The following is a 112,071-nucleotide window of genomic DNA, read 5'->3' as shown; positions in this document are numbered from 1 at the left end:
GGCTCGCTCCCACAGGGTTATGCGACCACCTGTGGGAGCGAGCCTGCTCGCGAAGGCGTCAGACCGAACAACACCACTCAATGATCCCGAAACGCCTTATGACACGCACTGCAAGCATCTTCGACTTTCTGCACCGCCGGCCCCAGGTTGCTGGCCTTGTAGGGTTGAATCTGGCTGGCGATCACCAGTTCACCGGTGGCGGATTCAAGATCGCGGGCCATGCCCTGAAAGCGTGCCTGCTGCTCCCAGACATCACTCTTGGCGCTGGTGTGATCCTCTTCGCGCGCCTGCGGAAAATGCTGCCACGGCTCACGGGACAACCCATCGAGCTTCACCGCGCCCTCGGCGAATTTCGGGCCATCGAACGGGATCCGCCCGCGCAACATGCCGCCCAGGTCTTCGCCGGTCTTGAGCATCTGCTTGAAAATGGCCTTGCGTTGACCGAGCGGCGAGTTGGGGTCAACGCCGCCACAAGCGGACAATGTCAGGCAGGCCAGCAATACAACAGAAAGTCTTTTAAGAGTCATGGTGGCTTCAGGTCACGGGAAACGGCGGCCAGTATCCTCGCGTCATGGGCAAAGACCAATAGCCCTATTATCAATAAGGGTTGCTTGAACGCATGGAGCGATCAGGCAACCGGCAAAGGAATCACTCCATGAACAGCCGTTTCAAGGCATGGCGTCACAGCCTGGCCTGGTCCCTGCCGATGATGGCCCTGCTCGCAGGCTGCACCGGCGGCGACAAGCAACAACCGAAAACCCATGCCCTGGCCACTTACTCCAGCGCTACATGGGAAGCCCTGCCGGCGGTGTCCGACGCCGATCTGATCGCCGGTTTCGGCTCCTGGCGCAGCGCCTGCACCCGACTCAAGGCCGACCCGGTCTGGGGTGGCACCTGCGCGGCGGCTACCAACGTGCCGCAAACCGCCAGCGACATTCGCGGCTTTCTCAAGCAGAACCTCGATGTGTATGGCCTGCGCGCCGCCAACGACAACCCCAACGGCTTGATCACCGGCTACTACGAGCCGGTCTATCCGGGCAGCCTGACCCAGACCAGCATGGCCAATGTCCCGGTCTATGGCGTCCCCGAAGATATGATCATCGTCGCCCTCGACAGCATTTACCCGGAACTCAAGGGCAAACGCCTGCGCGGTCGGCTCGAAGGTCGCGTGCTCAAGCCGTACGACGATGCGGCCACCATCGAAAGCAAAGGGGTCAAGGCACCGGTCGTGGCCTGGCTGACCGATTCGATGAACCTGCAGTTCCTGCAAATCCAGGGTTCCGGTCGCATCCAGCTCGATAACGGCCGCCAGTTACGCATCGCCTATGCCGACCAGAACGGCCATCCGTATCGACCGATCGGCCGCTGGCTGGTGGAACAGGGCGAGTTGAAAAAAGAAGACGTGACCATGGGTGCCATCAGCACCTGGGCCAAGGCCAATCCGTCGCGGATTCCCGAACTGCTCGGCAGCAACCCCAGCTATGTGTTCTTCACCCGTAACCCGGACAGCAACGAAGGGCCTCGCGGCTCGTTGAACGTACCGTTGACCGCCGGTTACAGCGCAGCAGTGGATCGCAAGGTGATTCCGCTTGGCAGCCTGCTGTGGCTGTCCACCACCAGACCGGACGGTACCGCGCTGGTTCGACCTGTGGCAGCTCAAGACACCGGTGGTGCAATTGCCGGTGAAGTCCGGGCAGATCTGTTCTGGGGCACCGGCGATGCAGCCGGGCAACTGGCCGGGGACATGAAACAGCAGGGGCAGATCTGGATGCTCTGGCCCAAAGGTGCGGCGTTGCCGCAAGTGCCGCAGGTGGCCGATGCGGTTAAAACCAATCCTTGAGTCTCGCATCGCCTGACAAATAGCCTTCGCGAGCAAGCCCGCTCCCACACCGGATCACTGTCGAACACAGAATCTGTGTCCACTGAGGATCAAATGTGGGAGCGGGCTTGCTCGCGAAGAGGCCTTGATTAGCGCCTGATACTCAGACGGACACCACAAAGAAACTCACGATCAACGCCATCCCCACGAACCACATCAACGACCGCAGCGCCGCCAGGTCCGCCAGATAGAAAATGATGAAAAGCAGACGGCTGGTGATGAACAACACCGACAACACATTGATGGTGACCAATTCGGCGTTGCCCGCCAGGTGCGCCACGATCACCGCGGCTGCAAACGCCGGCGTCACTTCAAAACTGTTCAGTTGCGCCGCATTTGCCCGCTTGCCCAATCCCTCCAGGGAATCGAGAAACCCTCGTGGATCATGATTGTCTTTCAGTCGGAATCCGCCACTGACCTTCGCGACACCCGTGCACAGATACGGCAGGAAGATCGCAATCAAAATGCACCATAGAGCAACCGTCATTACGCAGTCCCTTCTTCAAGTTGTAGAAAATCGAATCCATCAACGGCGATCAGAACTTCATCACCAGTATGCCGATCAGCACCAGCCCACAGGCTAAGAGGCGTGGCCCGCCAAAAGGTTCTTTGAGGTATCGCATGCCAAACAGCACCACCAGAATGACGCTGATCTCGCGCAACGCTGCCGCTTCTGCAATCGAACCCAATTGCATCGCCCACAGCACCAGAGCGTAGCTGAACAACACGCAAAACCCGACCGCCAGGCCCAGGCGCCACTGTTCGCGCCAGAACAGCATGAACGCAGGGCGCTTGCGCACCAATGCCAACAATGGAAACGGCCAGGCACTGAGCAAGGTGACCCAGACCAGGTAATCCAGTGGATGAGACCAGCGCCGCAAGGCCTGACCGTCGATGTAGGTGTAGCAACCGATGCACAGGCCGATCAACGCCACCACCGGCAGCATCGACCACGGTAAGCGCGCACCGCCACCGCCCTGCCAGAGCAGGCACAGCATGCCGAACGGGATCAGCAGGATTCCGAAAATCTGCTGGTGGGTCAGCACCTCCCCGGCAAAGATCAGCGTCAGCGCCAGCACCACCAAGGGTGACAGGCCGCGCATCAGCGGATAGACCAGGCCGAGGTCACCGACCCGATAGGCCTGGATCAGCAAGTAGCGATAGAGCAACTCGAACGCCGCCGAGGCCAGGATCCACGGCCAGATCTCCAGCGGCGGCATGCTCAGGAACGGCACCATCAGCGCGACAAAGAGCAGCGCCACGCTGTCCATGCAGGCCACCACCAACAGCCGCTCCGCACTGAACTTGATCAGGGTATTCCACGCCGCGTGCAACAGCGCCGCCACCAACACCAACGCCGTCGCAAGCACGGCCCACTCCTTTTGTTGTCTACACGATCCCTGTGGGAGCGAGCTTGCTCGCGATGGACGTTAACGATAACGCGTGCTGTCTGGATAAACGCGTCGCCTTGACGTCTTTCGCGAGCAAGCTCGCTCCTACAGTATTCCGGTAGAGATTTGATTCGCCATATGTCAGCAGCTGTTTATACTGCAAACGACCACGCCGCACTCAGTTGCGCACAGACCAATTCCAATAAAAATCCTGCCCGACCTGCTCTCGTCGAGAACGGTCGTCGGCCTGCGTATGCCTGATCACAGCGTCAAGACTACCGACAGAGACCTTGCGCATGCCACTCGCTTTGCTTGCCCTCGCCGTTGCCGCCTTCGGCATCGGCACCACCGAATTCGTCATCATGGGCCTGTTGCCCGACGTCGCCCGCGATCTCGGCGTCAGCATTCCCGATGCCGGATTGCTGATCACCGGTTACGCCCTGGGCGTGGTGTTCGGTGCACCGATCCTCGCCGTCGGCACCGCCAACATGCCGCGCAAAGCCACCCTGCTGGGCATGACGCTGATGTTCATCCTCGGCAACATGCTCTGCGCGCTGGCACCGAACTACGCCACGCTGATGGCCGCGCGGGTGATCACGGCACTCTGCCACGGCGCCTTTTTCGGCATCGGTTCGGTGGTGGCTGCCGGACTCGTTGCCCCCAACAAACGGGCCCAGGCGATTGCCATGATGTTCACCGGCCTGACCCTGGCCAACGTGCTCGGCGTGCCATTGGGTACCGCGCTCGGGCAATTCGCGGGTTGGCGCTCGACGTTCTGGGCGGTGTCGGTGATTGGTGTGCTGGCCGCGATTGCGCAATGGGTCTGGCTGCCAAAAAACATTGCGATGGATAAAGCCAACCTGGCCAGCGAGTTCAAGGTGCTGGGCAAGGCCAACGTGCTGCTGGCCCTGGGCATGAGCGTGCTGGCCTCCACCAGCCTGTTCAGTGTGTTCACTTACATCGCACCGATCCTGCAGGACATCACTGGCGTCAGCCCCCACGGCGTCACCATCATGTTGCTGTTGTTCGGTGTGGGCTTGACCGCCGGCAGCATGCTCGGCGGTCGTCTGGCGGACAGCCGCTTGCTGCCATCGCTGGTGGGCATGGCATTGGCGGTGCTGGTGGTGCTGGCGGCATTCACACAAACCAGCCAATCGGTGATTCCGGCGGCAATCACACTGGTGTTGTGGGGGACGTTCGCCTTCGCGCTGTGCCCGATCCTGCAACTGCTGATCATCGATCAGGCCCATGAAGCACCGAACCTCGGCTCAACGTTGAACCAGAGTGCCTTCAACCTCGGCAACGCCGCCGGCGCATGGATTGGCGGCCTGGTAGTGGCCAGCGGCGCGGACCTGGCGGACTTGCCGTGGACCGGCGCACTGGTCAGCGGCTTGACCGTGCTGACCGCACTGTTCTTCATCTATCGCCAGCGTCGCAGTGCGGCTGCGCTGATTGCGGCGGGCTGAGCATCACCTTGATGGTTTTTTGATCTTCTGCGGATCAGGTGCCTGGCTCTGATCCGCTGACTCTTTCGGCGGCCCGCTTTCGCTGCGAATCTGCGCATGACTGATCAGCGCGAAAATAAAGCTGCCACCTATGATGTTCCCCACCAGCGTCGGCCCGGCGAACACCAGCCAGAAGTCCTTCCACGGCAACTCGCCGGCAAACACCAGATACGAAACCTCCAGCGAGCCGACGACGATATGGGTGAAGTCTCCCAGCGCCATGAGGTAGGTGATGAGGATGATGATCCACATCTTGGCGCTCTCCATGGACGGAATCATCCAGACCATGGTCGCGATCATCCAGCCGGAAACGATGCCCTTGGCGAACATCTGGCTGGCGTCGTTTTCCATGACCTTGCGGCCGATATCGAGGAAGGCGACGTCGGTCTTGCTGTCGAAAATCGGCAGCTCCAGCATTACGTACGCCACCAGCAAGGTGCCGCAGAGGTTACCGATCAGCACCACCGTCCACAGCCGCAGCAGACGGCCGAAGTTGGCCAGGGTCGGTTTGGTCATCACCGGCAGCACGGCGGTCAGGGTGTTTTCGGTGAACAGTTGCTGACGCGCGAGGATCACCGCGAGGAAACCGGCGCAATAACCGAAACTGGCGATGACCTTGAACCCTTCGCCGTCCGGCAGGCGCGAATTGAGCAGGCCCATGCCCATCAGCGACAGGCCCATGGTCAACCCCGCCGCCAGCGCCGACCACCACAAAGCTGCAATGCTGCGCTCCAGCTCCTGATCGCCCTGGGTTCGGATGATCTCGTGCAACACCGCGGCACGGGGCGGCTGGCTCTTTTCGACATCGTGCTCTTCTTGCGCCGAAAGGTTCGGGGTCTTGCCGTCTTGTGCCGAGTTCATGATGTGCGCAACCAGTGGCGGGCTATTTAGCTACGACACGCGGGGCTTCTATTCCGTTCTGTAGGAGCTGCCGCAGGCTGCGATCTTTTGATCTTTAAAAATCAAGATCAAAAGATCGCAGCCTGCGGCAGCTCCTACGGGCTCGCATTACGAGCCGGCGTCATCGTCCTGGAACTGGTCTTTGACGTACTTGATCTCGGTCCGGCCGTGGGGTGCCGGCAAGCCGTCTTCACCGAGGTTGACGAAGACCATTTTCTCGACCGTGAGGATGCTCTTGCGGGTGATCTTGTTGCGCACTTCGCAGGTCAGGGTGATCGAGGTACGGCCGAACTCGGTGGCGGTGATGCCCAGTTCGATGATGTCGCCCTGGCGCGAGGCGCTGACGAAGTTGATTTCGGAAATGTACTTGGTCACCACTCGCTGGTTGCCCAACTGGACGATGGCGTAGATCGCCGCCTCTTCGTCGATCCAGCGCAGCAGGCTGCCACCGAACAACGTGCCGTTAGGATTGAGGTCTTCGGGTTTTACCCATTTGCGGGTGTGGAAATTCATGCTCACTCCTGAACGTCTTGCCGAATGATGCTGAGCATCATGGCAGAGCCCGACCCAGAGCTCTATTGAGCATCGACTATGGTCTCGATTACCGTTCGGACATTGACCGACAGAAACGCTTTGGAAGATCGGCATAGCCCGCTATAATCGCCACCGTTTCAAAACGGTCATCATCACTTGATACCGTTTTCCCGCCACCTGTCCGAGGGGCGCTGCAGCAGGTTCGACCTGTCAGGCTCGGATGGGGCGTTGCCTGGCCTTAAGCCAGACACTAAACGCACAACGGCGCCCATTCGCATAGATTACGAATGGAGGCTCTTCATGAGCGCTGTTATCACGCCTGCAGATTTTACCGATTACAAAGTCGCCGACATGTCCCTGGCTGCCTGGGGCCGTCGCGAAACCATCATCGCCGAATCCGAAATGCCAGCCCTGATGGGTCTGCGTCGCAAGTACTCCGAAGAGCAACCGCTCAAGGGCGCGAAGATCCTCGGCTGCATCCACATGACCATTCAGACTGCCGTGCTGATCGAAACCCTGGTTGCCCTGGGTGCCGAAGTGCGCTGGTCGTCCTGCAACATTTTCTCGACTCAGGATCAGGCCGCCGCTTCCATCGCCGCTGCCGGCATCCCGGTTTTCGCCTGGAAAGGTGAAACCGAACAAGAGTACGAGTGGTGCCTGGAGCAAACCATCCTCAAGGATGGCCAGCCATGGGACGCCAACATGATCCTCGACGACGGCGGCGACCTGACCGAACTGCTGCACAAGAAGTACCCACAGGTTCTGGATCGCGTCCACGGCGTGACCGAAGAAACCACCACCGGCGTTCACCGCCTGCTGGACATGCTGGCCAAGGGCGAGCTGAAAATCCCGGCCATCAACGTCAACGACTCGGTGACCAAGAGCAAGAACGACAACAAGTACGGCTGCCGTCACAGCCTGAACGATGCCATCAAGCGCGGCACCGACCACCTGCTGTCCGGCAAGCAAGCGCTGGTGATCGGCTACGGTGACGTGGGCAAGGGCTCCGCTCAGTCCCTGCGTCAGGAAGGCATGATCGTCAAGGTTTCCGAAGTTGACCCGATCTGCGCCATGCAAGCCTGCATGGACGGTTTCGAACTGGTATCGCCGTTCATCGACGGTATCAACAACGGTACCGAAGCCAGCATCGACAAGGCGCTGCTGGGCAAGATCGACCTGATCGTGACCACCACCGGCAACGTCAATGTTTGCGACGCGAACATGCTCAAGGCCCTGAAGAAGCGCGCTGTTGTCTGCAACATCGGCCACTTCGACAACGAAATCGACACCGCTTTCATGCGCAAGAACTGGGCATGGGAAGAAGTGAAGCCGCAGGTTCACAAGATCCACCGTACCGGCGCTGGCGATTTCGACCCGCAGAACGATGACTACCTGATCCTGCTGGCCGAAGGCCGCTTGGTTAACCTGGGCAACGCCACCGGCCACCCGAGCCGCATCATGGACGGTTCGTTCGCCAACCAGGTTCTGGCGCAGATCTTCCTGTTCGGCCAGAAGTACGCCGACCTGTCGCCAGCCCAGAAAGCCGAGCGCCTGACCGTTGAAGTACTGCCGAAGAAACTCGACGAAGAAGTGGCCCTGGAAATGGTCCGTGGCTTCGGCGGTGTTGTGACTCAACTGACCAAGACCCAGGCCGACTACATCGGCGTGACCGTCGAAGGTCCGTTCAAGCCGCACGCTTACCGCTACTGATCGGTTCTGCTGCCTGCTCTCCCTGTGGGAGCGGGCTTGCTCGCGAAAGCGGTTCATCATTCAACATTAATGTCGACTGACCCACCGCTTTCGCGGGCAAGCCCGCTCCCACATGGGATTTGCAAGCCTCACAGGCTTACGCGTTTTCAAGGGTATTCCCATGTCCCAAGATCGTCGCTACAGCTTCGAGTTCTTCCCTACGAAGACCGATGCTGGGCATGAAAAGCTGCTCGCCACTGCTCGTCAGCTGGCCCTCTACAACCCCGATTTCTTCTCCTGCACCTATGGCGCCGGCGGTTCGACCCGTGATCGCACGCTGAACACCGTGTTGCAGCTGGAAAGCGAAGTCAAAATCCCTGCCGCTCCGCATCTGTCCTGCGTGGGCGACAGCAAAGACGACCTGCGCGGTCTGCTGGCCCAGTACAAGGCCGCCGGCATCAAGCGCATCGTCGCCCTGCGCGGTGACCTGCCTTCGGGCATGGGCATGGCCAGTGGCGAAATGCGCCACGCCAATGACCTGGTTGAATTCATTCGTGAAGAAACCGGCGACCATTTCCACATCGAAGTCGCCGCCTACCCGGAAATGCATCCGCAAGCGCGCAACTTCGAAGACGATGTCGCCAACTTCGTGCGCAAGGCCAACGCCGGCGCCGACAGCGCGATCACCCAGTACTTCTTCAACGCCGACTGCTACTTCTACTTCGTGGAACGTGTGCGGGCGTTGGGCGTGGACATCCCGATCGTGCCGGGCATCATGCCGATCACCAACTACAGCAAGCTGGCGCGCTTCTCCGATGCCTGCGGTGCGGAAATCCCGCGCTGGATCCGCAAGCAACTGGAAGCCTACGGCGACGACACCCAGAGCATTCAGCGCTTTGGCGAACAGGTCATCACCGAGATGTGCGAACAACTGCTGCAGGGTGGTGCTCCAGGCTTGCACTTCTACACACTGAACCAGGCTGAAGCGAGCCTGGCGGTGTGGAACAACCTGAAGTTGCCGCGTTAAGCAAAGCAAGATCAAAAGATCGCAGCCTGCGGCAGCTCTTGTAGGAGCTGCCGCAGGCTGCGATCTTTTGCTTTCAACGCACTATTAATGTGCGGCAACCCACGGAGTTAGAGCATCTGCGGTGAGTTTCTGGCTCTTTCCGGTTTCTCGTCGTAATCTCAAGCCCATGCCTTTGATCACGCAGTTAATCGCCGTACTTGCCTTCACTTGCCTGAGCTTCGCCGCCCGGGGCGAGAAGTTGCGCATTGTCACGGAGCCGTGGGCGCCTTATGTGTACGAGGACAACGGCAAATCATTGGGCCTGGACTACGAAACCACTGCAATTGTCTTCAAGCGCCTGGGCATCGAGGTGGAGTGGCAGTTCCTGCCATGGAAACGCTGCCTGTCGATGCTTGAATCAGGCCAGGCCGACGGCGCGCTGGACATCTTTCACAGCGATGAGCGTGATGCGACCCTTCTCTACCCCAGCGAACCACTGTCTGAAGTGCAATTCGTATTGTTCTACGCCAATGACCGGCCCCATCCGTTTCGCACCCTTGATGACTTGCGCGGCCTGACCATCGGCACCTCGCCGGGTTACCTGTACAGCAAGGACTTCAGCGACTCCACGCTGTTCACTCGCGAGCCGGCGCCCACCCACGAAGCCAACTTCGGCAAACTGCTGCGCGGGCGGATTGACCTGTTGATTACCGACCGCCGGGTCGGCCAGCATTTGCTCGATGAACTGGGCATCCGCGACAAGATCACCGAAAACCCGACGATCATCAGCCAGCAAAGCCAGTTTCTCGCGGTGCGGCGCAATGCGGGCATGGACCTGCTGGTGCAACGTTTCGGTGCCGAACTCAAACGTTTCAAGCGCGAGCCCGCCTACGCCGAACTGAGTGCCCGCTATGGCGCAGAACCGGCCGTCAGCATGAAGACTGAAAAGGCCACCGCCGCCACGGAAAAAACCGTTGAGCAGCAGGAAAGCGGCGCGCAGTGATTGCTCTGTTATACTCCGGCCTTCCCGCCAGGCTCACGCCCGGACGCCCGGAATCGTTAAAGGTATCTCAACCCCGCTACTGCGCAGCTTTCAGCCCGCGCGAGCGCTTGCAGACGAGCCTTCGAGACCCAGCAGGACCGGACGGGATTGCGTCCTCTTAAACGCCATTCGCGCCAGGCAAGACTCCCATTGGGCCAAGCCCTAACTAAAACAGGATTACTCATGTCCTTTGCTTCCCTCGGTCTCTCCGAGGCTTTAGTCCGCGCCATCGAGGCAGCGGGCTATACCGAGCCTACTCCGGTGCAACAGCGGGCCATTCCCGCCGTGTTGCAAGGTCGCGACCTGATGGTCGCGGCACAGACAGGTACTGGTAAAACCGGCGGTTTCGCCCTTCCGATCCTGGAGCGGTTGTTCCCCAACGGTCACCCGGACAAATCCCAGCGTCACGGCCCGCGCCAGCCGCGCGTGCTGGTCCTGACCCCGACTCGCGAACTCGCCGCGCAAGTGCATGAAAGCTTCAAGGTCTATGCCCGTGACCTGAAGTTCGTCAGCGCCTGCATCTTCGGTGGTGTCGGCATGAACCCGCAGGTTCAGGCCATGTCCCGCGGCGTAGACGTGCTGGTGGCCTGCCCTGGCCGCCTGCTCGACCTGGCCGGCCAAGGCAGTGTCGATCTGTCCCACGTGGAAATCCTCGTGCTGGACGAGGCCGACCGCATGCTCGACATGGGTTTCGTCCATGACGTGAAAAAGGTCCTGGCCCGCCTGCCGGCCAAACGCCAGAACCTGCTGTTCTCGGCGACCTTCTCCAAGGACATCACCGACCTCGCCGGCAAGCTGCTGCACAACCCGGAACGCATCGAAGTCACGCCGCCGAACACCACGGTCGAGCGCATCGAACAACGCGTATTCCGTCTGCCGGCCAGCCACAAGCGTGCCTTGCTGGCGCACCTGATCACCGCTGGCGCCTGGGAACAGGTACTGGTGTTCACCCGCACCAAGCACGGTGCCAACCGCCTGGCCGAGTACCTGGACAAACACGGCCTGAGCGCCGTCGCGATCCACGGCAACAAGAGCCAGAACGCCCGCACCAAAGCCCTGGCCGACTTCAAGGCCGGCACCGTGCGCATCCTGGTGGCCACCGACATCGCCGCCCGCGGCCTGGACATCGACCAGTTGCCACACGTGGTCAACTTCGAACTGCCGAATGTCGATGAAGACTACGTGCACCGAATCGGCCGTACCGGTCGTGCCGGTCGTTCGGGCGAGGCGATTTCGCTGGTCGCCCCGGACGAAGAAAAACTGCTGAAAAGCATCGAACGCATGACCAAGCAGAAAATCGCCGACGGCGACCTGATGGGCTTCGATGCAAGCACCATCGAGGCGGAAAAGCCTGAAGTGCGCGAGCGTCCGGACATGCGCAACCCGCGCAATCCGCGTGGCCCGCGCGGCGACGGTCCGAACGGCAGCGGCGGTGGCGGCGGTCGCAAGGACAAAGGCAAGGACAAGGGCAAGGAAAAACCGGCCGGCGAACGCGGCGAGCGCCCTGCCCGTCAGCAGAAGCCACGTGAAGGCACTCCGGCTCGCGAACAGCGTCCGAGCCAACCGCCACGTGCCGCCGCTGACCGTGCCCCGGACGAGTTCCTGGACGACGATATCGATAACTTCGGTAACCGCGTCGACTACGTACCGCAGCAGAAACCCGCACAAGGCCGTGGTCGCCGTCCGGGTGCTCCGGCACAGGGCACCGCCGCAGGCACTCCACGTTCCGGCAAACCACAAGGTCGTCAGAACGGTCCACGCAACAGCGATGGCGCCAGCACCGGCACCCCGCCGGCCAAGCGTAGCGGTCCTCGCAGTGGCGCACCGCGCGATGGCCAGGCCCGCCGCGAAGACTCACGCAATCGCCGCCCGGCCCGTGACGACCAGCCTCGTTCGGAGCCGGCTGTGCAGAACCCGCGTGGCCCGGCACCGAAGATCATGCACAAGGAATCGAAAGCCGACCGCTTCCCGACACCTGAGCAACTGGATCAACTGCCAAGCCGTCCTCGTGGTGAGAAACCAGCGCTGCTGACCCGCAATCGCTGAGTTATCGCTGCAATAAAAAGTGCCCCGCGCCGAAAGGTCCGGGGCATTTTTTTTGGTACTCCAACCCGCTTATGTAGGAGCTGCCGAAAGCTGCGATCTTTTGCGCCTGAAAATCAAAAGATCGCAGCCTGCGGCAGCTCCTACAGGGGATTGTGTAGGGCAATAAAAAACGCCCGTGCTCGTGGGAGCAGCGGGCGTTTTTCTGTCAGCGGCGAAAGTTATTTCGCTTTGACACCTTCGAACGTCACGTACATCTCAACCGCGTCGGACGATGGGCCCAGGTCTTTCTGCTTGCCGAAATCGGAACGCTTGAGGCTGAAAGTACCCTCAAAGCCTGCACGGTAGCCGCCCCATGGATCCTTGCCCTCACCCAGGAACGTGGCCTTGACCACGATTGGCTTGGTCACGCCGAGGATCGTCAGGTCGCCAGCCACGTCAGCAGTGTCCTTGCCAGCGGCATTTTTGCCGGTAGGTTTGACGCTGGTGGAAACAAACGTGGCTTTGCTGGCGTTCAGGAAGTCTTTGCTGGCGATGTGCTTATCACGCTCGGCGTTGTTGGTGAACACGCTGGCGGTGTTCACGTTGAACTCGATCTTGCTGTCTTCAGGCTTGGCAGCGTCGAAGCTGAACTTGCCGTCGATGTCCTTGAAAGTACCGGTGATGAAGCTGTAACCCAGGTGGCTGATCTTGAAGTCAACGAAGGCGTGCTGGCCTTCTTTGTCGACCACGTAATCAGCGGCCATTACGTTACCGGCGGACAACAGGGCCGAACCGATTGCCAGAGCGGCCAGAGTCTTTTTCAACATGCTTTGTTTTCCTTGGGAGTCGAGGTTGAACTTCAGGCTTTGCGACCCAGCATTCGCTTGAGGGTCACATCACGGTCGATAAAGTGGTGCTTCAATGCTGCCAACGCATGGAGGCCGGAAAAAATTACCAGCACCCACGCCAGATAGAGGTGAATCACCCCAGCGGTATCTGCCTGGTCCGGCAATCCGGAGACCAGGGCAGGCACTTCAAACAAGCCAAACACCGGGATACCGACGCCTTCTGCGGTGGAAATCAGGTAACCGGCAATCAACACAGCAAACAGACTGAGGTACAGAAAGCCATGACCGAACCTGGCGCCCAGGCGCGTCATGCGGCTGTAGCTGGCCAGGGTTGGCGGCGGCGGGCTGATGAAGCGCCACAGTACCCGCAGCAGCATCACACCCAGCACCACCAGGCCGATGCTCTTGTGCAGGTCCGGCGCGTCTTTGCGCCAGGTGCTGTAGTAGTCGAGCCCGACCATCCACAACCCAAGCGCGAACAAACCGAATACGGCCAGTGCCACGCCCCAGTGCATGAAGATGCTGACCCAGCCGTAGCGGGAGGAAGAGTTACGTAGCTGCATTGCCTGTATCCCTGTAAGTGCTGGCCCAAGAGTATCGAGTTATCTATCGAATTAAAGCGGAAAAATTTGCTTTGAAATATCGAAAAATACGATCAACAGTCTGAAGCCTGCGAGTTAAGGAAAGATTAAAGTCGAAATTGTGAGGAAAAGTGAATACAAACCAGAGAACACCTGTATCAAAAGATTTATTCGATTCTGCTCCCGGTTTTTCTCCAGGCAAAAAAAAGCGCGGCCCTTGAGCCGCGCTTTTTTACGTCTGAACGTTACTGCGCCTTGGCCTCCGTTGCCGGAGTCGCAGCCGGTTTGGCCACTGGCTTCTTGGCCGGCTCGACTTTCTTGGCGGGTGCCTTGGCCGGGGCTTTTTTCGCCTCGGTCTTGGCGGCTGGTTTCGCCGGAGCCTTCTTGGCTGGCTCGGCTTTCACTGGTGCCGCAGGCTTCGGTGCTTCCACCGGTGCCGGCGCGGCGGTCGGGGCTGGTGCCGGAGCAGGTGCTGGCGGTGCAACAGGCTCAGGTGCCTTGGCCGGTTCCGGCTTCTTCTCTTCATCCGAGCCGCCGAACAGGTTGCTGAAGAAGTTGCCCTTCTTCGCCGCCACCGCACCAGCGCCTGCCGCAGCAGCAGCAGCCGGGACTACTTTGGCCGGTTCGAACGACTTGCCCGCCGCCAGGTCTTCAACCTGGCTGGCTGCACGCTGACCGGTGCGCAACGCGCCTTCCAGGGTGCCCGGGTACAGGGTGTCGGTGTGTTCGCCTGCGAAGGTTACGCGCTGAATCGGGCGTTCCCACAGGCGCCAGAACTTGCTGATCTGGCCCGGGCCGAAGGCCAGGTAGGCGCCGCCAGTCGACGGGTCGGTGCTGTAGCGACGGATTTCATAACCGGTGAACGAACCACGGGCCTGTGGATAGAACGCGTGCAGGCGGATCAACACCTGATCGACCATCTGCTTGTCGCCGAACGCCTGCATCACCCGCGCGTTGTCGCCGGACAGGTTGATCACCACGTTGGCGCCGCCCTTCAGGGCAGGCTCGATCCACAACATGCCCAGGCCAGTGTTGCTGTAGATCTCGCCGGACATGCGCGCCTTGCTTTCCCACACTGGCGTCTTGAACTTCAGCATGATCTGGTCGCGCCAGCCGTAGTTGGTGCCCTTGATCGCCGCCAGGTGCTGGGCGTCCAGCGCCGGGGTCATCTGGATCTTGTTCAGGGCGCGCAGTGGCACCGCCAACACCACGTAGTCAGCCCGATAGCCGACGCCATCGACTTTGACGGTCACGCCGTCCTTGTCCTGAATGATCGCCGAGACCGGGGAGTTGGTCTTGATGGTTTTCAGCTGCTTGACCAGGGCCTGGGCCAGCACCGGGCTGCCACCGACCAGGCGCGCAGCGCGCAGGTCACGATCGGAGACGCCACGGTAGACGCGGCTCTGCTGCGCGAAGTACAGCAGCGACAAGCGCGAAGGTTCGTCGTAGCGGGTACGGATCTGCTGGTTGATCAACTGGCGGGCGGTGGCCGGCAGGTTCTGCTTGTCGAGCCAGCTGGACACGTTGATCTGATCCAGCGCGTGCAGCGTGTTGTTGGCGGCCGGGTTCAGCGGGTCGTCGATCGAACGCGCCAGATCGTCCACGGTCTTGTCGAAGCGCTTGAGCGCCTCGGCGGTAGCCGGCTGTTTGGTCGCCAGATCGGCGGCAGAGAAATACTCGCCATCGATCAGGTACCCTGGGGTCCGCACGAATTCAGGGGCCGGCGTGGTGCTCAGCTTGAAGTTCGATACGTACTTGTTCAGCACCGGCTGAGTCTTGTCGTTGCCGATCCACTCGCTGGTGGCCATGCCGGAACGGCCGCCCAGGCTCGACTTGGCTTCCAGCAGGGTGACCTGCCAGCCCTTGCTCTGCAGCTCGTACGCGGCAGTCAGGCCCGACAGGCCGCCGCCGATCACGATCGCGGTTTTATCCTTGGCCAGCGCAGATGCGCTGAACAGCCCCAACATCACCAGCGCACAGGCGCGCAGCCAACCGACAGACATTCAGCGAACTCCGGAATTACACGAGGAAAACAGCAGTTTTTGCGAGCCAGACGGCTCAAGAACCGCGAAGGATACGTCAGCCATCAGGCACCTGCCAGCAACGTCTATCGGCCTGGACAAAGTAGCTCTTTCGACACAATGGGTTGTCCCCGTGGCACGCATTGCATAGGCTTGCCCGATTGTTTGTCCGCGCAGGTAACGGACCGCCTCCAGGAGAGTGAAAATGGGCCTGAATAATCAGTGGATGCAACGCGATCTCGCCGTGTTATGGCATCCCTGCACCCAGATGAAAGATCACGAACAACTGCCGCTGATCCCGATCAAACGCGGGGAAGGCGTGTGGCTGGAAGACTTCGAAGGCAAACGCTACCTCGATGCGGTCAGCTCCTGGTGGGTCAATGTGTTCGGACACGCCAACCCGCGGATCAACCAGCGCATCAAAGACCAGGTCGATCAGCTCGAACATGTGATCCTTGCCGGTTTCAGTCATCAACCGGTGATCGAACTGTCCGAGCGCCTGGTGAAGATGACGCCAGAAGGCCTGACCCGGTGCTTCTACGCCGATAACGGCTCGTCCTGCATCGAAGTCGCACTGAAAATGAGCTTTCACTACTGGCTCAATCGCGGCCAGCCGAACAAGAAGCGCTTCGTCACCCTGACCAACAGCTACCACGGCGAAACCATGGCGGCGATGTCGGTGGGTGACGTGCCGCTGTTCACCGAGACCTACAAGGCGCTGTTGATGGACACCATCAAAGTGCCGAGCCCGGACTGCTACCAGCGTCCCGCGGGCATGAGCTGGGAAGAGCATTCGCGCAATATGTTCGCCGTGATGGAGCAGACCCTGGCCGAGAACCATGACAGCGTCGCAGCCGTGATTGTCGAGCCGCTGATCCAGGGCGCCGGCGGCATGCGCATGTACCACCCGGTGTACCTCAAGCTGCTGCGCGAAGCCTGCGACCGCTACGGCGTGCACCTGATCCACGACGAAATCGCTGTCGGTTTCGGCCGCACCGGGACGATGTTCGCCTGCGAGCAGGCCGGTATCCGTCCGGACTTCCTGTGCCTGTCCAAGGCCCTGACCGGCGGCTACCTGCCACTGGCGGCGTGCATGACCACAGACGAAGTCTACAGCGCCTTCTACGACGACTACCCGACCCTGCGCGCCTTCCTGCACTCCCACAGCTACACCGGCAACCCGCTGGCGTGCGCGGCGGCCCTGGCGACGCTGGACATCTTCGAAGAAGACAACGTCATCGAGAACAACAAGGCCCTGGCGCAGCGCATGGCTTCGTCGACGGCGCATCTGGTGGATCACCCGAACGTGTCCGAAGTGCGCCAGACCGGCATGGTGCTGGCCATCGAGATGGTCAAGGACAAGGCCAGCAAAGAGGCTTACCCGTGGCAGGAACGCCGCGGCCTGAAAGTGTTCCAGCATGCCCTGGAGCGCGGTGCTTTACTGCGTCCATTGGGCAGCGTGGTGTATTTCCTGCCGCCGTACGTGATCACCCCGGAGCAGATCGACTTCCTGGCCGAAGTGGCCAGCGAAGGGATCGACATTGCCACCCGTGACAGCGTCAGCGTGGCCGTGCCGAAGGACTTCCATCCGGGGTTCCGTGATCCGGGTTGATTGTTTTTATCTGGACTGTTGTGGGGTCAGGGCTGACGCCTTCGCGAGCAAGCCCGCTCCCACAGTTGACCGCATTACTTTGTGGGAGCGGGCTTGCCCGCGAAGGCGCCCATAAGACCTACACACGAATTACAGAGACCCCGCATGAGACTGTCCCGCTTCTTCATCGACGCCCCCCTGAGCACCGGCGAGCACGAGTTGCCCGAAGCCCAGGCCCATTACATCAGCCGCGTGCTGCGCATGGCCGAGGGCGATGCGTTGCAATTGTTCGACGGCTCGGGCCAGGAGTTTCGCGCCAGGCTGGTCGAAGTCGGCAAAAAGCGCGTGGTGGTGCAGATCGATGAAAGCTTCGCCGGGCAAATCGAATCGCCGCTGCAAATCCATCTCGGCCAGGGCCTGTCCCGGGGCGAGCGCATGGACTGGGCGATTCAGAAAGCCACGGAACTGGGCGTCAGCGAAATCACCCCGATCTTCACCGAACGCTGCGAAGTCCGGCTCAAGGACGAGCGCGCCGACAAACGCCTGCTGCACTGGCGCCAGGTGGCGATCAGCGCTTGCGAGCAATGCGGGCGTTCACGGGTACCGGTGATTCATCCGCCGCTGTTGCTGACTGACTGGTTGAAGCAGACGCAAGCCGAGTTGAAGCTGGTGCTGCATCCGGTGGCCGAGCCGCTGGTGAGCCATGCCAAACCTTCAAGTCTGGCATTCCTGATCGGTCCGGAAGGTGGTTTGTCCGATGCCGAAGTCGATCAGGCCAAGGCCGTCGGCTTCCACGCCGCCCGCCTCGGTCCACGGGTACTGCGCACCGAAACCGCGCCGGTTGTTGCACTGGCGGTGGCCCAGCAACTCTGGGGTGATTTCTAGGCCGCCTTCGCGAGCAAGCCCGCTCCCACATTGGAACGCATTCTGTGGGAGCGGGCTTGCTCGCGAATGGCCTCGACACGGTCTAGAGGCCGATCTGGCTGCTACTGCACCGGATCGCTCACCGGTTTGGCAATGATCGCCTTGAGTTCGCTGGTCATCGGGAACTCAAGGTTCAAACCCTTCGGCGGGATCGGCTGCTCGAACCAGCGTTTGTAGATGCCATTGATCTCGCCCGAGCTGTACAGCTCCGCCAACGCACCGTTGACCAGCGCCAGGAACTGCGGATCGTCCTTGCGCACCATGCAGCTGTAGATCTCCCGCGATTGCTCCTCCCCGACCACCACCCATTTGTGCGGGTCGTTGGCCTTTGCGCGCTCGCCATAGAGCAGCGCGTCGTCCATGTAGAACGCCGCCGCCCGGCCCGACTGCAGCATCTGGAAGGCTTCACCGTGGTCCTTGGCGCTGATCACGAACATGTCGATCTTGTGATCGACGTTGTAGCTTTTCAGGAAGCGCTCGTTGGTGGTGCCGGCGGTGGTCACCACGTTCTTGCCGCGCAGGTCAGCGAAGCCCTTGATCCCGCTGTCCTTCGCGGTCAGCAACTGGCCTTTGACGTAGATGAAACCATAAGAGAACGCCACCTGCTTCTGTCGTTCGGCAGTCACGCCGGTGGAGCCGCACTCCAGGTCCACGGTGCCGTTTTGCACCAGTGGAATACGGGTCTGCGAGGTCACCAGGTTGTACTTCACCTTCAAGTCCGGCAGCGCCAGTTGCTGCTGGATGCGCTCGACGATCTTGCCCGCCAGATCCACCGAGTAACCCATCGGCTTGCCGCTGTGATCACCCACGTAGGAGAACGGCACCGAAGCATCGCGATAGCCCAGGGTGATGCTGTTGGCGCTGGCGATTTTGCTCAGGGTGCCGGTCAGGGGCGCTTCATTGGCCTGAACCTGACTGCCGAGCAACAGGCCAAGCGTACAAGCGAGCAACGTGATTTTTTGCATTGTTATTCTCCGTTGTGGGTGTTGGTTTATCAGACGCGTGCAGCGATGACGGTGATTTCCACCAGCACCTGCGGGCGGGCCAGTTCGGCCTGCACCGTGGTGCGGCTCGGTGCCTGCCCCGGCGATAGCCAGGCCGACCAGACCTCGTTCATCGCGGCGAAATCCTCGGTGATGTTTTTCAGGTAAATGGTCGCACTGAGCAGATGATCCTTGTCGCTGCCCGCCTCGGCCAGCAAGGTATCGATTTTCGCCAGCACTTCGCGGGTCTGGCCGCTGGCATCCCGGGCATCGCCCGGCACCTGCCCGGAGAGAAACACCAGGTCGCCAAAGGTCACGGCGCCAGACAGGCGCGGGTTGCTGTGCAGTCGGGTAATGGTCATTGCAGTGTCCTCTTCAGAAATCAGTATTCAGGCGGCCCGGTGGCTGAAACCCTGAAGGTCGATGGATGGCTGGCGCTCGCCGATCAGTTCGCTGATCAAGCGCCCGCTGCCGCATGCCAGGGTAAAACCCAGCGCGCCGTGGCCGAGGTTGAGCCACAGGTTGCGATACGCCGTCGCGCCCAGCAACGGCACGCCGCTAGGGGTGGCCGGGCGCATGCCAGCCCACTCGACGGCTTCGTCATAGGCGCCGGCATTGGGAAAGGTGTCATGGGCCTGACGCTTGATCAGCGCCAGGCGTTTGGGGTCCAAAGCAGGGTCGAAGCCGACAATGTCGACCATTGCCGCCACCCGCAATTGCTTGCCGATGCGGGCGTAGACGATCTTGCGGTCGTAGTCGGTGATGCTCACGTCCGGCGCCCGGTGACCGGCGCCGATCGGCACGGTCAGGCTGTAGCCCTTGAGCGGATAAAGTGGCAGTTGCAGCCCGGGAAGCGCCAACAGCGGACTGCGGTGACCGGCGGCGATCACCAATTGATCGACCGGCAGCACTTGCTCGCCCAGTTCGATGGCGTTGACGCTGCCGTTGCTGTGGCGGATGCCGGTTACCGCTTGCCCGAGACGAAACTCGCAACGGCCGGATGCTTGCAGCCGGGCGGCCAGTTGCTGGCAAAAACCGTGGCAGTCGCCCACCTCTTCGTCCGGGGTGTAGATCGCCCCGACAAAGGGCGCATCGATCAGCGCCGGTTCCAGTTGCGCGCATTCGGCCGGCGACAACACCTGCTGTTGCTGCGGGTCGGCCAGGCTCTGGCGCGCACGCTCAAAGCTGCTGTTCTGGCGGAAGGTCACCAGTTTGCCATTGCGCCGCCATTGGAATCCCGTCAGCCCATCGCCCTCGCGCCAAGACTTCAATGTGTCCTGGCTGAACAGCGCCAGGCGCAGCAAGTGCGCGGCGTTCTCGCGGTTGACCGAGCGGCGGCAGGCGCCGAGGAACGATGCCATCCAGCGCCACTGAGCCGGGTCAAAGCGCGGGCGCAGCTTCAACGGTGAGTCGCCGCGCAGCATCCAGCCAATGGCTTGCAAAGGCACACCGGCGTCGGCCAGGGGGGCGACATAGCGATAGGACAACTGGCCGCCGTTGGCGAAGCTGGTTTCGCTGCCCAGCGAGCCCCGTGCCTCGACCACCGTCACCTCGAAGCCGTCGCGCACCAGCGCATAGGCCGTTGCCAGGCCAATCACACCGCCACCGATGATGCACACACGCTGAGCCATGTCCGTCCTTAAAACCGTTGTGAAGACGAGGCCAAGGTTAGAGCCAGGTGACAGACGTTGAACAATGCATAAAGATGGCAAACCCATAAACAAAGGTTATGGACTTGCCATGCGTCTTCGCCATATCGAGATTTTCCAGGCCATCCGCCAGACCGGTTCGATCAGCGCTGCCGCGCAATTGCTGCACGTCTCGCAGCCGGCGGTGAGCAAGGTGTTGCAGCACGCCGAGCAACAATTGGGTTTCCCGCTGTTCCTGCGGGTACGCGGCAAGTTGCAGGCGACGCCGGAAGCGCTGGAGCTGGAGCGTGAAGTGGACAAGGTCAGTGAAAGCCTGCAAGGCGTGCGACGCCTGGCGCAGAGCCTACGCCGCGAACCGGGCCACAGCCTGCGCATCGGTGCCACCCCGGCGCTGGCCCTGTCTTTGCTGCCGCCGGCCATTCACGAATGGACCGGGCGTTACCCGGACATCGCTTGCGAACTCTCCAGCGCCCACAGTCGCGAACTGGTACAGAACCTGTTGATGCGCGAAGTGGATGTCGCCCTGACCCTGCAACGCCCGGATCACCCGGGGCTCAAGGCCCAGGCGCTGGCGTCCGGCGTGCTGGTGGCGCTGGCGCCGAGTGGTTACTGGACTCAGGAAGAGGTGGGTAAACCGTTGCCGCTGATGGCGCTGGCGGATGCGCCGCTGATCGGCCTATCCAGCGCCGATCCACTGGCCGCGCGGCTCGACAGTTACCTGGAAGCGGTCGAACCGCCGCCCCGGGTACGCATCGCCGTGCAAACCTACTCACTGGCACGGGCGATGGTGGAATCCGGCGCGGGCCTGGCGGTGATCGATCCGTTCACCGCCCTTGGCGCCTCTCCCGCCAACACAATGATCCGCCCTCTGGCACCGCCGTTACCCATCACCCTGTACGCAGTGACCCGCGCCGCCGAACCACCGCCCCACACCTTGAACGATCTGTTGCAGGTATTCAGCCGCCGAGCCCGGGAGCAGCTGGATCGGCTGGCCCCGGTACAGCCTTAAAGGACATAAAAGAAAATCGCCACAAAGTGCAGCAAGCTCCCGGCGATCACGAACAGATGCCAGATCCCGTGGGCATGGCGCAGGCGATGATCCAGGGCAAAAAAGATAATCCCCACCGTGTACAACACCCCGCCCGAGGCCAACCACGCAAATCCGGCGCCGCCCAGTGCCGCGAGCAGCGGCTTGACCGCCACCAGCACAATCCAGCCCATCACCGCATAAATCACGATCGACAGAATCCGCGCCTCCGAACGCGGCTTGATCTCTTGCAGGATGCCGATCAGCGCCAGCCCCCAGACAATCCCGAACAAGGTCCAGCCCCACGGCCCGCGCAGGGTCACCAGGCAGAACGGCGTGTAGCTGCCGGCGATCAACAGGTAGATCGAGAAGTGATCGACCTTCTGCATGATCGCTTTCTTGCGTCCGCGCACGCTGTGGTACACGGTCGATGCGCTGTAAAGCACCAGCAAGGTAAAGGCGTAGATCGCCATGCTGACAATCTTCCACGGGCTGCCGTCGAGACTGGCCAGCACAATCAGCCACACCCCGCCGATAAACGCCGCCACCGCCCCGGCCAGATGCGTCCAGGCGTTCAGTCTTTCTCCGTGATACATGTGGTGCTCACCTCGAATTTCATCAGCGCAACGCGCAAGGCTCAGGCCTCAAGGTTAAAAGCGCAATCTTTCCGTATAGCGCAATCCCGTGTAGGAGCTGCCGAAGGCTCGGGCCGCGTTCGGACGATCTTTTGATCTTCAACGTCAAAAGATCGCAGCCTTCGGCAGCTCCTACAATGCTCCGTGTTTAACGGGCACAATTGATCGATACCAAAGAGAGTCCGCCCCATGCTGATCGATGAAGAGTTGACCCTGAAAAAACTCGAGGTGTTCCTGGCCTTCATGCGCACCGGCAACCTGGCACGCGCCGCCGCCGAATTGCAGACCAGCAACGTCAGCGTGCATCGGGCGATCCATTCCCTGGAAAGTGCCCTGCGCTGCCCGTTGTTCAAGCACGAAGGCCGTAGCCTGACGCCGCTGGAAAGCGCTTACGTGCTGGAAGAGCGGGCGCAGAAGCTGATTCAGGATGTCGTCGAAAGCGTGCGCCTGACCCGCGAGGCCGCCGGATTCTCGGCCGAGCGCTTCAAGTTGGGATCGCTGTATTCGCTGACGGTGAAGACCGTACCGCAACTGATCATGGGCCTGAAGATCCGCCGCAGCGAACTCAACATCGACCTGATTCTGGGCTCCAACATCGACCTGCTCTACAAGCTCAAGAACATGGAAGTCGATGCGATCCTGGTGTCGCTGGATGACACCGTCAATGACCCGGACTGCGAACAGATCCCGCTGTTTTCCGACGACATCTTCCTCGCCACACCCGCCGACTCGAAGTTTGCCCAACGGACTGAAGTCGACCTGGCCGAAGTCCGCGACGAAACCTTCATCACCCTGACCCAGGGCTTCGCCACCCATCAGGATGGCAAGCGGGTATTCGAGCAAGCAGGGTTCGAGCCGAAGGTGGCGATGCAGGTCAACGACATCTTCACCCTGCTGAGCATGGTCAGTTCGGGCGTGGGTTATGCGTTGCTGCCGGGGCGGATTGCGGCGGTGTACGAGAACCGGGTGAAGCTGATCCCGTTGCAGGAAAAGTACCGCTTGCAGCAACACATTGGCGTGGTGTTCCTGAAGGCCAAGGAGCGTGATCCGAACCTGCTGGCGTTGCTGGCGGAGTGCCGGATGTATGCCAATCGCCAGGCTTGAAACCGAGTCGCGCCCTTCGCGAGCAAGCAGCCAAGCCCGGTGTGGAAGGTCGCGGTCAACGCGCCATAAGGCACCAGGCGCCGATCTGTCGCCGCCAGCCCCGCAGTCACGCCACTGACCGTCCCGGCCAGCCCACCAAACACCATCGCCGAACGCGGGTTGTCCAGGCCCATCCAGCGCGCTGCCATCGGCGTGCCGACCATCACCAGGATCGCCTTGATCAGGCCGGTGGCAATCGACAGCGCCACCACATCGGAACTGGCGCCAATCGCGGCTCCGGTCACTGGGCCGACGATGTAGGTCACCGCACCGGCGCCAATGGTGGTCATGCTCACCGCATCGCGGTAACCGAATGCCCAGGCCATGCACGCGCCGACGATAAACGGCAGCACAGTGCCCAACAGCAGCGCGATCACGCCGATCAAACCGGCCTTTTTCGCTTCCGTGGCCTGCACCTCGAATGCCGTGGCGACGATGGCGAAGTCCCGCAGCATGGCGCCGCCCATCAACCCGATGCCGGAAAACAGCGTCAAGTCCGCCAGGCCCTTTTGCCCGCCGGTCATCGTGCCGCCAACCCAGGCCAGCACCAGGCCGATGACGATGGCAATCGCCGAACCGTGGATGCGTCCGAAGGTCAGGCGTTTGGAGATCACCACTGACACCCACATGATCACGCCGACGAAGGCGAATGCGGTGACCAGACCGTTGTGTTCCAGACCGTTCTTGATCAGATCCCACATATCAGCGACCTCCTGCCGGTGCGCCAACCTGCGTTACATCCGCCGGTTCATCGGGCAAGGGTTCGCCTTTGTGGGTCCGGCTGATCAGGGCAATGGTGCAACCGCAAACCACCACCGAACCGATCGCCGCCAGCACCGCCACCGGGCCACCGTGCAGCGCCGTGACCACGTTTTGTTGCGCCGCCATCGCCACCACCACCGGGATGTACATCGCGCCCCAGAAACCGACGCCCATCTCGCACTCCCGGGTCATGCCGCCACGTCTGTGCATCCACAACCGTGCGCAAATCAGCAGGATCATCGCGATCCCGACGCCGCCGACGTTTGATTTCACACCCAGCAACACGCCGAGCATGTCACCCATGATCACCCCTGCCAGCGTACAGATCGCCAGCAGCGCCACACCGTAAATAATCATTGTCGTAGTCCTCAAAGTGCATTTCGAATGTTGTTTTTGTTGTTCGAAGCCTGAGTTTTAGGAGTGGCGGCTTCCCTCCTCACGCATCAGCGCCTGCAGGGTATCGAGCCGCGCACCGTCGAAGGCAATCACGGTGCCCTGCTCGAACACCCGGCGCGCCAGCCCGGTCAGCACCGCACCGGGCGGCAGTTCGATCTGTAGACGTACGCCACGCTCGTAAGCGCTTTGTACCGTGCCGCGCCAATCGACGATGCGGCACATGTTGAAGGCCAGGTCGTCACGCAAGGCTTCAGGCTTGATCAGCGGACGCGCACGGCTGCCGCTCAGGTAGCCCACCTTCGGGGTTTGCAGCGGCACCTTGGCGAAGGCTTCGGCCAACCGTTGCGCGGGCACCTCAAGCAGTGGGCAGTGGGACGGCACGCTCACTGCCAGACGTTTGGCCAGGCCAGCTCCGCAACCTTTCGCCAACTCGGCCACCGCTTTCATCGCCGCATCGCAACCGGCAATCACCACCTGGTTATCGGCGTTGATATTGGCCAGATAGACCGGCACATCGGCGCTGTGAACCTGCGCCAACAAATCTTCCACCAAGGCCAGCTCCAGACCGATGATCGCGGTCATGCCGTAGCCCTGTGGATAAGCTTGCTGCATCAGCTCACCGCGCAGGCTGACCAGATGCAGCGCATCGCTGAAACCCAAGGCACCCGCCACCACTGCCGCCGGATACGCGCCGATCGACAAGCCGGCCACGTAGTCCGGGGCCATGGCCAACTGGCGTGAAGCGGCGACGCCAGCGATCAGCAGGCAAAGCTGAACCGCCCTCGTCGACCGCAATGCTTCGGCAGAATCCAGCTGCGTCACGTCTTCACCGAGCCAATCGCTCGCCTCGTTCAACGTTTCCCGAGGCAAGCGCGTCAGCATGCCGGGTTGCTGCGCACCTTGGCCGGGGAACACCAGCAAGCTGCTCACGCTGCCTGCTCCTGTGGATGCCACGGGTCAGTGACCAGACGGGCCTGAGTGGCATTTTTCAGCAGGACCCGCGACGCAGTGCCGGCCCATTCGCGCAAGGCAACGGCGCCCAAGGGTGTCTGCAACTGCATGTCCACGCGGCACACGGCCGTGTCGAGAACGGCCACCAGCGCCTGCGCATCGGCACGACTCAACGGACGCGGTGTACGCAGGATCAGATCGAGATCGCTGCCCTCGTGCAATGCGGCAAAACCGCTGGCCAACTCAAACCCGGCACTGCCACTGACACCCCAGATCCAGCCACTTTCTTCGAGGTGCGAGCGCAGTTGCGCCAAGGCACGCAGCGCCGGGAAATCACGCAGGCCTTGAACATGGCAGAGCTCTTCCGGCCGCACCCGCCGCGTGATGGCGGCGACTTCCATCACCGTCGCAAACCGCTGCTCGCGCAACGGCCCGCGCACGCCCACCGCCACCTGCCCCGCCGCGCTCAAGGCGCGACGGACCACCACCGGCTGGCCGGCACTGATCGAGTCGATCACCCAGGTCGGGGCATCAGCAGGCAACTGCCGCGGGGTCATGCCCCACAGCAGGTCGTGAGCCAGAAGCGCACTCACCACTGTGCTCTCAGCAATTGGCGAACCTTGCTCGACGCCGCACGATTGGCCGCACCGAGACGACCGCTGAGATCTGCCCCCTTCTCGGCGATATCGCCCATCGCCTGACCCAGGCACTCGGTCACCCGCGCCAGATCCGCCGCAGTCGGCTGCTCGATCTGTTCCACCGACAAGGTTTCCCACAGCAGCCCGAGGCTTGCATAGCTGTCGATGTCATAGGCCATCGGCGGCACGCTGGCCGCCAGGGCTTCGAGTTCTTCGACGCTGCGCAAGGTCACCCGCGCCGCCGACGCCTTGCCCATGGCATGCACCATCACCCCCGGATCGCGCAGGGCGATCAAGCGATTGGCCTGATAGCCGTGGGCCAGGAACGCCCCGGACATTGCCTTGCCCACCAGCAAACCGATCACCGCATGACCGGCCAGGCGGGCACGGGCGTAACTGCCCGCCGCTGCGGCCAGCGCCTGATGAATGCCGAGGGCTTCTTCACGTCGGCCGTAAGCCTGGCTCGGCACGTCGACGATGGCGATCAGGGCGCGTTTGCGGGCCTTGTTCTGATCGGCGGCGATGACTTCATCCACGGCCTTGGCCAGGCCCCAGCCTTCGAGCAAACCTACTTCGCCATTGCGTGCACGGACGAAGCGGTTTTCCGGATCGGCCACCACCGCGATGAAACGCACAGGCTGATCGCCCAGCGCACCGTCCGCGACTTTCAGCGAAGCCGGCAAACCCTCGACCGCTTTCGCCCCGGCGCTCAAGGCGTTGAACCAGTTCAAACCACGCAGGGAATACGAGCTCATGGGCGTTCTCCTTGGTACAGATCGCGAACCACGGACGGCTCGATTTGCGGTTCGGCGTCCAGACGTGCCAGGTGTTGCAGGAACAGTTCGGCCTGACGACTGCGTGATTGCGCCGGCAAACCTTGCTGGAGCAACTCACCCACCTGCTGGCGAATCTGCGCCACGTCGTCGGCCACATAGCGATCCACCAGACCACTGGCGAAGCGCTGCTCGCCTCCGGTCAGGCTCCAGATGAAGGGCCGGTCGCGGGAGTCGTATTCCTCGAGTCCGGCTTCCTGCTCGATCACCTGCGGGCCGTTCAGGCCCAGTCGCGCTTCCTGGGTCACCAACAGGTAGCTGCACAACCCGGCAGCAATCGACATGCCGCCAAAGCAACCGACGCTGCCCGCCACGACTCCGACCACGGGTTGGTACTGCTGCAAATCGACAATCGCCGCGTGGATGTCGGCAATGGCTGCCAGGCCGAGGTTGGCTTCCTGCAAGCGCACGCCGCCGGTTTCCAGCAGCAGCACGGCGCGGGTCGGGATGCCGTTGCGGTTGTCTTCGGCGGCCAGTTCCAGTGCGCCGGCGATTTTTGCCCCGCCGACTTCGCCGAGGCTACCGCCCTGGAACGCGCCTTCGATGGCGGCGATCACCACCGGCAAACCATCGAGGTTGCCCTTGGCGATCACCACGCCGTCGTCGGCTTGCGGCACCACGCCCTGGCGCGACAGCCACGGCGACATGATCCGTTGAAAGGGGTCGAGCAGTTCGCGGAAGGTGCCGGCGTCGAGCAGGGCCTTGGCCCGTTGCCGCGCACCGAGTTCGACGAAGCTGTGCTTGTTCAGCAGGGATGCGCTGTCAGTCATGGCCGATCTCCTCGAAACCCTGTTCCAGACGCAGGCGCACCACGCCGGGGGTCGCGCCGAAATCGTGGATGTCGATGTCCATCGCCGGCGGCGTCTGGCCATCGAACATCCGTGCGAACAGATGCTGCCAGCGTTGTTCACTGCCATTGACCGAGGTCTGCACGTTGATCGTCAGCTTACCGGCCTGACCCGGTTCGATCAGCACTTCCAGATCGCCCGAGCCGACACAGCCCACCAGGGTACGACCGCGTGGCGGCTGCCCGGCGGGGAATTCAAAAGATAAGGTTTCCATCAGAAAGCTCCCTGTTTGAGGCTGTCGCCCGACTCGATACGGTCGATGAACAGGCAGGCTGCGAGCAGGTCCGCAGCACCACCGGGCGAGGCATTCAACGCGATGAGTTGTTGGTCCAGCTCATGCAGGCGGCGACGTCCGGCGAGGCTGGCGCTACCTCCGGCATCGAGCACTGCCTGGGCGCCGAGTTGCATGGTGTGCAGGCCTTGTTCTCCAGCGCGATAAAGCACGCAGGTGTCGGCCAGATTCGTCATGATCGCCAGTAGCGCATCGAGCCGGGCGTTCTGTTCGCCATGGCCGGCGGCGCGGCTGCATTTGAGTTGCGGCAACGCGCGTTGCAACACCGCCGGGAAGCCCAGTTGTGCTTCTTCACGGGCGCCCCGTGCGCCGTAGCGTTGAGCGACTTGAGCGCCGTGGCTGAGTGGACGCGGCGCGTAACGGTCGTCGAGCAATGCCAGACGCGCCGCACGAATCGATACGCTGCTTGCAGCCGTGGATTCAGGGTCCAGCGCAGCGGCAGTGACCAACAGGCCCAAGGCCCAGATCGCCCCGCGATGAGTATTCACGCCGCCCGTGGTGTCGAGCATCGCTTGCTCGCCTTCACGACCGATGCGGCCGACGGCTTCGCGCAGGGGCAAGCCGATCTCACCGAACGCTGTCGCGGCGTCGGCCATCGCCTTGAAGGCCGGCCACAGGGACAGCGCCGAAGCGTGCATCAGCCCCAGGTGCAAATCGCTGTGGGCGCCACTGCCGCGACGGTCGACCAGTGCCGGTTTCGGCGACAGATCAGCCTCGTCGATCAGCGCGTCCACCGCCAGGTCCGCCAGCCGCTCGGCCAGGCTCAGGGTTTTGGGTTGCAGGTTGAATGCGTGCATTACCAGCTCCTGAACTTGGCGGGCGGGTTGTAGAGGCCACCGGACCACTCCACCAGATCGGCCACGCTCTTCGCCGCGAGCAGCTCGCGGGTGGCGTCGGTGCGGCGGATGCCGAGGTCTTCGGGCAAGGCGATCAGGCCTTCGCGGCGCATGCGCGCGGTGTCTTTGGGGTTGTGGCGCAAACCGATGGCGGTCACCCCGGCGACGGCGGCGATCATCGCCTGGCGTTCTTCCAGCGAACGCGCCTTGTACAGGTAGGCGATGCCTTCTTCAGTCAACAAGTGGGTCACGTCGTCGCCGTAGACCATGATCGGCGCCAGCGGCATGCCGCTTTTCTTCGCCACCTCAACGGCATCAAGGGTTTCGACGAAGGTCGGTTTGCCGCCCTCCTGGAAGGTCTCGACCATCTGCACCACGAGCTTCTTGCCACGTTCGAGCATCGGCTCGGCCACGTCAGTGTTGCGCATGTCGAGCCAGGCGGGTGTACCGTGGCGACGACCGCGCGGGTCGTGGCCCATGTTCGGCGCACCGCCGAAACCGGCCAGGCGCCCACGGGTCACGGTGGAGGAGTGGCCGTCGCCATCGACCTGCAAAGTCGCACCGATGAACAGGTCCACGGCGTATTGCCCGGCCAGTTGGCTGAACATTCGGTTGGAACGCAGGGAACCGTCGCGCCCGGTAAAGAACACATCCGGCCGCGCCGCAATGTAGTTCTCCATCCCCAGTTCGGTGCCGAAGCAATGCACGCTTTCGACCCAGCCGCTTTCAATCGCCGGAATCAGGGTCGGGTGCGGGTTGAGCGTCCAGTTGCGGCAGATCTTGCCTTTGAGGCCGAGGGATTCGCCGTAGGTCGGCAGGATCAGCTCGATGGCCGCGGTGTTGAAACCGATGCCGTGGTTGAGGGACTGCACGTTGTGTTTTTCGTAGATGCCGCGGATCGCCATCATCGCCATCAGCACGTGCACCGGCTTGATGTGCCGCGGGTCGCGGGTGAACAGCGGTTCGATGTAGAACGGCTTGTCGGCTACCACCACGAAGTCGACCCAGGAGGCGGGAATGTCGACGCGCGGCAGGTCGCTGACATCGTCCACCAATTGGTTGACCTGGACGATGACGATGCCGTCGCTGAAGGCCGCCGGTTCTATCAGTGCCGGGGTGTCTTCGGTGCTCGGCCCGGTGTAGATGTTGCCGGCGCGGTCGGCCATGAAGCCGGCCGAGAGCACGACGTTGGGAATCAGGTCCACCACCAGCCGTGCGTAGAGTTCGATGTAGGTGTGGATCGCGCCGATTTCCAGCAGGCCGTCTTCGAGCAACTGGCTGATGCGCAGGCTTTGGGTGCCGGCGAAAGAGAAGTCGAGCTTGCGCGCAATGCCGCGTTCGAACAGGTCCAGATGCTCGGCGCGCCCGACGCTGGGCATGATCATGTGCAGGTCATGCAGCTTCGCGGGGTCGGCCTTGGCCAGGGAACGTGAAAGGAAATCCGCCTGCTTCTGGTTGTTGCCTTCGAGCACCACGCGGTCGCCCGGCAGGATCAACGCCTCCAGCGCCGCGACGATGTTATCGGTGGGCAACACCACACCGTCGGCAAGACCTCGCACCAGCTCGAGACGCCGCTGCTTTTCGCTGCGCCGCCGCGTCCATCGCGAGTCGGGGGATATTGTTGTTGTCATGACCACTCCACGGGTTCGCTGTCGTGGGGGTCACATTAGGAGTGTTGGGTGGGGGCATCAATCAAGCAGAGTGGCGGATCGTTACGCTCAGGGTAATGGTTGTCTGGACTGACTCCTTCGCGGGCAAGCCCGCTCCCACACTGGGTCGGCGGCGAACACAAATCCAGTGTGGGAGCGGGCTTGCTCGCGAAGAGGCCAGCACAATCAACACAAAACCCGCAATCAGTCTATCAACCCGGCATCCACCAACAACGCCTCCAGCGCCAACAAATCCGGCACCTTCGCCACCTGATCCGCCACCTGCACCGCCGCCTGCTCCAGCGCACACAACGGCACATCCACATAACTCAACTGGCTGTCGAGCTTGCACGAACGCGGAATCCCCTGCACCAGCAGCGCGATGAACTTCAGTTCGGGGCGCCCGCCAAGGGCGTTGAGGATGACGATCCGCGCGCGTTCACCGATGACGATTTTCTGCCCGCAGGCCGACTCGAAACTCAGCAGCGGTATCTGCCGTTCGCGCCATGTCACCAGGCCCAGGTACCACGGCGGTGTGTCGAGATCGAAGGTCCCCGGTTGCTGGTAATCGATCAGCTCGGCCACGGCGACGTTGGGCAGGATCAGGTTGCGGTCGGCCAACGGCAGCAGCAGGCCGGTGAGGTTGCTGGTGCGGTGTTCAAGCATGGGTCTTGCTCCAAAAGGCGATGCTTTCGAGCAGCACCGATTCCTGGTACGGCTTGCCCAGGTAGTCGTTGACGCCGATGGCCATGGCGCGATCGCGGTGTTTCTGACCGGTGCGGGAAGTGATCATGATGATCGGCAGGTGCTGCAGGCGTTCGTCATTGCGCACCTGGGTCGCGACCTCGAAGCCGTCCATGCGCGGCATCTCGATATCCAGCAGCATCAGGTCGGGCATGTGCTCTTCCAGCAGCAGCATGGCATCGACCCCGTCCTTGGCGGTCAGTACGTTCATGCCGTGGCGTTCGAGCAAGCGGCTGGTGACCTTGCGCACGGTGACCGAGTCGTCGACCACCATCACCAGCAACGGCCGATGCGGTTCGACCTCGATCTCCTGCCCCGCGGGATGCTGGGGTACGCGGGCCTGCATGGCGCGGATCGGCGCCAGCAGATCCAGGATCAGCACCACCCGGCCATCGCCGAGAATCGTCGCCCCGGACACCCCTTGCACCGCCGCGAACTGCGGCCCCAGGCTCTTGACCACGATCTCGCGAGTGCCGGCCATGGCGTCTACCAGCACCGCGATGTGACGTTCGTTGCACTGCACCAGCAGCACCGGCAACGGCAGGCTCTGGCCCAACAGTTTCGGGCGCGGGATGGTTTTCAGCAGCTCACCCAGATAGCACAGCTCGTAACGCTGCCCGGCGTATTCGTAGGTGGGCGAATCGAAACGGAAATAGCCTTCAAGCTCATTGGGCAGGACGCGAACGATGCCGTCGATGGTATTGAGCGGGATCGCGTATTGGTCCTCACCGCACTGCACCATCAGCGCCCGGTTGACCGATACGGTAAACGGCAGGCGAATGCGGAAATGCACACCCTGCCCGGGCACCGAGTCGATGCTCATGGTGCCGCCCAGTTGCCGCACCTCTTCGTGCACCACGTCCATGCCGACGCCGCGCCCGGAGATCTGGGTGATTTTCTCGGCGGTGGAAAACCCCGGTTGCAGGATGAACTGCAACACGTCGTGATCACTGATGACGCTGTCCGGGGCGAGCATGCCGCGCTTGATCGCCTTGCGCCGCACCGCGTCCAGCGGCACACCGGCGCCGTCGTCGCGGATGTCGAATATGATGTCGCCGCCTTCGCGCAGCAGATCGAGGGTGATCTTGCCCTTGGCCGGTTTCCCCGCCGCCAGCCGCGCTTCGACGGACTCCAGGCCATGGTCGACGGCGTTGCGCAGCATGTGTTCCAGGGGCGCGACCATGCGTTCAAGCACGTTGCGATCCATCTCGCCTTCAGCGTTATCGACGATGAAATCCACGTCCTTGCCCAACTCGCTGGACACCTGGCGGACGATGCGCTGTAACCGCGGGAGCATGCGTTCGAACGGCACCATGCGCGTGCGCATCAGCCCTTCCTGCAACTCGGTGTTGATGCGGCCCTGCTGTTGCAGCAGGTTTTCCGTGTCCTGATTGCGCCGCTCGAGGGTTTCCTTGAGGTCGAGCAAGTCAGAGGCCGATTCGAACAACGCGCGGGACAGTTGCTGCAATTGCGAGTGGCGATCCATTTCGAGCGGGTCGAACTCTTCATAGCCCAGGCGTTCGGCGTCGACTTGCTGGCGGCTGAGGATCCGCCCCTGGGTTTCGGTATCGAGGCGGCGCAACTGGTCGCGCATGCGCTCGATGGTGGTCTCCATCTCGCTCAGGGCGATGTGCGCATCGTTGACCTGCTGTTCGATCCGGCCACGGAAGATCGATGTTTCACCGGCCAGGTTGACCAGATCGTCGAGCAGCTCTGCCGAGACCTTGACCATGTCGGCGCCGGCATCGGACGGCGGCGCCAGTGGTTCGGCCTTGGGCGTGGCCGGCGACGCAACCGGCGTGGGCGCCTCGGGCACGGCCGGGTGGCTGAAGTTCTTGATCGCATCGATCAAGCGGTCGGCGGGCGGCATCGGCTCACCGGCGCGGGCCGCGTCGAGCATCTGCGCCAGGCGGTCATGGCTGCGTTGCAACAGCGCGAATAACGGCGCCGTCGGTTGCAGCACGCCGGTGGACAGGCCTTCGTAGAGGAACTCCAGTTCATGGGCCAGGTCGCCAATCGCGGCGATTTCCACCATGCGTGCACCACCCTTGAGGGTGTGCAGGTCGCGCAGCAGGGTTTCCACTTCCTGACGGCTAGAAGGCTGGGCCTGCCAGCGCTCCAGCGCCGCACCGGAGCTTTCGATGATGTCGAAACCTTCCTCGAGGAAGATCTCCAGCAACTCCGGATCATGGGCGACCGAGTCATTGGTGGCCGCCAGTTCGCTGACCTCGGCGGCGCCGGAGTGGCCCAGCCGGTAGGCGCGAATAGCCTCGATCAGCTCAGCGCAATCGCCCAGGGGCTGGTTGTGCTGTAACTGGTCAAGGTACTGCGCCAAGCGGTCATGGCTCTGCTGCAATAGCACCGCCAATGAGTCGCTGTAGGCGTAGCGCCGATCCACCAGGCCTTCGTAAAGGCTTTCCAGTTCATGGGCCAGATCACCGACCGGCCCGACCTCGGCCATGCGCGCGCCGCCTTTGAGGGTGTGCAAATCCCGTTGCAGGGACGACAGCGGCGCGGCGTTGTCCGAGTCGCGCAACCAGCGCTGCAAGGCCTGACCGGCGCTTTCGAGGATGTCCACCGCTTCTTCAAGGAAGATCGCGACGATTTCATCGTCCAGTTCGCGCCCCTCTCCTGTAGGAGCGAGCTCGCTCGCGATGGGCGTTAACGATGACGCGTTGTCATTGGATAAGCGCGGCGCATTTGAGTCCATCGCGAGCGAGCTCGCTCCCACAGGGGCAGGGGGTAGCGTGCGCTCAAGTTCCTCGGTGGCTGCACCCAGCTCGCGGATGCTCAGGGTGCGGCTGCCATCACTGCGGATCAGGCCCGTGGCCGACGGGTCGAGGCTCTCGTCGAGCAGCTCGCGCAAGGCTCTGATTCGTTGCGGCTGCGGGCTGACTTCCTGACCGGCGGCCAGTTCGTCGAGCATGTTGATCAGCGCTTCGTGGGCACCCTGAGCCTCATGGAAAAACCGCTCGCTGACCGCCAGGCTGCTTTCTTCCACGGCACCGTAGAGGTCGAGCAACGCCTCGCACAGCTCATCCACCGGGTGCAGGTCGGCCAGGTGGGCGCCTTCGCCGAGGGTGGTCAATTCATCCAGCAGCGCGCTGAGTTCCTGGCGTTCGCCGGGGTGTTGCTGCCAACGTTGCAGCAGGCTCTCGGCGTCCAGCAGGATGTCCATGCCCTGGGCGAGGAAGTTGTTGATCAGCTGCGGATCGCGCTTGATCCGCAGCCCGGTGTTCGGAGTGTTCAGGAGGTTTTCCAGGCGCTCGGCCAGCAGCGCTTTGGCTCGCTCGGTCAAATCCCCGGCGCCGGGAATTTCCGCCAGCGGATCGGACTTGAGCTGGCGCAAACCGAGGCGGAACAGCCCTTCTGCCTCCAGCAGCAATTCCACTTCATCCAGGTCCAGCGCGATCAGGTGCGCCTTGTATTCCCGGGCCAGTTGATCCAGTGGCGCGGCCAGCTCGGCAATCGGCAAGACACCGGCCATGGAGGCACTGCCCTTGAGGGTGTGCAAGGCCCGCTGCAATTCGTCGCTGGCCTGCAACGGCACGTGCTCGGCAGCCTGATCAAGGAAGCGATTGAGGCTGCCCAAGTGGGTTTGCGCTTCTTTGCGGAAGATCTCCAGCAACAGCGGATCGAGGGCCGCGACATCCTGCGTATCCTCATCGGACACCGGTTCGTCGCACCTGGCCAAGGCATGGGCGCGGGCGGCCAACTGGTCGACATCGTTGCGCTGGCGCTGGGCATTGGCGGCGTATTCAGCCACCAGCTCCGGCAGCAGTTGCAGCACATCGCCGATCAGTTGCTGCACCGTAGCGCCCGGCTCCACGCTGTTTTCCAGTACGCGGTTGAGCAGGTTTTCCACGGCCCAGGCCAGCTCGCCCAGCACCAGGGCTCGCACCATGCGGCCACTGCCTTTGAGGGTATGAAAGGCGCGGCGCAGTTCGCTCAAGGCCGAGCGGTTGTCAGGGTTGACCGACCAGCGCGGCAAATACTCGCGCAGGATTTCCAGGACTTCGTCGGTCTCTTCAAGGAACACCTCGCGCAGTTCCTCGTCCACCGGCTCTTCGCCCGGGGGTGGCGGCAGCAGGCTGCCCGGGGTGTCCAGGGCGGGCGGGTTCAGGCTCGAAACCGGGCTGGCGAGCACATCGGCCAAGGTCTGGACGATCTGCGGGTCATCCAGCTCCTGCATCATCTGCATGACCTGCGCTTCGCTCGGGTTGAGCACATCATCCAGCACGGGCACATGCTGCTCACTGGGGAAAAACCCGAGGCTCGCCAGGCTCTTTTCCGCGACATCGAGCAGGTTTTCACCCTGCGCCTGCGGGTCATCGCCGAGGCGCTCGAGGTAGTACTCGATGCTGGTGATCACGTCGGCCAGACTGTCCAGTTCCTGCCAGCCCGGCTGACCCGGCTCGAGCAACAGGTGCTCGCGAATGAAGTGATTGCAGGTGTCGACCAGGCTCGCCGCCCGGCTCAACGGAATCATCGCCAGCGCGCCGCGCACCTGGGTCAGCAAGGCCGGCAGCGCCTGCAAATGCTGGCGGTCCCAATCGGCGTCGATGTAGTCGACGATCATGTCCTTTGCCTGCTGCAAACAGATGCGGGCCTCCTTGATCACGATCTGATGGATCTGCGTCAGGTCGGTGGTCGGCAGGCGATTGTCATCCTGGCTCTCCGGCTCCACGGTGCCGACCATGCCGGCCAGCGTCGCCTCGACGTACAGCAAGGCCCCGGCAACGTCCATGAGGATCGCATCGTTGGGTTCGCGCTGGCCCTGGGCGAGGCTGAGCACCACCGCCAATTGATCGATGATCACCTTGCGCGGCTGGCCGAAGCCCAGGACCGCCAGGGTATCGGCGATTTGCCGCAGTGGTGCCAGCAGGCTGTCGAGGTCGGCGGTGTGCTGGCGGTCACTGCGCACGAACAGATCCAGGCGCTCCTTGACCCGCACCAGCTCTTCGCAGAGCGCTGCCAGCACCGAACGCATGGCGTCACGGTCGGGACCGGCCAGCCGCGCGCGTTCTTCATCGACCATTGCGCTGTCGGGCAGTGCGTCGTCCAGTGAGTAGCGTTCTTTCATGGTCAGCATCTGCCCGGTGGGATGTTCGGCTTTGGCAATGTAGAACAGCAAACTCTTGAGCAGCTCCGGTGGCGCCGGTTGGTTGATGCCGCGCATGCCTTCTTCGAGCAGGCGCTTGAGCTCCTTGTCGGCATCCTTGAACAGGCTGCGCAAGGCCGGGCTGTTGGCAATCGCACCGTCCTGCATGCCTTCGACCAGCGCCGAGGCCACCTGCCATAGCGGGCTCAGGGGGGCATTGGCGCACAGTGCTTCGAGGCGGGCGAAGACCTTGGCCAGGTAATCGAGGTTGGTTTCGTTGTCCTGCTCACGCAAGAACCCGACCAACGCCATTTGCAGCATCTGCCGCAGCTTGCGCAGCACATTGGGCAATTCGGCCGGTTCAAGCTGCGCCAGCGTTTCTGCGTCCAGCACTGGCAACTCGGGCAATTGCGGGCTGAACAGGCTGGTTTCCGACAGCAGGCTTTCGCCACGGGCGCTGCGCAGGTCGTTGATCAGTGGCAGCACCACCAGTGGCAAGTCGCGGCGCGCACCTTGCACCCGGTCCAGGTAGATCGGCAACTGCCCGAGGGCCTGCATCAACAGGTGCAACGCCTCGTCGCGATGGCTGACACGGTTGCCCTGCAAGGCCATGGCCAGCTGTTCCATTTCTTCGGCGAGCAACGCCGCACCGTAGAATTCGACCATCTGCAAACTGCCGTGGACCTGATGGATGCACGCAAGGCATTCATCCAGCGCGTGCGTCGCCTGCGGGTCATCGAGCAGGTTTTCAATCGCGTGATGAGCCTGTTTCAGCGTTTCGGCAATCTCGCCCTTGACCCACTCGAGGGCCACATAGTCGTGCCGATCACCCATAACCACTCCAATCACAATTCAGATACCCATGGGCGGTTCAAGCTTTGTCCACAACCTGCGCCTTGGCATCCGGCAACGTGAAACCGGACACCGAACGACGCAACTGACTGGCCATTTTAGCCAGGTTGCCGATGCTGTCGGCCGTGGCGGTGGAACCCGACGACGTCTGCGAGGTGATCTGCTGGATCACGTTCATCGTCAGGGAAATCTGGCCGGCCGACGACGTCTGCTGTTGCGCGGCATTGGAGATGCTCTGGATCAGTGCCGCGAGCGTCTTCGACACACCCTCGATTTCTTCCAGGGCCACACCGGCATCCTGCGCCAGTCGGGCGCCGCGCACCACTTCGGTCGTCGTCTGCTCCATGGAGATGACCGCCTCGTTGGTGTCGGTCTGGATCGCCCGCACCAGGGTCTCGATCTGCCGGGTGGCGGCGGAGGAGCGCTCGGCCAGCCGCTGCACTTCATCGGCCACCACGGCGAAACCGCGACCGGCGTCGCCGGCCATGGACGCCTGGATGGCCGCGTTGAGGGCGAGGATGTTGGTCTGGTCGGCAATGTCATCGATCAGGCTGACAATGTCGCCGATTTCCTGTGACGACTCGCCCAGACGCTTGATGCGCTTGGCGGTGTCCTGAATCTGCTCGCGAATGTTGTCCATGCCGTGGATGGTGTTGTGCACCACCTCGTTGCCCTTGTTGGCGATTTCCACCGAGCGTTCGGCAACCGCCGAAGATTCAGCGGCATTGGCCGACACCTGGTCGATGGACTCGGCCATGTCGTTGATCGCCATCGAGGCCTCGGAAATCTGCTGGGCCTGATGTTCCGACGCCTGGGCCAGGTGCATGGCGGTGGCCTGGGTTTCCTGCACGGCGGCGGCGACCTGGCCGGCGGTGAGGTTGATGGTCGCGACCAGATCGCGCAACTGGTCGACGGAGTAATTGATCGAGTCGGCGATGGTGCCGGTAAAGTCTTCCGTCACCGAGGCCGTCACCGTGAGGTCGCCGTCGGCCAGGTCTTCGATCTCGTCGAGCAAACGCATGATCGCGTTCTGGTTACGCTCGTTTTTTTCGGCGGTTTCGCGCAGCTGGCGATTGGTTTCGCGCACCATCACCAGGCCGATCAGGATGATCGAAGTCAGCGCCAGCAAGCCCAGCACATAACCGCCTATGGTGTCGGTGGTGCGCCCGCCGACCATGTTTTCAAAACCGCTGGCCAGGTGTGAGGCTTCGTCGAGCAGGGTTTGCGACAGACTGAAAATGTTCGAGGCCGATTCACGGACCTTGAACAGCTCAGGCGAGGTTTCGAGGATCTCGTCCACCGAGCCCGAGACGAACTCGAACAGCTCGGCGATTTCCGCCAGTCGCGCACGGGCGTCGCGGTCTTCGACCTGGCTGACCTTGAGCGCCGGGTCGCCCTGGAGCATGCCGTTGAGCACCTTGCCGAACTGCGTCGCGTCACGCCCGAACGCATCGGCGGCTTGCTGTGAGTTTTCGTCGCCGGCCAATACCGTATTGACCGCACCGAGGATCCGCTCGGCCAGCAGCGATTGGCGCTGGGCCATGGCCACCTGGGCTGCCGGGGCGCCCCGTTGCAGGAGGATCTCGACGACTTTTTCGTACTCGACCTGCAACTGCGGCACGGTTTCGGCCAGCGTCGCCGCGACCTGATGCAGGGACAGTACGGTTTGCTCGCTGGAGAGGATCGCGTCGGTGTTTTTCAGCAGGCGGTCCCAGTCCTGTTGCACCGCGCGCATCTCTGGACGCACGGTGGCGGGGGCCGGTGGCAGGCTGGTGGCCGGGTCGCCCTTCTTCAGATAGCCCCAGCGCCGGGCAAAATCGTTGCGCGCATCGCTGAGCAACTTGAACGCGGCAGCCTTGCCGGCGGCCGCTTCGGTGGCGTTCTTGGCGATACGCTGGGACAACACGCGCAGTTCGCCGGCGTGGCCGATGTACTGTTTGTCGTAGGTAGCCTGGGTGTTGAGGTACGCGAAGTTGGCGAACAGCAGCATGATGAAGACGATCAGCGCGATGAACAGCACGATGATCTGCGACCGGCTGCGCGACCCTTCCATTGGCTTGCCTGCTTTTGTTTTTGTCATCGGTCCTCGCCTGTTAACCCACTTTTGCGCTTGCCAGGAAACCTGTGGGAGCGAGCTTGCTCGCGATTGCGTTGTGTCAGTCGACATCAATGTTGGCTGCAAGTCCGTCATCGCGAGCAAGCTCGCTCCCACAAGATTCCCTGGTGTTCCGGTTAAATCGCGACGTTCATGAACCCCTGAGACCGCGTCAACGCAAACGGACTGAACACCTGCCAGCACTGTCCGCGCTGAAACCGGCCTTTGACGAATGCCGCCACCGCCCCCTTCAACGCGTCTGCCGGCACCGGCTCCAGGCTGTCCTGGGCAAAGTGCTGGAGGCCGAAGACTTCATCGACCAGCAACCCGGCAAACACCTCATCGTGGTCCACCACCAACACCCGGCGCTGCCGGCGCACCGCCGAAAGTTCGTGCCCGAAAAAACCGCTCAGATCCATGACCGGCAGCAATCGCCCACGCAGGTTGGCGACACCCCTGACCCAGGATTTGACCCCCGGCAGCTGAGTGAGTCGCGGCTCATGCAAGACTTCGCTGACCTCACTCATGGGTGCGACGTACCAGTGCTCGCCCAGGCGAAAACCGATGCCGCTCCAGCTGTCCCGACGGGTCGGCTGGGACGGCAAGTCCGCCGCCAGCAAACGACAGCGCTGGTCGATTTGCAGCAGCAGTTCGAAAGCCGTCAGCGACTCGTTCATGGCTTGACGATCAACCGGCCAGCACGTTGTTCAGGGTCTTGATCAGGGTCTCTTCATCGACCGGTTTGGTCAGGTAGTCCTTGGCGCCCTGGCGCGTACCCCAGACCTTGTCGGTGTCCTGGTCCTTGGTGGTGATGATGATCACCGGGATGTGTCCGGTTTCCGGGTCCTTGGTCAACTGGCGTGTTGCCTGGAAGCCATTGAGGCCGGGCATGACGATGTCCATCAGGACGGCATCGGGCTTTTCCTGGCGAGCCAGGGCCACGCCGTCGGCGCCGTTTTCGGCTTTCAACACTTCATGACCGTGCTTTTCCAGCATGCCGGTCAGTTTGTACATTTCGGTCGGCGAATCATCGACGATCAGAATACGTGCCATGGTCTTCCCCATTCTTGTCGACGCAGGGCCCGATGGCCGAGCGTCACTGTGCGTGTCCTACTGCGGCAAAACGGCGGCGAAACCAGGTACATGGGCCTGGATCGCATCGAGCAATTCTTCCTTGCTGAAAGGCTTGGTCAAAAACTGGTCGGAGCCGACGATGCGCCCCTTGGCCTTGTCGAACAGGCCATCCTTGGATGACAGCATAATCACCGGGGTGGACTTGAACGCACTGTTGTTCTTGATCAGGGCGCAGGTCTGATAGCCATCCAGGCGCGGCATCATGATGTCGACAAAGATGATGCCGGGGTGGTTGTCGGCAATCTTGGCCAGGGCATCGAAGCCGTCGATGGCCGTGATGACCTCACAACCCACGTTCTTGAGCAGCGTTTCGGCGGTGCGACGGATCGTCTTCGAATCGTCGATCACCATGACCTTCAAGGCGCTGGGGTGCTGTTCCATAAGATGCTCTACGTCGCCTTTACGAATCAAATTGTCCGTTTGCGGGTAATTGGCGGCTCGAAACCCTTGATACTCAAGGGCCAGCACGGCATGGCAGCCTTTTTAGCACAGTCTCCAGAACCAATCTATCGGCCGACCGGGGCGATGGTTTTTCCTTGACCGCAAACACACTCAGCGCCACTCTGACGCCACTTTTATACGGCCCTTTGGCCTGATCGCTTTTTGTGGGAGCGAGCCTGCTCGCGATGGTGTATCAGCTGCATTGATGTCGACTGACACGCCATCGCGAGCAGGCTCGCTCCCACAGAAGATCAACGTCCGGCCCCCAAATTTCGAGGAAAACCCAATGAGCGTTCGCGTCGGGATTGTCATGGACCCTATCGCCAGCATTTCCTATAAAAAGGATAGCTCGCTGGCCATGTTGCTGGCCGCGCAGAAGCGTGGCTGGGAGCTGTTCTATATGGAACAGCGCGACCTGTATCAGGGCGAAGGTGAGGCCCGGGCGCGGATGCGTCCGCTGCAAGTGTTCGCCAACCCGGAAAAATGGTTCGAACTGGGGGCCGAAAGCGACGCACTGCTGAGCGATCTGGACGTGATCCTGATGCGCAAGGATCCGCCGTTCGACATGGAGTTCGTCTACTCCACCTACTTGCTGGAACAGGCCGAGCGCGCCGGTGTGCTGGTGGTGAACAAGCCGCAGAGCCTGCGCGACTGCAACGAAAAGCTGTTCGCCACGCTGTTCCCGCAGTGCACGCCGCCGACCGTGGTCAGCCGCCGCGCCGACGTGTTGCGTGAGTTCGCCGCCAAACACGGCGATGTGATCCTCAAGCCGCTGGACGGCATGGGCGGCACGTCGATCTTCCGTCACCGCGCGGGCGACCCGAACCTGTCGGTGATCCTCGAAACCCTCACGGCCCTCGGCGCCCAGCAGATCATGGGCCAGGCCTACCTGCCGGCCATCAAGGACGGCGACAAGCGCATCCTGATGATCGACGGCGAGCCTGTGGATTATTGCCTGGCACGGATTCCGGCCCAGGGCGAAACCCGTGGCAACCTCGCCGCAGGCGGCCGTGGCGAAGCCCGTCCCCTGACCGAAAAGGATCGCTGGATCGCCGCACAAGTCGGCCCGACCCTGCGTGAAAAAGGCCTGTTGTTCGTTGGCCTGGACGTGATCGGCGAGCACCTGACCGAGATCAACGTCACCAGCCCGACCTGCATCCGCGAAATCGACAATGCCTTTGGCACCGATATCGGCGGCCTGCTGATGGATGCCATCGAGAAGAAGCTGCAAGCCGCAAGCCACAAGCCACAAGCTTGAAGCTGCCCCTCTACAGCTTGTCGCTTGCAGCTTGAAGCTTGAAGCTAAAAACCAACATTGCGTTATCATGCCGGGCCCGTAAAAACGCGATGTTGGTTTTTTTTGCCATGACCCTCCCGTCCGATCTGCCTGCCGAACTCGCCCACCGTGGCGTGCGCCCGGCCGATCGCCTCGGTTTTACCCTGTTCCTGGCGGCGCTGATCCACCTGGCCTTGCTGCTGGGTGTCGGGTTTGCCGTGGTCGAGCCCAAGCAGATCAGCAAAACCCTGGAAATCACCCTCGCCACCTTCAAAAGCGAAAAGAAGCCTGAAAAGGCCGATTTCCTGGCGCAAGAGAACCAGCAAGGCAGCGGCACCCTGGATAAAAAGGCAATTCCCAAGACCACCGAGGTCGCGCCCTTCCAGGACAACAAGGTACAGAAAGTCACGCCACCGCCGGCCGCCAAGCCTGAAGTGCAGGTAGCCCCGCCGAAGGCTGCCGTGACCACCGTGGCGCCGAAGCCGAAAAAAGCCCCCGCCAAGACCGAGGAGCCCAAGACCGAGGTCAAACCCCAGGTCCAGGCGCCGACGTTCGACAGCGAGCAACTGTCCAGCGACATCGCCAGCCTCGAAGCGGAACTGGCCGCCGAACAACAACTGTACGCCAAGCGCCCGCGCATCCACCGCTTGAGCGCCGCCTCGACCATGCGCGACAAGGGCGCCTGGTACAAGGACGAATGGCGCAAGAAAGTCGAGCGCATCGGCAACCTCAATTACCCCGACGAAGCACGGCGCAAACAGATCTACGGCAATTTGCGCCTGATGGTGTCGATCAACCGTGACGGCTCGCTGTATGAGGTGCTGGTGCTGGAATCTTCAGGCCAGCCGCTGCTGGACCAGGCGGCGCAACGGATCGTCCGGCTGGCGGCGCCGTTCGCACCCTTTACCGGGGATCTGTCGGATGTTGACCGGCTGGAGATCATCCGGACCTGGAAGTTTGCCCGCGGCGATCGCCTTTCCAGTAATTAAAAGATCGCAGCCTTCGGCAGCTCCTACAGATGTACACATTCCCCCTGTAGGAGCTGCCGAAGGCTGCGATCTTTTGGCGCTCTCAAGCTTGTCAGTTCGCCCCTCGAACGCCACACTAGCGCACATGAAAAACGTCAGCCCCAGCTACCTCAAGCATCAATTCCTGATCGCCATGCCGCACATGGCCGACCCGAACTTTGCGCACACCTTGACCTACATCGTCGAGCACACGGCCAATGGTGCCATGGGGCTGGTGGTCAACCGTCCGCAAGAGCTGAATCTGGCCGATATCCTTGAGCAATTACGCCCGGAAATCGAACCACCAGCGCTCTGCCAGCATGTGCCGATCTTCATCGGCGGCCCGGTGCAAACCGATCGCGGCTTCGTCCTTCACCCCAAGGGGCAGAGTTTCCAGGCGACCGTTGATCTGGAAGATGAGTTGTCCCTGTCGACGTCCCAGGACGTCCTGTTCGCCATCGCTGACGGCGTCGGCCCGGCAAAAAGCCTGATCGCCCTCGGTTATGCCGGCTGGGAAGCCGGGCAACTGGAGGCCGAACTGGCGCAGAACGCCTGGCTAAACTGCCCGTTTGACGCCGACATCCTGTTCAACACCAGCAGCGAACTTCGCCTGGAAGCGGCCGCCAGACACCTGGGCGTCAACCTCAGCCTGCTGACCAGCCAGGCGGGGCACGCCTGATGGCCCTGAAGCTGATTCTGGGTTTTGACTACGGCACCAAACAGATCGGCGTTGCGGTCGGCCAGGTGATTACCGGCCAGGCCCGTGAGCTATGCACCCTGAAAGCGCAGAACGGCATTCCTGACTGGAACCAGGTCGAAGCCCTCATCAAAGAGTGGAAACCCGATGCCGTGGTGGTCGGCCTGCCGCTAAACATGGACGGCACGCCCAGCGACATGTGCGCCCGCGCGGAAAAGTTCGCCCGGCGCCTGAACGGCCGCTTCAACCTGCCCTTCTATACCCACGATGAACGCCTGACCACCTTCGAGGCCAAGGGCGAACGCCTGGCTCGTGGCGGCCAGAAAGGCAGTTACCGCGACAACCCGGTCGACGCCATCGCCGCCGCCCTTCTGCTGCAAGGCTGGCTCGACGAAAATGGCGCACTGTTCGAATCCTGAAGAGCCGCGATGCGTCTCTCTTAGCTACAACCCGAGCCACCTTGCGTGAAACCCGGCTCGGGCCCAAGAAGGAGCAACCATGAGCCTGCCCAATCCCGCCGAACTGATCAGCCAGATGGCCACGCGCCTGAAGGCCCACCTGGAACACCGTGGCATCAGCGACCCGCGTTTCATCGGCATTCGTACCGGCGGCGTCTGGGTGGCCCAGGCCCTGCTCAAGGAATTGGGCAGCAATGAGCCCCTCGGCACCCTCGACGTATCCTTCTACCGCGACGATTTCAGCCAGAACGGCCTGCACCCGCAGGTTCGCCCTTCGGCGCTGCCGTTCGAGATCGAAGGCCAGCACCTGGTGCTGATCGACGACGTGCTGATGAGCGGCCGGACCATCCGCGCCGCCATGAACGAACTGTTCGACTACGGCCGCCCGGCCAGCGTGACGCTGGTGTGCATGCTGGACCTGGACGCCGGCGAACTGCCGATCCGCCCGAACGTGGTGGGCGCGACCCTGTCGCTGGCCGCCCACGAACGGGTGAAGCTGTCCGGCCCGGAACTCGCGCTCGAACTGCAAGACCTCGCCCTTTAATTCGCCCTATTGAGAGTCCCCCTTGCGATGACGCCTCTAGACACCAAGCGCCCGCTGCAGCTCAATGATCAGGGCCAGCTGCGCCACTTCCTCTCGCTCGACGGTTTGCGCCGTGAGCTGTTGACGGAAATCCTCGACACTGCCGACTCCTTCCTCGAAGTCGGCGCCCGGGCCGTGAAGAAAGTCCCGTTGCTGCGCGGCAAGACCGTGTGCAATGTGTTCTTCGAGAACTCGACCCGTACCCGCACCACCTTCGAACTGGCGGCCCAGCGGCTCTCGGCGGACGTGATCACCCTCAACGTGTCCACGTCGTCCGCGAGCAAGGGCGAAACCCTGCTCGACACCCTGCGCAACCTGGAAGCCATGGCCGCCGACATGTTCGTCGTGCGCCACGGTGACTCCGGTGCCGCGCACTTCATCGCCGAGCATGTCTGCCCGCAAGTGGCGATCATCAACGGTGGTGACGGCCGGCACGCGCACCCGACCCAGGGCATGCTCGACATGCTGACAATCCGCCGGCACAAGGGCGGCTTCGAAAACCTTTCGGTGGCCATCGTCGGCGACATCCTGCACTCGCGGGTGGCGCGTTCGAACATGCTGGCCCTGAAAACCCTCGGCTGCCCGGACATTCGCGTGATTGCGCCGAAGACCCTGCTGCCGATCGGCATCGAGCAATACGGCGTGAAGGTCTACACCGACATGACCGAAGGCCTGAAGGACGTCGACGTGGTGATCATGTTGCGCCTGCAGCGCGAACGCATGACCGGCGGCCTGCTGCCGAGCGAGGGCGAGTTCTACCGCCTGTTCGGCCTGACCACCGCGCGCCTGGCCGGCGCCAAACCCGATGCCATCGTGATGCACCCGGGGCCGATCAACCGCGGCGTGGAAATCGAGTCGGCAGTGGCCGACGGCCCGCACTCGGTGATCCTCAACCAGGTGACCTACGGGATCGCCATTCGTATGGCCGTGCTGTCCATGGCCATGAGCGGGCAGACTGCGCAGCGTCAATTCGAGCAGGGCCAATTCGAACAGGAGAGCGCACAGTGAAGCTCAGCATTCTCGGCGCCCGCGTGATCGATCCGGCCAGCGGCCTGGATCAAGTGACCGATATCCACATTGAAGCCTGCAAAGTCGTCGCCCTTGGCGCGGCGCCCGCCGGTTTTGTCGCCGTCGACACGATCGACGCCAAAGGCCTGGTGGCCGCTCCCGGCCTGGTCGACCTCAACGTTGCCCTGCGCGAGCCGGGTTACAGCCGCAAAGGCTCGATTGTCAGCGAAACCCGCGCGGCGGCGGCTGGCGGCGTGACCAGTCTGTGCTGCCCGCCGAAGACCAAACCGGTGCTGGACACCTCGGCGGTGGCCGAACTGATCCTCGACCGCGCCCGTGAGGCCGGCAACACCAAAGTCTTCCCGATTGGCGCCCTGAGCAAAGGCCTGGACGGTGAGCAACTGGCCGAGCTGGTTGCCTTGCGCGACGCCGGTTGCGTGGCCTTCGGCAACGGCCTGGAGAGCTTCCGCAACACCCGCACCCTGTGCCGGGCACTGGACTACGCGGCCACTTTCGACCTGACGGTGATTTTCAACTCCCAGGATCACGACCTGGCCGAAGGCGGTCTGGCTCACGAAGGCCCGACCGCCAGTTTCCTTGGCTTGCCGGGCATCCCGGAAAGCGCCGAAACCGTCGCCTTGGCCCGGGATCTGCTGCTGGTTGAACAGACCGGCGTGCGCGCGCACTTCAGCCAGCTCACCAGCGCCCGCGGCGTGGAACTGATCGCCCAGGCCCAGGCCCGGGGCCTGAAGGTGACCGCGGATGTCGCCCTGTACCAGTTGATCCTGACCGACGAAGCCCTGATCGACTTCAGCAGCCTGTATCACGTCCAGCCGCCGCTACGCACCCGCGCCGACCGCGATGGCCTGCGCGCAGCGGTGAAATCCGGCGTGATCTCGGCCATCTCCAGCCATCACCAACCCCATGAGCGTGACGCCAAGCTGGCACCGTTCGGCGCCACCGAGCCGGGCATCAGCAGCGTTGAACTGCTATTGCCACTGGCGATGACCCTGGTCGAAGACGGCTTGCTGGACCTGCCGACGTTGCTGAAGCGCCTGAGCGCCGGCCCTGCCGAGGCCTTGCGCCTGCCGGCAGGCAAACTGGCGGTGGGTGGCGCGGCGGACATCGTGCTGTTCGACCCGGCGGCCTCGACCGTCGCGGGCGAAACCTGGTTGTCGAAGGGCGAGAACTGCCCGTTCATTGGCCACAGCTTGCCGGGTGTGGTGCGTTACACCCTGGTGGATGGGCGCATTAGCCACCAGGCTTAAAAACAAAAGATCGCAGCCTGCGGCAGCTCCTACAGGCTGCGATCTTTTGCGCTTCGCTTATCGACGCTGCGCGTTACGCACGGACACCTGGTCATTCAACGTCCAGAAGTCATACAGCACCCCGAGAAAGAACAACCCGCCGGTGAGCAGGTACAGCAGCCCACTGATCCATTTCCCCTGATACATCCGGTGCACACCGAACACCCCGAGAAACGTCAGCAGAATCCACGCCACGTTGTATTCGATGGGCCCCGCGGTAAACCGAAGGTCAGCCTCGCGATCCATCGCCGGGATCAGGAACAGGTCGATCAGCCAGCCGATGCCCAGCAAACCAAAGGTGAAGAACCAGATCGTCCCGGTCACCGGCTTGCCGTAATAGAAGCGGTGAGCGCCGGTAAATCCGAAAATCCACAGCAAATAACCGATCACTTTGCTGTGGGTGTCTTGCTGCGGATAAGTCTGTTGATAGGGGTTCATGAATGACCTCGATTCACACGATAGATAAATATTCTTCAATTCTTTGTGACTTTTTTACAGGCACCCGACGTATGGCAAATGCTACCTTCACTCCCGTCAAAGCCTTGTAACACCGGACTTCTGTCCGACAATTGCGCCATTCTGCCGCTTTTTTGCCACCATTGTCCCCCAGGTTCAATCGACCAACGGCCTCGGAAGCGGCAAAAAAGCTGTTATAAAGTTGCGCGCTAACTTATTAAGAGCCTTGCCTAATGCGTTCATTTTTCAAGACATGGCTAACCATTTGCCTTTTGATGCCACTGGCCGCCCACGCCACCAATCGTGAGCAACGTCTTCCAAACGTTAATGGTTACACCCCTAAATCCCATGTCTCTGCTCCTTCGAGCAAAGACAAGAAATCCGCCAAATATGCTCCAAGCCTGGCCAACAGCAAAAGCGGGCTGGTTCCACCGATGGGCACCAAGGAAAGCAGCGACGTGCTGAGCCGCGCCGTAAACGTCCTTGGCACTCCCTATCGTTGGGGCGGCAGCAGCCCAAGCAAAGGCTTCGATTGCAGCGGCCTGGTGAAATACGCGTTCAACGACGCCACGTTCGACCTGCCACGCACCTCCAATGCCATGGCCAGCGGTCATGGGGAGAAAGTCGATCGCAACGACCTGAAGCCGGGCGACCTGATTTTCTTCAACATCAAGAGCCGCCGGGTCAATCACGTCGCCATTTACCTGGGCAACGACCGTTTCATCCACGCGCCACGTCGCGGCAAGTCGGTGAGCATCGACACCTTGAAAAAACCGTACTGGGAAAACCACTACGTGGTTGCCAAGCGGGTTCTGCCGAAAGAACAGAATCAGATGCGGGTTGTTCAGCGCTGATTGAAGCAAGGTCAAAGGATCGCAGCCTTCGGCAGCTGTGTAGGAGCTGCCGAAGGCTGCGATCTTTTGCTTTTCAGGGCTATCAAAACCCCTCCGGCGACCGCGCCTTCTCCCGCGCATGATCACGACTGATCAACCCCCTGGCTACCAGGTCCTTCAAGCACATATCCAGCGTCTGCATGCCCAACGCCCCTCCCGACTGAATCGCCGAGTACATCTGCGCCACCTTGTCTTCGCGGATCAGGTTGCGGATCGCCGACGTCCCCAGCATGATCTCGTGGGCCGCGATGCGCCCGCCGCCAACCTTCTTCACCAACGTCTGGGACACCACCGCCAGCAGCGACTCGGAGAGCATCGAGCGCACCATTGACTTCTCGTCCCCCGGAAACACGTCCACTACCCGGTCAATGGTCTTCGCCGCCGACGTGGTGTGCAGCGTGCCGAACACCAGATGGCCGGTTTCGGCGGCGGTCAACGCCAGGCGTATGGTTTCCAGATCGCGCATCTCCCCCACCAGAATCACGTCCGGGTCCTCCCGCAGCGCCGAGCGCAAGGCCGTGGCGAAGCTGCGGGTATCGCGGTGGACCTCACGCTGGTTGATCAGGCACTTGCGTGGCTCGTGGACAAACTCGATAGGGTCTTCAATGGTGAGGATGTGGTGATGGCGATGGTTATTGAGGTAATCGATCATCGCCGCCAGCGTGGTGGACTTTCCGGAGCCGGTCGGGCCGGTCACCAGCACCAGGCCACGGGGAGCGTCGGTCATTTTGCGAAACACCTCTCCCATGCCCAGCTCGTCCATGCTCTGCACTTTCGCCGGAATTGTACGAAACACCGCACCCGCGCCACGGCTCTGATTGAACGCATTGGCCCGAAAACGCGCCACACCGGGCACTTCAAAGGAAAAGTCGATTTCCAGATGCTTCTCAAAGTCCACCCGCTGGGTGTCGTTCATGATGGCATCGATCAGCGCCTGCACCTGTTGGTGGTCCAGGGCCGGCAGGTTGATGCGCCGCACATCGCCATCCACCCGAATCATCGGCGGCAGGCCAGCAGACAAATGCAGGTCCGATGCCCCCTGTTTGGCGCTGAACGCCAGCAGTTCAGTGATATCCATAGCGCCTCTCAATTCCAGTAGAATGCCGCGAACCTTCAGACCGCTGGCGCCTCTTGATGTCCACCATAGCAGACAACATTCTCGAAGTTAGTTCGCGCATCCATGCCGCAACACTTGCCGCCAATCGCGCCGAAAACAGCGTCCATCTGCTGGCCGTGAGCAAGACCAAACCTGCACAGGACCTGCGTGAAGCCTACGCCGCCGGCCTGCGCGACTTTGGCGAGAACTACCTGCAGGAAGCGCTGGGCAAACAGCTTGAACTGGCCGACCTGCCCTTGATCTGGCACTTCATCGGCCCCATTCAATCGAACAAGACTCGTGCTATCGCCGAGCACTTCGACTGGGTGCATTCCGTGGATCGCCTGAAAATCGCACAACGCCTGTCCGAACAACGTCCTGCCGATTTGCCGCCCCTGAATATCTGCATTCAGGTCAACGTCAGCGGTGAAGCCAGCAAATCCGGCTGCACCCCGGCTGACCTGCCGGCCCTGGCCAGTGCCATCAGCGCCCTGCCGCGCCTGACGTTGCGCGGGCTGATGGCCATCCCTGAGCCGACCGAAGATCGCGCCGCCCAGGACGCCGCGTTTGCGGCCGTGCAAAGCCTGCAAGCCAGCCTGAACCTGCCACTCGACACACTTTCCATGGGCATGAGCCACGACCTTGAGTCGGCCATTGCCCAGGGCGCCACCTGGGTCCGTATCGGTACGGCCCTGTTTGGCGCCCGTGATTACGATCGGCCATAACCCATGACCGACTCTCTTCTTTATAAGGACCTGACATGAGCAAGACGCGTATTGCCTTTATCGGTGCCGGCAACATGGCCGCCAGCCTGATCGGCGGCCTGCGGGCCAAGGGTCTGGAAGCCGCGCAGATCCGCGCCAGCGATCCGGGCGAAGAAACCCGCGCCCGCGTGAGCGCTGAACACGGCATCGAAACCTTCGCCGACAACGCCCAGGCCATCGACGGCGCCGACGTCGTCGTCCTTGCGGTCAAGCCGCAGGCGATGAAAGCCGTGTGCGAAGCGATTCGCCCAAGCCTCAAGCCCCATCAACTGGTGGTGTCGATTGCCGCAGGCATCACCTGCGCCAGCATGAACAACTGGCTTGGCGCCCAGCCGATCGTGCGCTGCATGCCCAACACCCCGGCGCTACTGCGTCAGGGCGTGAGCGGCTTGTTCGCAACAGCCCAAGTGACCGCCGAACAGCGTCAGCAAGCCCAGGCGCTGCTGTCCGCGGTCGGCATCGCCTTATGGCTCAATGAAGAGCAGCAACTGGATGCCGTCACCGCCGTTTCCGGCTCGGGCCCGGCGTATTTCTTCCTGCTGATCGAGGCCATGACCGCCGCCGGCGTGAAACTTGGCCTGCCGGCGGACATCGCCGCGCAACTGACCCTGCAAACCGCACTGGGCGCCGCGCACATGGCGGTCTCCAGCGACGTCGACGCAGCCGAGCTGCGCCGCCGTGTCACCTCCCCTGCGGGCACTACTGAAGCTGCAATCAAGTCGTTCCAGGCCAATGGTTTTGAAGCCCTGGTCGAAAAAGCACTCGGCGCTGCCGCGCATCGCTCGGCCGAGATGGCCGAACAACTGGGTCAATAAGGAGCTTTTCATGATTGGATTGAACACCGCAGCGGTCTACGTGCTGCAAACCCTCGGCAGCCTGTACCTGCTGATCGTGCTGATGCGCTTCGTGCTGCAACTGGTGCGGGCGAACTTCTACAACCCGATCTGCCAGTTCATCGTCAAGGCCACCCAGCCCCTGCTCAAGCCGCTGCGCCGGATCATCCCGAGCGTGTTCGGCCTGGACATGTCCTCGCTGGTGCTGGCGATCCTGGTGCAACTGGCCCTGATGGCCCTGACCCTGTTGCTGACCTACGGCACCACCGGCAATCCGCTGCAACTGCTGATCTGGTCGATCATCGGTGTGACCGCGCTATTCCTGAACATCTTCTTCTTTGCCCTGATCATCAGCGTGATCCTGTCCTGGGTCGCACCGGGCAGCCATAACCCGGGCGCCGAACTGGTGAACGACGTCTGCGAGCCGGCCCTGGCGCCATTCCGCAAGTTCCTGCCAAACCTGGGCGGGCTTGATCTGTCGCCGATCTTTGCGTTCCTGGCGATCAAACTGATCGACATGCTGGTGATCAACAACCTCGCCGCCTTGACCATGATGCCGCAAATCCTCCGCGTGCTGATCTGACCCGGTGAGCTGGTTTCGCTGGGACGGTGACGACCTGATTCTGGAGTGTCACCTGCAACCGGCAGCCCGTAGCGATGATTTCGCCGGGCTGCACGGTGATCGCCTGAAGATCCGCCTGACCGCGCCGCCAGTCGAGGGCAAGGCCAACGCGTACCTGATGGCGTTTCTGGCCAAGGCCTTTGGCGTGTCCAAGAGCCAGGTCAGCTTGATCAGTGGCGAGTTGAACCGGCAGAAACGGGTGCGCATTTGCTCGCCGAAGAAGTTGCCGGACTTGCCTGGTTTGGCGCGACAGAACTGATATACCGAGGCGCTGCCTTCGCGAGCAAGCCCGCTCCCACAGGGGAATGCGTTCCTCTGTGGGAGCGGGCTTGCTCGCGAATGGCGCACCTCGGACTTACTGAAAGAAATCAGGCCCGGCCTTTGCTTGCCGCTAACCCCAGCGGTCTTTAGACTTACGCCTCATTTCAATGAGAGCAGGGTCGATGCCAGCTGCCTTTCCCCCCGATTCTGTTGGTCTGGTGACGCCGCAAGTGGCGCACTTCAGCGAGCCGCTGGCTTTGGCCTGTGGTCGTTCGCTCCCGGCCTATGACCTGATCTACGAAACCTACGGCACGCTCAACGCCACGGCGAGCAATGCCGTGCTGATCTGCCACGCCTTGTCCGGGCACCACCACGCTGCCGGCTATCACAGCCCCGACGACCGCAAACCCGGTTGGTGGGACAGCTGCATCGGCCCCGGCAAACCAATCGACACCAACAAGTTCTTCGTGGTCAGCCTGAACAACCTCGGTGGCTGCAACGGCTCCACCGGCCCGAGCAGCATCAACCCGGACACCGGCAAGCCGTTCGGCGCCGATTTCCCGGTATTGACCGTCGAAGATTGGGTCCACAGTCAGGCGCGCCTGGCCGATCGCCTCGGCATCGCCCAGTTCGCGGCCGTGATCGGCGGCAGCCTTGGCGGCATGCAGGCGATGCAATGGAGCATCACCTACCCCGACCGCATCCGTCACTGCCTGGCCATCGCCTCGGCCCCCAAGCTGTCGGCACAGAACATCGCGTTCAACGAAGTGGCGCGCCAGGCGATCCTCACCGACCCTGAATTCCACGGCGGTTCGTTCCAGGAACAGGGCGTGATCCCCAAGCGCGGCCTGATGCTGGCGCGGATGGTCGGGCACATCACCTACCTGTCCGACGACTCCATGGGCGAGAAATTCGGCCGCGGGCTCAAGAGCGAGAAGCTCAACTACGACTTCCACAGCGTCGAATTCCAGGTCGAAAGCTACCTGCGCTATCAGGGCGAAGAGTTCTCCGGGCGCTTTGATGCCAACACGTACCTGTTGATGACCAAGGCGCTCGATTACTTCGATCCGGCAGCGAACTTCGACGATAACCTGGCGAAAACCTTCGAAGGTGCCAAAGCCAAGTTCTGCGTGATGTCGTTCACCACCGACTGGCGCTTCTCCCCTGCCCGCTCGCGCGAGCTGGTGGACGCACTGATGGCCGCGCGCAAGGACGTCTGCTACCTCGAGATCGACGCACCGCAAGGCCACGACGCCTTCCTGATTCCGATCCCGCGCTACCTGCAGGCATTCGACAATTACATGAACCGCATTACGCTGTGAGAAAGCCATGAGAGCTGATCTGGAAATCATCCAGGAATGGATCCCCGCCGGCAGCCGCGTGCTCGACCTCGGGTGCGGCGATGGCGAACTGCTGACCTGGCTGCGCGATAACAAGCAAGTCACCGGTTATGGCCTGGAAAACGACGCCGACAACATCGCCGAGTGCGTGGCCAAGGGCATCAACGTCATCGAACAGGACCTGGACAAGGGCCTGGGCAACTTCGCCAGCAACAGTTTCGACATCGTGGTCATGACCCAGGCCCTGCAAGCCGTGCATTACCCGGACAAGATCCTCGAAGAAATGCTGCGCGTGGGCCGCCAGTGCATCATCACCTTCCCCAATTTCGGTCACTGGCGCTGCCGCTGGTACCTGGCGAGCAAGGGCCGGATGCCGGTTTCCGAGTTCCTGCCGTACACCTGGTACAACACGCCGAACATCCACTTCTGCACCTTCGCGGACTTTGAAGCCTTGTGTCGCGAACGTGAAGCGAAGGTCATTGATCGGCTTGCCGTGGATCAACAGCATCGGCACGGGTGGGCCAGTAAGCTATGGCCTAATCTGTTAGGTGAGATCGGAATCTACCGCGTCAGCAGTCCGGGACTTTCCGACCACAAGGTCGCGGTCTGATCCACCCTATTTCAAGGAGAACGATCATGGGTCGTCTTGCTTTGTTTCTACTCACTGCCTGCCTGAGCGTCACCGCCATGGGCGCCGAAGCCATCAAGGGCGAGCGCCAGGAAACCTTTGGCGACGTGACGGTGCACTACAACACGTTCAACTCCACCTACCTGACCCCGGACATTGCCAAGTCCGCCGAACTGATCCGCAGCAAGAACCAGGGCGTGATCAATGTCTCGGTGCTCAAGGAAGGCAAGCCACTGATGGCCCAGGTGAGCGGTTCGGTCAAAGACCTGACCAGCCAGACGGTGCCACTGCAGTTCAAACAGATCACCGAACAAGGTGCGATCTACTACATCGCACAATATCCGGTGGATCAGCAGGAAGTCCGCACCTTCGACATCAAGGTGCAGACCGGTGACAAAATCAACACCATCAATTTCAACCAAGAGCTCTTCCCTGGCCAATGATCAACTTCACGCAACTCGTATTGGCCAGCCATAACGCCGGCAAACTCAAAGAACTCCAGGCCATGCTCGGCGAGTCGGTGCATCTGCGCTCGATCGGCGAGTTCAGCAGCGTCGAACCTGAAGAAACCGGCCTGTCGTTCGTCGAGAACGCCATCCTCAAGGCCCGTAATGCCGCGCGCATTTCCGGTTTGCCGGCGCTGGCCGACGATTCCGGGCTGGCGGTGGATTTCCTCGGCGGTGCGCCGGGTATCTACTCCGCGCGTTATGCCGACGGCAAGGGCGATGCGGCGAACAACGCCAAGCTCCTCGACGTGTTGAAAGACGTGCCTGAAGCCGAGCGTGGGGCGCAGTTCGTCTGCGTGCTGGCACTGGTACGTCATGCCGACGATCCGTTGCCGATCCTCTGCGAAGGTTTGTGGCACGGGCGAATCCTGACCCAGGCCAGCGGCGAACACGGTTTTGGCTACGACCCGCTGTTCTGGGTGCCGGAGCGCGATTGCTCCAGCGCCGAACTAAGCCCTGCCGACAAGAACCAGATCAGCCACCGCGCCCGTGCAATGGATCTGCTGCGCCAGCGTCTGGGCTTGAAATGACCCGTGAATCATCCGCGTCGCCGCTGATCTTCGGCGGCGATGCTTCATCGCCCCGGGCGGCACTGCCTGTGTTGCCGCCCCTGGCGCTGTACATCCACATCCCGTGGTGTGTGCGCAAATGCCCTTATTGCGACTTCAACTCCCACACCGCCAGCCCTGTGCTACCGGAGGAAGAGTATGTCGACGCGTTGCTGGCCGATCTCGACCAGGACCTGCACGCCGTCTATGGCCGTGAGCTGAGCTCGATCTTCTTTGGTGGCGGCACGCCGAGCCTGTTCAGTGCCGATTCCCTGGGTCGCTTGCTCAGAGGCGTCGAACAACGCATCCCCTTTGCCAGCGACATCGAAATCACGCTGGAAGCCAATCCGGGTACGTTCGAGCAAGACAAGTTCGTGGCATACCGGAAACTGGGGATCAATCGCCTGTCGATCGGCATCCAGAGTTTTCAGCAAGAAAAGCTTGAAGCCTTGGGGCGGATTCACAACGGCGACGAAGCCGTACGTGCCGCCGGCATGGCGCGGCAGGCCGGGTTCGACAACTTCAACCTGGACTTGATGCACGGCTTGCCGAATCAGTCCCTGGACGATGCCTTGGCCGACCTGCGCACAGCCATCGCCCTGAAACCGACACACCTGTCGTGGTATCAACTGACCCTGGAACCGAACACGGTGTTCTGGAACCAGCCGCCGACACTGCCGGAAGACGACACGCTGTGGGACATCCAGGAGGCCGGGCAAGCGCTGCTGGCCGAACACGGTTACGCCCAGTACGAAGTCTCGGCCTATGCCCTGCCCGGTCGCCCGGCGCGACACAACCTCAACTACTGGAGTTTTGGCGACTTCATCGGCATCGGCGCCGGTGCCCACGGCAAGCTCAGTCACCCGGACGGGCGCATTGTCCGCACCTGGAAAACCCGCCTGCCGAAGGACTACCTGAATCCGGCGAAAAGCTTCCGGGCCGGCGAGAAAGCGCTGACCAACGACGAAATGCCGTTCGAATTCCTGATGAACGCGCTGCGCCTGACTGAAGGCGTAGAATCGCGGCTGTACCCTGAACGTACCGGCATGACCCTGGAAAGCCTTGCTGAAGGCCGACGTGAAGCCGAACAAAGCGGCCTGTTGCAGGTCGAACCGTCACGCCTGGTAGCCACGATGCGCGGACAACTCTTCCTCAACGACTTGCTGCAGAAATTTCTGACATAAGGAAATCGAATGGATTTGGTACTCGACCTGCTTGCCACCGTGTCTCGCTGGAGCCGCAGCAACCTCTCGGAAATCGCCCTGGCCCTGGTGGGCTGCCTGCTGGTGCTGTTTGGTGCGGATTTCAAAGGCTGGGTCGAGCAGCGCCTGGGCAGCATCGCCGGCGCCTTGCGCGTGCCGCTGATGTCCCTGCTGTGCATGATCGGCAGCGGCGCGGCGCTGATCTACGCCACGCCATGGGTCGTGCGCGGCTTGAGCCAGTTCAACAACTACAGCCTGGCGCCGGTGTTGTTGGTGGTGTTGGTGTTGATTGGCGTGGTCGCGGATCGCCGCTGATCCTGCAGCACACACAAAACGACTGTGGGAGCGGGCTTGCTCGCGAAAGCGGTGTATCAGACAACATTAATGTCGACTGACACGACGCCTTCGCGAGCAAGCCCGCTCCCACATTGTTTTGTATTGCAGTTTAAGCCAGTTTTTCGAACTTCAAATCCCACACACCATGCCCAAGACGCTCGCCACGGCGTTCGAACTTGGTGATCGGGCGCTCGGCCGGGCGCGGTACGCACTTGCCGTCTTCGGCGAGGTTGCGGTAACCCGGGGCGACATTCATCACCTCCAGCATGTACTCGGCGTACGGTTCCCAGTCGGTGGCCATGTGCAGAATACCGCCGACCTTCAACTTGCTGCGCACCAGCTCGGCGAAGGACGCCTGGACGATACGGCGCTTGTGGTGACGGCTTTTGTGCCACGGATCCGGGAAAAACAGCATCAGGCGATCAAGGCTGTTATCGGCCACGCAGCGGTTGAGCACTTCGATCGCATCGCAATCGTAGACTCGCAGGTTGGTCAGCCCCTGGGTCAGCACGCCATTGAGCAGCGCCCCGACACCCGGACGGTGAACCTCGACGCCGATGAAGTCCTGGTCCGGCGCAGCCGCTGCCATTTCCAGCAGCGAATGGCCCATGCCAAAACCGATTTCCAGCGAGCGCGGTGCCGAGCGACCGAACACCTGGTCGAAGTCCACCGGCGCATCGGCCAGCGGCAGCACGTACAGCGGCGCGCCCTGCTCCAGGCCACGTTGCTGGCCTTCGGTCATGCGCCCGGCGCGCATCACGAAACTCTTGATGCGGCGGTGTTGGCGCTCGTCGCCTTCTTCCGTCTGGATTGGCGTGTCGTTCGATTCAGTCATCAATGGCTCTTACTTGATCAGACCATCCAGCGGCGAAGAGGCGCTGGCATAGAGTTTTTTCGGCATACGGCCGGCGAGGTAAGCCAGGCGGCCTGCGACGATCGCATGTTTCATGGCTTCAGCCATCATGACCGGCTGCTGGGCGTGGGCGATGGCCGAGTTCATCAGCACCGCATCACAACCCAGTTCCATGGCGATGGTGGCGTCGGAAGCGGTACCGACGCCAGCATCCACCAGCACCGGGATTTTGGCTTCTTCGAGGATGATCTGCAGGTTGTACGGATTGCAGATCCCCAGACCTGAACCGATCAGACCGGCCAGCGGCATCACCGCGATACAGCCGATTTCCGCCAATTGCCGGGCGATGATCGGGTCATCACTGGTGTAGACCATCACGTCGAAGCCTTCCTTGACCAGTGTTTCGGCGGCCTTGAGGGTTTCGATCACGTTGGGGAACAGGGTTTTCTGATCGGCCAGCACTTCCAGCTTCACCAGGTTGTGGCCGTCGAGCAGCTCACGGGCCAGGCGACAGGTGCGCACAGCTTCGATGGCGTCGTAGCAACCGGCGGTATTCGGCAGGAAGGTGTAGCGATCCGGCGACAGCACTTCGAGCAGGTTCGGCTCGCCCTCGATCTGACCGAGGTTGGTGCGGCGCACGGCGAAGGTGACGATCTCGGCACCCGAGGCTTCGATGGCCAGGCGGGTTTCTTCCATGTCACGGTACTTGCCGGTACCGACCAGCAAACGCGACTGGTAAGTACGACCGGCCAGGACGAAAGGCTTGTCGCTGCGAACGATGCTCATGGGAAATCCTCTGTAGGGGTGAGGTACTTGCAGAATTCTGTGGCCACTCGGCCGAGACTACTAGCCGCCGCCGATGGCGTGCACCACTTCGACGTTGTCGCCGTCGTTCAACGTGGTGTCTGCATGCTGACTGCGCGGGACGATATCCAGATTGAGTTCGACCGCCACTCGGCGTCCGGTCAGGTCCAGACGGGTGATCAGGGCCGCAACGGTTTCACCGTCGGGCAGTTCAAAGGATTCGCCGTTCAACTGAATGCGCATGCCGGATGCCGCCATCATTTTTTGGGGCAGGCATTCTAGCCCGATCAGTCAGGCCGACCCAAGCCATTCGTCTTGAAATGCGATTCGTGCATTTCATGTAGGAGCTGCCGCAGGCTGCGATCTTTTGCCTTTTGTTTTTTAAGATCAAAAGATCGCAGCCTGCGGCAGCTCCTACATGAGGTCGTATTCCGGATCAGGTCAGGCGCCAGGCGGCGAGGCCCAGGCAGAGCCAGCCAACCAGGAATGCCAGACCGCCAAAAGGCGTGATGATGCCGAGCTTGCTGATGCCGGTCAGCGTCAATACATACAGGCTGCCGGAGAACAGCAGGATCCCGACAGCAAACGACGCACCGGCCCAGGTGACGAGTCGACCGGGAATTTGCGTGGCCAGCGCTGCGATACCGAGCAACGCCAGGGCGTGCACCAGTTGATAGGTGACGCCGGTGTGGAAGATCGCCAGGTACTCGGCGCTCAGGCGGCTCTTCAGGCCATGGGCGGCAAAGGCCCCGAGGCCGACACCGGTGAAGCCGAAAAAAGCGGCCAGCATCAGAAAGCCACGCAGCATGCAGAACTCCAGTCAGTTTCGATCCAAAGGGTCTGTATAATGGCCCGCTCAACGGGTTCGGCCAAGCCATCTCTATGCTGCGTATCTATTTCCGTCATTTCTCCAAGGCCGTGCTCTGGTTCATGGGTGGCAGCGTATTGCTGGTGCTGATCTTTCGCGTGGTGCCGCCTCCGGGGACGACGCTGATGATCGAGCGCAAGATCGAATCCTGGATTGACGGCGAACCCATCGACCTGCAACGGACCTGGAAACCCTGGGACGAGATCTCCGACGACCTGAAAGTCGCGGTGATTGCCGGCGAAGACCAGAAATTCCCGGAGCACTGGGGTTTCGATATCGGCGCGATTCAGGCGGCGTTTGCCCATAACGAGCGCGGCGGTTCGATCCGTGGCGCCAGCACCCTGAGCCAGCAAGTCTCGAAAAACCTGTTCCTGTGGTCTGGCCGCAGCTGGCTGCGCAAAGGCCTGGAAGCCTGGTTCACCGGACTGATCGAAGTGTTCTGGCCCAAGCAGCGGATTCTTGAGGTGTACCTGAATAGCGTTGAGTGGGATGACGGGGTGTTTGGCGCGGAGGCTGCGGCACGGCATCATTTTGGGACCAGCGCGAAAAATCTCAGCCGACAGCAATCGAGCTTGCTCGCCGCCGTACTGCCAAACCCGCGGGTCTGGAGCGCAAGCCATCCGACTTCATACGTTTCGCGGCGAGCGGGCTGGATTCGACAGCAGATGAGCCAGTTGGGCGGGGATAGCTATCTGGTGGGCCTGAACGATTCGCGTCGGGCACCTTGGTCTCAATAACCGATCACAATTCTTCAGGCCCTGAAAACCACTGTGGGAGCGGGCTTGCCCGCGATGACGGCCTGACATTCAACTTATGTATTGAATGTTCGGACCTCATCGCGAGCAAGCTCGCTCCCACAGGATCACTGCTCGGTTTTTTTACTGCCTGCCCGCCAGTTACGCAGCGATCGACAACTTGAGCTTGTTCATCGCGCTCTTCTCGAGCTGGCGAATACGCTCGGCCGACACGTTGTACTTCTGCGCCAGGTCGTGCAGCGTGGCTTTTTCTTCCGCCAGCCAGCGCTGGTAGAGAATGTCACGGCTACGGTCGTCCAGCACCTCCAGCGCTTCGTGCAGGTTGTGGTTGGAGTTGTCGCTCCAGTCGGCGTCCTCCAGTTGACGGGCCGGATCGTACCGGTGGTCTTCCAGATAGTTGGCCGGCGACTGGAAAGCACTGTCGTCGTCCGCTTCGGCAGCCGGGTCGAAGGCCATGTCATGGCCGGTCAGGCGGCTTTCCATCTCGCGCACTTCCCGAGGCTCTACGCCCAGGCTTTCAGCGACGCGATGAACTTCCTCGTTATTCAACCAGGCCAGGCGTTTCTTCTGGCTGCGCAGGTTGAAGAACAGCTTGCGCTGGGCCTTGGTGGTCGCGACTTTCACGATGCGCCAGTTACGCAGGATGAACTCGTGGATTTCCGCCTTGATCCAGTGCACGGCAAAGGACACCAGGCGCACGCCCATTTCCGGGTTGAAGCGCTTCACGGCCTTCATCAGGCCGACGTTGCCTTCCTGGATCAGGTCAGCCTGAGCCAGGCCGTAGCCGGAATAGCTACGGGCGATATGTACGACAAAACGCAGGTGGGCGAGCACCATCTGCCGAGCCGCCCCCAAATCCTGCTCATAATAGAGACTCTCGGCCAGTTCACGCTCCTGCTCCGGCGACAGCAATGGAATGCTGTTGACGGTGTGCACATAGGCCTCCAGGTTCGCACCCGGGACCAGAGCATATGCAGGTTGCAAAGAATTGGTCATACGAAAAAACCTCCGACTTACAAACTCGTGCAGTTCAGCACTGCGAAAATTGACCGGAAACCGAAAGACAAGTTCCCTAAAACCCATAAACGCTGAAAGGTCAATACGAGCAAAATGATACTACTTAGGCGCAAGCTCCCTCAGGTGGCGTGCGACTGCAATCCATGCACCGATATACCCCAACAGCACCGCGCCAAGCAAGAGAGACAGACCGTCGGCAACTGGCACTCCAGCCAGCGCAAAATCACTGCCGTACAAACCGGCCAGACCTACCACCGCGTCGTTCAGCCAATCAAGGCCGAACGCAAGCACGCCCCAGGACAGAATCCCTGCACCGAAGCCATACAGCGCCCCCATGTACAGGAAGGGCCTGCGGACATAGCTGTCAGTGCCGCCGACCAGTTTAATCACTTCTATCTCTGTACGGCGGTTTTCAATATGAAGACGAATGGTATTGCCTATCACCAAAAGTAATGCAGAAACCAGAAGTACGGTCAGACCGAAGACAAAACGGTCACCCAGCTTGAGGATGGCTGCCAGACGCTCGACCCAGACTAAATCAAGTTGCGCCTGCTGTACCTTCGGCAACTCGGATAGTTTTTGTCTTAATGCTTCAAGGGCCGGCTTGTCGACTTCGGTCGGCGTTACCAGAACCACGCCTGGCAACGGGTTCTCCGGCAATTCCTTGAGCGCCTCGCCCAGCCCCGACTGTTGCTGGAACTCTTCCAGCGCCTGATCCCGGCCAACGTATTCGGCATCGGCAACGCCAGGCATACCCTTTATCTGATCGCGCAGCGATTCGCCTTCGGCTGGCTTGGCCTCAAGGTCCAGATACAGGGAAATCTGCGCCGCGCGCTGCCAGGAACCACCCAGGCGCTCGACGTTACTTAGCAAAAGTGACAGCCCCATGGGCAAGCTCAGGGCCACCGCCATCACCATGCAGGTGAAAAAGCTGCCGATGGGCTGTTTGCCCAGGCGACGCAGGCTGTCGACCATGCTGGCGCGATGGCTTTCGATCCAGGCACGGAACAACGTGGCGAAGTCCGGCCCGTCATCATCGTCGTGTTTTTTCTTTTGCGGCTGCGGATCGGCGGCTTTCGGGGCCACGCGCTCGGAAACCTTGGGGCTACGTGTTGCACTCATACCGCGGCCTCCCCGTCACCGATCAATCGACCGCGTTGCAACGTCAGCATGCGATGGCGCATGCGGGCGATCAGGGCCAGGTCGTGACTGGCGATCAGCACGCTGGTGCCCAGGCGATTGATGTCTTCGAACACCCCCATGATCTCGGCGGCCAGACGCGGGTCGAGGTTACCAGTCGGTTCATCCGCCAGCAGCAAGGCCGGACGGTGGACGATGGCGCGGGCGATGCCGACGCGCTGCTGCTGACCGGTGGACAGGTCACCCGGGTACAGATCGGTTTTATCCGACAGCGCCACGCGCTCCAGTGCCGAGTCCACGCGCTTGGCGATCTCGGCCTTGGACAGGCCCAGGATCTGCAAAGGCAACGCGACGTTATTGAACACCGTGCGATCGAACAGCAACTGGTGATTCTGAAACACCACGCCGATCTGCCGACGCAGGAAAGGAATCTGCGCGTTGCTGATGGTGCTCAGGTCTTGCCCGGCGAGCAGCAGCTTGCCGCTGGTCGGGCGCTCCATCGCCAGCAACAGGCGCAACAGCGTGGATTTACCGGCGCCGGAATGGCCGGTGACAAACAAGAACTCGCCACGACGGACTCGAAAGCTCAGCTCATGCAAGCCGACGTGACCGTTCGGGTAGCGCTTACCGACCTGTTCGAAACGAATCATGAACGCTCCCGCTCGGCAAACAATGCCTGGACAAAGGGTTCTGCTTCAAAGGTACGCAAATCGTCGATGCCTTCGCCGACGCCAATGTAGCGGATCGGCAGGCCGAATTGCTTGGCCAGGGCAAAAATCACCCCGCCCTTGGCGGTGCCGTCGAGCTTGGTCAGCGCCAGGCCGGTCAGTTCGACGGTCTGGTTGAATTGTTTGGCCTGGTTGATGGCGTTCTGGCCGGTACCGGCGTCAAGCACCAGGAGCACTTCGTGAGGTGCGTCGGCGTCGAGCTTGCCGATCACCCGGCGAACCTTTTTCAGTTCTTCCATCAGGTTGTCTTTGGTGTGCAGGCGGCCGGCGGTGTCGGCGATCAGCACATCGATGCCACGGGCCTTGGCGGCCTGCACAGCGTCGAAGATCACCGAGGCCGAGTCGGCGCCAGTATGCTGGGCGATCACCGGGATCTTGTTGCGCTCGCCCCAGACCTGCAACTGCTCTACCGCCGCCGCACGGAAGGTGTCGCCGGCGGCGAGCATGACTTTCTTGCCTTCCAGCTGCAGTTTCTTCGCCAGCTTGCCGATGGTGGTGGTCTTGCCGGCACCGTTGACGCCGACGACCAGAATCACGAACGGCTTGTTCTGCGAGGTGATTTTCAGCGGCTGCTCGACGGGCTTGAGCATGGCCGCCAGCTCGGCTTGCAGGGATTTATACAGGGCATCGGCGTCAGCCAGCTCCTTGCGCGCAACCTTCTGCGTCAAACGCTGAATGATCACCGAGGTGGCTTCGACACCGACGTCGGCAGTCAGCAGACGGGTCTCGAGGTCCTCGAGCAGTTCGTCATCAATAACCTTTTTGCCCAGGAACAGGCTGGCCATGCCTTCGCCGATACTGGCGCTGGTCTTGGACAGGCCCTGCTTGAGGCGGGCGAAGAAACCGGCTTTGGTTTCTTCGGGGCGTACGGGTTCTACCGGGGTTTCGACGGGTGCCGCGATCGGCACAGGAATCGGAGCGGGTGCTGGTGCTTGAGCAACCGGAGCAACCGGAGCAACCGGAGCAACCGGAGCAACGAATACCGGGACCTCTGGCTGGCTGACAACGGAAACAGGCTCGGCCACGACGACGGGTTCAACAATCGCTTCGACCACAGGCGCATGAACCGGTGCAGGCGCAAACGCTGCCGGGGCCGGAATCGGCGGGGTCACGTGGGGGGCCAGGTCATTTTCGACCAACGCCACGGGCTCTTCGGCTACCGGCAGGGTCAACCAGGGTTCGGCCGTCGGGGCCAGCGGCTGTTCGGTGACGATTTCGCTGACAGGTTCGGGAGCGGCTTCAACCTTGGGTTGCAGCAACGGCTCGGCAATCGGCAGAGCAACCGGTGCGGGCGCTTCTTCTATTACCGGGACCGGCGTCGGCGCGGGCTCAGGAATGGCTTGTGGCTGTTCGACGACGGGTTCCTGCGGCTTTTTGCGCAGCCATCCGAACAGGCTTTTTTTCTCGCCAGCCGCAGCTGGGGTCTTCTTGTCGTCGTTGGAACCAAACATGGAGGACGGCTATCTCACGGTAGCGACGCGCCAATGGCGCCCCGGCAAATAAATAATCGATGCAGAACAGACTGTGTTTCACCCAGCTTGTTCACGCGCAACATTTTGTCGAGGTGCTCAATGGCACCTCACGGAATCGAATTCTCATTGGACTAAAGCAGCAAAATCGGCGAAAACGCGGAATTCAGTTGATAAATATCCACCTTCCGTCGCAAACCCATTCAACCTGATCAAGCATAAAGGCCTGATAGGCGTGGCCGCCGCTAAAACGGATCAGTATCCTAGCACCCTCTCGCCCGCTGACGCTAAGAACAAGCGGGCAGCCCCAAAGGTTTGAAAACGAATGAATGCTCTTGCCCGCCGCGCCGCAGGCCTGCTGCTCAGCACAGTTTGCCTGCCCCTTTCGGCCCTGGCTGCCGACCCGCAACCCACCCACGAATTCACGCTCGACAACGGCTTGAAGGTGGTCGTGCGCGAAGACCATCGTGCGCCTGTTGTGGTTTCCCAGGTCTGGTACAAGGTCGGCTCCAGCTACGAGACGCCGGGCAATACCGGCCTGTCCCACGCTCTGGAACACATGATGTTCAAGGGCAGCGAGAAGGTCGGCCCCGGCGAAGCCTCGCTGATCCTGCGCGACCTCGGCGCCGAAGAGAACGCTTTCACCAGCGACGACTTCACCGCGTACTACCAGGTGCTGGCCCGGGATCGCCTGGGCGTGGCCTTCGAACTGGAAGCCGACCGCATGGCCAGCCTGCGCCTGCCGGCCGACGAGTTCGCCAAGGAAATTGAAGTCATCAAGGAAGAACGTCGCCTGCGCACCGACGACAAGCCGATGTCCAAGGCCTATGAGCGCTTCAAGGCCATGGCTTACCCGGCCAGCGGCTATCACACGCCGACCATCGGCTGGATGGCCGATCTTGAGCGGATGAAGGTCGAAGAACTGCGCAACTGGTACCAGACCTGGTACGTGCCGAACAACGCCACGCTGGTGGTGGTCGGCGACGTGACGCCTGACGAAGTCAAGGCGCTGGCCCAACGCTATTTCGGTCCGATCGCCAAGCGTGATGTGCCAGCCGCGAAAAAGCCGCTGGAACTGGCCGAACCGGGCGAGCGCCAGATCACCCTGCATGTGCAAACCCAACTGCCAAGCTTGATGCTGGCCTTCAACGTGCCGAGCATTGCCACCGCCGAAGACAAGCGCCTGGTCAATGCCCTTCGCCTGATCTCGGCACTGCTCGATGGCGGGTACAGCGGACGCATCCCGACGCAACTGGAGCGCGGAGAAGAACTGGTGTCCGGCGGCTCGTCGAGTTACGACGCCTACACCCGTGGCGACAGCCTGTTCACCCTGTCGGCGTCGCCGAACTCGCAGAAACACAAGACCATCGCCCAGGCAGAAGCCGGATTGTGGAAGCTGCTCGATCAGTTGAAAACCACTGCGCCGACGGCCGAAGAGCTCGAACGGGTTCGCGCACAAGTCATCGCCGGCCTGGTCTACGAGCGCGACTCGATCACCAGCCAGGCCACCGCCATCGGCCAACTGGAAACCGTCGGCCTGTCATGGCAGCTGATGGACACCGAACTGGCCGACCTGGAAAGCGTGACCCCGGAAGATATCCAGAAAGCCGCCAAGCTGTATTTCACCCGCGAACGTCTCAGCGTCGCCCATGTACTGCCTCTGGAGACGACTCATGAGTGAGCGTAAACCCTCCCGCCTGGCCCTGATCGGGCTGATCGCTGCCGCCGTTATCGGCTCTGCCGCGTTCTATCTGTCGCGCTCCGGCGAATCCAGTGCCAGTGAAGCCCTGGACAAAGCCAAGGCCAGCCAGAAACTGCAATCGCTGACCGAACTCAACGGCAAGGCGCCGGACCACCGCAAGCTGGACGTGCAGACCTGGAACACCGCCGAAGGCACCAAGGTGCTGTTCGTCGAAGCCCATGAGCTGCCGATGTTCGACATGCGCCTGATCTTCGCCGCCGGCAGCAGCCAGGATGGCGATGCACCAGGCCTGGCGCTTCTGACCAACGCCATGCTCAACGAAGGCGTGGCCGGCAAGGACGTCGGCGCCATTGCCCAGGGCTTCGAAGGCCTGGGCGCCGATTTCGGCAACGGTGCTTACAAAGACATGGCAATCGCTTCACTGCGCAGCCTGAGTGCCAAGGACAAGCGCGAGCCGGCCCTGAAGCTGTTCGCCGAAGTCATCGGCAAGCCGACCTTCCCTGCCGACTCACTGCTGCGCATCAAGAACCAGATGCTCGCCGGTTTCGAATACCAGAAACAGAACCCCGGCAAACTGGCGAGCCTGGAACTGATGAGCCGCTTGTACGGTGATCACCCGTACGCGCATTCCAGCGACGGCACGGCGAAAAGCGTACCGGCGATCACCCAGGCACAACTGCGCGCTTTCCACGAGAAAGCCTACGCGGCCGGTAACGTGGTGATCGCGCTGGTCGGCGACCTGTCCCGCGCCGAAGCCGAAACGATTGCCGCACAGGTTTCCGCCGCCCTGCCCAAAGGTCCGGCGCTGCCAAAAATCGCGCAGCCGACTGAGCCGAAGGCGAGCATCGGCCACATAGAGTTCCCGTCCAAGCAGACCAACCTGATGCTCGCGCAATTGGGCATCGATCGCGACGATCCGGACTACGCGGCGCTGTCCATGGGCAACCAGATTCTCGGTGGCGGCGGTTTCGGCACCCGGTTGATGAGCGAAGTGCGCGAGAAGCGTGGCCTGACCTATGGTGTTTATTCGGGCTTCACCCCGATGCAGGTGCGCGGCCCGTTCATGATCAACCTGCAGACCCGCGCCGAGATGAGCGAAGGCACCCTGAAACTGGTGCAGGACGTCCTGGCCGACTACCTTGAAACCGGCCCGACCGAAAAGGAGCTCGACGACGCCAAGCGCGAACTGGCCGGCAGTTTCCCGCTGTCTACCGCCAGCAACGCCGATATCGTCGGCCAACTGGGCGCCATCGGTTTCTACAACCTGCCGTTGAGCCACCTGGAAGAATTCATGCAACAGTCCCAGGCCTTGACCGTCGAACAGGTCAAAGCCGCCATGAACAAACACCTGGGCACGGACAAGATGGTCATCGTCAGCGCTGGCCCGACCGTGCCGCAAAAGCCGTTACCGACCCCTACTGATAAACCTTCCGAGCAGCCGCTCGGGGTTCCGGAGCATTAATGGCCAGTCCCAAGAAACCCGCCAAAAACGTCCATAACGGCGTGAACCAGCTGCGCATCATTGGTGGCGAATGGCGCAGCCGCAAACTGAGTTTTCCCGACGCCCCTGGCCTGCGCCCGACGCCGGACCGCGTGCGTGAAACCCTGTTCAACTGGCTCGCGCCGTACGTGCCGGGCGCCAAGGTGCTCGACCCGTTCACCGGCAGCGGCGCGTTGTTCCTCGAAGCCCTGTCCCGTGGCGCGGCCATGGGCCAGGCGCTGGACGCCAGCAGCATCGCGGTGTCCAGCCTGAAGGAGCACCTGGGCACCCTGCGGTGCACCAACGGCCAGGTCCAGACCGCCGATGCCCTGCGCTACCTGGAAACCCAGACCGCAACGGCCTACGACCTGGTGTTCCTCGATCCGCCGTTCAACCAGAACCTGCTGCCCGCCGTTTGCAAGTTGCTCGAAGAGCGTCAATGGCTGGCCGAAGATGCCTGGGTGTACACCGAAAGCGAATCCGCGCCGTCGACCCTGGGCCTGCCGGAGAACTGGCGCCTGCACCGCGAGCAGAAATCCGGGCGCGTCTACTACTCGTTGTGGCAACGTATGGCAGAGATCGCCGGTTAATCGACCGGCCTGAAAAAGGTGCGTACCTGCTACGCACCGCTGCATCGAGAAAGAACGTGCCCCATCCGCCAGAACGCTTCACCCCGGCCTTCGGCCTCGGCAATCCGCACTTGCAAACCTTGTGGGGGCCGCTGTGGCGTAAAACCGTGCACATCGGCCGCGAGCGCGAACGCCTGTGGCTTGAAGATGGCGACTTTCTCGATCTGGACTGGCACGGTCCGCACAGCGCCGACGCGCCTTTGGTGCTGGTGCTGCACGGGCTTACCGGGTCCTCGAATTCACCTTATGTCGCTGGCCTGCAAAAAGCCTTGGGTCACCGGGGCTGGGCCAGCGTCGCGCTGAACTGGCGCGGTTGCTCGGGCGAACCCAATCTGCTGCCACGCAGTTACCATTCCGGTGCCAGTGAAGACCTGGCCGAAGCGATCAGACACTTGCGAGCCAAACGACCTCTCGCCCCCCTGTATGCGGTGGGCTACTCCCTCGGGGGTAATGTCCTGCTCAAGCATCTGGGCGAAACCGGCAGCGACAGCGGCGTGACGGCCGCCGTGGCGGTCTCGGTGCCGTTCCGCCTGGACCAGTGCGCCGACCGCATCGGCCAGGGTTTCTCCAAGGTTTACCAGGCACATTTCATGCGCGAGATGGTCGCCTACATCAAGAACAAACAGCGACAGTTCCAGCACGACGGACGTGAGGATGGACTGGCCGCATTGGCTGCGCTCGGCTCGCTGGAAAACATGCGCACGTTCTGGGATTTCGATGGCCGGGTTACCGCACCGCTGAACGGCTTTGTCGATGCAGAGGACTATTATCGCCGCGCCTCGAGCCGCTACTTCCTCGGCGAGATTCGTACGCCGACCTTGATGATTCAGGCCGCCGACGATCCCTTCGTGTTTCCCCACAGCCTGCCGCACGCCGATGAGTTGTCCGCATCCACGCAATTCGAGCTGCAAGCCAAGGGCGGGCATGTCGGCTTCGTCGACGGTACGCTAAGGCAACCGGGTTACTACCTTGAACGGCGCATCCCCGAGTGGCTGGCCGCCACAGGGCGCGCCTGAGTCATGGACGCTGACCAGGGCGAGTCAATCCACTTCTGGCAAACCCCGCCCCTGGCCGGGGTCGAGTTATTGTCCGCCCGCTACATCGATCATCGTTTTGCCCCGCATGTGCATGACGGCTATGTGATCGGCATGATCATGGCCGGTGCCCAGCGTTATCGCTATCGCGGTGCTGAACACCTCGCGGGCAGCGGTACGCTGGTGCTGATCAACCCCGATGAATTGCACACCGGCCACAAAGGCACCGAGGATGGCTGGCTTTACCGGGCGTTTTATCCGGACAGCGGGCAGATAACCTCGCTGCTGGCCGAACTCGAACTGCCGACCCACCACCTGCCGGCCTTCGGCGCCACGCTGTATCGCGATCAGGATCTGGTGAACGGCTTCTGCCAACTTCATCGCCTGCTGGAAAGCCCCGCCACCGCGTTGCAGCAACAAACGGTCTGGCGCGAACTGGTGCTGTCGCTGTTGCAGCGTCATGCGGCGGTGCCCGATGCCGGTAAGCCCGGCAAGGAACACCGGGCCGTGAGCCTGGCCAAGGAATTGCTGCACGCGCAACTGGCAGCGCCACCCTCACTGGAGACGCTGGCGGCGGCGGTCAACCTCTCGCCCTTCCATTTCGCCCGGGTGTTCCGCCGGGCCACCGGCATGCCGCCGCACACCTGGCTGATGCAACAACGCATCGCCCGGGCACGGGCGTTGCTGCAGAGTGGCTGTCTGCCGCTGGAAGTCGCCATGCAACTGGGGTTTGCCGACCAGAGCCACCTGAGTCGGCAGTTCAAGCAGGTGTATGGGGTTGGACCGGGGGCGTATCGCAGTGCAAAAAGGGGACTAGAGGCTTAACTAGATCTCACAAACACCATCCATCCCTGTGGGAGCGAGCTTGCTCGCGATGGCGGCTTAACAATCAGCATCAATATTGAATGTGATGGCCCCATCGCGAGCAAGCTCGCTCCCACAAGGTTTCGTGATGCTCACTCGCCCGTGGCAATGCCCCGCGCAGGCTCGTTGATCCACTCGCTCCACGACCCGGCATACAACGAACCCAACGGATAACCGGCCAGACACAACGCAAACAGGTTGTGGCACGCCGTCACGCCGGAACCGCAGTACGCCACCAGATCCTTCGGCGAACGATCGCCCAGTTTTGCGGCAAAACGCTGCTTGAGCTGATCGGCCGGCAGAAAACGCCCGTCACTGCCCAGGTTGTCGGTAAACGCCGCGCACTGGGCGCCGGGAATGTGCCCGGCAATCGGATCGATCGGCTCCACTTCCCCCTTGAAACGCGGCAGTGCGCGGGCATCGAGCAGGGTCAGTTCCGGCCGGGCGAGGCGCTTTTGCAATTGCTCGGCACTGATCAGCAACGCCGTGTCAGGACTGCCGGTGAAGGAACCACGAGTGATCGCCGGCGCATCCAGGCTCAGCGGCAAACCGGCCGCGTGCCAGGCCTTGAGGCCGCCATCGAGGATGAATACACCGTCGCGTTTACCCAACCAGGCCAGCAACCACCAGGCCCGCGCCGCATAGGCCCCTGGACCGTCGTCGTACAGAACCACTTCGCTATCGGCGTTGATGCCCCAGGCTTGCAGGCGCTCGATCAGTTGCGCCGGCTCGGGCAGCGGATGGCGCCCGGTCACGCCCTTGACCACCACGCCACTCAGATCACGCTCGAGGTCGGCGTAGCTCGAACCGGCGATGTGCCCTTCGGCATAGCTGCGCTGACCGTAAACCGGGTCTTCAAGGGCAAAACGACAATCCAGAATCACCAGCCCCGGCTGGTCCTTTTTCAGGTCCAGTGCTTGCGGGCTGATCAGTTGCGCAATGGGCATAACGGGCTCCTGTGATTTTTATCAGACGTCGATCCTACGACACTTCCTCGAGCGCCTGGGCCAGGGGCACGTAAAACTCTTCGAACAAGGCCTTGACCGCATCGCGGGACTGATCCGTGACGAACCCAGCTTCCAGCACCAGCACCTGATAAACCCCGCGTTTAATGGCCTGTTCGCTCAAGTGGCTGGAGTTCTCCCGCGTGGTGCACAGGAAGCGCACCCAGGACGTGAGGATGATCCAGGCATTGAGGGTCAGGGATTCGATCTGCACCTTGTCCATCTTCAAAATGCCGGCGGCGACAAAACCTTCATAGATCGCCCCACCCTGGATCAGACAGCGCTGGGAAAAGCGTCGATAGCGGTCGGCCAGCTCGGGGTCGCTGTCGAGCAAATGTTCGAGATCGCGATGCAGAAAGCGGTAGCGCCACATCGCCGACAGCAGCTCCTTGAGGTAGAAGCGCTTGTCTTCCACCGTGGCGGCACGCCCCTGGGGAGGGCGCAGGAAGCTGTCCACCAGGCTTTCGTACTCGCTGAACAGCACGGCGATGATCGCCTGCTTGTTAGGGAAGTGGTAGTACAGGTTGCCCGGGGAAATTTCCATATGGGCAGCAATGTGGTTGGTACTGATGCTGCGCTCGCCCTGCTGGTTGAACAGCTCCAGGCTGTTCTGCACGATGCGCTCGCTGGTTTTGATCCGTGGGGCCATGGCTTGAGCTTTAATTCAGAGTGCGTTGACGGGCATCTTAGATCTATCCGCGAGCGGATAAAACAAAGCTGTTACAGGATGTCATTTGACTTTTTAGAGCATACACTCTAAAAAGTGCTTCATTACAATAAATCCGGAGCCGACCATGACTGCTGACATTTCCTACCTGCAAAACCTACAGCAGCCGCTGGAAGAGCTTCAGGCCCTGTTCGACGCTCAGCGTGCCGCCTACGCCGCCAACCCGATGCCGCCCGCCGCGCAGCGCCAGCAATGGCTCAAGGCCCTGAAGGATTTATTGAACAGCGAACGCCAGGCCTTGATCGATGCGATCAGCCAGGACTTCAGCCATCGCAGCGCCGATGAAACCCTGGTCGCCGAACTGATGCCCAGCCTGCACGGCATTCATTACGCCAGCAAACACCTCAAGGGCTGGATGCGAGCTTCGCGGCGCAAGGTCGGTGTCGCATTCCAGCCCGCCTCTGCCAAAGTCGTTTACCAACCGCTGGGCGTGGTCGGGGTCATCGTGCCGTGGAACTACCCGCTGTACCTGGCCGTTGGTCCATTGGTCGGCGCGCTGTCGGCGGGCAACCGGGTGATGCTCAAGCTCAGTGAGTCGACCCCCGCGACCGGCCTGCTGATGAAGCAACTGCTGGCGCGCATTTTCCCCGAAGACCTGGTGTGCGTGGTCCTTGGCGAGGCAGATATTGGCGTGGCGTTTTCACGTCTGCCGTTCGATCACCTGCTGTTCACCGGCGCCACCAGCATTGGCAAACACGTGATGCGCGCCGCTGCGGAAAACCTGACCCCGGTGACCCTTGAGCTGGGCGGCAAGTCCCCGGCCATCGTTTCCCACGATGTACCGCTCAAGGACGCCGCCGAGCGCATCGCCTTCGGTAAAACCCTGAACGCCGGCCAGACCTGCGTGGCCCCGGACTATGTGCTGGTGCCGGAGGATCGCGTGGGAGGTTTCGTCGAAGCCTATCGCTCTGCCGTTCGCGGGTTTTATCCGACGCTGACCGACAACCCGGACTACACCGCGATCATCAATGAGCGACAACTGGCGCGCCTCAACAGCTATATCAGCGATGCCACCAGCAAGGGTGCGTTGCTGATGCCGCTGTTCGACCAGGGCCAGGGCCGCCGCATGGGCCATAGCCTGCTGCTCAATGTCACCGACGAGATGACGGTGATGCAGGACGAAATCTTCGGGCCGCTGCTGCCGATCGTGCCGTACAAGGATCTGGACCAGGCGTTTGCCTACATCAATCAACGCCCGCGCCCACTGGCGCTGTACTACTTCGGCTACGACAAGCGCGAGCAACAGCGCGTGCTGCACGAAACCCACTCCGGCGGTGTGTGCTTGAACGACACACTGCTGCACGTCGCCCAGGACGACATGCCGTTCGGCGGCATCGGTGCCTCGGGCATGGGTCATTATCATGGCCATGAAGGCTTCCTGACCTTCAGCAAGGCCAAGGGTGTCTTGATCAAACAGCGGTTCAACGCGGCGAAACTGATTTACCCGCCGTATGGCAAATCGATCCAGAAGCTGATCCAGAAACTGTTCATCCGCTAACGATCATCACCGCCGGGAAATAACAACAATGAATCCCAGTTTGTCCGATACACCCGCGCTGTCACGGCGCGGGTTGCTTAAATTCAGCCTCGGCGCCAGCGCCTTTCTCGCCACTGCCGGGTTGGGCGCCAGCCTCAGCGGCTGTTCGGCGAGCGTCCCGGCCAGTGGCTTCGTCACGCTGCGCGGCGGCGACCTGCTGTTCTTGCGAGCGTTGATTCCGGTCATGCTCGATGGCGCCGTGACCTCCGAACGGATGCCCGAAGCTGTCGAAGGCACACTTAAAAGCCTGGATTACAACCTCGCGCACCTGTCGCCGGAAATGCTCAAACTGACCCGCCAACTGTTCGATGTGCTGGGCATGGCCGTCACCCGCGGACCGTTGACCGGGATCTGGGGCAGCTGGGAAAACGCCAGCGCCGACGATATCCGGCAATTCCTCGATCGCTGGGAAAACAGCTCGTTGAGCCTGTTGCGCATGGGCCACAGCTCTTTGCTGCAATTGGTGATGATGGCCTGGTACGGCCGCAAGGAATCCTGGGCGCATTGCGGGTATCCCGGGCCGCCTACGGTCTGAAACCGAGTCGCCCCCTTCGCGGGCAAGCCCGCTCCCACATTGACCGCGTGCCCCTGTGGGAGCGGGCTTGCCCGCGAAGGCGCCAGCCGCTTCACCGCCTACTCCAACAATAAAAAGAGAACCGAAGATGCCCGTACCTGATCCGTTTCGCGAAGGCATGGCCCGAGGCTGGAAAACCTACAACGGCTCGCAACTGACCCAGGACCTGACACTCGAAGCAGACGTGGCGATCATCGGCAGCGGTGCCGGCGGCGGCACCACCGCCGAAATCCTCAGCGCGGCCGGTTACAAAGTGCTGCTGATCGAGGAAGGCCCGCTCAAGACCAGCAGCGACTTCAAGCTGCTCGAAGACCAGGCCTACAGCAGCCTCTATCAGGAAGGCATCGGCCGCATGAGCAAGGATGGCGCAATCACCATCCTCCAGGGCCGGGCGGTGGGCGGCACCACGCTGATCAACTGGACCTCCAGTTTCCGCACCCCGGAACCGACCCTGGAACACTGGGCCAAAGAGCACAACGTCAAGGGTCACAGCCCGGCGGAAATGGCACCGTGGTTCGAGAAAATGGAGCAGCGCCTGGGCGTCGCGCCGTGGATGGTGCCACCCAACGCCAACAACGATGTGATCCGCAAGGGCTGCCAGGAACTGGGTTACAGCTGGCACGTCATCCCGCGCAACGTTCGCGGCTGCTGGAACCTCGGCTACTGCGGCATGGGCTGCCCGACCAACGCCAAGCAATCGATGATGGTCACCACCATCCCGGCGACCCTGGAAAAAGGCGGCGAGCTGCTTTACCTGGCCCGCGCCGAAAAACTCATGATCAGCGGCGACAAGATCACCGGTCTGCATTGCTCGGCGATGGATGAACGCTGCGTCGCACCGACCGGGCGCACCATCACGGTCAAGGCGCGGCATTTCGTGCTGGCCGGTGGCGGCATCAACAGCCCGGCCTTGCTGATGCGCTCCGGGGCACCCGACCCGCACAAGCGCCTGGGCAAACGTACGTTCCTGCACCCGGTGAACATGTCCGCCGCGTTGTTCGACGAAGTCGTGAACCCGTTCTACGGCGCGCCTCAGTCGATCTATTCCGACCATTTCCAGTGGCAGGACGGCACCACCGGCAAGATGTCCTTCAAACTGGAGGTCCCGCCATTGCATCCGGCGCTGGCCGCCACCTTGCTCGGCGGTTTCGGGCAGGAAAATTCGCAACACATGGCCAATCTGCCCCATACCCACGCCATGCTGGCGTTACTGCGGGACGGCTTTCACCCGGACAGCCCAGGTGGCAGCGTCGAATTGCGCAGCGACGACACGCCGGTGCTGGATTACCAACTCTCACCTTACGCCTGGGATGGCTTGCGCCGGGCATTCCACAGCATGGCCGAGATCCAGTTTGCCGGTGGCGCCAAGGCCGTCATGCCGATGCACGCCGACGCCCGTTACGTGAAGACCCTTGCCGAAGCCCGTACGCTGATCGATGGCCTGAGCCTGGAGCTGTACCGCACGCGCCTGGGCAGTGCCCATGTGATGGGCGGTTGCGCCATGGGTGAAGACCCGACGAACGCAGTGACCGACAGCCTCGGCCGGCACCATCAGTTGGCCAATCTGTCGATCCACGACGGCTCGCTGTTCCCCACCAGCATTGGCGCCAATCCACAGCTGTCGGTCTACGGACTGACGGCACAACTGGCGACTTCCCTGGCCGAACGTTTAAAAAACCCATGAAAATGACGATTATTCCCATCGTCTATAGTGCTTTCTTACCCAACAGGCGACTTGGCCGACCGGGAAGGCTGCGATACCATCCGACTCCCCAACGGATTCCCGCCAGGACGACGCGATGAACCGAGTGTTGTACCCAGGTACCTTCGACCCTATTACCAAGGGCCATGGCGATCTGGTCGAACGCGCCTCGCGCCTGTTCGATCACGTGATCATCGCCGTCGCCGCCAGCCCGAAGAAAAACCCGCTGTTTCCTCTGGAACAACGGGTGGAACTGGCGCGCGAGGTCACTAAACATCTGCCGAACGTTGAAGTCGTCGGTTTCTCGACGCTGCTGGCGCATTTCGCCAAAGAGCAGAATGCCAACGTGTTCCTGCGTGGTTTGCGCGCGGTGTCGGACTTCGAATACGAATTCCAGCTGGCCAACATGAACCGCCAACTGGCGCCGGATGTGGAAAGCCTGTTCCTGACCCCGTCCGAGCGTTATTCGTTCATCTCCTCGACGCTGGTCCGTGAAATTGCGGCCCTGGGTGGCGATATCACCAAGTTCGTACACCCTGCGGTGGCGGACGCCCTGACCGAGCGCTTCAAGAAATAACCCCGCAATACTGTAGGAGCGAGCCTGCTCGCGATGGACGTCAACGATAACGCGGGAAACCTGACACCCCGCGGCGCTCTCGGCTTCATCGCCAGCAGGCTGGCTCCTACAGTGCGTCGCCCCTGCGTGCAACACGGGCGCCAATGCGGCACAATTGTACGCATTGGTTTATTGCGCCCGGGCCTGCCGCCCCGGCTGGAGTTAGCATGTCCCTGATCATCACCGACGATTGCATCAACTGCGACGTCTGCGAACCCGAGTGCCCGAACGCTGCCATTTCCCAGGGCGAAGAGATCTACGTGATCGACCCGAACCTGTGCACCCAGTGTGTCGGCCACTACGACGAACCGCAGTGCCAGCAGGTCTGCCCGGTGGATTGCATTCCACTGGACGAAGCCCATCCTGAGACTGAAGAACAGTTGATGGAGAAATACCGCAAGATTACCGGTAAGGCTTGATTTTCAGGCTTTCAGCGCTCTTTCGGGCCTCTTCGCGAGCAAGCCCGCTCCCACAGGGGATCTGCGCCGTACACAAATCCCCTGTGGGAGCGGGCTTGCTCGCGAAAGCGTCATCAGCCTCACTGAAGATCCAACTGACCTTCAGCTCTGACAACGCGGACAAAAAACACTGGCGCGCTGCCCCAGCTTCACTTCCCGCAGCCCCGTGCCACACACCTTGCAGTGTTCGCCGCCACGGCCGTACACGAACAGTTCCTGCTGGAAATAACCAGGCTGACCGTCACCGCCGATAAAGTCCCGCAGCGTAGTACCGCCGCGCTCGATGGCGGCCGCCAGGATGCGCTTGATCTCGATGGCCAGTTTCAAATACCGCGCACGGGAAATGCTCTTGGCTTCGCGGCGCGGGTCGATTCCAGCGGCGAACAACGCTTCGGTCGCATAGATATTGCCGACGCCCACCACCACCGCGTTATCCATGATGAACGGCTTGACCGCCATCGAACGGCCACGGGACTGCTGGAACAGGCGCTCGCCGTCGAACAGGTCGGTCAGCGGTTCCGGCCCCAGGCGAATCAGCAATTCGTGATTGAGCGGATCGAGGCTCCAGAGCATGGCGCCAAAGCGCCGCGGATCGGTGTAACGCAGGGCCAGGCCCGATTCCAGCTCGATGTCCACATGCTCATGCTTGGCCGCCGGCAACCCGGCCTCCACCAGACGCAAGTTGCCTGACATGCCCAAATGGCTGATCAAGGTGCCGACTTCGGCGTTGATCAGCAGGTACTTGGCGCGCCGCTCCACCAATACGATGCGCTGGCCGGACAGGCGCACATCGAGGTCCTCGGGGATCGGCCAGCGCAGACGGCGATCACGCACAATCACCCGGCTGACGCGCTGGCCTTCCAGGTACGGCGCGATGCCGCGACGAGTGGTTTCGACTTCTGGCAATTCAGGCATGGTGCTCTCGGATCAGGCGCATGGCGTGGAAAGGTCCGACACTCAGCGATGAGTGCCGAGGTCGCGGATCGTCTGCTTGAGGGTCTCGAAGTCGTAGTCCGAGAGGCCGACATAATCGAGCACCAGCGGCGCGATGCTGTTCCACTCGTGGTCTTCGGCCTGGTTGCCCAGCACCCGATGCGACGCGCAAATGTGTTCGGCCATTTTCAGGATCGCCAACAGGTTCTTCAACGAACTGTTGCGCGAAGTCTCATCGCTGAACACCGCCAACGCATTGTGATGATTGGCGATCGCCGCGCTCACGTGCTCCGGCAGACGCCAGGACTTGGCCGTGTAATAACCGACCACCGAGTGATTGGTATTGAACACCTGATTCTCCGTGTCCACCACCCGGCATTCGGCGCTGGCGTTGGCATAGGCCTGCTCCAGAACACCCATGTAGTCGGGGAAACGCTGGAGCATCAAGGGCACGCCACAGTCGTGGAACAGGCCCAGGGCATAGGCTTCGTCGCCATTTTCAACGCCGATGCGCTTGGCCAGGGTCAGGCAGGTCATGGCCACGTCCTGAGCGGTGTCCCAGAAACGGTTCAGGGTGACAATGGTGTCGTCATTCATCTCGCCCTTGATCGACTGCGCATTGATCAGGTTGATGACCGAGCGGCTGCCCAGCAGATTGACCGCGCGCTGGATCGAGGCAATCTTGTTGCTCAGCCCGTAATACGGCGAATTGACGATCTTCAGCAGGGAACCGGAAAGACCCGGATCCTGGGATATCAGCTTGGCAATGACTTCCAGATCCGGGTCGGGCATGTACTGCTCCATCTGCAAATCCACCATGATCTGCGGCTGGGCCGGTACGCTGATGCCCTGCAGGGCTTGTTGGATCTGTTCGGAAGTCAGCTCTTGGGACATAGGTACACACTCTGGGTCAGACGGCGATTCTAACCTTTATGAAGTTGGATCCGACATACCAAATCGCAAGACAACCCTCTGTGGCGAGGGGGCTTGCCCCCGTTCGGTTGCGCAGCAGCCGCAAAACCGGTGAATCCGGTTTGTCTGATGCACCGCATCTACCAATTTCAGGACGGCTTCGCCGTCCAACGGGGGCAAGCCCCCTCGCCACATGTCCACTTGCAGGCCAATCCGGGGTCTCAACACGCTATACTCCCGCTCTTTTTTCCGGAGCGACGACATGTCCCTGCCTAGCCTGCGCCTCAAAGCCAACGCCGACCGTCGTCTGCGCAACGGTCACTTGTGGGTCTACAGCAACGAAATCGATGTAGCCGCTACGCCTTTGCACGGTTTCAAGGCCGGCGACCAGGCTATCCTCGAAGCCGCCGGCGGCAAGCCGCTGGGCATCGTCGCCATGAGCCCGAACAACCTGATCTGCGCCCGTCTGCTGTCGCGTGACATCAAGCTGCCGCTGGACAAATCGCTGCTGGTGCACCGCCTGAACGTGGCCCTGTCCCTGCGCGAGCGCTTGTTCGACAAGCCGTTCTATCGCCTGGTCTACGGCGACTCCGACTTGCTGCCAGGCCTGGTGGTCGATCGTTTCGGCGACATCCTGGTGGTGCAGATCGCTTCGGCGACCATGGAAGCCCATAAAGACGACGTGATCGCGGCGCTGACCCAAGTGCTCAAGCCAAGCGGCATCCTGTTCAAGAACGACTCCGCCGCCCGTGACGCCGAAGGCCTCACCCGCTACGTCGAAACCGTGTTCGGCCTGGTGCCGGAGTGGGTCGCACTGGAAGAGAACGGCGTGAAATTCGAAGCACCGGTCATCCAGGGCCAGAAAACCGGCTGGTTCTACGACCACCGCATGAACCGCGCACGCCTGGCGCCGTACGCCAAAGGCAAACGCGTGCTGGACCTGTACAGCTACATCGGCGGCTGGGGCGTGCAGGCTGCCGCGTTCGGCGCCAGCGAAGTGTTCTGCGTCGACGCCTCGGCCTTCGCCCTTGACGGCGTTGAGCGCAACGCCGCGCTGAACGGCTTCGCCGACAAGATGACCTGCATCGAAGGCGACGTGTTCGAAGCCCTCAAAGAACTGAAAGCCAGCGAAGAACGCTTCGACGTGATCGTGGCCGACCCACCGGCGTTCATCAAACGCAAGAAAGACATGAAAAACGGCGAAGGCGCCTACCGCCGCCTGAACGAGCAAGCCATGCGCCTGCTCACCAAGGACGGCATCCTGGTCAGCGCATCCTGCTCGATGCACCTGCCGGAAGACGACCTGCAGAACATCCTGCTGACCAGCGCCCGCCACCTGGACCGCAATATCCAGATGCTGGAACGTGGCGGCCAGGGGCCGGATCATCCGGTGCATCCGGCGATTGCCGAGACTCGGTATATCAAGAGCATTACCTGCCGGTTGCTGCCGAACAGTTAAGACGCTGGCGCTCCCGTACTGGGCTGAACCAGTGCGGGAGCGGTGCCCCGCTCAACACAGACAAGAACATTCCTACAACTGATCAGGAACGCTCCCACCGCCCTGCAGATTGACTTCGCCCGCCATCAAACCAATCCCCGACTCCTCGCAAAGTTCGAGTAAATGGGCTGATGACACACTCAGAAGACACTGCAAAAAAATCATCAGCCATTCTACTGCTGCTGACCATGACGCTGCTGAGCGTCTTTCCCCTTGATGTTTTGCTCCCTTCCTTTCCCGCTCTGGCCAAACACTTTCGGACCACGACTGCGGATATTTCCCTGTCCATCAGCCTCTTCGCTGTCGGCATCTCCCTGTCTCAGCTACTGATCGGCCCCCTGTCCGATGTTATCGGCCGAAAAGGGCTATTACTGGCGGGTATGGCGGTATCGATTGTCGGTGCAACTGGGTGCATCCTGACCACCGAATACGTCTGGTTCCTGTTTTTCCGGATGCTGCAGGCCATCGGCTGCGGTTGCTTCGTGCTGTCGCAGGCGCTAGTCCAGGATCTGTTTGAAGGCAAGGAGCGGGATCGGCTGCGGATTCTGATGGTCACGGCCAGCGGGGTATTCATTTCCGTCTCGCCGTTGTTGGGCAGTGTCTTGCAGCAAGCACTTGATTGGCCCGGTAGCTTTTTCCTGTTTATAGCCTTGGCCGTCGTCGTGTTTCTGAAGGCGTGTTTCATGCTGGAAGACCAGCGACCTGCAGTGACGTCAGCCCAAAACATTTTCCACGCCTATAGTCGGGTGTGTGGCAATGCGAGCTTCCTGGGCTATTGGTTGATCGCGGCCATCGCTTTTACCTGCCATTTTTCCTTTATCGTCGTTTCGCCGTTGATCTTCATGGATCAGCTACACATGTCGCCCTACGCATTCTCCCTGACCCTTCTGCTCTATGGCGCGGCTTATATCATTGGAGGCATCGCCGCCCGGGTGCTTTCCAGCCGGATAACACCCAATACTCAAATCATCGTCGGCTTGGGCCTGATTTTCTTCTCGGGAGTGGTGATGCTTTTAATCTCAAGCAGGCTTGGACTCTCGATCCTGACCGTATTGGTGCCGATGATCATCTGCACCGCCGGCACGACCATTGCCCGCCCCATTGCCACATCCAAAGCGATGGACGTGTTTGCGGACAACGCCGGCACTTCGGCGTCGGCCGGGAACACACTGGTTTTCATTTTTGGCGGCTTGACCAGCGCATTGATCAATCTAAGTGGTATAGATCTGCAAACGACCCTGGCACTCGCGTTCCTGCTGCTCAGCGCGGTGGCGCTCGGCCTTAATACCCTGATCAATCGCCGCCCTTCCTGTAGGAGCGAGCTTGCTCGCGATGGTCGCCAACGATAACGCGGGGAACCTGATACCCCGCGGCGTCTTTGATTTCATCGCGAGCAGGCTCGCTCCTACAGGTGCAGGACACATCCTGATCCACTGCCGAAGCGACAACCTCCCACACCACGCCTACCGTTTTCTCTTCCCATCACCGAAGAGGACAACGGAATGTCCAACACGCCAAAAGCCCATCGATTACCCACAGGTCGGCACTCGCAATCCGGTCGCATCTATCACCTGACCGCTGTCACCCATGAACGACAACCATTCTTCCAGGATTGGCGCACTGGCCGCTTTTTAGTGCACGAGTTCAGAAGGGTTCAGGAAGCCGGCTATGCCACGTCTATAGCCTGGGTAGTCATGCCGGATCACTTCCACTGGCTGATTGAATTGCACAACGGTGATTTACCGAAACTGGTGCAAGCCACCAAATCTCGCTGCACACGCCTCATCAATCAGAAACGAGATCTATGTGCTCCTGTATGGCAAAAGGGCTACTTCGACCGAGCCCTGCGTCGCGAGGAAGATCTGAAAGCCATCGCCCGATACATCATCGCCAACCCCCTACGCGCAGGCCTCGTCGACCATATCGGCGGCTACCCACTCTGGGATGCCATCTGGCTCTGACGCACAAATCACTGTAGGAGCGAGCCTGCTCGCGATGGTCGTCAACGATAACGCGGGGAACCTGGTACCCCGCGGCGTTCTCAGGTTTATCGCGAGCAGGCTCGCTCCTACAGAAAACGCGCCCGCACGTCTCGTAAGCGCCGCCTCCAGGTTTGCAGGCATTCCCTCCAGCCGCCAGCCGTGTAGAATCGCGAACATTCATCGCCAGTCATCCCCGGCGGGTTTATGAGCTCAAGCTGAAGCGCGCGGCGATCCCGCAAAGTTATCGGCAACTTCCGGACACGCGGCCATTTCTGAGTGTTCCAGACGTCAATAGAAGCTCACTTCCCTTTTGATACCTGATTAGCCGCCCGGAGTGCTTCATGCCTGATTACCGCTCGAAAACATCCACCCACGGCCGCAACATGGCCGGCGCCCGCGCACTGTGGCGTGCCACGGGGATGAAAGATGACGACTTCAAGAAGCCGATCATCGCCATTGCCAACTCGTTCACCCAGTTCGTACCGGGCCACGTGCACCTCAAGGACCTGGGGCAACTGGTCGCCCGCGAGATCGAACGCGCTGGCGGCGTGGCCAAGGAATTCAACACCATCGCTGTCGATGACGGCATCGCCATGGGCCACGACGGCATGCTGTATTCGCTGCCGAGCCGCGAGATCATCGCCGACTCCGTCGAGTACATGGTCAACGCCCACTGCGCCGACGCCATTGTCTGCATTTCCAACTGCGACAAGATCACCCCTGGCATGCTGATGGCGTCCCTGCGCCTGAACATCCCGGTGATCTTCGTCTCCGGCGGCCCGATGGAAGCCGGCAAGACCAAACTCGCCTCCCACGGCCTCGACCTGGTCGACGCCATGGTGATCGCCGCCGACTCCAGCGCTTCTGACGAGAAAGTCGCTGAGTACGAGCGCAGCGCCTGCCCGACCTGTGGTTCGTGCTCCGGCATGTTCACCGCCAACTCGATGAACTGCCTGGTTGAAGCGCTGGGCCTGGCCTTGCCGGGCAACGGTTCGACCCTGGCCACCCACAGCGACCGCGAGCAGCTGTTCCTGCAGGCTGGCCGCACCATCGTCGAGCTGTGCAAGCGTTACTACGGCGAGAACGACGAGTCGGTATTGCCGCGCAACATCGCCAACTTCCAGGCGTTCGAGAACGCCATGACCCTGGACATCGCCATGGGCGGCTCCACCAACACCATCCTGCACTTGCTGGCCGCTGCCCAGGAAGCCGAGATCGATTTCGACCTGCGCGACATCGACCGTCTGTCCCGTCACGTGCCGCAACTGTGCAAGGTCGCGCCGAACATCCAGAAGTACCACATGGAAGACGTGCACCGCGCCGGTGGCATCTTCAGCATCCTCGGCTCGCTGGCCCGTGGCGGCCTGCTGCACACCCAGCTGCCGACCGTGCACAGCCGCAGCATGGAAGAAGCCATCGCCAAGTGGGACATCACCCAGACCAACGACGAAGCCGTGCACCACTTCTTCAAGGCAGGTCCTGCGGGCATCCCGACGCAAACCGCGTTCAGCCAGTCGACCCGTTGGGAAACCCTGGACGACGACCGTGAAAACGGCTGCATCCGCAGTGTCGAGCACGCTTACTCGAAAGAAGGCGGCCTGGCCGTGCTTTACGGCAACATCGCCCTGGACGGCTGCGTGGTGAAAACCGCTGGCGTCGACGAGTCGATCCACGTCTTCGAAGGCAATGCGAAGATCTTCGAAAGCCAGGACAGCGCCGTACGCGGCATCCTTGCCGACGAAGTGAAGGAAGGCGACATCGTCATCATTCGCTACGAAGGCCCGAAAGGCGGCCCGGGCATGCAGGAAATGCTCTACCCGACCTCGTACCTGAAATCCAAAGGCCTGGGCAAAGCCTGCGCCCTGCTCACCGACGGCCGTTTCTCCGGCGGTACCTCGGGCCTGTCCATCGGCCACGCTTCGCCTGAAGCGGCTGCCGGCGGCGCAATCGGCCTGGTGCAGGACGGCGACAAGGTGCTGATCGACATTCCGAACCGCTCGATCAACCTGTTGGTCAGCGACGAAGAACTGACCTCGCGCCGGGTCGAGCAGGACAAGAAAGGCTGGAAACCGGTGGAAGTGCGTCCACGTAAAGTGACCACTGCACTGAAAGCCTACGCCCTGCTGGCGACCAGTGCCGACAAGGGTGCCGTGCGTAACAAGGCGATGCTTGACGGGCTGTAAGTCTGTGGCGAGGGGGCTTGCCCCCGTTCGGCTGCGAAGCAGTCGTAAATCCTGACGACTCGATTGGCCTGAAGTCCCAGGGGGTCGCTTCGCAACCCAACGGGGGCAAGCCCCCTCGCCACAGAGTATTCCCACACTACATGTGGGAATACTCAAAAAATACCCCGCCAAGTGCGGGGTATTTTGTTTCCACAGATCCCCTGTAGGAGCTGCCGCAGGCTGCGATCTTTTGATCCTGTTTTTTAAAATCAAAGTCAAAAGATCGCAGCCTTCGGCAGCTCCTACAAAGGGGGCCGGCGTTATTCCTGCGGGTCGAGATTATCCAGCGCCTGGTTCACCGCCAGTTCGCCCAGCATGATGACCTGGGCGATCCCCAGCATCGTGCTGCGTTGAGAGCCTTCCAGCAGTCCGGCGAAGTCGCTGGCCATGACATTGGCCGAGGCGAGGGATTCGCAGGCGTGGGCCAACAGGGTTTCGGTGTCGAGGCCCGGTGCGATGACGAATGTTTGGCTGGGTTTGCGCGGGGTGGCGTTGATGCGGGCAGAGAGGTTGTCGCAATCGGGAGGATCGGGGGTAACTTTCAACATTTGATGGAACTCCGGGTGAGAAAAATGGAGCCATCACCCTCGCTACCAAACGAGGGTGGCGGCCATACGCAGGTTGGTAGACCGGTCACCAGGAACCCGGCGCGTCCGAAGATGCCCTGCGCATGGCCACCATATGAGCAGAGACAGAAACGACCCCTGCAAAGGGTGGCGCAATGCGCCGAGGTGAACACGGGCTACCAAACCCGATCACTGATGTTCAGTGACGCGGAAACGATAGAAGCCGCCCCCCAGGCGCACAAGCCGGCGGATTCTGGCGTAGTCGTAGTCCCTTACGCAAGAATGCGTAGGTTGCGACTGTCAGGAGATGACTCGAATCAAATGTAGGAGCTGCCGCAGGCTGCGATCTTTTGATCTTGAAAAACAGAATCAAAAGATCGCAGCCTGCGGCAGCTCCTACAGGGGATTTTCAGACCGGGGTTATTGGATTTCTTCGGGTTTGACGATCACCCAGTTCTTGTCGGCAGTCACCGTCAAGCCTTCCTTGGCCTGCGCCGCGGCGTTCTTGGCCATCATGCCCTGGATCTGGGTCATGTACTTGTCCTTGCGGTTGACCCACAGGTGGATGCCGCCCTTGGCCACGTCAACACTGTGGAACAGCATGTAGCCGTCGCTGCTCGGGGTATCGCCGCCCACCAACACCGGTTTTTTCCACTGATCGATGTAGGTCAGGATCGCCGCCTGTTTGCCGGCCATCCAGGTCGCCGGGGTCCACAGGTACGGGGTCAGTTCGAGGCCGAGGTTGGCCTTCTCGTCATATTTGCCGTCAGTGATCTGCTTGCGCGCGGTGGTCAGTTCGCCCGTCTTCGGATCCTTGAGCAGCAGCGACACGCCGATCACGTTCTGCGGTTTGACGTTGTAGCCGTACTTCGGATCGGCCGCGACCATGCGCACCAGTTCTTCGGAGGCGGCGGTCATCACGTAGACCTCGATGCCGTTCTCCATCAGTTTCTTGTACAGCTCTTGCTGGCCGGTGAAGATTTTCGGCGGGTTGACGTCGAGCTTCTTGACCACATCGCCTTCGTAATAAGTCGCCGGCACCGGCTTGCCGGACGCCATCATCTCGTCGACATAGCCCTTGAGTTCCTTGAGGGTAAAGCCGGAGAAGATCTGGGCGACCCATGGATAGCAAACCATGTCGTCGAGTTCGCAGAGGCGGTAGTAGTAGCTGAACAGGCTTTCCTTGTGGTCGGCAGTGTCCTTGAACGGCATCAGTTTCAGGGAGGGATCGAGCTTGTCGCGGGTGATCAGGCCCTTGTTCTCCATGAACGGCAGCAACGACTCTTCGAGGTCGTAGCGGTAACTGGTGTTGTCCATGTCGAACACCGCGTAGTTCCCCTTGTTGGCGTTGGCGGCGATCATCGCGTCCAGCGCCTTGGCCTGATCGGCGGGCCAGTGTTTCAGATCCGTTGCGAAAACCTGGCCGGCAAGGCCCAGGCAAAGTGCTGCAGCCAGTAATTTCGGTGCGAACTTCATTGGCGTTTCTCCCTGAATGTGAAAGAGATCGACGCTAACAAATAAGTGTGACAGTCCTCGTCTGTCAGCGACCGCCCGCGTCCCTTTCGCGCCAGCTGCATTTCTGACAGCGACATCCGCTTATTCCAAAAACGACGGATATCATACGTTTTTGATATTAATTCATTAGTTTTCAAGCTGTTAGGCTTGCCGGTTCGCGGTTGCCCAAGGGTGCAACCGGCACAAGTCTTATCGGAGTCTTCATGAATCTGCCGCTGATCCTCAATCTGCTGGTGTTCCTCGCTTTGCTCTTCGGCCTGGCGCAAACCCGCCACACGACATGGAGCCTGGCGAAAAAAGTCCTGCTCGCGCTGGTGCTGGGCGTGGCGTTCGGTGTGGCGTTGCACACTGTCTACGGTGCCGGCAACCCAGTGCTGAAAGCCTCGATCGGCTGGTTCGACCTGGTGGGCAATGGTTATGTGCAATTACTGCAAATGATCGTGATCCCGCTGGTGTTCGCCTCGATCCTCAGTGCGGTGGCCCGCCTGCATAACGCGTCGTCCTTGGGCAAGATCAGCTTCCTGACCATCGGCACGCTGCTGTTCACCACGGCCATCGCGGCGCTGATCGGCATCGGCCTGACCAACCTGTTCGGCCTGACCGCCGAAGGCCTGGTGGCCGGCACCCAGGAAATGGCGCGCCTGCAAACCATCCAGACCGACTACGCCGGCAAGGTCGCCGACCTGAATGTGCCGCAGCTGCTGCTGTCGTTCATCCCGCAAAACCCCTTCGCCGATCTGGCGCGGGCCAAGCCGACGTCGATCATCAGCGTGGTGATTTTCGCTGCGTTCCTGGGTGTCGCGGCGCTGCAATTGCTCAAGGACGATGCCGAGAAAGGTCAGAAAGTGATCAACGCCATCGACACCCTGCAAGCCTGGGTGATGCGTCTGGTGCGCCTGGTGATGAAGCTGACCCCGTACGGCGTGTTGGCGCTGATGACCAAAGTGGTCGCCGGTTCCAACCTGCAAGACATCATCAAGCTCGGCAGTTTCGTGGTGGTGTCCTACATCGGCCTGGGCCTGATGTTCGTGGTGCATGGCGTGCTGGTGTCGGCCGCCGGGATCAACCCGCTGCGGTTCTTTCGCAAGATCTGGCCGGTGCTGACGTTTGCCTTCACCAGCCGTTCCAGCGCAGCGACGATTCCGTTGAGCATCGAAGCGCAGACCAGCCGCCTGGGCATCCCGCAGTCCATCGCCAGTTTCGCCGCCTCGTTCGGCGCGACCATTGGCCAGAACGGCTGTGCCGGTCTTTACCCGGCGATGTTGGCGGTGATGGTGGCGCCGACCGTGGGCATCAACCCGCTGGACCCGCTGTGGATCGCGACGCTGGTGGCGATTGTGACGCTGAGCTCGGCCGGTGTGGCCGGTGTCGGTGGTGGCGCGACCTTTGCCGCGTTGATCGTGCTGCCGGCGATGGGCTTGCCGGTGTCACTGGTGGCGTTGCTGATTTCGGTCGAGCCGCTGATTGATATGGGGCGTACGGCGCTGAACGTGAGTGGTTCGATGACGGCCGGGGCGATCACCAGTCAGGTGATGCAGCAGACGGACAAGGCGCTGTTGGATGCGGATGAGCATTCGGCGTTGGCGCAGGCTTGAGTAGCGTCTGATAGACCGCTATCGCGAGCAAGCTCGCTCCCACAGGGATCTGTGGTGCTCACACAATTTGTGATTCACCTCAAAACACTGTGGGAGCGAGCTTGCTCGCGATGCTTTTAGGCTTTTTCCCAGACTTCGAAGCTATACGCCGGCTTGTCGCCTTCCGCCGGATTCGGCACATCCGATACCAGTTTCCATTCCTTCAAATCAAACTCCGGAAACCACGCATCCCCTTCCGGACTCAGCGCCACGCGGGTCAGGTACAACCGGTCAGCCTGTGCCAGTCCTTGCGCATACAACTGCGCGCCGCCAATCAGCATCAATTCATCGACGCCCTGTTCCTTCGCCCATGCTTCGGCGCGAACGACGGCGGCTTCCAGCGACGGATAAACCTCCGCGCCTTCGAGCTGCAGATCCACCTGGCGACTGACCACGATGTTCAGGCGGCCCGGCAGCGGACGACCGAGGGAGTCCCAGGTCTTGCGACCCATGATGATCGGCTTGCCGAGGGTGGTGGCCTTGAAATATTTGAAGTCCCCCGGCAAGTGCCAGGGCATGCTGTTGTCGACGCCGATCACACGGTTTTCACCGAGGGCTGCAATCAGGCTGAGGGGGAGTGATTTAGTCATGCCGGCGAGGATACCAGAGCCTCGCTTTCGCCGATAAGCGCCACAGCGGTTATGCTCACAGCTCATTTAAGCGACGGGATGCCGCGTGACTGAACTCAATACCCTCTGGCTGACAGAAACCATCCGCCTGCGCGAAGAACACGCAGGCCCCCTGGAAGACCTGGAAGCCAACCGACTGGCCCGCAGCGCTGGCGGCGATTTGCCGGCGCGCATTCAACGCCGCGCCCTGTGGCTGGCTGAACGCGATGGCCTGACGACAGCCCTCAAACACTGGCTGCAAGGCTCGCGGCTGGCGCTGCTGGTGTTGGCGGTACTGGCCGTGATCAGCGGCGCCGGCCTGGCCTTCGCGGCTATGGGCGACGGCCTGCACCCCGTGAATGTGTTCTGGGCCCTGGGCAGCCTGCTCGGGCTCAATCTGGTCCTGCTGCTGAGCTGGGCCCTGGGGCTTGTATTTGCCGGCGAACACGGCGCCAGCCTCGGACGCCTGTGGCTATGGCTCAGCGAAAAACTCGCTCGTGACGCCAAAGCCGCGCAGTTGGCCCCCGCCCTGCTCCTGTTACTGCAACGGCAGAAACTCAATCGCTGGGCCATCGGCGTGCTGGTCAACAGCCTGTGGCTGCTGGCGATGCTCAGCGCGTTGGTGATCCTGCTGATGTTGATGGCGACCCGGCGCTACGGCTTCGTCTGGGAAACCACGATCCTCAGTGCCGACACCTTTATCGCCGTCACCCAGGCGCTGGGTGCGTTGCCGGCCCTGCTTGGCTTCAGTGTGCCGACCGTGGAGATGATCCGCGCCAGTGGCGATGCCGCACTGAACATCGAAAGCGCCCGCCAGGCCTGGGCCGCCTGGCTGGTGGGCGTGCTACTGGTCTACGGCGTTTTGCCGCGCCTGCTGCTCGCGCTGTTTTGCCTGTGGCGCTGGAAGACAGGGCAAACGGCGCTGCGTCTGGATTTGAACCTGCCCGGTTACGCGCAACTGCGTGAACGCTTGATGCCCACCAGCGAGCGCCTCGGCGTCAGCGATGCGGCACCGGCGCAACTGCATCGCGTGGAAAGCGGTGTCACCGAGCAGCAAAGCGACGGTGCGCTGTTGGTCGCCATCGAACTGGACGACCAACGCCCGTGGCCACCGCAGTTGCCGAAAAACGTCAGTAACGCCGGCATCCTCGACAGTCGCGAGTCGCGGCACAAACTCCTCGAACAACTGAGCCGCTTTCCCCCGGCACGCCTGGCCATCGCCTGCGATCCACAGCGCTCGCCGGATCGCGGCAGCCTGGCCTTGATTGCCGAGCTGGCCCGCAGCGCCAGCGCCACCCGCGTGTGGTTGTTGCAAGCGCCGCCCGGTGAAGCGCTGGACGCCGAACGCCTGGGCGACTGGCACGTGGCGCTGCAACAGCTTGAGTTGCCGTTTGCCGATTGTGCACCAATGAACTGGCTGGAGACGGGTCATGACTGACACCAGGAAGCAGCCTCTGAAACTCGCCGTGGTCGGTCACACCAACGTCGGTAAAACCTCGTTGTTGCGCACCCTGACCCGCGACGTCGGTTTCGGTGAAGTGTCCCATCGTCCCAGTACCACGCGGCACGTCGAAGGCGCCCGTCTTTCGGTGGACGGCGAGCCACTGCTCGACCTCTACGACACCCCTGGCCTGGAAGACGCCATCGCCCTGCTCGATTACCTCGAACGCCTGGAACGCCCGGGTGAACGCCTCGACGGTCCGGCACGCCTGGCGCGTTTCCTTGAGGGCAGCGAAGCCCGGCAACGCTTCGAACAGGAAGCCAAGGTGCTGCGCCAGTTGCTGGCGTCGGATGCCGGTCTTTATGTGATCGACGCCCGTGAGCCGGTGCTGGCCAAGTATCGCGACGAGCTGGAAGTGTTGGCCAGTTGCGGCAAACCCTTGCTGCCGGTGCTGAACTTCGTCAGCAGCGCCAACCACCGCGAACCGGCCTGGCGTGAAGCGCTGGCGCGGCTGGGCCTGCATGCCCTGGTGCGTTTCGACAGTGTCGCGCCGCCGGAAGACGGCGAGCGTCGACTCTATGAAAGCCTGGCCCTGCTGCTGGAAACGGCCCGGCCGCAACTCGAACGCCTGATCGCCGATCAGCAGGCCCAGCGTCTGGCTCGCCAGCAAAGTGCGGAGCGATTGATTGCCGAATTGCTGATCGATTGCGCGGCTTGCCGGCGCAGCGTGGTCAGTGAAGCCGAGCAGGAACAACAGGCGATCAGCGAATTGCGCAAAGCCGTACGCCAGCGTGAGCAGCGTTGCGTCGAGGCCCTGCTCAAGCTCTACGCCTTCCGCCCACAGGATGCCGCGGCCAGTGACTTGCCGCTGCTCGATGGCCGCTGGGGCGATGACCTGTTCAACCCGGAAACCCTCAAGCAACTGGGTGTGCGCGTCGGTGGTGGGATTGCCGCAGGCGCCGCTGCCGGGGCCGGGGTCGATTTGCTGGTGGGCGGGATTACGCTCGGCGCCGCTGCACTGGCCGGCGCCATTGCCGGTGGCGCCCTGCAAACCGCGCGCAGTTATGGCAGCCGCTTGCTGGGCAAGATCAAGGGCCAGCGCGAACTGACGGTGGATGACAACGTGCTGCGCCTGTTGGCGCTGCGCCAGCGGCAATTGCTGCAAGCGCTGAACGCCCGTGGGCATGCGGCGATGGACAGCATCCAGGTGGCGACGCCGCAGGAAAAGAGCTGGCGCGAAGGCAAGCTGCCCGAAGCCCTGAACAAGGCTCGGGCGCACCCGCAGTGGTCGTCGCTCAATCCTCATGCCAAATTGAATCAGGCGGAGCGGCAGGAGCAGGTTGAGGTGTTGGCGCAGCAGTTGTGAACCTGTTGATCGTCAGCGCCAGTTGAACTGCAGATACGCACTGCTGAGCTGTGAGACGCGCTGCTGATCCACCGCATCCTGGTCACCGTCGTTATCCATATCGAAGTGGATCAGCCAGTCCATCTTCCCGTCGTTGTTGGTGTCATAGGCGGAGGCGGTGTAAACGATAGTTTGATCCGACGGTTTGCCGACGCCTTCATGAAAGTGCAGGCGCACGGTGTCTGGCGAAGCGTCATTGGCGAAGTCTTCGGTGAATATCTTCAGATAGCGATCCCAGGTATCGCCGCGGTTGAACCAGTTGAGCTGCAAGTAGGCGTTTGCAAACGACTTGAGCAACCGCTCGTCCTTGGTGTTTTCCTTACCGTCGTTGTTCACATCACCGACCTGGAAATCAACCTTGCCATCAGCCGTGATATCCAGCGCATAAGCTTTATGGATGAGCCTGTCTTCTGCCCCGCTACTCTCCTCGAAAAAATGCAGGAGGACGGTGTCGGCCTTGCCGTTCGCGCTGCGGTCCTGGGCAGTCACTTTCAAATAACGCATGGTGGAGTGTCTCATTGAAGAAGGGCCGATCAAGCTAGCCCGTCCCGTCGGAACTCTCTGCGCGAACAGTTTCTTTTACTTGTAGGGCGTTTCAGCAGGCCTCGCGAGACAAGACTCTAATGGCTTTGCGCTTCAACACCTCCAGATCAATCACCGGCACATGCATCTCCTTGGCCTGTTCATCCCACTGGCGCATGCGCAAACTGACCTTGCACAACGGGTCCTGCTCGAAGGCATCGGCTTCGGCTTCGGTCATCACGCCCCCCTGATATTCCAGGGTCCGGCGACTGGCCTCGCTCAGGCGTTCGTAGTACCCAGGTTCCCTGAGTGTCAGATAACGCTTGGCCTGGACGTGGTACTCCACCAATCGGGCCATGCGTTCGCTGAAGCCGGCATTGCGCAAATAATCGGCGCCCAGCCGTTCGTGGCTGACCACGCCGTAGCCGCCCATGTTCTCGGCACCCTCGGCGCAGATGTGCCCGATATCGTGGAAGAACGCCGCCAGCACGACTTCGTCGTCGAAGCCTTCGGCCATCGCGCATTGGGCGGCCTGGGACATGTGCTCGATCTGCGACACCGGCTCGCCGATGTAATCGCTGTCGCCAAAGCGTTCGTAGAGGGCGAAGACCTTGGCGACGGTTTGTTCATTCCTGTGCATCAGAAGTCTCCCGATCAGTGAGATTTGTGGTGAATGGTAGACCGCTTTCGCGAGCAAGCCCGCTCCCACAAGGATCACCAATACCTTGTGGGAGCGGGCTTGCTCGCGAAGAGGCCCTTCCAGCCGATAAAGATCTTACTTGGCCGCCACTTTCTCGGACTTGCCATCATAACGCTTGCGCCATTCGGTCAGGATCTCGTCGCGGTTCTTCGAGGCCCAGGCGAAGTCGTTCTTGATCAGGCGCTGTTCGTAGTCGGCTGGCAGTTCGGTTTGCGGCTTGGCAATGCCAGGCTGGGCGAGCACGGCGAAGTTTTCTTTGTACAACTCCATCGCCTCGGGGCTGGCGGAGAAGTCAGCCAGTTTCTTCGCGGCTTCCTCGTGGGCAGTGCCCTTGATCACTGCAGTCGCTTCGATTTCCCAGCCCAGGCCTTCCTTCGGCAGGATGATGTCCAGCGGTGCGCCCTGGCGTTTCAGTTGAACGGCCGGGTACTCGAAGGAAATACCGATCGGGAATTCACCCGCAGCCGCCAGCTTGCAAGGTTTGGAACCGGAGTGAACGTACTGGCCGATGTTCTGGTGCAGACCGTCCATGTAGGCCCAGCCCTGCTTCTCGCCGAAGGTTTGCAGCCAGGCGCTGACGTCGAGGAAGCCGGTGCCGGACGATGCCGGGTTCGGCATGACGATCTTGCCTTTGTACTCAGGTTTGGTCAGGTCTTGCCAGCTCACGGGCTTGGTCAGGCCCTGCTTTTCAGCTTCGACGGTGTTGAAGCAAAGGGTCGCGGCCCAGACATCCATGCCGACCCAGGCTGGCGGGTTGGCGGCGTCACGGTAGTTGGCGCCGATCTTGCCCAGATCCTTCGGTGCATAACTTTGCAGCATGCCCTCCTGGTCGAGGATCGCCAGGCTGGAAGCCGCCAGGCCCCACACGGCGTCAGCCTGCGGGCGGGCTTTTTCGGCGAGCAACTTGGCCGTGATGATGCCGGTGGAATCACGCACCCATTTGATTTCGACGTCCGGGTTGGCTTTTTCGAAGGCTTCTTTATAGGTTTTCAGCTGTTCGGATTCGAGGGCGGTGTACACCGTCAACTCGGTTTTCGCCGCAAAGGCGTTCAGGCTGAAAGCGGTGAGGACAGCGGCGGCCAGGGCCATAGGCTTGAACATGATCTTTTCCTGTATTTGAGTTGAGGGTGTGAATCAGTGACCGGGCGCGGTCTGTCGCCAGGCCTGGGAGCGGCGCAGCAAACCGCGCGAAGCCCCGGCCAGCAGCAGGGACACGCCCGCCGAGGTGAACAGAATAAGGGTCGACATCGCCGCCGCGCCGCCGACGTTGCCGGCGTCGTCCATGTTCAGCACCGCCACCGCCGCGAGGATGGTGTCGGGGCTGTAGAGGAAGATCGCCGCCGAGACGGTGGTCATGGCCGAGACGAACAGGTAGCGCACGATGTCCAGCAAAGCCGGCAGGCAAATCGGCACGGTAACCCGCAGGTAATGGCGGTACAGCGGCGCCTTGAGCGACAGCGCGGCGGCTTCGAACTCGGCATCGAGTTGACGCAGTGCGGTGGTGGCGGTCATTTGCGCGGTGGTCAAATAGTGCGCAATGGTGCAGACGATCAGCAGGGTCATGGTCCCGTACAGCACATGCAGCGGGTTGCCGGTGAGGTTGAAGAAGAAGACATAACCCAACCCCAACACCAGGCCCGGCACTGCCATCGGTACGAAACTGAGCATGCGCAAGGTCAAGTTCAGGCCGCGCTGACCCCTGGTTTTTTCCATCAGGTAGGCGCCGGTGAAAATCAGCAGGCTGCCGATCAAAGCCGTGCCCAAGGCCATCTTCAAGCTGTTGCCGTAGGCCAGCCAGCCACCGCCGGCGGTTTCATTGAACTGGTAGTGGTTGAGCGACAGCGACAGGTTGTACGGCCAGAACTTCACCAGGGACGAGAACACCGCCATGCCGAACACCAGCAGCAACGCCGCGCTGATCAACAGGACGATGGCCAGGTAGCAAGCGTCGCGCAGTTTCGATGGCGCAGGCTTGAACACCTGGGCACGACCGCTCATGGAGTCGCCGTGACGGCGACGCAACCAGGCATCGACGCCAAAGCTGAACAGCGCCGGCAGCAACAACACCATGCCGATCAAGGCACCGCGGCCGAATTGCTGTTGGCCGACCACGGCTTTATAGGCTTCCAGTGCCAGCACTTGATAGTCGCCACCGACCACCACCGGAACCCCGAAATCAGTGATTGTCAGGGTGAACACCAGGCAGAACGCAGCGAAAACCGCCTGACGGGTCGCCGGCCAGGTGATGCTGCGGAACGCTTTCGCCGGACTGGCGCCCATGCTTGAAGCCGCATCGAACAGTCGCGCATCCGCCAGGGACAAGGCCGACAGAAGAATCATCAAGGCGTGTGGGAAGGTGTAGATCACCTCACCCAGAACAATGCCCCAGAAGCCGTAGATGTTGTCCGAGAGCAGGCCACGCAGCATGCCCTGGTTGCCGAACAGGTAAACCAGCGCAATCCCGGGCAGCATCGACGGCGCCATCAATGGCAGTAGGGAAATGCCACGCCAGATGCCTTTACCCGCAATCAGGGTGCGTTGCAGCGCGTAGGCAAACAGATAAGCCAGCGGTACGACAATCGCCGCGACGCTGAGGGAAACCTTCAGACTGTTGCCGAGCAACCAGTGGAAGTTCTCGCTGGTCACCAGTTCTTTCGCTGCAACCCAACCACCCCCCTGCCCGGCTTCGGCGCTGAAGCCACGCCAGAAGATCGCCAGCAACGGCATCAATACGGCAACGCCCACCAGCACCAGCAGAAGCACTTTGCCGCCGACCACGAACAGCCGGTCACCGATCTCGGCACGGGAAGTCTGCCGGACCTGCTTGTGTGGCAGCGGCAGCGCGAGGTTCGCGCTCATCAGGCAAACACCTGCAGGCTGCGCGGCGGCAAGGCGACCATGATCTGCCGGGCGCCAAGGCGCGGCATGGCTTCCGGTGCCAGTTCCGCCAACAGCGCATGACCCGGCAAATGATCGAGCTCGAAGCTCATGCGGCAGCGGTTGCCGAGGAAGGTGATCTCGCGAACCTTGGCCGGGAACAGGTTTTCCTCGTGCACCAGCGGATTGACGTTGATCGCTTCCGGACGGCAGAACAAACGGCCCGACGCGGTCTTGGCACCGCCATCGGCCAGACGCATGCTCATCCCGCCGACCTGGGCGTGGCTATCGCTGCTGCGCTGGAACGGCAACCAGTTGCCCTGGCCGACGAACTCCGCCACGAACGGTGTGGCCGGGCGGTTGTAGATTTCCTGGGGCGTGGCGTACTGCTCGACCTTGCCGTTGTTCATCACGGCGATACGGTCGGCCATCAGCATGGCCTCGTCCTGATTGTGGGTCACCATCAGAGTGGTGATGCCGAGGTTGCGTTGCAGCTGGCGCAGTTCGGTGCACAGATGCTCGCGCACCCGGGCATCGAGGGCCGACATCGGCTCGTCGAGCAGCAACAGCGAAGGTGCCGGGGCCAGAGCGCGAGCCAGTGCAACCCGCTGCTGCTGGCCACCGGACAACTGACCGGGATATTTTTTCTCGCTGCCGCTCAGGCCAACCAGTTCCAGCATCTGACCGACACGCTGGCGAATCTGGTCGCGACCATTGCCGGCGAGGCCGTAGGCAATGTTCGCTTCAACGGTGAGATTGGGGAACAACGCGTAGGACTGGAACAGAATGCCGTAGTCCCGCGCCTGGGGAGCCAGGTGGGAAACGTCGCGATCACCCAGGTACAACTCGCCGCTGTCCTGTTTTTCCAGGCCGGCGATGCAGCGCAGCAAGGTGGTCTTGCCACAGCCCGACGGCCCCAGCAGACACACCAGCTCACCGGCCGCCACGTCGAGTGAAACGTTATCCAGCGCCGTGAAAGCGCCGAAACGTTTCTGTACGCCGCGCACTTTCATCGGGGCGCCGGGATTGGTCAGGGCAGTTGCGATCGAGTTGTTCATGGACGGGCCTCATCTGGCAGATGAAGGCCATCCTAGGGTTGTAATGAGTCCGTCATGTGGCAGTAAGGCAAAAACTGCCGATAGTGGTATTCGAGGATTTTGGGTTAAGTTTTGAGGCGCCTGATCAGCCGCCATCGCGAGCAAGCTCGCTCCCACAGGGATTTTGGGTGTTCACACAATTTGTGTTTCACCTCAAACCCACTGTGGGAGCGAGCTCGCTCGCGATGAGGCCGGTACAGACACCCCAGAATTCAGGCCGGGGCCATTTCCTGCGCCAACCCGAGAAACGCCGCCGGCAACCGCGCGCCTTTGCGTTCCTTGAGGCAATACAGGTATTCGGGAATCTGCGGTGCATTCTCGATGGTCAGCACCCGCAGTTGCGGATCATGGGGTACTTCCTGGCGGGCAATGATGCTGATGCCGATGTTGCGCAGCACTGCTTCGCGGATCGATTCGCGGCTGCCGATCTCCAGCAACGGCCCGAAACTCACTCCGGCGCTGGCCAGCAACTCTTCGGTCAAGCGGCGGGTGGTCGAGCCCGGTTCGCGCATCAGCAGGGTATGCCCGGCCAAGGCACCCAGTGGTACGTGATCATGAACCGCCAGTGGATGATTGCGATGCACCGCCAGCACCAGCGGATCGCTGCCGAGCACCCGGCGAATCAGCCGCGCGTCATCGAGCAGCTGCGACGACGCTGCAACATCGACCCGGTACTCTTCCAGCGCTTCGAGCACTTGCTGGGAATTGCCGATTTCCACCGACACCTCCACCTGCGGCAAGCGCTCGCGAAAGGTTTTCACCAGGTCGAGGATGTAATACGGCGCTGTGGCGGCAATACGCAATGTGCCCTGGACCTGGCCGCAGTTGCGCAGGAAAAACTCGATGTCGGCTTCCTGCTGCATCAGCACCTTGACCATCGGCAGCAGCCGCGCGCCCTCCTCGCTGACGCTGAGACGCCGACCGCCACGGTAGAACAGCTCGACCGAATACTGACTCTCGAGGTTGCGGATCTGCGTCGTCACCGTCGGCTGGCTCAGGCCAAGCTTTTTGGCAGCCTGGGTAATGCTGCCCAGGCGGGCCACCATGTAAAACGCCTTCAGCTCGGCACTCAGCACAACCGCCCCTCATTCTTTACTTGCGCAGCAGGCGCAAACCGTTGAACACCACCAGCAAACTCACGCCCATGTCGGCGAACACTGCCATCCACATGGTAGCGACCCCGGCGAAGGTTACCCCAAGAAAGATCGCCTTGATGACCAAAGCCAGGGCGATGTTCTGTTTGAGGATGCTCGACGTCTGCCGCGACAGGCGAATGAATGCCGGGATCTTGCGCAGATCGTCGTCCATCAGGGCGACATCGGCGGTTTCGATCGCGGTATCGGTGCCTGCGGCGGCCATGGCGAAACCGATCTCGGAACGCGCCAGTGCAGGCGCGTCGTTGATGCCGTCGCCGACCATGCCGACCCGGTGCCCCTGGGCATAAAGGGCCTCGATAGACTGTAATTTGTCCCCCGGCAACAGGTCGCCCCTGGCTTCGTCGATGCCAACCTGCGCGGCAATGGCCTGCGCGGTGTGGACGTTGTCGCCGGTGAGCATCAGGGTCTTGATACCCAGGTCATGCAGTTGTTCGATGGCTTCGCGACTGGACGCCTTTACCGTATCGGCGACAGCGAACAGAGCCAAAGGACCGGACGAATCAAGCAGCAGCACCACCGACTTACCCTGCTTTTCCAAGGCAAACAGCTTTTCTTCCAGCGCCGGCGAGCACAGGCCCAGCTCCTCCACCAGACGATGGTTGCCCAAGTGGTAGAGCTGGCCGTTGATCTCGCCACGCACACCGCGCCCGCCCAGGGCTTCGAAGTTATCCACAATCAGCGTCGCACCCTGGTTATCCACAGCCGCTTTGGCGATGGCCAGGGAAACCGGGTGATCCGAGCGCCCGGCGAGCGCGGCGGCAATGGCTGGCGCCGATGCATCGGCGGTCGGGTCCAGCGACAGGTAATCGGTCTGCACCGGCTTGCCATGGGTGATGGTGCCAGTCTTGTCCAGGGCCAGGTAGTCGAGCTTGTAACCGCCCTCCAGATAGACGCCGCCCTTGACCAGGATCCCTTTGCGCGCCGCCGCCGCGAGGCCGCTGACGATGGTCACCGGCGTGGAAATCACCAGTGCACACGGGCACGCCACCACCAGCAGCACCAGCGCCCGATAGATCCAGTCGAACCACAACTCGCCCATGAACAGCGGTGGGATGACCGCCACTGCCAGCGCAAGGACAAACACTGCCGGGGTGTAGATTTTCGAAAATTGATCGACGAATCGCTGGGTCGGCGCCCGCGCGCCTTGCGCCTGTTCAACGGCGTGGATGATGCGTGCCAGGGTCGAATTACCCGCGGCGGCAGTGACCGCGTACTCAAGGGAACCGGCCTGATTGATGGTGCCGGCGAACACTTTGTCGCCGACGGTTTTCTCCACCGGCAGGCTTTCCCCGGTAATGGGCGCCTGATCGATGGTCGAACGCCCGGACAGCACTTCGCCGTCCAGACCAATGCGCTCGCCGGGACGCACACGCACCCGTGCGCCGATTTCGATGATTTTGACATCCTGCTCGACCCAACTGCCGTCGGCCTGCAACACCGTCGCCTGCTCCGGCGCCATCTGCATCAGCCCGCCGATGGCATTGCGTGCACGATCCAGGGAGCGAGCCTCGATCAGCTCGGCCACGGTGAACAGGAACATCACCATCGCCGCTTCCGGCCATTGACCGATCAGGACGGCGCCGGTAACGGCAATGCTCATCAGCGCGTTGATATTCAGATTGAGGTTCTTGAGCGCGATCCAGCCCTTTTTATAGGTGCCGAGACCGCCGCTGAGGATGGACACCAGCGCAATGACCGCGACCACCCAATCAGGCGCGGTAGCGGTGAAGTGGATGACTTCCGCCAGCAATGCGCCCACACCGGACAACGCCAATGGCCACCAGTGTTTCCTGTCGGGTTTCGCGGCCGGTGTTTCAGTCCCCTGCTCCAGCGGTTCGGCGTGCATGCCCAGGGACTTGATCGCCTCGATGATGGGCTCGGTGCCTGGCAAATCGTGGGTCACGCCGAGCACCCGGTTGATCAGATTGAACTCCAGCTGCTGCACGCCTGTCAGCTTGCTTAGCTTATTCTGGATCAGCGTCTGCTCGGTCGGGCAGTCCATCGCCTCGATGCGAAAGCTGCTCAGACGGGCACCCGCCGTCGGCGATTCGCTCAGCGTGACCCGCGCAGGCGCTGCCGTTCTTGATGAACAGCAAGCGTCGCCGTGACCGCCATGGTCATGTTTGGGCAAGGGTCGAAGCTTAACGCCGATTTCATGTTCGGCCACAGGTTTGTGGGTATGCTGAGAATCGCTCATTGGTTGCGTCCATAAGAGTGCCTGTTGCCCAGTAAAGACCCTGTAGCCACTACAGGGTCAAGCACCCATTTTGGAGTTATGGAGATTGTCGTCATGAAGATTGGAGAATTGGCGAAACTCACGGACTGCGCCGTAGAGACGATCCGCTACTACGAGCGCGAGAACCTTCTGCCGGAACCGGCCCGCAGTGACGGCAACTATCGCGTCTACACCCAGGCCCACGCCGAGCGCCTGACCTTCATCCGCAACTGTCGCACCCTCGACATGACCCTCGAGGAAATCCGCAGCCTGCTGGCGTTTCGCGACAGTCCGCAGGACCAGTGCGAAAGCGTCAACGCACTGATCGACGAGCACATCCACCACGTCAAGGCGCGGATCGACGGCCTGCTGGCCTTGCAGGCACAACTGCTCGACCTGCGCCAACGCTGCGGCGAGAGGCCGGGTGTCGATCAATGCGGGATTTTGCAGCAGCTGGAAGTGAGCGGCGGGGTTGTGGCGACAGAGGCTGAGCATTCCCATGTCGGCCGTAGTCACGGCCACTAACACGATTCCCTGTAGGAGCTGCCGCAGGCTGCGATCTTTTGATCTTGATTGTAAAAGATCAAAAGATCGCAGCCTGCGGCAGCTCCTACAGGGGATGCGTGAGCTTTATACCGCCATTGGCGCGGTCATTGGCGCGTGGTGCTCGTAGCCTTCCAGCGAGAAGTCGCCCGGCTCCACCAGCTCCAGCCATTCCGGCTGATACACACCTGTCTTGGCAAACTCCGGCACACGGTCGGAAATCACCAGTTTCGGCATCGGGAACGGTTCACGCTTGAGCTGCTCGTTGAGCATGTCCAGGTGATTTTCGTAGACGTGCGCATCACCGATGAAATAGGTGAACCAGCGTGGCGTGTAGCCGGTCAAGCGACCGATCAGGCTCAGCAGCGCGGCGCCTTCGGTGAGGTTGAACGGCGTGCCCAGGCCCAGGTCGTTGGAGCGGATGTAGAGGGTCAGAGAAATCTCTTTGGTCTCGACATTCGGGTGGAACTGGTACAGCAGGTGGCACGGCGGCAAGGCCATTTCATCGAGTTGGGCGCAGTTCCAGCCGTGGAACAGGATGCGACGGCTGCCCGGGTCCTTGATGATGGTGTCGACGCACTGGCGCACCTGGTCGATGGCCTTGTACAACACCACATATGCCTGACCGTCTTCCTCGCCTTCGGCAATCTGGCGATAACCTTGCTTGAGGGTCTGCTCGATGGCGGCCGGGTTGCTGAGCGCAATCTGCTTGTACGCCGGCCATTTGCGCCATTGCACGCCGTAGATTTCGCCAAGGTCGTCTTCACCCTGGCGGAACGGGTTGGCCAGCCACTGGGCGTTTTCGTTGGCGTTCTGGTCCCAGACCTTGCAGCCCAGGGCACGGAATTCGGCAGCGTTGTTCACGCCACGCAGGAATCCGCACATTTCGCCGATGGCCGATTTGAAGGCCATCTTGCGCGTGGTGATCGCCGGGAAACCTTCCTGCAGGTCATAACGCAGCATCGCGCCGGGAAAACTGATGGTGTTCACGCCGGTACGGTTGGCCTGCTTGGTGCCGTTCTTGATGACGTGGGCGACCAGTTCGAGATATTGCTTCATGAGTTACCTGTGTCCTTGAACCCGCAGCCATCGCTGCGGGGTTCGAATTTTATACGGCTGCCGCTGGAGTTGCCGGGGCGCGGTGATACGCCAGCCAGATCAGGACCAGGCCGCCGACGATCATCGGCAGGCACAGCACCTGGCCCATGGTCAGCCAGTTCCAGGCCAGATAGCCCAGCTGGGCGTCCGGTACGCGGACGAACTCGACGATGAAACGGAAGATGCCATAGAACAGCGCGAACATCCCCGATACCGCCATGGTCGGCCGCGGCTTGCGCGAGAACAGCCACAGGATCAGGAACAGCGCCACGCCTTCGAGGGCGAACTGGTACAGCTGCGACGGATGACGCGCCAGTTGCGCCGGATCGGTCGGAAAGACCATCGCCCACGGCACATCGGTTGCCTTGCCCCACAACTCGGCGTTGATGAAGTTGCCGATACGCCCGGCCCCCAGGCCAATCGGCACCATCGGCGCAACGAAGTCCATCAGCTGGAAGAACGACTTGTTGTTCTTTTTACCGAACCACAACGCCGCCAGCATCACGCCGATGAAACCGCCGTGGAACGACATGCCGCCCTTCCACACTTCGAAAATCAGCGTCGGGTTGGCCAGGTAAGCGCCCAGGTCGTAGAACAGCACATAACCCAGGCGTCCGCCGACGATCACCCCCATCGACATCCAGAACACCATGTCGGAGAGCTTCTCCTTGGTCCAGGTCGGGTCGAAGCGGTTCAACCGGCGGGACGCCAGCAGCCACGCGCCGCCGATGCCGATCAGGTACATCAGGCCGTACCAGTGGATTTTCAGCGGACCGATGGCCAGGGCCACCGGGTCGATCTGCGGGTAAGGCAGCATTGCGACTCCTCGTTAGAGTTCAAATCTCAAAAATTCCCGGGCGACGCTGCCACCTCAGGATTAAGCCAGGATTGCGCTGCCCGTCAGAGCAGATGCTTCAGACTAGAAAGTTCAAGCCGACGCAGAACAGCAAAGCGGCAAACAGCCTTTTCAGCAACCTCGGCGACAACCTGTGGGCCAGTCGCGCGCCCAAACGGGCGAACACCATGCTGGTCAGGGCAATGCCCAGCAGCGCCGGCAAATAAACAAAACCGAGACTATGGGCCGGAAGCAACGGTTCGTGCCAGCCCAGAATCATGAAACTTAATGCACTGGCCAGGGCAATCGGCAGCCCGCAGGCCGATGAAGTGGCCACGGCTTGCTGCATTGGTACGCTGCGCCAGGTCAGGAATGGCACGGTCAACGAACCGCCGCCAATGCCGAAAATCGCCGAGGCCCAGCCAATCACGCTGCCGGCCACGGTCAGACCGAGCTTGCCCGGCACGGTTCGGCTGGCCTTGGGTTTGACCTCCAGTGCCAGTTGAGCGGCGATCACCAGGGCGAATACACCAATGAGTTTCTGCAGGTTGGGGCCGGAAATCGCTTCCGCCGTCAAGGCGCCGAACCCGGCACCGATCAGAATGCCGACGGTCATCCACATGAAGATCGGCCAACGCACGGCGCCACGGCGGTGATGCTCGCGTACCGCGTTGACCGAGGTAAAGATGATCGTCGCCAGGGACGTCCCCACTGCCAGGTGCGTGAGGATCGACGGATCGAAGCCTTGGGCCTTGAAGCTGAACACCAGCACCGGGACGATGATGATCCCGCCACCCACGCCAAACAGCCCGGCGAGCACACCTGCACAGGCGCCGAGCGCCAGATAGAGCAGAAATTCCATGGTTGTCCCGCCCGTATCCCCAAAACCGGAGCGGCATGGTAACGGATGCATGGCCTCAAGCTCCACTGTGCAAGGCGATGGATCGATGAGCGATGTCTGCGTAGAGTGAGCAAAAAACACACAAGGACAGCCTGATGTGCCTGATTGTTTTTGCCTGGCGACCGGGTCATGCCCAGCCGCTGGTCGTGGCGGCCAATCGCGATGAATTCTACGCCCGCCCCAGCCTCCCCCTGGCGCCATGGCCCGAAGCACCGCACGTGCATGCGGGGCGCGACCTCGAGGCCGGTGGCACCTGGCTCGGTGTCGGTGCCAATGGACGTTTTGCAGCACTGACCAACATCCGCGACCCCCACCGACCGCCAGGGCGCAAGTCTCGTGGGGAGCTGGTCGCGCGATTTCTCACCGGGGAACTGACAATCGACGACTATTTAGCCGACGTTGTCGACCGTTCGCTGGAGTATGGTGGCTTTAACCTGCTGGTCGGCAATTCCCATGAGCTCTGGCACTTCAATCAACGGGAAGCGGAAGCCGTCATGCTGGCCCCCGGGGTCTACGGGTTATCCAATGCCGGGCTGGATACACCCTGGCCGAAACTGCTCAAGGCCAGGGCGGCGTTGAGCGAGGTGCTGGCTAATCCGCAGCCTCAGGCACTGCTGGCGTTATTGAGCGATGCGCAGACCGCGCCGTTTGCCGAGTTGCCGGACACGGGAGTGGGGCTGGCGACCGAGACGTTGCTGTCGAGTGTGTTCATTGCCAGCCAGAGTTATGGGACGCGGGCGAGTACGGCGTTGATTGTGCAGGCGGATGGCACGCGGCATATCGTCGAACGCAGTTTCGGACCCTATGGCGGGCATCTTGGGGAAGTGGAGATCAAGATCTGAAAGATCGCAGCCTTCGGCAGCTCCTACAGGGTTTGATGCACACTGTAGGAGCTGCCGCAGGCTGCGATCTTTTCAGAGCGGCGCCTTGATCGCCGCCGGATTGATCATCCGCGCCAACCCGAGGTTCTTCAGCGCCAGTTGCAGCGAGCTGTGGATAACCTGCGGGTTGTCGATGGTCATCAGCTCGGCCAGCAATTCCCTGGCCTTGCTCAGGTTGATCTGGCGCAGCATCCACTTCACCTTCGGCAAGTTGGTGGCGTTCATCGACAGGCTGTCGAAACCCATCGCCATCAACAGCACGGCCGCCGCCGGGTCACCGGCCATCTCACCGCAGATGCTCACCGGCTTGCCTTCGGCATGGGCGTCACGCACTACGTTCTGCAATGCCTGAAGCACCGCCGGGTGCAGGTAGTCGTAAAGATCGGCGACCCGCGGGTTGTTGCGGTCCACGGCCAACAGGTATTGGGTCAGGTCGTTGGAACCGACCGACAGGAAATCCACCTGCCGCGCCAGTTCCTTGGTCTGGTACACCGCTGCCGGGATCTCGATCATCACGCCAATCGGCGGCATCGGCACGTCACAGCCTTCGTCGCGCACTTCGCCCCAGGCGCGGTGGATCAGGTGCAGCGCTTCTTCCAACTCATGAATGCCGGAGATCATCGGCAGCAGAATGCGCAGGTTGTTCAAGCCTTCGCTGGCCTTGAGCATGGCACGGGTCTGCACCAGGAAGATTTCCGGGTGGTCGAGGGTGACGCGAATGCCGCGCCAGCCGAGGAACGGGTTGTCTTCCTTGATCGGGAAGTACGACAGTGACTTGTCGCCACCGATGTCCAGAGTGCGCATGGTCACCGGTTGCGGGTGGAACGCGGCCAGTTGTTCGCGGTAGATCGCCAGTTGCTCCTTTTCGCTCGGGAACCGCTGGTTGATCATGAACGGCACTTCGGTGCGGTACAGGCCCACGCCTTCGGCACCGCGCTTCTGCGCCCGCGCAACGTCCGCCAGCAGGCCGGTGTTGACCCACAGCGGCATGCGGTGGCCATCGACCGTGATACACGGCAGATCACGCAGCGCATCCAGCCCGAGGGCCAGTTGCTTCTCTTCCTCGACCACTTCGGCGAACTGCTTGCGCAGCACGTCACTCGGGTTGGTGTAGACCTCGCCATGGTAGCCGTCGACGATCATCTGGATGCCGTCGACCTTGGAGTACGGCAGGTCGACCAGGCCCATCACAGTCGGGATGCCCATGGCGCGGGCGAGGATGGCGACGTGGGAGTTACCGGAACCGAGCACCGACACCAGGCCGGCCAGCTTGCCTTCCGGCACCTCGCCGAGCATCGCCGGCGTCAGTTCTTCGCTGACCAGGATGGTGTTGTCGGGGTAGACCAGGGTTTGCTGGCGCTCTTCCTGCAAATAAGCCAGCAAGCGCCGGCCGAGGTCCTTGACGTCCGAGGCGCGCTCACGCAGGTAAGCGTCGTCCATCAATTCGAAACGGTTGACGTGATCGGTGACCACCTGGCGCAACGCGCCCTGGGCCCACTGACCGGTCTTGATCACGGTGGTGACTTCGCTGCCCAGCGCCGCATCGTCAAGCATCATCAAATAGACGTCGAACAAGGCGCGCTCTTCCGGGCGCAACTGCGTGGCGAGCTTGGCCGACAACGCGCGCATGTCGGCGCGCACGCCTTCGATGGCGGTTTTGAACAGCCCGAGTTCGGCGTCGATGTCGGTGATGGTCTTGTCCGGCACCACGTCCAGGTCGGCCGGTGGCAGCATGACCACCGCCGTACCCACAGCCGCACCCGGCGACCCCGGTACGCCGACGAACTTGGCTTCCTGGATGCCTTTGCCCTGACGACCGAGGCCACGGATCGAGCCGGTGGCTTCGGCGTGGGCGATAACGCCGGCGAGCTGCGCGCTCATGGTCACGAGGAAGGCTTCTTCACCTTCATCGAACTGACGACGTTCTTTTTGCTGAATGACCAACACGCCGACGACGCGGCGGTGGTGAATGATCGGCGCCCCGAGGAATGAGGCGAAGCGCTCTTCACCGGTCTCGGCGAAGTAGCGGTAGCGCGGATGGTCCGCAGCGTTTTCGAGGTTCAGGGGTTCTTCGCGCGTACCGACCAGGCCAACCAGACCTTCGTTGGGTGCCATGCTGACTTTGCCGATCGAGCGCTTGTTCAAGCCCTCGGTGGCCATCAGCACGAAGCGGTTGGTCTCGGGGTCAAGCAGGTAGACCGAGCAGACCTGGCTGCCCATGGCCTCTTTGACGCGCAACACAATAATCCCCAACGCCGCCTTGAGATCCTTGGCGGAGTTAACTTCCTGGACGATCTTGCGCAGCGTATTGAGCATGGCTCGGGGTCGAACTCCGTCGTCAGTCGCGCGCTAAAAGGCGCGGGGCAAGCTCTTTGAGAGCGCGTCGATACACCTCGCGCTTGAATGTCACCACCTGGCCCAACGGATACCAATAACTGACCCAGCGCCAGCCATCGAATTCCGGTTTACCGGTCAAATCCATCCGCACCCGCTGCTCGTTGGAGATCAGGCGCAGGAGAAACCATTTCTGTTTCTGGCCGATGCACAGCGGTTGGCTGTGGGTACGTACCAGACGTTGCGGCAAACGATAGCGCAACCAGCCCCGGGTGCAGGCGAGAATTTCAACATCTTCGCGCTCCAGGCCTACTTCTTCGTTCAGCTCGCGGTACAAGGCGTCTTCCGGCGTCTCTTCGGGGTTGATTCCCCCCTGCGGAAACTGCCAGGCATCTTGATTGATTCGGCGAGCCCATAGCACCTGGCCGGCGTCATTCGTCAGAATGATCCCGACATTGGGGCGAAAACCATCGGGGTCGATCACGGCAACAACCTCGCAAACGCATGTCGCCGCATTGTTCCACAAAGGTTGTTAAGGCGGCAACGAAGGTTCCTACCTTATGTGCACTCTTGTGAAAAGACCGTATTCTTGTCGCCTTTTTACTGACTTTTCAGCGGGTAACTGCAATGCGCCTGGCTTTATTCGATTTGGACAACACCCTCCTGGGCGGTGACAGCGATCACGCCTGGGGCGATTACCTGTGCGAGCGCGGCTTTCTCGACGCCGTCGCCTACAAGGCACGCAACGATGAGTTCTACCAGGATTACCTGGCCGGCAAACTGGATAACGCTGCTTACCTGAACTTCTGCCTGGAAGTCCTCGGGCGTACCGAAATGGCCACGCTGGATCAGTGGCACAGTGACTACATGCGCGACTGCATCGAACCGATCGTACTGCCCAAGGCTATTGAACTGCTGGCCAAGCACCGCGCCGCCGGCGACAAACTGGTGATCATCACCGCCACCAACCGCTTCGTCACCGGGCCGATTGCCGAGCGCCTGGGCGTCGAAACCCTGATCGCCACCGAATGCGAAATGGTCGACGGCCGCTACACCGGACGCAGCACCGATGTGCCGTGCTTCCGCGAAGGCAAGGTGACGCGGTTGAATCGCTGGCTGGAAGAAACCGGGTTTACGCTGGAAGACAGCTACTTCTATAGCGACTCGATGAATGATTTGCCGTTGCTGGAGCAGGTGACGAATCCGGTGGCGGTTGATCCGGACCCGAACTTGCGGGCCGAGGCTGAGAAGCGTGGTTGGCCGGTGATTTCGTTGCGCGACTGAAGATCAAAAGATCGCAGCCTTCGGCAGCTCCTGCAGGTGTACACATTCCCCCTGTAGGAGCTGCCGAAGGCTGCGATCTTTTCGGGTTAAACCGGCTTCGCTCCCATCAACCCCGCAATGGCGACAAAACAGACAAAACTGAACAATGCCAGGGCAAAGGTGAACTTGCCCACGCCACCCGGCGCCTTGCGCAACTTGTTCAGCCGTACCAGCAGCCAGAACCACGCCAACGCCGCCACGGTGTACAACACACTGGAGGCCAGCAACCAGGCCTGTCCCAGCGGCCAGCCCACCAGGTGCACCATCCACCAGCCGGTAAACGGCATGCTCAGCAGCGCCAGCCCCATCAACAGCCAGACAAATACACGTGGCCGTTGCAGGGTGCGGCTTCCCGCCGTCGCATCACCCTTGCGCCGCGCCAGCAAAACCCAGACGCCCAGACCCAGCGCACAAGCCAGCAGTACAACGGTTGCCACCATGTGCGCCGCTTTCAGGGCAGTTAACGTTTCCATTGTTTGATTCCCTTATGACCTGCCCAACAGCGTAGCCCCTCAGCCAAGAAACAGCTGATAGGCCGGGTTGTCGCTTTCGTCCCAGTACGGGTAACCGATTTCTTCCAGCGCCGCCGGCACCAGGTGGCGCTCGTCGTGCGGCACTTGCAGGCCCGCGACGACACGGCCGTCCGCCGCGCCATGGTTGCGGTAATGGAACATCGAGATGTTCCAGCGCCCACCGAGCTTGTTGAGGAAGTTGAACAGCGCCCCCGGACGCTCCGGGAATTCGAAACGCAGGATCACTTCGTCGACCACATGCGCCGCACGCCCGCCGACCATGTGGCGGATGTGCAACTTGGCCAGTTCATTGTCGGTCAGGTCCAGCACCGGGAAACCTTGTTCGCTCAGGCTGGCGATCAGGGCGCTGCGCGGGTCGTTTTCCGGGTGGGTCTGCACGCCGACAAAGATGTGCGCTTCGCTGCCGGTGTTGTAGCGGTAGTTGAATTCGGTGATCTGGCGCTTGCCGATGGCTTCGCAGAACGCCTTGAAGCTGCCCGGCTTCTCGGGAATGGTCACGGCGATGATCGCTTCGCGGCCCTCGCCCAGTTCCGCACGCTCGGCGACGTGGCGCAGGCGATCGAAGTTGACGTTGGCGCCGGAGTCGATGGCCACGAAGGTCTGGCCGCTGACGCCGCGCTGCTCGACATACTTCTTGATCCCGGCCACGCCCAAGGCGCCGGCAGGTTCGGTGATCGAGCGGGTATCGTCGTAGATATCCTTGATAGCAGCACAGATTTCATCGGTGCTGACGGTGATCACTTCATCGACATAGTCCTTGCAGATGTCAAAGGTGTGCTGACCGATCTGAGCCACCGCAACTCCGTCGGCGAAGATGCCCACTGTCGGCAACACCACGCGCTCGCCCGCCGCCATGGCGGCTTGCAGGCAATTGGAGTCATCCGGCTCGACGCCGATGATCTTGATGTCCGGGCGCAGGTACTTCACGTACGCCGCAATGCCGGCGATCAGGCCGCCACCGCCCACCGGGACGAAAATCGCATCCAGTGGCTGCGGGTGCTGGCGCAGAATCTCCATCGCCACGGTGCCCTGCCCGGCAATGGTGTGGGGATCGTCGTACGGGTGAATGTAGACGTAGCCTTTTTCATCGACCAGTTTCAGCGAGTAGGCCAGGGCTTCCGGGAACGAATCGCCGTGCAGCACCACTTTACCGCCGCGCGAACGCACGCCTTCGACCTTGATCTCCGGGGTGGTCTTGGGCATGACGATGGTCGCCTTCACACCCAGCACCTTCGCCGCCAGGGCCAGGCCTTGCGCATGGTTGCCCGCCGAAGCCGTCACTACGCCGCGGGCGCGCTCTTCATCGCTCAACTGGGTCAACTTGTTGTAGGCGCCGCGAATCTTGAAGGAGAACACCGGCTGCAAGTCTTCGCGCTTGAGCCAAATGCTGTTGCCCAGCCGCTCGGAAAGCTGGCGGGCAGACTGCAAGGGGGTTTCTACGGCAACGTCATAAACGCGCGAGGTGAGGATCTTTTTGACGTACTGTTCAAGCATCGGAAAGCATCACTGAGCGGGTTGGGCGGGACCAAGGAGTCTAACCCGCATTTTGGCCGCACGACCACCTGTTGTAGGAGCGAGCTTGCTCGCGAAAAACGCAATGGCACCGCTGCACATCTATTTTCACGCGTTATCGTTCACGACCATCGCGAGCAAGCTCGCTCCTACAAGGAACGGTCGACCTGCCAATCGGGCAATGACCTTCCCTGCCCCGGGGCCTATAATGCCGGCCTTTCGTTCCCTCCTCGGCACTCCGGAGCCCGCATGAACCAGGATCAACTCAAACAGGCAGTGGCCCAGGCCGCCGTCGACTTCATCCTTCCGAAACTCGACGACAAGAGCATCGTCGGGGTCGGCACCGGCTCCACCGCCAACTGCTTCATCGATGCCCTGGCCCAGCACAAGGGCGCATTCGATGGCGCCGTTGCCAGTTCCGAAGCCACCGCCGCGCGCCTCAAGGGCCACGGGATTCCGGTGTACGAACTGAACACCGTCAGCGACCTGGAGTTCTATGTCGACGGCGCCGATGAAAGCGACGAGCACCTGAACCTGATCAAGGGTGGCGGCGCCGCCCTGACCCGCGAGAAGATCGTCGCGGCCGTGGCCAAGACGTTCATCTGCATCGCCGATGCCAGCAAACTGGTGCCGGTCCTCGGTACTTTCCCGCTGCCGGTGGAAGTCATCCCGATGGCCCGCAGCCATGTGGCCCGCGAACTGGTGAAGCTCGGTGGCGACCCGGTCTACCGCGAAGGCGTGCTGACCGACAACGGCAACATCATCCTCGACGTGTTCAACATGCAGATCACCAACCCGGTGGAGCTGGAGACACAGATCAACGCGATCGTCGGCGTGGTCACCAATGGTTTGTTCGCGGCGCGTCCGGCGGATCTGTTGCTGTTGGGTACGAGCGAAGGCGTGAAGACCCTGCGCGCCGAGTAAGCCAGGCCTTCCACATATTTGTGGGCAGATGAAATACCTGTGGGAGCGAGCTTGCTCGCGATGAGGCCGTGTCAGTCGACTGAAATGTTGAATGACAGACCGCAATCGCGAGCAAGCTCGCTCCCACAGTATTTTGTGGTGTTGGTCAGGGTTGTGTTGGTTTCTTGAACACGTAGAACAGGTTCGGCTCGCTGACGAGGTACAGCGTACCGTCGTCGTCCACGGCGATCCCCTCCGCTTGCGGCACGATGTTTTGCAGGCCTTGGCGCCCCTTGCCCAACGACATTGTGCTCAGCGGACGCCCGCTCACATCCAGCTCCAGAATCAACCGCGACTCATCCGACAGCGCCAGCAAGTGCCCGCTGCGCTCGTCGTATTGCAGGCTCGACAGATCCCGCACGAACATCCCGGCATCACGCTTGGGGTCGTTGATCACGTGTATCGAGTAGGATTCTTCAGGATTGAAGCGCGGGAAACCGTGCACCTCGTAGATCAGCATCGGGTTGCGCTCCTTGGCAACGAACAGGCGCTTGCCCACGGAATCGTAAGCCAGCCCCTCGAAACCCTTGTTGCCACCCATGTGGACGCCAATGGTCATCTGCTCGGCGTCTGCCGCATCGACGAAAGTGGTGTCCTGCTCCAGACGAATCTTGATCAGCCGCTGCTGGCTTTCATCAGTGACCACATAGATGTCCTCACTGATGAACTCCACCGCCTCCGGATCGCCGAAACCGACCAGTGCCACACGGCGCAAAATCCTGCCGTCGAGGGACAACTCGATCAGCTCGCTGTGTTTGTTGGTGACGGTGAACAGGCTTTTGCGCACCGGGTCGTAGGTCAACGCTGAAACGTTGTCCGCCAGGCCATCGATCACCTGCGCTTCGGTCACGACCCGGTATTGATCAAGGCCCATGGTCTGGGAACTCACCGGCTGCCACAGCGTATGCAGATTGAACCAGGCACGCTCGAACAGACGCAGGTATTGGCCGAGCGCAACCAAGGCGACCAGCGAGATCACCGACAGGATCAGAATCAGGGATTTGGGGCGGGCAAATCGACGCATTCGGGCGGGCTCTGGGTCAAAACAGGCGGATGAAATATCACGCCCGTCTGAACTGAAGCTTAATGGCCGCGGGCCCTTTACGTATACGCAATCAACGTAGGAGCTGCCGCGCG

The 112,071-nt window shown here is 61.6% G+C and carries 108 protein-coding genes, 1 pseudogene and 1 riboswitch; of the genes and pseudogenes, 50 read left to right on the top strand and 59 right to left on the bottom strand.

From position 1 onward, the window contains the following. Positions 1–77: 77 nt before the first annotated feature. Positions 78–527, bottom strand: coding sequence for a c-type cytochrome (locus tag AC07YV_RS05315; protein ID WP_015097171.1), 450 nt, complete (start codon positions 525–527; stop codon positions 78–80). Between the two features lie 128 nt (positions 528–655). Between AC07YV_RS05315 and mltA the strand changes: the two genes are divergently transcribed. Continuing rightward, positions 656–1,840, top strand: coding sequence for a murein transglycosylase A (gene mltA / locus AC07YV_RS05310; RefSeq protein ID WP_102699929.1), 1,185 nt, complete (start codon positions 656–658; stop codon positions 1,838–1,840). Positions 1,841–1,982: 142 nt separating this feature from the next. On the opposite strand, the gene AC07YV_RS05305 is transcribed toward mltA, so the two are convergent. After that, positions 1,983–2,366, bottom strand: coding sequence for an MAPEG family protein (locus AC07YV_RS05305; protein WP_102699930.1), 384 nt, complete (start codon positions 2,364–2,366; stop codon positions 1,983–1,985). Positions 2,367–2,415: 49 nt separating this feature from the next. Continuing rightward, positions 2,416–3,249 (bottom strand): EamA family transporter, encoded by an 834-nt coding sequence (locus AC07YV_RS05300; RefSeq protein ID WP_102699931.1) that lies wholly within the window; start codon positions 3,247–3,249, stop codon positions 2,416–2,418. Positions 3,250–3,566: 317 nt separating this feature from the next. Between AC07YV_RS05300 and AC07YV_RS05295 the strand changes: the two genes are divergently transcribed. Continuing rightward, complete coding sequence (locus tag AC07YV_RS05295) at positions 3,567–4,736, top strand: MFS transporter (protein ID WP_102699932.1); 1,170 nt, start codon at positions 3,567–3,569, stop codon at positions 4,734–4,736. Positions 4,737–4,739: 3 nt separating this feature from the next. Here AC07YV_RS05295 and AC07YV_RS05290 read toward each other — a convergent pair whose 3' ends face one another. Next, positions 4,740–5,636 carry a formate/nitrite transporter family protein gene (locus AC07YV_RS05290; RefSeq protein WP_102699933.1) on the bottom strand — a complete coding sequence of 299 codons (897 nt, stop codon included), beginning with the start codon at positions 5,634–5,636 and terminating at the stop codon, positions 4,740–4,742. A 147-nt stretch (positions 5,637–5,783) separates the two neighbouring features. Beyond that, positions 5,784–6,188, bottom strand: coding sequence for an acyl-CoA thioesterase (locus AC07YV_RS05285; protein ID WP_102699934.1), 405 nt, complete (start codon positions 6,186–6,188; stop codon positions 5,784–5,786). Positions 6,189–6,386: 198 nt separating this feature from the next. Next, positions 6,387–6,486: riboswitch (S-adenosyl-L-homocysteine riboswitch) on the top strand. 23 nt (positions 6,487–6,509) lie between these two features. Between AC07YV_RS05285 and ahcY the strand changes: the two genes are divergently transcribed. The 4 genes from ahcY (at position 6,510) to rhlE2 (ending at position 11,992) form a co-directional block, all read left to right on the top strand. After that, a complete protein-coding gene (ahcY, locus tag AC07YV_RS05280) occupies positions 6,510–7,919 on the top strand; it encodes an adenosylhomocysteinase (RefSeq protein WP_102699935.1) in 1,410 nt (469 codons plus the stop codon). A 160-nt stretch (positions 7,920–8,079) separates the two neighbouring features. Beyond that, positions 8,080–8,925 (top strand): methylenetetrahydrofolate reductase [NAD(P)H], encoded by an 846-nt coding sequence (gene metF, locus AC07YV_RS05275; RefSeq protein ID WP_007975449.1) that lies wholly within the window; start codon positions 8,080–8,082, stop codon positions 8,923–8,925. Between the two features lie 166 nt (positions 8,926–9,091). Beyond that, complete coding sequence (locus AC07YV_RS05270; protein WP_102699936.1) at positions 9,092–9,907, top strand: substrate-binding periplasmic protein; 816 nt, start codon at positions 9,092–9,094, stop codon at positions 9,905–9,907. Between the two features lie 222 nt (positions 9,908–10,129). Then, the gene (gene rhlE2 / locus AC07YV_RS05265) at positions 10,130–11,992 is read left to right on the top strand and encodes an RNA helicase RhlE2 (protein WP_102699937.1); all 1,863 of its coding nucleotides are present in this window, start codon (positions 10,130–10,132) and stop codon (positions 11,990–11,992) included. A gap of 218 nt (positions 11,993–12,210) precedes the next feature. Here the strand turns inward: rhlE2 and AC07YV_RS05260 are convergent, their stop codons facing one another. The 3 genes from AC07YV_RS05260 to AC07YV_RS05250 all read right to left on the bottom strand — a co-directional run bounded on the left by AC07YV_RS05260 (position 12,211) and on the right by AC07YV_RS05250 (position 15,403). Then, positions 12,211–12,798: a YceI family protein gene (locus AC07YV_RS05260; RefSeq protein ID WP_015097179.1), complete on the bottom strand. Its 588-nt coding sequence runs from the start codon at positions 12,796–12,798 to the stop codon at positions 12,211–12,213. A 32-nt stretch (positions 12,799–12,830) separates the two neighbouring features. After that, positions 12,831–13,382: a cytochrome b gene (locus AC07YV_RS05255; RefSeq protein WP_102699938.1), complete on the bottom strand. Its 552-nt coding sequence runs from the start codon at positions 13,380–13,382 to the stop codon at positions 12,831–12,833. 263 nt (positions 13,383–13,645) lie between these two features. After that, positions 13,646–15,403, bottom strand: coding sequence for a flavin monoamine oxidase family protein (locus AC07YV_RS05250; RefSeq protein ID WP_102699939.1), 1,758 nt, complete (start codon positions 15,401–15,403; stop codon positions 13,646–13,648). Positions 15,404–15,626: 223 nt separating this feature from the next. Here AC07YV_RS05250 and AC07YV_RS05245 point away from each other — a divergent pair, with 223 nt between their 5' ends. Both AC07YV_RS05245 and AC07YV_RS05240 read left to right on the top strand, forming a co-directional pair. Further along, entirely contained in the window at positions 15,627–17,033 is a 1,407-nt protein-coding gene (locus tag AC07YV_RS05245) for an adenosylmethionine--8-amino-7-oxononanoate transaminase (RefSeq protein WP_102699940.1), read from the top strand. A 144-nt stretch (positions 17,034–17,177) separates the two neighbouring features. Further along, positions 17,178–17,897 (top strand): 16S rRNA (uracil(1498)-N(3))-methyltransferase, encoded by a 720-nt coding sequence (locus AC07YV_RS05240; protein WP_102699941.1) that lies wholly within the window; start codon positions 17,178–17,180, stop codon positions 17,895–17,897. Between the two features lie 101 nt (positions 17,898–17,998). Here the strand turns inward: AC07YV_RS05240 and AC07YV_RS05235 are convergent, their stop codons facing one another. Genes AC07YV_RS05235 through AC07YV_RS05225 form a run of 3 tightly spaced genes read right to left on the bottom strand, consistent with a single transcriptional unit; the run spans position 17,999 to position 20,550 of the window. Then, on the bottom strand, positions 17,999–18,901 hold the full coding sequence (locus AC07YV_RS05235) for a transporter substrate-binding domain-containing protein (RefSeq protein WP_102699942.1): 903 nt from the start codon (positions 18,899–18,901) through the stop codon (positions 17,999–18,001). A 29-nt stretch (positions 18,902–18,930) separates the two neighbouring features. Then, positions 18,931–19,281: a RidA family protein gene (locus tag AC07YV_RS05230; protein WP_007975437.1), complete on the bottom strand. Its 351-nt coding sequence runs from the start codon at positions 19,279–19,281 to the stop codon at positions 18,931–18,933. 27 nt (positions 19,282–19,308) lie between these two features. Continuing rightward, the gene (locus tag AC07YV_RS05225) at positions 19,309–20,550 is read right to left on the bottom strand and encodes a D-amino acid dehydrogenase (RefSeq protein ID WP_102699943.1); all 1,242 of its coding nucleotides are present in this window, start codon (positions 20,548–20,550) and stop codon (positions 19,309–19,311) included. A gap of 109 nt (positions 20,551–20,659) precedes the next feature. Between AC07YV_RS05225 and AC07YV_RS05220 the strand changes: the two genes are divergently transcribed. Then, positions 20,660–21,577, top strand: coding sequence for a LysR family transcriptional regulator (locus tag AC07YV_RS05220; RefSeq protein WP_102699944.1), 918 nt, complete (start codon positions 20,660–20,662; stop codon positions 21,575–21,577). On the opposite strand, the gene trhA is transcribed toward AC07YV_RS05220, so the two are convergent. Then, positions 21,574–22,191: a PAQR family membrane homeostasis protein TrhA gene (gene trhA / locus AC07YV_RS05215; protein ID WP_007975433.1), complete on the bottom strand. Its 618-nt coding sequence runs from the start codon at positions 22,189–22,191 to the stop codon at positions 21,574–21,576. The genes AC07YV_RS05220 and trhA overlap by 4 nt on opposite strands. Positions 22,192–22,419: 228 nt before the next feature. On the opposite strand from trhA, the gene AC07YV_RS05210 reads away from it, so the two are divergent. Then, positions 22,420–23,334 (top strand): LysR family transcriptional regulator, encoded by a 915-nt coding sequence (locus AC07YV_RS05210; protein ID WP_007987761.1) that lies wholly within the window; start codon positions 22,420–22,422, stop codon positions 23,332–23,334. Here AC07YV_RS05210 and madM read toward each other — a convergent pair. The 15 genes and pseudogenes from madM to pilG form a co-directional block, all read right to left on the bottom strand. Continuing rightward, a pseudogene (gene madM, locus AC07YV_RS05205) lies at positions 23,334–24,074 on the bottom strand (malonate transporter subunit MadM); the annotation flags it as partial. The gene AC07YV_RS05210 and the pseudogene madM overlap by 1 nt on opposite strands. Before the next feature lies 1 nt (position 24,075). After that, complete coding sequence (gene madL / locus AC07YV_RS05200; RefSeq protein ID WP_008050285.1) at positions 24,076–24,492, bottom strand: malonate transporter subunit MadL; 417 nt, start codon at positions 24,490–24,492, stop codon at positions 24,076–24,078. Positions 24,493–24,549: 57 nt separating this feature from the next. After that, the gene (gene mdcH / locus AC07YV_RS05195) at positions 24,550–25,461 is read right to left on the bottom strand and encodes a malonate decarboxylase subunit epsilon (RefSeq protein WP_102699945.1); all 912 of its coding nucleotides are present in this window, start codon (positions 25,459–25,461) and stop codon (positions 24,550–24,552) included. Further along, the gene (locus AC07YV_RS05190; protein ID WP_102699946.1) at positions 25,458–26,078 is read right to left on the bottom strand and encodes a malonate decarboxylase holo-ACP synthase; all 621 of its coding nucleotides are present in this window, start codon (positions 26,076–26,078) and stop codon (positions 25,458–25,460) included. The genes mdcH and AC07YV_RS05190 overlap by 4 nt, the downstream gene beginning before the upstream one ends. Continuing rightward, a complete protein-coding gene (gene mdcE, locus AC07YV_RS05185) occupies positions 26,072–26,875 on the bottom strand; it encodes a biotin-independent malonate decarboxylase subunit gamma (protein ID WP_102699947.1) in 804 nt (267 codons plus the stop codon). Before mdcE ends, AC07YV_RS05190 begins: the two co-directional genes overlap by 7 nt. Next, positions 26,872–27,723, bottom strand: coding sequence for a biotin-independent malonate decarboxylase subunit beta (locus AC07YV_RS05180; protein WP_102699948.1), 852 nt, complete (start codon positions 27,721–27,723; stop codon positions 26,872–26,874). The genes mdcE and AC07YV_RS05180 overlap by 4 nt, the downstream gene beginning before the upstream one ends. Beyond that, positions 27,716–28,015, bottom strand: coding sequence for a malonate decarboxylase subunit delta (locus tag AC07YV_RS05175; protein ID WP_007975424.1), 300 nt, complete (start codon positions 28,013–28,015; stop codon positions 27,716–27,718). The genes AC07YV_RS05180 and AC07YV_RS05175 overlap by 8 nt, the downstream gene beginning before the upstream one ends. Next, the gene (locus AC07YV_RS05170) at positions 28,015–28,890 is read right to left on the bottom strand and encodes a triphosphoribosyl-dephospho-CoA synthase (protein ID WP_102699949.1); all 876 of its coding nucleotides are present in this window, start codon (positions 28,888–28,890) and stop codon (positions 28,015–28,017) included. The genes AC07YV_RS05175 and AC07YV_RS05170 overlap by 1 nt, the downstream gene beginning before the upstream one ends. Then, positions 28,890–30,560: a malonate decarboxylase subunit alpha gene (mdcA, locus tag AC07YV_RS05165; RefSeq protein WP_102699950.1), complete on the bottom strand. Its 1,671-nt coding sequence runs from the start codon at positions 30,558–30,560 to the stop codon at positions 28,890–28,892. Before mdcA ends, AC07YV_RS05170 begins: the two co-directional genes overlap by 1 nt. 222 nt (positions 30,561–30,782) lie before the next feature. Then, positions 30,783–31,244 (bottom strand): chemotaxis protein CheW, encoded by a 462-nt coding sequence (locus AC07YV_RS05160; RefSeq protein ID WP_102699951.1) that lies wholly within the window; start codon positions 31,242–31,244, stop codon positions 30,783–30,785. Then, positions 31,237–37,257, bottom strand: coding sequence for an Hpt domain-containing protein (locus tag AC07YV_RS05155; protein WP_102699952.1), 6,021 nt, complete (start codon positions 37,255–37,257; stop codon positions 31,237–31,239). The genes AC07YV_RS05160 and AC07YV_RS05155 overlap by 8 nt, the downstream gene beginning before the upstream one ends. Before the next feature lie 37 nt (positions 37,258–37,294). Next, positions 37,295–39,355: a methyl-accepting chemotaxis protein gene (locus AC07YV_RS05150; protein WP_102699953.1), complete on the bottom strand. Its 2,061-nt coding sequence runs from the start codon at positions 39,353–39,355 to the stop codon at positions 37,295–37,297. A gap of 152 nt (positions 39,356–39,507) precedes the next feature. Next, positions 39,508–40,047, bottom strand: coding sequence for a chemotaxis protein CheW (locus AC07YV_RS05145; RefSeq protein ID WP_102699954.1), 540 nt, complete (start codon positions 40,045–40,047; stop codon positions 39,508–39,510). Between the two features lie 10 nt (positions 40,048–40,057). After that, positions 40,058–40,423 (bottom strand): twitching motility response regulator PilH, encoded by a 366-nt coding sequence (gene pilH / locus AC07YV_RS05140; protein ID WP_007975417.1) that lies wholly within the window; start codon positions 40,421–40,423, stop codon positions 40,058–40,060. Between the two features lie 57 nt (positions 40,424–40,480). Then, on the bottom strand, positions 40,481–40,885 hold the full coding sequence (gene pilG, locus AC07YV_RS05135) for a twitching motility response regulator PilG (RefSeq protein ID WP_007987791.1): 405 nt from the start codon (positions 40,883–40,885) through the stop codon (positions 40,481–40,483). 346 nt (positions 40,886–41,231) lie between these two features. Between pilG and gshB the strand changes: the two genes are divergently transcribed. The 7 genes from gshB (at position 41,232) to AC07YV_RS05100 (ending at position 47,242) form a co-directional block, all read left to right on the top strand. Then, positions 41,232–42,203 carry a glutathione synthase gene (gene gshB, locus AC07YV_RS05130; RefSeq protein WP_102699955.1) on the top strand — a complete coding sequence of 324 codons (972 nt, stop codon included), beginning with the start codon at positions 41,232–41,234 and terminating at the stop codon, positions 42,201–42,203. A gap of 107 nt (positions 42,204–42,310) precedes the next feature. Beyond that, positions 42,311–43,210: an energy transducer TonB gene (locus tag AC07YV_RS05125; RefSeq protein WP_102700007.1), complete on the top strand. Its 900-nt coding sequence runs from the start codon at positions 42,311–42,313 to the stop codon at positions 43,208–43,210. 124 nt (positions 43,211–43,334) lie between these two features. Then, entirely contained in the window at positions 43,335–43,907 is a 573-nt protein-coding gene (locus AC07YV_RS05120; RefSeq protein ID WP_015097200.1) for a YqgE/AlgH family protein, read from the top strand. Continuing rightward, positions 43,907–44,344, top strand: coding sequence for a Holliday junction resolvase RuvX (ruvX, locus tag AC07YV_RS05115; protein WP_007975412.1), 438 nt, complete (start codon positions 43,907–43,909; stop codon positions 44,342–44,344). The genes AC07YV_RS05120 and ruvX overlap by 1 nt, the downstream gene beginning before the upstream one ends. A gap of 79 nt (positions 44,345–44,423) precedes the next feature. Beyond that, entirely contained in the window at positions 44,424–44,927 is a 504-nt protein-coding gene (gene pyrR / locus AC07YV_RS05110) for a bifunctional pyr operon transcriptional regulator/uracil phosphoribosyltransferase PyrR (RefSeq protein WP_007975411.1), read from the top strand. A 27-nt stretch (positions 44,928–44,954) separates the two neighbouring features. After that, positions 44,955–45,974 (top strand): aspartate carbamoyltransferase catalytic subunit, encoded by a 1,020-nt coding sequence (locus tag AC07YV_RS05105; protein ID WP_007975410.1) that lies wholly within the window; start codon positions 44,955–44,957, stop codon positions 45,972–45,974. Continuing rightward, positions 45,971–47,242 (top strand): dihydroorotase, encoded by a 1,272-nt coding sequence (locus AC07YV_RS05100; RefSeq protein ID WP_102699956.1) that lies wholly within the window; start codon positions 45,971–45,973, stop codon positions 47,240–47,242. Before AC07YV_RS05105 ends, AC07YV_RS05100 begins: the two co-directional genes overlap by 4 nt. A 57-nt stretch (positions 47,243–47,299) precedes the next feature. On the opposite strand, the gene AC07YV_RS05095 is transcribed toward AC07YV_RS05100, so the two are convergent. After that, positions 47,300–47,719, bottom strand: coding sequence for an NINE protein (locus tag AC07YV_RS05095; protein WP_102699957.1), 420 nt, complete (start codon positions 47,717–47,719; stop codon positions 47,300–47,302). A 251-nt stretch (positions 47,720–47,970) separates the two neighbouring features. Here AC07YV_RS05095 and AC07YV_RS05090 point away from each other — a divergent pair, with 251 nt between their 5' ends. Next, a complete protein-coding gene (locus AC07YV_RS05090; protein ID WP_102699958.1) occupies positions 47,971–48,591 on the top strand; it encodes a C40 family peptidase in 621 nt (206 codons plus the stop codon). 82 nt (positions 48,592–48,673) lie between these two features. On the opposite strand, the gene AC07YV_RS05085 is transcribed toward AC07YV_RS05090, so the two are convergent. Beyond that, positions 48,674–49,708 carry a type IV pilus twitching motility protein PilT gene (locus tag AC07YV_RS05085; protein ID WP_102699959.1) on the bottom strand — a complete coding sequence of 345 codons (1,035 nt, stop codon included), beginning with the start codon at positions 49,706–49,708 and terminating at the stop codon, positions 48,674–48,676. A gap of 56 nt (positions 49,709–49,764) precedes the next feature. Between AC07YV_RS05085 and AC07YV_RS05080 the strand changes: the two genes are divergently transcribed. The 10 genes from AC07YV_RS05080 (at position 49,765) to AC07YV_RS05035 (ending at position 56,745) form a co-directional block, all read left to right on the top strand. Further along, the gene (locus AC07YV_RS05080; protein ID WP_015097206.1) at positions 49,765–50,451 is read left to right on the top strand and encodes a YggS family pyridoxal phosphate-dependent enzyme; all 687 of its coding nucleotides are present in this window, start codon (positions 49,765–49,767) and stop codon (positions 50,449–50,451) included. A gap of 35 nt (positions 50,452–50,486) precedes the next feature. After that, on the top strand, positions 50,487–51,305 hold the full coding sequence (gene proC / locus AC07YV_RS05075) for a pyrroline-5-carboxylate reductase (RefSeq protein WP_102699960.1): 819 nt from the start codon (positions 50,487–50,489) through the stop codon (positions 51,303–51,305). 10 nt (positions 51,306–51,315) lie between these two features. Continuing rightward, complete coding sequence (locus tag AC07YV_RS05070; RefSeq protein WP_007975402.1) at positions 51,316–51,906, top strand: YggT family protein; 591 nt, start codon at positions 51,316–51,318, stop codon at positions 51,904–51,906. Between the two features lie 4 nt (positions 51,907–51,910). Beyond that, positions 51,911–52,204 carry a DUF167 domain-containing protein gene (locus AC07YV_RS05065; protein WP_102699961.1) on the top strand — a complete coding sequence of 98 codons (294 nt, stop codon included), beginning with the start codon at positions 51,911–51,913 and terminating at the stop codon, positions 52,202–52,204. Positions 52,205–52,388: 184 nt separating this feature from the next. Further along, entirely contained in the window at positions 52,389–53,528 is a 1,140-nt protein-coding gene (metX, locus tag AC07YV_RS05060) for a homoserine O-succinyltransferase MetX (RefSeq protein WP_102699962.1), read from the top strand. 7 nt (positions 53,529–53,535) lie between these two features. Beyond that, complete coding sequence (gene metW, locus AC07YV_RS05055) at positions 53,536–54,156, top strand: methionine biosynthesis protein MetW (RefSeq protein WP_007975398.1); 621 nt, start codon at positions 53,536–53,538, stop codon at positions 54,154–54,156. 26 nt (positions 54,157–54,182) lie between these two features. After that, a complete protein-coding gene (locus AC07YV_RS05050; RefSeq protein WP_102699963.1) occupies positions 54,183–54,617 on the top strand; it encodes a DUF4426 domain-containing protein in 435 nt (144 codons plus the stop codon). Then, positions 54,614–55,210 (top strand): RdgB/HAM1 family non-canonical purine NTP pyrophosphatase, encoded by a 597-nt coding sequence (rdgB, locus tag AC07YV_RS05045; protein WP_007975395.1) that lies wholly within the window; start codon positions 54,614–54,616, stop codon positions 55,208–55,210. Before AC07YV_RS05050 ends, rdgB begins: the two co-directional genes overlap by 4 nt. Continuing rightward, positions 55,207–56,412: a radical SAM family heme chaperone HemW gene (gene hemW, locus AC07YV_RS05040; protein ID WP_102699964.1), complete on the top strand. Its 1,206-nt coding sequence runs from the start codon at positions 55,207–55,209 to the stop codon at positions 56,410–56,412. The genes rdgB and hemW overlap by 4 nt, the downstream gene beginning before the upstream one ends. Before the next feature lie 9 nt (positions 56,413–56,421). Beyond that, positions 56,422–56,745 carry a DUF3392 domain-containing protein gene (locus AC07YV_RS05035; protein WP_007987827.1) on the top strand — a complete coding sequence of 108 codons (324 nt, stop codon included), beginning with the start codon at positions 56,422–56,424 and terminating at the stop codon, positions 56,743–56,745. A 130-nt stretch (positions 56,746–56,875) separates the two neighbouring features. On the opposite strand, the gene trmB is transcribed toward AC07YV_RS05035, so the two are convergent. From trmB to AC07YV_RS05015, 4 genes are all read right to left on the bottom strand, one after another. Then, positions 56,876–57,601 carry a tRNA (guanosine(46)-N7)-methyltransferase TrmB gene (trmB, locus tag AC07YV_RS05030; protein ID WP_102699966.1) on the bottom strand — a complete coding sequence of 242 codons (726 nt, stop codon included), beginning with the start codon at positions 57,599–57,601 and terminating at the stop codon, positions 56,876–56,878. A gap of 9 nt (positions 57,602–57,610) precedes the next feature. Beyond that, positions 57,611–58,405 (bottom strand): thiazole synthase, encoded by a 795-nt coding sequence (locus AC07YV_RS05025; RefSeq protein ID WP_007975390.1) that lies wholly within the window; start codon positions 58,403–58,405, stop codon positions 57,611–57,613. Positions 58,406–58,465: 60 nt separating this feature from the next. Then, positions 58,466–58,666 carry a sulfur carrier protein ThiS gene (gene thiS / locus AC07YV_RS05020; protein WP_160386128.1) on the bottom strand — a complete coding sequence of 67 codons (201 nt, stop codon included), beginning with the start codon at positions 58,664–58,666 and terminating at the stop codon, positions 58,466–58,468. Positions 58,667–58,859: 193 nt separating this feature from the next. Then, positions 58,860–59,231: a DUF423 domain-containing protein gene (locus tag AC07YV_RS05015; RefSeq protein WP_102699967.1), complete on the bottom strand. Its 372-nt coding sequence runs from the start codon at positions 59,229–59,231 to the stop codon at positions 58,860–58,862. Between the two features lie 74 nt (positions 59,232–59,305). Between AC07YV_RS05015 and mtgA the strand changes: the two genes are divergently transcribed. Continuing rightward, on the top strand, positions 59,306–60,028 hold the full coding sequence (mtgA, locus tag AC07YV_RS05010) for a monofunctional biosynthetic peptidoglycan transglycosylase (protein WP_007975387.1): 723 nt from the start codon (positions 59,306–59,308) through the stop codon (positions 60,026–60,028). A 159-nt stretch (positions 60,029–60,187) separates the two neighbouring features. On the opposite strand, the gene rpoH is transcribed toward mtgA, so the two are convergent. The 4 genes from rpoH to ftsY form a co-directional block, all read right to left on the bottom strand. Beyond that, positions 60,188–61,042, bottom strand: coding sequence for an RNA polymerase sigma factor RpoH (gene rpoH, locus AC07YV_RS05005; RefSeq protein WP_007975386.1), 855 nt, complete (start codon positions 61,040–61,042; stop codon positions 60,188–60,190). A gap of 120 nt (positions 61,043–61,162) precedes the next feature. Continuing rightward, positions 61,163–62,185, bottom strand: a complete 1,023-nt coding sequence (ftsX, locus tag AC07YV_RS05000; protein WP_095964214.1) for a permease-like cell division protein FtsX — start codon at positions 62,183–62,185, stop codon at positions 61,163–61,165. Next, on the bottom strand, positions 62,182–62,853 hold the full coding sequence (ftsE, locus tag AC07YV_RS04995) for a cell division ATP-binding protein FtsE (RefSeq protein ID WP_007975383.1): 672 nt from the start codon (positions 62,851–62,853) through the stop codon (positions 62,182–62,184). The genes ftsX and ftsE overlap by 4 nt, the downstream gene beginning before the upstream one ends. Beyond that, positions 62,850–64,382, bottom strand: a complete 1,533-nt coding sequence (gene ftsY, locus AC07YV_RS04990; protein ID WP_102699969.1) for a signal recognition particle-docking protein FtsY — start codon at positions 64,380–64,382, stop codon at positions 62,850–62,852. The genes ftsE and ftsY overlap by 4 nt, the downstream gene beginning before the upstream one ends. A gap of 343 nt (positions 64,383–64,725) precedes the next feature. Between ftsY and AC07YV_RS04985 the strand changes: the two genes are divergently transcribed. Genes AC07YV_RS04985 through AC07YV_RS04965 form a run of 5 tightly spaced genes read left to right on the top strand, consistent with a single transcriptional unit; the run spans position 64,726 to position 70,070 of the window. After that, a complete protein-coding gene (locus AC07YV_RS04985; protein WP_102699970.1) occupies positions 64,726–66,081 on the top strand; it encodes a M16 family metallopeptidase in 1,356 nt (451 codons plus the stop codon). Beyond that, positions 66,074–67,564, top strand: coding sequence for a M16 family metallopeptidase (locus AC07YV_RS04980; protein ID WP_102699971.1), 1,491 nt, complete (start codon positions 66,074–66,076; stop codon positions 67,562–67,564). Before AC07YV_RS04985 ends, AC07YV_RS04980 begins: the two co-directional genes overlap by 8 nt. Beyond that, the gene (rsmD, locus tag AC07YV_RS04975; protein WP_015097219.1) at positions 67,564–68,172 is read left to right on the top strand and encodes a 16S rRNA (guanine(966)-N(2))-methyltransferase RsmD; all 609 of its coding nucleotides are present in this window, start codon (positions 67,564–67,566) and stop codon (positions 68,170–68,172) included. Before AC07YV_RS04980 ends, rsmD begins: the two co-directional genes overlap by 1 nt. Before the next feature lie 56 nt (positions 68,173–68,228). Further along, a complete protein-coding gene (locus tag AC07YV_RS04970) occupies positions 68,229–69,227 on the top strand; it encodes a hydrolase (RefSeq protein ID WP_102699972.1) in 999 nt (332 codons plus the stop codon). Positions 69,228–69,230: 3 nt separating this feature from the next. Then, positions 69,231–70,070, top strand: a complete 840-nt coding sequence (locus AC07YV_RS04965; protein ID WP_007975374.1) for an AraC family transcriptional regulator — start codon at positions 69,231–69,233, stop codon at positions 70,068–70,070. Positions 70,071–70,201: 131 nt separating this feature from the next. Here the strand turns inward: AC07YV_RS04965 and AC07YV_RS04960 are convergent, their stop codons facing one another. Together AC07YV_RS04960 and AC07YV_RS04955 are read right to left on the bottom strand one after the other, a co-directional pair. Continuing rightward, complete coding sequence (locus tag AC07YV_RS04960) at positions 70,202–71,056, bottom strand: sulfurtransferase (RefSeq protein ID WP_102699973.1); 855 nt, start codon at positions 71,054–71,056, stop codon at positions 70,202–70,204. A 34-nt stretch (positions 71,057–71,090) separates the two neighbouring features. Further along, on the bottom strand, positions 71,091–71,762 hold the full coding sequence (locus AC07YV_RS04955) for a TetR/AcrR family transcriptional regulator (RefSeq protein WP_015097223.1): 672 nt from the start codon (positions 71,760–71,762) through the stop codon (positions 71,091–71,093). Positions 71,763–71,907: 145 nt separating this feature from the next. Here AC07YV_RS04955 and AC07YV_RS04950 point away from each other — a divergent pair, with 145 nt between their 5' ends. The 5 genes from AC07YV_RS04950 (at position 71,908) to AC07YV_RS04930 (ending at position 76,688) form a co-directional block, all read left to right on the top strand. Beyond that, entirely contained in the window at positions 71,908–73,338 is a 1,431-nt protein-coding gene (locus AC07YV_RS04950) for a coniferyl aldehyde dehydrogenase (protein ID WP_102699974.1), read from the top strand. Positions 73,339–73,366: 28 nt separating this feature from the next. After that, positions 73,367–73,912, top strand: coding sequence for a twin-arginine translocation pathway signal protein (locus AC07YV_RS04945; protein WP_102699975.1), 546 nt, complete (start codon positions 73,367–73,369; stop codon positions 73,910–73,912). Between the two features lie 127 nt (positions 73,913–74,039). Further along, positions 74,040–75,635 (top strand): GMC family oxidoreductase, encoded by a 1,596-nt coding sequence (locus AC07YV_RS04940; RefSeq protein ID WP_102699976.1) that lies wholly within the window; start codon positions 74,040–74,042, stop codon positions 75,633–75,635. A 115-nt stretch (positions 75,636–75,750) separates the two neighbouring features. Beyond that, positions 75,751–76,230 (top strand): pantetheine-phosphate adenylyltransferase, encoded by a 480-nt coding sequence (coaD, locus tag AC07YV_RS04935; protein ID WP_007975368.1) that lies wholly within the window; start codon positions 75,751–75,753, stop codon positions 76,228–76,230. 206 nt (positions 76,231–76,436) lie between these two features. Next, entirely contained in the window at positions 76,437–76,688 is a 252-nt protein-coding gene (locus AC07YV_RS04930) for a YfhL family 4Fe-4S dicluster ferredoxin (RefSeq protein ID WP_003195146.1), read from the top strand. Between the two features lie 141 nt (positions 76,689–76,829). On the opposite strand, the gene mutM is transcribed toward AC07YV_RS04930, so the two are convergent. Further along, positions 76,830–77,642 carry a bifunctional DNA-formamidopyrimidine glycosylase/DNA-(apurinic or apyrimidinic site) lyase gene (gene mutM, locus AC07YV_RS04925; protein ID WP_015097228.1) on the bottom strand — a complete coding sequence of 271 codons (813 nt, stop codon included), beginning with the start codon at positions 77,640–77,642 and terminating at the stop codon, positions 76,830–76,832. Positions 77,643–77,684: 42 nt separating this feature from the next. Further along, complete coding sequence (locus AC07YV_RS04920) at positions 77,685–78,554, bottom strand: HDOD domain-containing protein (protein ID WP_102699978.1); 870 nt, start codon at positions 78,552–78,554, stop codon at positions 77,685–77,687. 280 nt (positions 78,555–78,834) lie between these two features. Here AC07YV_RS04920 and AC07YV_RS04915 point away from each other — a divergent pair, with 280 nt between their 5' ends. From AC07YV_RS04915 to ilvD, 4 genes are all read left to right on the top strand, one after another. Beyond that, a complete protein-coding gene (locus AC07YV_RS04915; protein WP_102699979.1) occupies positions 78,835–80,031 on the top strand; it encodes a class I SAM-dependent rRNA methyltransferase in 1,197 nt (398 codons plus the stop codon). Between the two features lie 170 nt (positions 80,032–80,201). Continuing rightward, the gene (locus AC07YV_RS04910; protein WP_102699980.1) at positions 80,202–81,419 is read left to right on the top strand and encodes an MFS transporter; all 1,218 of its coding nucleotides are present in this window, start codon (positions 80,202–80,204) and stop codon (positions 81,417–81,419) included. 153 nt (positions 81,420–81,572) lie between these two features. After that, positions 81,573–82,031: an REP-associated tyrosine transposase gene (locus AC07YV_RS04905; RefSeq protein ID WP_102699982.1), complete on the top strand. Its 459-nt coding sequence runs from the start codon at positions 81,573–81,575 to the stop codon at positions 82,029–82,031. A gap of 362 nt (positions 82,032–82,393) precedes the next feature. Continuing rightward, positions 82,394–84,235, top strand: a complete 1,842-nt coding sequence (gene ilvD, locus AC07YV_RS04900; protein ID WP_102699984.1) for a dihydroxy-acid dehydratase — start codon at positions 82,394–82,396, stop codon at positions 84,233–84,235. Between the two features lie 299 nt (positions 84,236–84,534). Here the strand turns inward: ilvD and AC07YV_RS04895 are convergent, their stop codons facing one another. Together AC07YV_RS04895 and AC07YV_RS04890 are read right to left on the bottom strand one after the other, a co-directional pair. After that, positions 84,535–84,822 carry a DUF6124 family protein gene (locus AC07YV_RS04895; RefSeq protein ID WP_102699986.1) on the bottom strand — a complete coding sequence of 96 codons (288 nt, stop codon included), beginning with the start codon at positions 84,820–84,822 and terminating at the stop codon, positions 84,535–84,537. Positions 84,823–85,260: 438 nt separating this feature from the next. Further along, the gene (locus tag AC07YV_RS04890) at positions 85,261–86,316 is read right to left on the bottom strand and encodes an HAD family hydrolase (RefSeq protein WP_102699987.1); all 1,056 of its coding nucleotides are present in this window, start codon (positions 86,314–86,316) and stop codon (positions 85,261–85,263) included. Positions 86,317–86,558: 242 nt separating this feature from the next. On the opposite strand from AC07YV_RS04890, the gene AC07YV_RS04885 reads away from it, so the two are divergent. Further along, the gene (locus AC07YV_RS04885; RefSeq protein WP_095964232.1) at positions 86,559–87,950 is read left to right on the top strand and encodes an L-cystine transporter; all 1,392 of its coding nucleotides are present in this window, start codon (positions 86,559–86,561) and stop codon (positions 87,948–87,950) included. A gap of 116 nt (positions 87,951–88,066) precedes the next feature. Here AC07YV_RS04885 and AC07YV_RS04880 read toward each other — a convergent pair whose 3' ends face one another. Then, positions 88,067–88,579, bottom strand: a complete 513-nt coding sequence (locus AC07YV_RS04880) for a dihydrofolate reductase (RefSeq protein ID WP_102699988.1) — start codon at positions 88,577–88,579, stop codon at positions 88,067–88,069. 85 nt (positions 88,580–88,664) lie between these two features. Here AC07YV_RS04880 and AC07YV_RS04875 point away from each other — a divergent pair, with 85 nt between their 5' ends. Both AC07YV_RS04875 and AC07YV_RS04870 read left to right on the top strand, forming a co-directional pair. Further along, entirely contained in the window at positions 88,665–90,035 is a 1,371-nt protein-coding gene (locus AC07YV_RS04875; RefSeq protein ID WP_102699989.1) for a DUF2868 domain-containing protein, read from the top strand. Next, positions 90,028–91,404, top strand: a complete 1,377-nt coding sequence (locus AC07YV_RS04870; protein ID WP_015097237.1) for a GTPase/DUF3482 domain-containing protein — start codon at positions 90,028–90,030, stop codon at positions 91,402–91,404. The genes AC07YV_RS04875 and AC07YV_RS04870 overlap by 8 nt, the downstream gene beginning before the upstream one ends. 12 nt (positions 91,405–91,416) lie before the next feature. Here AC07YV_RS04870 and AC07YV_RS04865 read toward each other — a convergent pair whose 3' ends face one another. The 7 genes from AC07YV_RS04865 to AC07YV_RS04835 all read right to left on the bottom strand — a co-directional run bounded on the left by AC07YV_RS04865 (position 91,417) and on the right by AC07YV_RS04835 (position 99,993). Further along, on the bottom strand, positions 91,417–91,947 hold the full coding sequence (locus AC07YV_RS04865; protein WP_102699990.1) for a hypothetical protein: 531 nt from the start codon (positions 91,945–91,947) through the stop codon (positions 91,417–91,419). A gap of 91 nt (positions 91,948–92,038) precedes the next feature. Next, positions 92,039–92,605, bottom strand: coding sequence for a phosphonate degradation HD-domain oxygenase (locus tag AC07YV_RS04860; protein ID WP_102699991.1), 567 nt, complete (start codon positions 92,603–92,605; stop codon positions 92,039–92,041). A 135-nt stretch (positions 92,606–92,740) separates the two neighbouring features. Then, positions 92,741–93,766, bottom strand: a complete 1,026-nt coding sequence (locus tag AC07YV_RS04855) for a putative 2-aminoethylphosphonate ABC transporter substrate-binding protein (RefSeq protein WP_102699992.1) — start codon at positions 93,764–93,766, stop codon at positions 92,741–92,743. Positions 93,767–93,799: 33 nt separating this feature from the next. Then, complete coding sequence (locus tag AC07YV_RS04850) at positions 93,800–95,524, bottom strand: putative 2-aminoethylphosphonate ABC transporter permease subunit (protein WP_102699993.1); 1,725 nt, start codon at positions 95,522–95,524, stop codon at positions 93,800–93,802. Continuing rightward, on the bottom strand, positions 95,524–96,600 hold the full coding sequence (locus tag AC07YV_RS04845; RefSeq protein ID WP_102699994.1) for a putative 2-aminoethylphosphonate ABC transporter ATP-binding protein: 1,077 nt from the start codon (positions 96,598–96,600) through the stop codon (positions 95,524–95,526). Before AC07YV_RS04845 ends, AC07YV_RS04850 begins: the two co-directional genes overlap by 1 nt. Positions 96,601–96,851: 251 nt before the next feature. Continuing rightward, positions 96,852–97,715, bottom strand: coding sequence for a LysR family transcriptional regulator (locus tag AC07YV_RS04840; protein ID WP_102699995.1), 864 nt, complete (start codon positions 97,713–97,715; stop codon positions 96,852–96,854). A 16-nt stretch (positions 97,716–97,731) separates the two neighbouring features. Further along, complete coding sequence (locus AC07YV_RS04835; RefSeq protein WP_102699996.1) at positions 97,732–99,993, bottom strand: heavy metal translocating P-type ATPase; 2,262 nt, start codon at positions 99,991–99,993, stop codon at positions 97,732–97,734. A gap of 93 nt (positions 99,994–100,086) precedes the next feature. Here AC07YV_RS04835 and cadR point away from each other — a divergent pair, with 93 nt between their 5' ends. Further along, positions 100,087–100,536 (top strand): Cd(II)/Pb(II)-responsive transcriptional regulator, encoded by a 450-nt coding sequence (gene cadR, locus AC07YV_RS04830; protein ID WP_102699997.1) that lies wholly within the window; start codon positions 100,087–100,089, stop codon positions 100,534–100,536. Positions 100,537–100,641: 105 nt separating this feature from the next. Here the strand turns inward: cadR and AC07YV_RS04825 are convergent, their stop codons facing one another. The 3 genes from AC07YV_RS04825 to AC07YV_RS04815 all read right to left on the bottom strand — a co-directional run bounded on the left by AC07YV_RS04825 (position 100,642) and on the right by AC07YV_RS04815 (position 103,349). Beyond that, positions 100,642–101,613, bottom strand: coding sequence for a thymidylate synthase (locus AC07YV_RS04825; RefSeq protein WP_102699998.1), 972 nt, complete (start codon positions 101,611–101,613; stop codon positions 100,642–100,644). A 49-nt stretch (positions 101,614–101,662) separates the two neighbouring features. Continuing rightward, positions 101,663–102,469 (bottom strand): prolipoprotein diacylglyceryl transferase, encoded by an 807-nt coding sequence (lgt, locus tag AC07YV_RS04820; RefSeq protein ID WP_102699999.1) that lies wholly within the window; start codon positions 102,467–102,469, stop codon positions 101,663–101,665. A gap of 97 nt (positions 102,470–102,566) precedes the next feature. Further along, the gene (locus AC07YV_RS04815) at positions 102,567–103,349 is read right to left on the bottom strand and encodes a sulfite exporter TauE/SafE family protein (RefSeq protein ID WP_102700000.1); all 783 of its coding nucleotides are present in this window, start codon (positions 103,347–103,349) and stop codon (positions 102,567–102,569) included. Positions 103,350–103,483: 134 nt separating this feature from the next. Between AC07YV_RS04815 and AC07YV_RS04810 the strand changes: the two genes are divergently transcribed. Then, entirely contained in the window at positions 103,484–104,230 is a 747-nt protein-coding gene (locus tag AC07YV_RS04810) for an NRDE family protein (protein WP_102700001.1), read from the top strand. A 72-nt stretch (positions 104,231–104,302) separates the two neighbouring features. On the opposite strand, the gene ptsP is transcribed toward AC07YV_RS04810, so the two are convergent. Continuing rightward, positions 104,303–106,585, bottom strand: coding sequence for a phosphoenolpyruvate--protein phosphotransferase (gene ptsP / locus AC07YV_RS04805; protein WP_102700002.1), 2,283 nt, complete (start codon positions 106,583–106,585; stop codon positions 104,303–104,305). A 22-nt stretch (positions 106,586–106,607) separates the two neighbouring features. Then, positions 106,608–107,087, bottom strand: a complete 480-nt coding sequence (locus AC07YV_RS04800; protein WP_003229203.1) for an RNA pyrophosphohydrolase — start codon at positions 107,085–107,087, stop codon at positions 106,608–106,610. 143 nt (positions 107,088–107,230) lie between these two features. Here AC07YV_RS04800 and AC07YV_RS04795 point away from each other — a divergent pair, with 143 nt between their 5' ends. Beyond that, positions 107,231–107,887, top strand: coding sequence for a histidinol-phosphatase (locus tag AC07YV_RS04795; protein ID WP_102700003.1), 657 nt, complete (start codon positions 107,231–107,233; stop codon positions 107,885–107,887). An 86-nt stretch (positions 107,888–107,973) separates the two neighbouring features. On the opposite strand, the gene AC07YV_RS04790 is transcribed toward AC07YV_RS04795, so the two are convergent. Then, positions 107,974–108,399, bottom strand: coding sequence for a DUF2269 domain-containing protein (locus AC07YV_RS04790; RefSeq protein WP_102700004.1), 426 nt, complete (start codon positions 108,397–108,399; stop codon positions 107,974–107,976). A 39-nt stretch (positions 108,400–108,438) separates the two neighbouring features. Next, complete coding sequence (ilvA, locus tag AC07YV_RS04785) at positions 108,439–109,953, bottom strand: threonine ammonia-lyase, biosynthetic (RefSeq protein WP_102700005.1); 1,515 nt, start codon at positions 109,951–109,953, stop codon at positions 108,439–108,441. 267 nt (positions 109,954–110,220) lie between these two features. On the opposite strand from ilvA, the gene rpiA reads away from it, so the two are divergent. Next, positions 110,221–110,895: a ribose-5-phosphate isomerase RpiA gene (rpiA, locus tag AC07YV_RS04780; RefSeq protein WP_015097253.1), complete on the top strand. Its 675-nt coding sequence runs from the start codon at positions 110,221–110,223 to the stop codon at positions 110,893–110,895. Positions 110,896–111,040: 145 nt separating this feature from the next. On the opposite strand, the gene AC07YV_RS04775 is transcribed toward rpiA, so the two are convergent. After that, entirely contained in the window at positions 111,041–111,958 is a 918-nt protein-coding gene (locus AC07YV_RS04775; protein ID WP_102700006.1) for an SdiA-regulated domain-containing protein, read from the bottom strand. Between the last annotated feature and the right edge of the window lie 113 nt (positions 111,959–112,071).

The organism is Pseudomonas sp. GW456-E7, assembly GCF_059424105.1.
This window is presented reverse-complemented; position numbering and strand designations above follow the sequence as displayed.

What these genes read in the sequence shown, in the direction of transcription:
- AC07YV_RS04885 (WP_095964232.1), top strand. Translation starts at nt 86,559, where the DNA reads ATGAATCTGCCGCTGATCCTCAATCTGCTGGTGTTCCTCGCTTTGCTC.
- ahcY (WP_102699935.1), top strand. Translation starts at nt 6,510, where the DNA reads ATGAGCGCTGTTATCACGCCTGCAGATTTTACCGATTACAAAGTCGCC.
- AC07YV_RS05210 (WP_007987761.1), top strand. Translation starts at nt 22,420, where the DNA reads ATGCTGATCGATGAAGAGTTGACCCTGAAAAAACTCGAGGTGTTCCTG.
- AC07YV_RS04965 (WP_007975374.1), top strand. Translation starts at nt 69,231, where the DNA reads ATGGACGCTGACCAGGGCGAGTCAATCCACTTCTGGCAAACCCCGCCC.
- thiS (WP_160386128.1), bottom strand. Translation starts at nt 58,666, where the DNA reads ATGCGCATTCAGTTGAACGGCGAATCCTTTGAACTGCCCGACGGTGAA.
- AC07YV_RS04945 (WP_102699975.1), top strand. Translation starts at nt 73,367, where the DNA reads ATGAATCCCAGTTTGTCCGATACACCCGCGCTGTCACGGCGCGGGTTG.
- hemW (WP_102699964.1), top strand. Translation starts at nt 55,207, where the DNA reads ATGACCCGTGAATCATCCGCGTCGCCGCTGATCTTCGGCGGCGATGCT.
- metW (WP_007975398.1), top strand. Translation starts at nt 53,536, where the DNA reads ATGAGAGCTGATCTGGAAATCATCCAGGAATGGATCCCCGCCGGCAGC.
- AC07YV_RS05070 (WP_007975402.1), top strand. Translation starts at nt 51,316, where the DNA reads ATGATTGGATTGAACACCGCAGCGGTCTACGTGCTGCAAACCCTCGGC.
- AC07YV_RS04980 (WP_102699971.1), top strand. Translation starts at nt 66,074, where the DNA reads ATGAGTGAGCGTAAACCCTCCCGCCTGGCCCTGATCGGGCTGATCGCT.
- AC07YV_RS05015 (WP_102699967.1), bottom strand. Translation starts at nt 59,231, where the DNA reads ATGCTGCGTGGCTTTCTGATGCTGGCCGCTTTTTTCGGCTTCACCGGT.
- rpoH (WP_007975386.1), bottom strand. Translation starts at nt 61,042, where the DNA reads ATGACCAATTCTTTGCAACCTGCATATGCTCTGGTCCCGGGTGCGAAC.
- AC07YV_RS05285 (WP_102699934.1), bottom strand. Translation starts at nt 6,188, where the DNA reads ATGAATTTCCACACCCGCAAATGGGTAAAACCCGAAGACCTCAATCCT.
- AC07YV_RS04955 (WP_015097223.1), bottom strand. Translation starts at nt 71,762, where the DNA reads ATGGCCCCACGGATCAAAACCAGCGAGCGCATCGTGCAGAACAGCCTG.
- AC07YV_RS05225 (WP_102699943.1), bottom strand. Translation starts at nt 20,550, where the DNA reads ATGGCTCAGCGTGTGTGCATCATCGGTGGCGGTGTGATTGGCCTGGCA.
- AC07YV_RS05080 (WP_015097206.1), top strand. Translation starts at nt 49,765, where the DNA reads ATGTCCACCATAGCAGACAACATTCTCGAAGTTAGTTCGCGCATCCAT.
- AC07YV_RS04910 (WP_102699980.1), top strand. Translation starts at nt 80,202, where the DNA reads ATGACACACTCAGAAGACACTGCAAAAAAATCATCAGCCATTCTACTG.
- AC07YV_RS05270 (WP_102699936.1), top strand. Translation starts at nt 9,092, where the DNA reads ATGCCTTTGATCACGCAGTTAATCGCCGTACTTGCCTTCACTTGCCTG.
- AC07YV_RS05315 (WP_015097171.1), bottom strand. Translation starts at nt 527, where the DNA reads ATGACTCTTAAAAGACTTTCTGTTGTATTGCTGGCCTGCCTGACATTG.
- AC07YV_RS04915 (WP_102699979.1), top strand. Translation starts at nt 78,835, where the DNA reads ATGTCCCTGCCTAGCCTGCGCCTCAAAGCCAACGCCGACCGTCGTCTG.
- ftsE (WP_007975383.1), bottom strand. Translation starts at nt 62,853, where the DNA reads ATGATTCGTTTCGAACAGGTCGGTAAGCGCTACCCGAACGGTCACGTC.
- AC07YV_RS04825 (WP_102699998.1), bottom strand. Translation starts at nt 101,613, where the DNA reads ATGAAGCAATATCTCGAACTGGTCGCCCACGTCATCAAGAACGGCACC.
- AC07YV_RS05180 (WP_102699948.1), bottom strand. Translation starts at nt 27,723, where the DNA reads ATGACTGACAGCGCATCCCTGCTGAACAAGCACAGCTTCGTCGAACTC.
- AC07YV_RS04920 (WP_102699978.1), bottom strand. Translation starts at nt 78,554, where the DNA reads ATGTCCCAAGAGCTGACTTCCGAACAGATCCAACAAGCCCTGCAGGGC.
- AC07YV_RS04845 (WP_102699994.1), bottom strand. Translation starts at nt 96,600, where the DNA reads ATGAACAACTCGATCGCAACTGCCCTGACCAATCCCGGCGCCCCGATG.
- gshB (WP_102699955.1), top strand. Translation starts at nt 41,232, where the DNA reads ATGAGCGTTCGCGTCGGGATTGTCATGGACCCTATCGCCAGCATTTCC.
- AC07YV_RS04810 (WP_102700001.1), top strand. Translation starts at nt 103,484, where the DNA reads ATGTGCCTGATTGTTTTTGCCTGGCGACCGGGTCATGCCCAGCCGCTG.
- ruvX (WP_007975412.1), top strand. Translation starts at nt 43,907, where the DNA reads ATGGCCCTGAAGCTGATTCTGGGTTTTGACTACGGCACCAAACAGATC.
- AC07YV_RS05235 (WP_102699942.1), bottom strand. Translation starts at nt 18,901, where the DNA reads ATGCAAAAAATCACGTTGCTCGCTTGTACGCTTGGCCTGTTGCTCGGC.
- mdcE (WP_102699947.1), bottom strand. Translation starts at nt 26,875, where the DNA reads ATGAGCTCGTATTCCCTGCGTGGTTTGAACTGGTTCAACGCCTTGAGC.
- ilvD (WP_102699984.1), top strand. Translation starts at nt 82,394, where the DNA reads ATGCCTGATTACCGCTCGAAAACATCCACCCACGGCCGCAACATGGCC.
- AC07YV_RS04795 (WP_102700003.1), top strand. Translation starts at nt 107,231, where the DNA reads ATGCGCCTGGCTTTATTCGATTTGGACAACACCCTCCTGGGCGGTGAC.
- AC07YV_RS05170 (WP_102699949.1), bottom strand. Translation starts at nt 28,890, where the DNA reads ATGCACGCATTCAACCTGCAACCCAAAACCCTGAGCCTGGCCGAGCGG.
- mdcA (WP_102699950.1), bottom strand. Translation starts at nt 30,560, where the DNA reads ATGACAACAACAATATCCCCCGACTCGCGATGGACGCGGCGGCGCAGC.
- AC07YV_RS04835 (WP_102699996.1), bottom strand. Translation starts at nt 99,993, where the DNA reads ATGAGCGATTCTCAGCATACCCACAAACCTGTGGCCGAACATGAAATC.
- AC07YV_RS05095 (WP_102699957.1), bottom strand. Translation starts at nt 47,719, where the DNA reads ATGAACCCCTATCAACAGACTTATCCGCAGCAAGACACCCACAGCAAA.
- AC07YV_RS04890 (WP_102699987.1), bottom strand. Translation starts at nt 86,316, where the DNA reads ATGAAGTTCGCACCGAAATTACTGGCTGCAGCACTTTGCCTGGGCCTT.
- mutM (WP_015097228.1), bottom strand. Translation starts at nt 77,642, where the DNA reads ATGCCTGAATTGCCAGAAGTCGAAACCACTCGTCGCGGCATCGCGCCG.
- metX (WP_102699962.1), top strand. Translation starts at nt 52,389, where the DNA reads ATGCCAGCTGCCTTTCCCCCCGATTCTGTTGGTCTGGTGACGCCGCAA.
- AC07YV_RS05255 (WP_102699938.1), bottom strand. Translation starts at nt 13,382, where the DNA reads ATGCAGCTACGTAACTCTTCCTCCCGCTACGGCTGGGTCAGCATCTTC.
- AC07YV_RS05085 (WP_102699959.1), bottom strand. Translation starts at nt 49,708, where the DNA reads ATGGATATCACTGAACTGCTGGCGTTCAGCGCCAAACAGGGGGCATCG.
- AC07YV_RS05120 (WP_015097200.1), top strand. Translation starts at nt 43,335, where the DNA reads ATGAAAAACGTCAGCCCCAGCTACCTCAAGCATCAATTCCTGATCGCC.
- ilvA (WP_102700005.1), bottom strand. Translation starts at nt 109,953, where the DNA reads ATGCTTGAACAGTACGTCAAAAAGATCCTCACCTCGCGCGTTTATGAC.
- ptsP (WP_102700002.1), bottom strand. Translation starts at nt 106,585, where the DNA reads ATGCTCAATACGCTGCGCAAGATCGTCCAGGAAGTTAACTCCGCCAAG.
- AC07YV_RS05125 (WP_102700007.1), top strand. Translation starts at nt 42,311, where the DNA reads ATGACCCTCCCGTCCGATCTGCCTGCCGAACTCGCCCACCGTGGCGTG.
- AC07YV_RS05245 (WP_102699940.1), top strand. Translation starts at nt 15,627, where the DNA reads ATGGGCCTGAATAATCAGTGGATGCAACGCGATCTCGCCGTGTTATGG.
- mltA (WP_102699929.1), top strand. Translation starts at nt 656, where the DNA reads ATGAACAGCCGTTTCAAGGCATGGCGTCACAGCCTGGCCTGGTCCCTG.
- AC07YV_RS05090 (WP_102699958.1), top strand. Translation starts at nt 47,971, where the DNA reads ATGCGTTCATTTTTCAAGACATGGCTAACCATTTGCCTTTTGATGCCA.
- pyrR (WP_007975411.1), top strand. Translation starts at nt 44,424, where the DNA reads ATGAGCCTGCCCAATCCCGCCGAACTGATCAGCCAGATGGCCACGCGC.
- AC07YV_RS04930 (WP_003195146.1), top strand. Translation starts at nt 76,437, where the DNA reads ATGTCCCTGATCATCACCGACGATTGCATCAACTGCGACGTCTGCGAA.
- AC07YV_RS04860 (WP_102699991.1), bottom strand. Translation starts at nt 92,605, where the DNA reads ATGCACAGGAATGAACAAACCGTCGCCAAGGTCTTCGCCCTCTACGAA.
- metF (WP_007975449.1), top strand. Translation starts at nt 8,080, where the DNA reads ATGTCCCAAGATCGTCGCTACAGCTTCGAGTTCTTCCCTACGAAGACC.
- ftsY (WP_102699969.1), bottom strand. Translation starts at nt 64,382, where the DNA reads ATGTTTGGTTCCAACGACGACAAGAAGACCCCAGCTGCGGCTGGCGAG.
- proC (WP_102699960.1), top strand. Translation starts at nt 50,487, where the DNA reads ATGAGCAAGACGCGTATTGCCTTTATCGGTGCCGGCAACATGGCCGCC.
- AC07YV_RS05050 (WP_102699963.1), top strand. Translation starts at nt 54,183, where the DNA reads ATGGGTCGTCTTGCTTTGTTTCTACTCACTGCCTGCCTGAGCGTCACC.
- AC07YV_RS04960 (WP_102699973.1), bottom strand. Translation starts at nt 71,056, where the DNA reads ATGCCCATTGCGCAACTGATCAGCCCGCAAGCACTGGACCTGAAAAAG.
- AC07YV_RS05160 (WP_102699951.1), bottom strand. Translation starts at nt 31,244, where the DNA reads ATGCTTGAACACCGCACCAGCAACCTCACCGGCCTGCTGCTGCCGTTG.
- ftsX (WP_095964214.1), bottom strand. Translation starts at nt 62,185, where the DNA reads ATGAGTGCAACACGTAGCCCCAAGGTTTCCGAGCGCGTGGCCCCGAAA.
- AC07YV_RS04815 (WP_102700000.1), bottom strand. Translation starts at nt 103,349, where the DNA reads ATGGAATTTCTGCTCTATCTGGCGCTCGGCGCCTGTGCAGGTGTGCTC.
- AC07YV_RS05155 (WP_102699952.1), bottom strand. Translation starts at nt 37,257, where the DNA reads ATGGGTGATCGGCACGACTATGTGGCCCTCGAGTGGGTCAAGGGCGAG.
- AC07YV_RS05305 (WP_102699930.1), bottom strand. Translation starts at nt 2,366, where the DNA reads ATGACGGTTGCTCTATGGTGCATTTTGATTGCGATCTTCCTGCCGTAT.
- AC07YV_RS04870 (WP_015097237.1), top strand. Translation starts at nt 90,028, where the DNA reads ATGACTGACACCAGGAAGCAGCCTCTGAAACTCGCCGTGGTCGGTCAC.
- coaD (WP_007975368.1), top strand. Translation starts at nt 75,751, where the DNA reads ATGAACCGAGTGTTGTACCCAGGTACCTTCGACCCTATTACCAAGGGC.
- AC07YV_RS04850 (WP_102699993.1), bottom strand. Translation starts at nt 95,524, where the DNA reads ATGAGCGCGAACCTCGCGCTGCCGCTGCCACACAAGCAGGTCCGGCAG.
- AC07YV_RS05025 (WP_007975390.1), bottom strand. Translation starts at nt 58,405, where the DNA reads ATGAGCATCGTTCGCAGCGACAAGCCTTTCGTCCTGGCCGGTCGTACT.
- pilG (WP_007987791.1), bottom strand. Translation starts at nt 40,885, where the DNA reads ATGGAACAGCACCCCAGCGCCTTGAAGGTCATGGTGATCGACGATTCG.
- AC07YV_RS05250 (WP_102699939.1), bottom strand. Translation starts at nt 15,403, where the DNA reads ATGTCTGTCGGTTGGCTGCGCGCCTGTGCGCTGGTGATGTTGGGGCTG.
- AC07YV_RS05105 (WP_007975410.1), top strand. Translation starts at nt 44,955, where the DNA reads ATGACGCCTCTAGACACCAAGCGCCCGCTGCAGCTCAATGATCAGGGC.
- cadR (WP_102699997.1), top strand. Translation starts at nt 100,087, where the DNA reads ATGAAGATTGGAGAATTGGCGAAACTCACGGACTGCGCCGTAGAGACG.
- pilH (WP_007975417.1), bottom strand. Translation starts at nt 40,423, where the DNA reads ATGGCACGTATTCTGATCGTCGATGATTCGCCGACCGAAATGTACAAA.
- AC07YV_RS04940 (WP_102699976.1), top strand. Translation starts at nt 74,040, where the DNA reads ATGCCCGTACCTGATCCGTTTCGCGAAGGCATGGCCCGAGGCTGGAAA.
- AC07YV_RS05175 (WP_007975424.1), bottom strand. Translation starts at nt 28,015, where the DNA reads ATGGAAACCTTATCTTTTGAATTCCCCGCCGGGCAGCCGCCACGCGGT.
- AC07YV_RS05290 (WP_102699933.1), bottom strand. Translation starts at nt 5,636, where the DNA reads ATGAACTCGGCACAAGACGGCAAGACCCCGAACCTTTCGGCGCAAGAA.
- AC07YV_RS05230 (WP_007975437.1), bottom strand. Translation starts at nt 19,281, where the DNA reads ATGACCATTACCCGACTGCACAGCAACCCGCGCCTGTCTGGCGCCGTG.
- AC07YV_RS05295 (WP_102699932.1), top strand. Translation starts at nt 3,567, where the DNA reads ATGCCACTCGCTTTGCTTGCCCTCGCCGTTGCCGCCTTCGGCATCGGC.
- AC07YV_RS04950 (WP_102699974.1), top strand. Translation starts at nt 71,908, where the DNA reads ATGACTGCTGACATTTCCTACCTGCAAAACCTACAGCAGCCGCTGGAA.
- AC07YV_RS05150 (WP_102699953.1), bottom strand. Translation starts at nt 39,355, where the DNA reads ATGACAAAAACAAAAGCAGGCAAGCCAATGGAAGGGTCGCGCAGCCGG.
- AC07YV_RS05260 (WP_015097179.1), bottom strand. Translation starts at nt 12,798, where the DNA reads ATGTTGAAAAAGACTCTGGCCGCTCTGGCAATCGGTTCGGCCCTGTTG.
- AC07YV_RS04790 (WP_102700004.1), bottom strand. Translation starts at nt 108,399, where the DNA reads ATGGAAACGTTAACTGCCCTGAAAGCGGCGCACATGGTGGCAACCGTT.
- AC07YV_RS04775 (WP_102700006.1), bottom strand. Translation starts at nt 111,958, where the DNA reads ATGCGTCGATTTGCCCGCCCCAAATCCCTGATTCTGATCCTGTCGGTG.
- rpiA (WP_015097253.1), top strand. Translation starts at nt 110,221, where the DNA reads ATGAACCAGGATCAACTCAAACAGGCAGTGGCCCAGGCCGCCGTCGAC.
- trmB (WP_102699966.1), bottom strand. Translation starts at nt 57,601, where the DNA reads ATGACTGAATCGAACGACACGCCAATCCAGACGGAAGAAGGCGACGAG.
- rdgB (WP_007975395.1), top strand. Translation starts at nt 54,614, where the DNA reads ATGATCAACTTCACGCAACTCGTATTGGCCAGCCATAACGCCGGCAAA.
- AC07YV_RS05035 (WP_007987827.1), top strand. Translation starts at nt 56,422, where the DNA reads ATGGATTTGGTACTCGACCTGCTTGCCACCGTGTCTCGCTGGAGCCGC.
- AC07YV_RS04855 (WP_102699992.1), bottom strand. Translation starts at nt 93,766, where the DNA reads ATGTTCAAGCCTATGGCCCTGGCCGCCGCTGTCCTCACCGCTTTCAGC.
- trhA (WP_007975433.1), bottom strand. Translation starts at nt 22,191, where the DNA reads ATGTATCACGGAGAAAGACTGAACGCCTGGACGCATCTGGCCGGGGCG.
- mtgA (WP_007975387.1), top strand. Translation starts at nt 59,306, where the DNA reads ATGCTGCGTATCTATTTCCGTCATTTCTCCAAGGCCGTGCTCTGGTTC.
- AC07YV_RS04895 (WP_102699986.1), bottom strand. Translation starts at nt 84,822, where the DNA reads ATGTTGAAAGTTACCCCCGATCCTCCCGATTGCGACAACCTCTCTGCC.
- lgt (WP_102699999.1), bottom strand. Translation starts at nt 102,469, where the DNA reads ATGCTGCCTTACCCGCAGATCGACCCGGTGGCCCTGGCCATCGGTCCG.
- madL (WP_008050285.1), bottom strand. Translation starts at nt 24,492, where the DNA reads ATGATTATTTACGGTGTGGCGCTGCTGGCGATCTGTACGCTGGCAGGG.
- rsmD (WP_015097219.1), top strand. Translation starts at nt 67,564, where the DNA reads ATGGCCAGTCCCAAGAAACCCGCCAAAAACGTCCATAACGGCGTGAAC.
- AC07YV_RS05220 (WP_102699944.1), top strand. Translation starts at nt 20,660, where the DNA reads ATGCGTCTTCGCCATATCGAGATTTTCCAGGCCATCCGCCAGACCGGT.
- AC07YV_RS04880 (WP_102699988.1), bottom strand. Translation starts at nt 88,579, where the DNA reads ATGACTAAATCACTCCCCCTCAGCCTGATTGCAGCCCTCGGTGAAAAC.
- rhlE2 (WP_102699937.1), top strand. Translation starts at nt 10,130, where the DNA reads ATGTCCTTTGCTTCCCTCGGTCTCTCCGAGGCTTTAGTCCGCGCCATC.
- AC07YV_RS05240 (WP_102699941.1), top strand. Translation starts at nt 17,178, where the DNA reads ATGAGACTGTCCCGCTTCTTCATCGACGCCCCCCTGAGCACCGGCGAG.
- AC07YV_RS04865 (WP_102699990.1), bottom strand. Translation starts at nt 91,947, where the DNA reads ATGCGTTATTTGAAAGTGACTGCCCAGGACCGCAGCGCGAACGGCAAG.
- AC07YV_RS04985 (WP_102699970.1), top strand. Translation starts at nt 64,726, where the DNA reads ATGAATGCTCTTGCCCGCCGCGCCGCAGGCCTGCTGCTCAGCACAGTT.
- AC07YV_RS05145 (WP_102699954.1), bottom strand. Translation starts at nt 40,047, where the DNA reads ATGAACGAGTCGCTGACGGCTTTCGAACTGCTGCTGCAAATCGACCAG.
- AC07YV_RS04905 (WP_102699982.1), top strand. Translation starts at nt 81,573, where the DNA reads ATGTCCAACACGCCAAAAGCCCATCGATTACCCACAGGTCGGCACTCG.